Origin of the sequence: Arsukibacterium sp. (genome assembly GCF_018402695.1) — a bacterium.
Lineage (GTDB): Bacteria > Pseudomonadota > Gammaproteobacteria > Enterobacterales > Alteromonadaceae > Alishewanella.
The window spans coordinates 57,672-173,014 of record NZ_JAGYIM010000016.1 but is presented as its reverse complement, the minus strand read 5'-3'; the positions used below and the strand labels follow the sequence as shown (position 1 = coordinate 173,014).

Annotated in this window: 111 protein-coding genes and 1 pseudogene (1 of these 112 only partly in view); 57 read left to right on the top strand and 55 right to left on the bottom strand. The window is 50.4% G+C overall.

The window, feature by feature from the left end:
- Positions 1-30 precede the first annotated feature (30 nt).
- Entirely contained in the window at positions 31-477 is a 447-nt protein-coding gene (locus tag KG631_RS08385) for an AraC family transcriptional regulator (RefSeq protein ID WP_213997944.1), read from the top strand.
- The gene (malQ, locus tag KG631_RS08380) at positions 464-2,641 is read left to right on the top strand and encodes a 4-alpha-glucanotransferase (RefSeq protein WP_213997938.1); all 2,178 of its coding nucleotides are present in this window, start codon (positions 464-466) and stop codon (positions 2,639-2,641) included. Before KG631_RS08385 ends, malQ begins: the two co-directional genes overlap by 14 nt.
- 135 nt (positions 2,642-2,776) lie before the next feature.
- On the opposite strand, the gene KG631_RS08375 is transcribed toward malQ, so the two are convergent.
- Positions 2,777-3,142 carry a DUF4870 domain-containing protein gene (locus KG631_RS08375; protein WP_213997931.1) on the bottom strand — a complete coding sequence of 122 codons (366 nt, stop codon included), beginning with the start codon at positions 3,140-3,142 and terminating at the stop codon, positions 2,777-2,779.
- Positions 3,143-3,284: 142 nt separating this feature from the next.
- Positions 3,285-3,869 (bottom strand): hypothetical protein, encoded by a 585-nt coding sequence (locus KG631_RS08370; protein WP_213997923.1) that lies wholly within the window; start codon positions 3,867-3,869, stop codon positions 3,285-3,287.
- Between the two features lie 320 nt (positions 3,870-4,189).
- Between KG631_RS08370 and KG631_RS08365 the strand changes: the two genes are divergently transcribed.
- Positions 4,190-4,876 (top strand): outer membrane beta-barrel protein, encoded by a 687-nt coding sequence (locus KG631_RS08365; RefSeq protein ID WP_213997917.1) that lies wholly within the window; start codon positions 4,190-4,192, stop codon positions 4,874-4,876.
- A gap of 84 nt (positions 4,877-4,960) precedes the next feature.
- On the opposite strand, the gene KG631_RS08360 is transcribed toward KG631_RS08365, so the two are convergent.
- The 13 genes from KG631_RS08360 to KG631_RS08300 all read right to left on the bottom strand — a co-directional run bounded on the left by KG631_RS08360 (position 4,961) and on the right by KG631_RS08300 (position 14,349).
- Positions 4,961-5,446 (bottom strand): hypothetical protein, encoded by a 486-nt coding sequence (locus KG631_RS08360; protein WP_213997910.1) that lies wholly within the window; start codon positions 5,444-5,446, stop codon positions 4,961-4,963.
- A gap of 108 nt (positions 5,447-5,554) precedes the next feature.
- Positions 5,555-5,779, bottom strand: a complete 225-nt coding sequence (locus KG631_RS08355; protein ID WP_213997904.1) for a hypothetical protein — start codon at positions 5,777-5,779, stop codon at positions 5,555-5,557.
- 107 nt (positions 5,780-5,886) lie between these two features.
- Positions 5,887-6,453, bottom strand: a complete 567-nt coding sequence (locus KG631_RS08350) for a T6SS immunity protein Tdi1 domain-containing protein (RefSeq protein ID WP_213997903.1) — start codon at positions 6,451-6,453, stop codon at positions 5,887-5,889.
- 5 nt (positions 6,454-6,458) lie between these two features.
- Positions 6,459-6,716, bottom strand: a complete 258-nt coding sequence (locus KG631_RS08345) for a hypothetical protein (protein ID WP_213997896.1) — start codon at positions 6,714-6,716, stop codon at positions 6,459-6,461.
- A gap of 91 nt (positions 6,717-6,807) precedes the next feature.
- A complete protein-coding gene (locus tag KG631_RS08340; RefSeq protein WP_213997890.1) occupies positions 6,808-7,158 on the bottom strand; it encodes a hypothetical protein in 351 nt (116 codons plus the stop codon).
- Between the two features lie 7 nt (positions 7,159-7,165).
- Entirely contained in the window at positions 7,166-7,684 is a 519-nt protein-coding gene (locus KG631_RS08335) for a hypothetical protein (protein WP_213997884.1), read from the bottom strand.
- A gap of 77 nt (positions 7,685-7,761) precedes the next feature.
- Positions 7,762-8,016, bottom strand: a complete 255-nt coding sequence (locus tag KG631_RS08330; protein WP_213997877.1) for a hypothetical protein — start codon at positions 8,014-8,016, stop codon at positions 7,762-7,764.
- Between the two features lie 100 nt (positions 8,017-8,116).
- Entirely contained in the window at positions 8,117-8,473 is a 357-nt protein-coding gene (locus tag KG631_RS08325) for a DUF2750 domain-containing protein (RefSeq protein ID WP_213997871.1), read from the bottom strand.
- Positions 8,474-8,582: 109 nt separating this feature from the next.
- Positions 8,583-8,852 (bottom strand): cytoplasmic protein, encoded by a 270-nt coding sequence (locus KG631_RS08320; protein WP_213997863.1) that lies wholly within the window; start codon positions 8,850-8,852, stop codon positions 8,583-8,585.
- A 106-nt stretch (positions 8,853-8,958) separates the two neighbouring features.
- Complete coding sequence (locus KG631_RS08315; protein ID WP_213997857.1) at positions 8,959-9,216, bottom strand: hypothetical protein; 258 nt, start codon at positions 9,214-9,216, stop codon at positions 8,959-8,961.
- A gap of 64 nt (positions 9,217-9,280) precedes the next feature.
- Positions 9,281-9,553: a hypothetical protein gene (locus KG631_RS08310; protein WP_213997851.1), complete on the bottom strand. Its 273-nt coding sequence runs from the start codon at positions 9,551-9,553 to the stop codon at positions 9,281-9,283.
- A 219-nt stretch (positions 9,554-9,772) separates the two neighbouring features.
- Positions 9,773-12,199, bottom strand: coding sequence for a prolyl oligopeptidase family serine peptidase (locus tag KG631_RS08305; protein WP_213997844.1), 2,427 nt, complete (start codon positions 12,197-12,199; stop codon positions 9,773-9,775).
- A gap of 71 nt (positions 12,200-12,270) precedes the next feature.
- Positions 12,271-14,349 carry a M13 family metallopeptidase gene (locus tag KG631_RS08300; RefSeq protein WP_213997838.1) on the bottom strand — a complete coding sequence of 693 codons (2,079 nt, stop codon included), beginning with the start codon at positions 14,347-14,349 and terminating at the stop codon, positions 12,271-12,273.
- 200 nt (positions 14,350-14,549) lie between these two features.
- Between KG631_RS08300 and KG631_RS08295 the strand changes: the two genes are divergently transcribed.
- The 4 genes from KG631_RS08295 (at position 14,550) to argA (ending at position 18,332) form a co-directional block, all read left to right on the top strand.
- Positions 14,550-14,978 (top strand): DUF350 domain-containing protein, encoded by a 429-nt coding sequence (locus KG631_RS08295; protein WP_301003690.1) that lies wholly within the window; start codon positions 14,550-14,552, stop codon positions 14,976-14,978.
- A 10-nt stretch (positions 14,979-14,988) separates the two neighbouring features.
- Positions 14,989-15,603: a DUF1190 domain-containing protein gene (locus tag KG631_RS08290; RefSeq protein WP_213997832.1), complete on the top strand. Its 615-nt coding sequence runs from the start codon at positions 14,989-14,991 to the stop codon at positions 15,601-15,603.
- Positions 15,604-15,608: 5 nt separating this feature from the next.
- Positions 15,609-16,757, top strand: coding sequence for a glutathionylspermidine synthase family protein (locus tag KG631_RS08285; RefSeq protein ID WP_213997825.1), 1,149 nt, complete (start codon positions 15,609-15,611; stop codon positions 16,755-16,757).
- A 255-nt stretch (positions 16,758-17,012) separates the two neighbouring features.
- A complete protein-coding gene (gene argA / locus KG631_RS08280; protein ID WP_213997819.1) occupies positions 17,013-18,332 on the top strand; it encodes an amino-acid N-acetyltransferase in 1,320 nt (439 codons plus the stop codon).
- Positions 18,333-18,337: 5 nt separating this feature from the next.
- Here the strand turns inward: argA and KG631_RS08275 are convergent, their stop codons facing one another.
- Together KG631_RS08275 and KG631_RS08270 are read right to left on the bottom strand one after the other, a co-directional pair.
- The gene (locus KG631_RS08275) at positions 18,338-20,248 is read right to left on the bottom strand and encodes a methyl-accepting chemotaxis protein (protein ID WP_213997812.1); all 1,911 of its coding nucleotides are present in this window, start codon (positions 20,246-20,248) and stop codon (positions 18,338-18,340) included.
- 86 nt (positions 20,249-20,334) lie between these two features.
- Entirely contained in the window at positions 20,335-21,402 is a 1,068-nt protein-coding gene (locus tag KG631_RS08270; protein ID WP_213997805.1) for a glycerol-3-phosphate dehydrogenase/oxidase, read from the bottom strand.
- A 178-nt stretch (positions 21,403-21,580) separates the two neighbouring features.
- Between KG631_RS08270 and KG631_RS08265 the strand changes: the two genes are divergently transcribed.
- Complete coding sequence (locus tag KG631_RS08265) at positions 21,581-22,903, top strand: hypothetical protein (RefSeq protein WP_213997798.1); 1,323 nt, start codon at positions 21,581-21,583, stop codon at positions 22,901-22,903.
- Here the strand turns inward: KG631_RS08265 and proB are convergent.
- Together proB and KG631_RS08255 are read right to left on the bottom strand one after the other, a co-directional pair.
- Positions 22,900-24,006 (bottom strand): glutamate 5-kinase, encoded by a 1,107-nt coding sequence (gene proB / locus KG631_RS08260; RefSeq protein WP_213997791.1) that lies wholly within the window; start codon positions 24,004-24,006, stop codon positions 22,900-22,902. The genes KG631_RS08265 and proB overlap by 4 nt on opposite strands.
- Before the next feature lie 62 nt (positions 24,007-24,068).
- On the bottom strand, positions 24,069-24,581 hold the full coding sequence (locus KG631_RS08255; RefSeq protein WP_213997784.1) for a DUF4124 domain-containing protein: 513 nt from the start codon (positions 24,579-24,581) through the stop codon (positions 24,069-24,071).
- Between the two features lie 227 nt (positions 24,582-24,808).
- On the opposite strand from KG631_RS08255, the gene KG631_RS08250 reads away from it, so the two are divergent.
- Both KG631_RS08250 and KG631_RS08245 read left to right on the top strand, forming a co-directional pair.
- Positions 24,809-25,441 carry an OmpA family protein gene (locus KG631_RS08250; RefSeq protein ID WP_213997777.1) on the top strand — a complete coding sequence of 211 codons (633 nt, stop codon included), beginning with the start codon at positions 24,809-24,811 and terminating at the stop codon, positions 25,439-25,441.
- A 258-nt stretch (positions 25,442-25,699) separates the two neighbouring features.
- Entirely contained in the window at positions 25,700-28,564 is a 2,865-nt protein-coding gene (locus tag KG631_RS08245) for a TonB-dependent receptor (RefSeq protein ID WP_213997770.1), read from the top strand.
- 124 nt (positions 28,565-28,688) lie between these two features.
- Here KG631_RS08245 and KG631_RS08240 read toward each other — a convergent pair whose 3' ends face one another.
- On the bottom strand, positions 28,689-29,141 hold the full coding sequence (locus KG631_RS08240) for a DUF4124 domain-containing protein (RefSeq protein ID WP_213997754.1): 453 nt from the start codon (positions 29,139-29,141) through the stop codon (positions 28,689-28,691).
- A 124-nt stretch (positions 29,142-29,265) separates the two neighbouring features.
- Positions 29,266-30,129, bottom strand: coding sequence for a polyamine aminopropyltransferase (gene speE, locus KG631_RS08235; protein WP_213997748.1), 864 nt, complete (start codon positions 30,127-30,129; stop codon positions 29,266-29,268).
- 135 nt (positions 30,130-30,264) lie between these two features.
- Here speE and speA point away from each other — a divergent pair, with 135 nt between their 5' ends.
- The 3 genes from speA (at position 30,265) to KG631_RS08220 (ending at position 34,210) form a co-directional block, all read left to right on the top strand.
- Complete coding sequence (gene speA / locus KG631_RS08230) at positions 30,265-32,151, top strand: biosynthetic arginine decarboxylase (protein WP_213997740.1); 1,887 nt, start codon at positions 30,265-30,267, stop codon at positions 32,149-32,151.
- A gap of 236 nt (positions 32,152-32,387) precedes the next feature.
- Positions 32,388-33,281 (top strand): acyltransferase, encoded by an 894-nt coding sequence (locus KG631_RS08225; protein ID WP_213997726.1) that lies wholly within the window; start codon positions 32,388-32,390, stop codon positions 33,279-33,281.
- Positions 33,281-34,210: an acyltransferase gene (locus KG631_RS08220; RefSeq protein WP_213997723.1), complete on the top strand. Its 930-nt coding sequence runs from the start codon at positions 33,281-33,283 to the stop codon at positions 34,208-34,210. The genes KG631_RS08225 and KG631_RS08220 overlap by 1 nt, the downstream gene beginning before the upstream one ends.
- 14 nt (positions 34,211-34,224) lie before the next feature.
- Here KG631_RS08220 and KG631_RS08215 read toward each other — a convergent pair whose 3' ends face one another.
- Entirely contained in the window at positions 34,225-35,439 is a 1,215-nt protein-coding gene (locus tag KG631_RS08215) for a methyltransferase (protein WP_213997722.1), read from the bottom strand.
- A 9-nt stretch (positions 35,440-35,448) separates the two neighbouring features.
- The gene (locus tag KG631_RS08210) at positions 35,449-36,294 is read right to left on the bottom strand and encodes a tetratricopeptide repeat protein (RefSeq protein ID WP_213997721.1); all 846 of its coding nucleotides are present in this window, start codon (positions 36,292-36,294) and stop codon (positions 35,449-35,451) included.
- Positions 36,295-36,600: 306 nt separating this feature from the next.
- Between KG631_RS08210 and KG631_RS08205 the strand changes: the two genes are divergently transcribed.
- From KG631_RS08205 to KG631_RS08195, 3 genes are all read left to right on the top strand, one after another.
- The gene (locus KG631_RS08205) at positions 36,601-38,340 is read left to right on the top strand and encodes an acetolactate synthase 3 large subunit (protein ID WP_213997720.1); all 1,740 of its coding nucleotides are present in this window, start codon (positions 36,601-36,603) and stop codon (positions 38,338-38,340) included.
- Between the two features lies 1 nt (position 38,341).
- Entirely contained in the window at positions 38,342-38,833 is a 492-nt protein-coding gene (gene ilvN / locus KG631_RS08200) for an acetolactate synthase small subunit (protein ID WP_097110667.1), read from the top strand.
- Positions 38,834-39,211: 378 nt separating this feature from the next.
- Complete coding sequence (locus tag KG631_RS08195; RefSeq protein ID WP_213997719.1) at positions 39,212-40,552, top strand: hypothetical protein; 1,341 nt, start codon at positions 39,212-39,214, stop codon at positions 40,550-40,552.
- Positions 40,553-40,574: 22 nt separating this feature from the next.
- Here KG631_RS08195 and KG631_RS08190 read toward each other — a convergent pair whose 3' ends face one another.
- Positions 40,575-41,828, bottom strand: coding sequence for a divalent metal cation transporter (locus tag KG631_RS08190; protein WP_213997718.1), 1,254 nt, complete (start codon positions 41,826-41,828; stop codon positions 40,575-40,577).
- Between the two features lie 104 nt (positions 41,829-41,932).
- Here KG631_RS08190 and KG631_RS08185 point away from each other — a divergent pair, with 104 nt between their 5' ends.
- The 3 genes from KG631_RS08185 (at position 41,933) to KG631_RS08175 (ending at position 44,488) form a co-directional block, all read left to right on the top strand.
- The gene (locus KG631_RS08185) at positions 41,933-42,193 is read left to right on the top strand and encodes a hypothetical protein (protein ID WP_213997717.1); all 261 of its coding nucleotides are present in this window, start codon (positions 41,933-41,935) and stop codon (positions 42,191-42,193) included.
- A gap of 5 nt (positions 42,194-42,198) precedes the next feature.
- Positions 42,199-42,447, top strand: a complete 249-nt coding sequence (locus KG631_RS08180; protein WP_213997716.1) for a GNAT family N-acetyltransferase — start codon at positions 42,199-42,201, stop codon at positions 42,445-42,447.
- 103 nt (positions 42,448-42,550) lie between these two features.
- A complete protein-coding gene (locus tag KG631_RS08175; protein ID WP_213997715.1) occupies positions 42,551-44,488 on the top strand; it encodes an alpha/beta fold hydrolase in 1,938 nt (645 codons plus the stop codon).
- Between the two features lie 14 nt (positions 44,489-44,502).
- Here the strand turns inward: KG631_RS08175 and KG631_RS08170 are convergent, their stop codons facing one another.
- Positions 44,503-45,162, bottom strand: a complete 660-nt coding sequence (locus KG631_RS08170; RefSeq protein ID WP_213997714.1) for a GGDEF domain-containing protein — start codon at positions 45,160-45,162, stop codon at positions 44,503-44,505.
- A gap of 46 nt (positions 45,163-45,208) precedes the next feature.
- Positions 45,209-45,355, bottom strand: coding sequence for a lmo0937 family membrane protein (locus KG631_RS08165; protein WP_213997713.1), 147 nt, complete (start codon positions 45,353-45,355; stop codon positions 45,209-45,211).
- A gap of 168 nt (positions 45,356-45,523) precedes the next feature.
- Between KG631_RS08165 and KG631_RS08160 the strand changes: the two genes are divergently transcribed.
- The 5 genes from KG631_RS08160 (at position 45,524) to KG631_RS08140 (ending at position 56,838) form a co-directional block, all read left to right on the top strand.
- Positions 45,524-45,856, top strand: a complete 333-nt coding sequence (locus tag KG631_RS08160) for a BON domain-containing protein (protein WP_213997712.1) — start codon at positions 45,524-45,526, stop codon at positions 45,854-45,856.
- Between the two features lie 25 nt (positions 45,857-45,881).
- Positions 45,882-46,193: a BON domain-containing protein gene (locus tag KG631_RS08155; protein ID WP_213997711.1), complete on the top strand. Its 312-nt coding sequence runs from the start codon at positions 45,882-45,884 to the stop codon at positions 46,191-46,193.
- Between the two features lie 93 nt (positions 46,194-46,286).
- Positions 46,287-47,048 carry a Crp/Fnr family transcriptional regulator gene (locus tag KG631_RS08150; protein ID WP_213997710.1) on the top strand — a complete coding sequence of 254 codons (762 nt, stop codon included), beginning with the start codon at positions 46,287-46,289 and terminating at the stop codon, positions 47,046-47,048.
- Between the two features lie 137 nt (positions 47,049-47,185).
- A complete protein-coding gene (locus tag KG631_RS08145; protein WP_213997709.1) occupies positions 47,186-55,954 on the top strand; it encodes a glucoamylase family protein in 8,769 nt (2,922 codons plus the stop codon).
- A gap of 113 nt (positions 55,955-56,067) precedes the next feature.
- On the top strand, positions 56,068-56,838 hold the full coding sequence (locus KG631_RS08140) for a Crp/Fnr family transcriptional regulator (protein ID WP_213997708.1): 771 nt from the start codon (positions 56,068-56,070) through the stop codon (positions 56,836-56,838).
- 84 nt (positions 56,839-56,922) lie between these two features.
- On the opposite strand, the gene KG631_RS08135 is transcribed toward KG631_RS08140, so the two are convergent.
- The 4 genes from KG631_RS08135 to KG631_RS08120 form a co-directional block, all read right to left on the bottom strand.
- Complete coding sequence (locus tag KG631_RS08135; RefSeq protein ID WP_213997707.1) at positions 56,923-57,282, bottom strand: hypothetical protein; 360 nt, start codon at positions 57,280-57,282, stop codon at positions 56,923-56,925.
- 120 nt (positions 57,283-57,402) lie between these two features.
- A complete protein-coding gene (locus KG631_RS08130; protein WP_213997706.1) occupies positions 57,403-58,365 on the bottom strand; it encodes an OmpA family protein in 963 nt (320 codons plus the stop codon).
- Positions 58,362-58,706: a DUF4398 domain-containing protein gene (locus KG631_RS08125; RefSeq protein ID WP_213997705.1), complete on the bottom strand. Its 345-nt coding sequence runs from the start codon at positions 58,704-58,706 to the stop codon at positions 58,362-58,364. The genes KG631_RS08130 and KG631_RS08125 overlap by 4 nt, the downstream gene beginning before the upstream one ends.
- Positions 58,707-58,908: 202 nt before the next feature.
- Positions 58,909-59,631: a GGDEF domain-containing protein gene (locus tag KG631_RS08120; RefSeq protein ID WP_213997704.1), complete on the bottom strand. Its 723-nt coding sequence runs from the start codon at positions 59,629-59,631 to the stop codon at positions 58,909-58,911.
- Positions 59,632-59,828: 197 nt separating this feature from the next.
- Here KG631_RS08120 and KG631_RS08115 point away from each other — a divergent pair, with 197 nt between their 5' ends.
- The 5 genes from KG631_RS08115 to KG631_RS08095 all read left to right on the top strand — a co-directional run bounded on the left by KG631_RS08115 (position 59,829) and on the right by KG631_RS08095 (position 64,443).
- The gene (locus KG631_RS08115; RefSeq protein ID WP_213997703.1) at positions 59,829-61,145 is read left to right on the top strand and encodes an APC family permease; all 1,317 of its coding nucleotides are present in this window, start codon (positions 59,829-59,831) and stop codon (positions 61,143-61,145) included.
- Between the two features lie 94 nt (positions 61,146-61,239).
- Complete coding sequence (locus KG631_RS08110) at positions 61,240-61,794, top strand: diguanylate cyclase (protein ID WP_301003689.1); 555 nt, start codon at positions 61,240-61,242, stop codon at positions 61,792-61,794.
- Positions 61,791-62,897, top strand: coding sequence for a beta-ketoacyl-ACP synthase III (locus KG631_RS08105; protein ID WP_213997702.1), 1,107 nt, complete (start codon positions 61,791-61,793; stop codon positions 62,895-62,897). Before KG631_RS08110 ends, KG631_RS08105 begins: the two co-directional genes overlap by 4 nt.
- Positions 62,898-63,584 (top strand): iron-containing redox enzyme family protein, encoded by a 687-nt coding sequence (locus tag KG631_RS08100; protein ID WP_213997701.1) that lies wholly within the window; start codon positions 62,898-62,900, stop codon positions 63,582-63,584.
- Positions 63,574-64,443 carry a hypothetical protein gene (locus KG631_RS08095; RefSeq protein ID WP_213997700.1) on the top strand — a complete coding sequence of 290 codons (870 nt, stop codon included), beginning with the start codon at positions 63,574-63,576 and terminating at the stop codon, positions 64,441-64,443. The genes KG631_RS08100 and KG631_RS08095 overlap by 11 nt, the downstream gene beginning before the upstream one ends.
- On the opposite strand, the gene yjjX is transcribed toward KG631_RS08095, so the two are convergent.
- On the bottom strand, positions 64,440-64,952 hold the full coding sequence (gene yjjX / locus KG631_RS08090; protein WP_213997699.1) for an inosine/xanthosine triphosphatase: 513 nt from the start codon (positions 64,950-64,952) through the stop codon (positions 64,440-64,442). The two genes, KG631_RS08095 and yjjX, sit on opposite strands and share 4 nt — an antisense overlap.
- Positions 64,953-65,272: 320 nt before the next feature.
- On the opposite strand from yjjX, the gene KG631_RS08085 reads away from it, so the two are divergent.
- The 5 genes from KG631_RS08085 (at position 65,273) to KG631_RS08065 (ending at position 69,699) form a co-directional block, all read left to right on the top strand.
- Positions 65,273-66,301: an alpha/beta hydrolase gene (locus KG631_RS08085; RefSeq protein ID WP_213997698.1), complete on the top strand. Its 1,029-nt coding sequence runs from the start codon at positions 65,273-65,275 to the stop codon at positions 66,299-66,301.
- A gap of 180 nt (positions 66,302-66,481) precedes the next feature.
- Positions 66,482-67,015, top strand: coding sequence for a HEPN domain-containing protein (locus tag KG631_RS08080; protein ID WP_213997697.1), 534 nt, complete (start codon positions 66,482-66,484; stop codon positions 67,013-67,015).
- Positions 67,012-68,676 carry a hypothetical protein gene (locus tag KG631_RS08075; RefSeq protein WP_213997696.1) on the top strand — a complete coding sequence of 555 codons (1,665 nt, stop codon included), beginning with the start codon at positions 67,012-67,014 and terminating at the stop codon, positions 68,674-68,676. Before KG631_RS08080 ends, KG631_RS08075 begins: the two co-directional genes overlap by 4 nt.
- Positions 68,677-68,693: 17 nt before the next feature.
- Positions 68,694-68,876, top strand: a complete 183-nt coding sequence (locus KG631_RS08070; protein ID WP_213997695.1) for a hypothetical protein — start codon at positions 68,694-68,696, stop codon at positions 68,874-68,876.
- A gap of 217 nt (positions 68,877-69,093) precedes the next feature.
- Complete coding sequence (locus KG631_RS08065; protein WP_213997694.1) at positions 69,094-69,699, top strand: PEP-CTERM sorting domain-containing protein; 606 nt, start codon at positions 69,094-69,096, stop codon at positions 69,697-69,699.
- On the opposite strand, the gene KG631_RS08060 is transcribed toward KG631_RS08065, so the two are convergent.
- Positions 69,646-69,900 (bottom strand): ribosome alternative rescue factor ArfA, encoded by a 255-nt coding sequence (locus KG631_RS08060; protein ID WP_301003688.1) that lies wholly within the window; start codon positions 69,898-69,900, stop codon positions 69,646-69,648. The two genes, KG631_RS08065 and KG631_RS08060, sit on opposite strands and share 54 nt — an antisense overlap.
- Positions 69,901-70,019: 119 nt before the next feature.
- Here KG631_RS08060 and KG631_RS08055 point away from each other — a divergent pair, with 119 nt between their 5' ends.
- Together KG631_RS08055 and KG631_RS08050 are read left to right on the top strand one after the other, a co-directional pair.
- Positions 70,020-70,436, top strand: a complete 417-nt coding sequence (locus KG631_RS08055) for a nucleotidyltransferase substrate binding protein (protein WP_213997693.1) — start codon at positions 70,020-70,022, stop codon at positions 70,434-70,436.
- Positions 70,414-70,752: a nucleotidyltransferase domain-containing protein gene (locus tag KG631_RS08050; RefSeq protein ID WP_213997692.1), complete on the top strand. Its 339-nt coding sequence runs from the start codon at positions 70,414-70,416 to the stop codon at positions 70,750-70,752. Before KG631_RS08055 ends, KG631_RS08050 begins: the two co-directional genes overlap by 23 nt.
- Here KG631_RS08050 and ilvA read toward each other — a convergent pair.
- The 4 genes from ilvA to ilvG all read right to left on the bottom strand — a co-directional run bounded on the left by ilvA (position 70,728) and on the right by ilvG (position 76,476).
- Positions 70,728-72,296 carry a threonine ammonia-lyase, biosynthetic gene (gene ilvA, locus KG631_RS08045; protein WP_213997691.1) on the bottom strand — a complete coding sequence of 523 codons (1,569 nt, stop codon included), beginning with the start codon at positions 72,294-72,296 and terminating at the stop codon, positions 70,728-70,730. The two genes, KG631_RS08050 and ilvA, sit on opposite strands and share 25 nt — an antisense overlap.
- Before the next feature lie 388 nt (positions 72,297-72,684).
- Positions 72,685-74,535: a dihydroxy-acid dehydratase gene (gene ilvD / locus KG631_RS08040; RefSeq protein WP_213997690.1), complete on the bottom strand. Its 1,851-nt coding sequence runs from the start codon at positions 74,533-74,535 to the stop codon at positions 72,685-72,687.
- Positions 74,536-74,572: 37 nt separating this feature from the next.
- Positions 74,573-74,827, bottom strand: coding sequence for an acetolactate synthase 2 small subunit (ilvM, locus tag KG631_RS08035; protein WP_213997689.1), 255 nt, complete (start codon positions 74,825-74,827; stop codon positions 74,573-74,575).
- Positions 74,827-76,476, bottom strand: coding sequence for an acetolactate synthase 2 catalytic subunit (ilvG, locus tag KG631_RS08030; RefSeq protein WP_213997688.1), 1,650 nt, complete (start codon positions 76,474-76,476; stop codon positions 74,827-74,829). Before ilvG ends, ilvM begins: the two co-directional genes overlap by 1 nt.
- Before the next feature lie 389 nt (positions 76,477-76,865).
- Here ilvG and KG631_RS08025 point away from each other — a divergent pair, with 389 nt between their 5' ends.
- Positions 76,866-77,108: a DUF1289 domain-containing protein gene (locus KG631_RS08025; protein WP_213997687.1), complete on the top strand. Its 243-nt coding sequence runs from the start codon at positions 76,866-76,868 to the stop codon at positions 77,106-77,108.
- 1 nt (position 77,109) lies between these two features.
- Here the strand turns inward: KG631_RS08025 and KG631_RS08020 are convergent.
- Positions 77,110-77,351 (bottom strand): annotated as a pseudogene (locus KG631_RS08020) (GlsB/YeaQ/YmgE family stress response membrane protein).
- Positions 77,352-77,604: 253 nt separating this feature from the next.
- Between KG631_RS08020 and KG631_RS08015 the strand changes: the two are divergent.
- Positions 77,605-78,087 carry a DUF3015 family protein gene (locus tag KG631_RS08015; protein ID WP_213997686.1) on the top strand — a complete coding sequence of 161 codons (483 nt, stop codon included), beginning with the start codon at positions 77,605-77,607 and terminating at the stop codon, positions 78,085-78,087.
- Between the two features lie 50 nt (positions 78,088-78,137).
- Complete coding sequence (locus tag KG631_RS08010; protein ID WP_213997685.1) at positions 78,138-80,000, top strand: DUF4105 domain-containing protein; 1,863 nt, start codon at positions 78,138-78,140, stop codon at positions 79,998-80,000.
- 2 nt (positions 80,001-80,002) lie between these two features.
- On the opposite strand, the gene rsuA is transcribed toward KG631_RS08010, so the two are convergent.
- The 3 genes from rsuA to cysG are packed head-to-tail and all read right to left on the bottom strand — an operon-like array spanning position 80,003 to position 82,997.
- Positions 80,003-80,695: a 16S rRNA pseudouridine(516) synthase RsuA gene (gene rsuA / locus KG631_RS08005; protein ID WP_213997684.1), complete on the bottom strand. Its 693-nt coding sequence runs from the start codon at positions 80,693-80,695 to the stop codon at positions 80,003-80,005.
- Positions 80,696-80,745: 50 nt separating this feature from the next.
- Positions 80,746-81,531: a 3'(2'),5'-bisphosphate nucleotidase CysQ gene (gene cysQ, locus KG631_RS08000; RefSeq protein WP_213997683.1), complete on the bottom strand. Its 786-nt coding sequence runs from the start codon at positions 81,529-81,531 to the stop codon at positions 80,746-80,748.
- Between the two features lie 44 nt (positions 81,532-81,575).
- The gene (cysG, locus tag KG631_RS07995; protein WP_213997682.1) at positions 81,576-82,997 is read right to left on the bottom strand and encodes a siroheme synthase CysG; all 1,422 of its coding nucleotides are present in this window, start codon (positions 82,995-82,997) and stop codon (positions 81,576-81,578) included.
- A 227-nt stretch (positions 82,998-83,224) separates the two neighbouring features.
- Between cysG and KG631_RS07990 the strand changes: the two genes are divergently transcribed.
- The 6 genes from KG631_RS07990 to KG631_RS07965 all read left to right on the top strand — a co-directional run bounded on the left by KG631_RS07990 (position 83,225) and on the right by KG631_RS07965 (position 87,835).
- A complete protein-coding gene (locus tag KG631_RS07990; RefSeq protein WP_097110634.1) occupies positions 83,225-83,431 on the top strand; it encodes a hypothetical protein in 207 nt (68 codons plus the stop codon).
- Positions 83,432-83,437: 6 nt separating this feature from the next.
- On the top strand, positions 83,438-85,150 hold the full coding sequence (locus KG631_RS07985; protein ID WP_213997681.1) for a tetratricopeptide repeat-containing diguanylate cyclase: 1,713 nt from the start codon (positions 83,438-83,440) through the stop codon (positions 85,148-85,150).
- A complete protein-coding gene (locus tag KG631_RS07980; RefSeq protein ID WP_213997680.1) occupies positions 85,140-85,976 on the top strand; it encodes an SAM-dependent methyltransferase in 837 nt (278 codons plus the stop codon). Before KG631_RS07985 ends, KG631_RS07980 begins: the two co-directional genes overlap by 11 nt.
- 70 nt (positions 85,977-86,046) lie before the next feature.
- Positions 86,047-86,604 (top strand): sigma-70 family RNA polymerase sigma factor, encoded by a 558-nt coding sequence (locus KG631_RS07975; RefSeq protein ID WP_213997679.1) that lies wholly within the window; start codon positions 86,047-86,049, stop codon positions 86,602-86,604.
- Complete coding sequence (locus tag KG631_RS07970; RefSeq protein ID WP_213997678.1) at positions 86,601-86,969, top strand: hypothetical protein; 369 nt, start codon at positions 86,601-86,603, stop codon at positions 86,967-86,969. Before KG631_RS07975 ends, KG631_RS07970 begins: the two co-directional genes overlap by 4 nt.
- Complete coding sequence (locus KG631_RS07965) at positions 86,966-87,835, top strand: PDZ domain-containing protein (RefSeq protein WP_213997677.1); 870 nt, start codon at positions 86,966-86,968, stop codon at positions 87,833-87,835. Before KG631_RS07970 ends, KG631_RS07965 begins: the two co-directional genes overlap by 4 nt.
- A gap of 77 nt (positions 87,836-87,912) precedes the next feature.
- Here the strand turns inward: KG631_RS07965 and ahpF are convergent, their stop codons facing one another.
- From ahpF to KG631_RS07935, 6 genes are all read right to left on the bottom strand, one after another.
- On the bottom strand, positions 87,913-89,457 hold the full coding sequence (gene ahpF / locus KG631_RS07960) for an alkyl hydroperoxide reductase subunit F (RefSeq protein ID WP_213997676.1): 1,545 nt from the start codon (positions 89,455-89,457) through the stop codon (positions 87,913-87,915).
- A 213-nt stretch (positions 89,458-89,670) separates the two neighbouring features.
- Positions 89,671-90,237, bottom strand: a complete 567-nt coding sequence (ahpC, locus tag KG631_RS07955; RefSeq protein ID WP_213997675.1) for an alkyl hydroperoxide reductase subunit C — start codon at positions 90,235-90,237, stop codon at positions 89,671-89,673.
- A gap of 268 nt (positions 90,238-90,505) precedes the next feature.
- On the bottom strand, positions 90,506-91,756 hold the full coding sequence (locus tag KG631_RS07950; RefSeq protein ID WP_213997674.1) for a mechanosensitive ion channel family protein: 1,251 nt from the start codon (positions 91,754-91,756) through the stop codon (positions 90,506-90,508).
- 90 nt (positions 91,757-91,846) lie between these two features.
- Positions 91,847-92,614, bottom strand: coding sequence for a phosphoadenylyl-sulfate reductase (locus KG631_RS07945; protein ID WP_213999610.1), 768 nt, complete (start codon positions 92,612-92,614; stop codon positions 91,847-91,849).
- A gap of 49 nt (positions 92,615-92,663) precedes the next feature.
- Positions 92,664-94,382 carry an assimilatory sulfite reductase (NADPH) hemoprotein subunit gene (gene cysI / locus KG631_RS07940; RefSeq protein WP_213997673.1) on the bottom strand — a complete coding sequence of 573 codons (1,719 nt, stop codon included), beginning with the start codon at positions 94,380-94,382 and terminating at the stop codon, positions 92,664-92,666.
- Positions 94,382-96,193 (bottom strand): assimilatory sulfite reductase (NADPH) flavoprotein subunit, encoded by a 1,812-nt coding sequence (locus KG631_RS07935; protein WP_213997672.1) that lies wholly within the window; start codon positions 96,191-96,193, stop codon positions 94,382-94,384. Before KG631_RS07935 ends, cysI begins: the two co-directional genes overlap by 1 nt.
- A 320-nt stretch (positions 96,194-96,513) precedes the next feature.
- On the opposite strand from KG631_RS07935, the gene KG631_RS07930 reads away from it, so the two are divergent.
- The 4 genes from KG631_RS07930 (at position 96,514) to KG631_RS07915 (ending at position 100,483) form a co-directional block, all read left to right on the top strand.
- On the top strand, positions 96,514-97,320 hold the full coding sequence (locus tag KG631_RS07930; RefSeq protein WP_213997668.1) for a DUF2884 family protein: 807 nt from the start codon (positions 96,514-96,516) through the stop codon (positions 97,318-97,320).
- A 157-nt stretch (positions 97,321-97,477) separates the two neighbouring features.
- Positions 97,478-98,539: a M28 family peptidase gene (locus KG631_RS07925; protein ID WP_213997667.1), complete on the top strand. Its 1,062-nt coding sequence runs from the start codon at positions 97,478-97,480 to the stop codon at positions 98,537-98,539.
- A gap of 184 nt (positions 98,540-98,723) precedes the next feature.
- Complete coding sequence (locus KG631_RS07920) at positions 98,724-99,548, top strand: ABC transporter permease subunit (RefSeq protein ID WP_213997666.1); 825 nt, start codon at positions 98,724-98,726, stop codon at positions 99,546-99,548.
- Positions 99,548-100,483: an ABC transporter ATP-binding protein gene (locus KG631_RS07915; RefSeq protein ID WP_213997665.1), complete on the top strand. Its 936-nt coding sequence runs from the start codon at positions 99,548-99,550 to the stop codon at positions 100,481-100,483. The genes KG631_RS07920 and KG631_RS07915 overlap by 1 nt, the downstream gene beginning before the upstream one ends.
- Positions 100,484-100,511: 28 nt before the next feature.
- On the opposite strand, the gene KG631_RS07910 is transcribed toward KG631_RS07915, so the two are convergent.
- The gene (locus KG631_RS07910) at positions 100,512-101,804 is read right to left on the bottom strand and encodes an MFS transporter (protein ID WP_213997664.1); all 1,293 of its coding nucleotides are present in this window, start codon (positions 101,802-101,804) and stop codon (positions 100,512-100,514) included.
- A gap of 201 nt (positions 101,805-102,005) precedes the next feature.
- Between KG631_RS07910 and KG631_RS07905 the strand changes: the two genes are divergently transcribed.
- From KG631_RS07905 to KG631_RS07895, 3 genes are read left to right on the top strand one after another with little or no spacing between them, the layout of a single operon-like run.
- Positions 102,006-102,452 (top strand): NfeD family protein, encoded by a 447-nt coding sequence (locus KG631_RS07905; RefSeq protein ID WP_213997663.1) that lies wholly within the window; start codon positions 102,006-102,008, stop codon positions 102,450-102,452.
- Between the two features lie 27 nt (positions 102,453-102,479).
- Entirely contained in the window at positions 102,480-103,418 is a 939-nt protein-coding gene (locus KG631_RS07900) for a stomatin-like protein (protein ID WP_213997662.1), read from the top strand.
- A 22-nt stretch (positions 103,419-103,440) separates the two neighbouring features.
- Entirely contained in the window at positions 103,441-103,788 is a 348-nt protein-coding gene (locus KG631_RS07895) for a TerB family tellurite resistance protein (protein ID WP_213997661.1), read from the top strand.
- A gap of 85 nt (positions 103,789-103,873) precedes the next feature.
- Here KG631_RS07895 and KG631_RS07890 read toward each other — a convergent pair whose 3' ends face one another.
- From KG631_RS07890 to KG631_RS07880, 3 genes are read right to left on the bottom strand one after another with little or no spacing between them, the layout of a single operon-like run.
- Positions 103,874-104,170 (bottom strand): hypothetical protein, encoded by a 297-nt coding sequence (locus KG631_RS07890; RefSeq protein ID WP_213997660.1) that lies wholly within the window; start codon positions 104,168-104,170, stop codon positions 103,874-103,876.
- Between the two features lie 39 nt (positions 104,171-104,209).
- Positions 104,210-105,118, bottom strand: coding sequence for a histone deacetylase (locus KG631_RS07885; protein WP_213997659.1), 909 nt, complete (start codon positions 105,116-105,118; stop codon positions 104,210-104,212).
- Entirely contained in the window at positions 105,115-105,570 is a 456-nt protein-coding gene (locus tag KG631_RS07880; RefSeq protein ID WP_213997658.1) for a hypothetical protein, read from the bottom strand. The genes KG631_RS07885 and KG631_RS07880 overlap by 4 nt, the downstream gene beginning before the upstream one ends.
- A 313-nt stretch (positions 105,571-105,883) precedes the next feature.
- On the opposite strand from KG631_RS07880, the gene KG631_RS07875 reads away from it, so the two are divergent.
- A complete protein-coding gene (locus tag KG631_RS07875) occupies positions 105,884-106,576 on the top strand; it encodes an aspartate/glutamate racemase family protein (protein ID WP_213997657.1) in 693 nt (230 codons plus the stop codon).
- A 5-nt stretch (positions 106,577-106,581) separates the two neighbouring features.
- Here the strand turns inward: KG631_RS07875 and KG631_RS07870 are convergent, their stop codons facing one another.
- Together KG631_RS07870 and KG631_RS07865 are read right to left on the bottom strand one after the other, a co-directional pair.
- Complete coding sequence (locus tag KG631_RS07870; RefSeq protein ID WP_213997656.1) at positions 106,582-106,902, bottom strand: hypothetical protein; 321 nt, start codon at positions 106,900-106,902, stop codon at positions 106,582-106,584.
- A gap of 101 nt (positions 106,903-107,003) precedes the next feature.
- A complete protein-coding gene (locus KG631_RS07865) occupies positions 107,004-107,990 on the bottom strand; it encodes an LLM class flavin-dependent oxidoreductase (RefSeq protein ID WP_213997655.1) in 987 nt (328 codons plus the stop codon).
- A gap of 184 nt (positions 107,991-108,174) precedes the next feature.
- On the opposite strand from KG631_RS07865, the gene KG631_RS07860 reads away from it, so the two are divergent.
- On the top strand, positions 108,175-109,530 hold the full coding sequence (locus tag KG631_RS07860) for an MFS transporter (protein ID WP_365868492.1): 1,356 nt from the start codon (positions 108,175-108,177) through the stop codon (positions 109,528-109,530).
- Here the strand turns inward: KG631_RS07860 and KG631_RS07855 are convergent.
- On the bottom strand, positions 109,527-110,435 hold the full coding sequence (locus tag KG631_RS07855; RefSeq protein ID WP_213997654.1) for a LysR family transcriptional regulator: 909 nt from the start codon (positions 110,433-110,435) through the stop codon (positions 109,527-109,529). The two genes, KG631_RS07860 and KG631_RS07855, sit on opposite strands and share 4 nt — an antisense overlap.
- A gap of 191 nt (positions 110,436-110,626) precedes the next feature.
- Here KG631_RS07855 and KG631_RS07850 point away from each other — a divergent pair, with 191 nt between their 5' ends.
- Together KG631_RS07850 and KG631_RS07845 are read left to right on the top strand one after the other, a co-directional pair.
- Positions 110,627-111,073, top strand: a complete 447-nt coding sequence (locus KG631_RS07850) for a DoxX family protein (RefSeq protein WP_213997653.1) — start codon at positions 110,627-110,629, stop codon at positions 111,071-111,073.
- A gap of 147 nt (positions 111,074-111,220) precedes the next feature.
- Positions 111,221-111,907 (top strand): pirin family protein, encoded by a 687-nt coding sequence (locus KG631_RS07845; protein ID WP_213997652.1) that lies wholly within the window; start codon positions 111,221-111,223, stop codon positions 111,905-111,907.
- A gap of 27 nt (positions 111,908-111,934) precedes the next feature.
- Here the strand turns inward: KG631_RS07845 and KG631_RS07840 are convergent, their stop codons facing one another.
- The gene (locus KG631_RS07840) at positions 111,935-112,222 is read right to left on the bottom strand and encodes an accessory factor UbiK family protein (RefSeq protein ID WP_097110601.1); all 288 of its coding nucleotides are present in this window, start codon (positions 112,220-112,222) and stop codon (positions 111,935-111,937) included.
- A 124-nt stretch (positions 112,223-112,346) separates the two neighbouring features.
- Between KG631_RS07840 and rep the strand changes: the two genes are divergently transcribed.
- Positions 112,347-114,362 carry a DNA helicase Rep gene (gene rep, locus KG631_RS07835; RefSeq protein WP_213997651.1) on the top strand — a complete coding sequence of 672 codons (2,016 nt, stop codon included), beginning with the start codon at positions 112,347-112,349 and terminating at the stop codon, positions 114,360-114,362.
- 6 nt (positions 114,363-114,368) lie between these two features.
- On the opposite strand, the gene KG631_RS07830 is transcribed toward rep, so the two are convergent.
- A protein-coding gene (locus KG631_RS07830; RefSeq protein WP_213997650.1) for a diguanylate cyclase crosses the window boundary here: on the bottom strand, positions 114,369-115,343 show its 3' portion. 879 nt of this gene lie beyond the right edge of the window; the window shows 975 of its 1,854 coding nt (coding positions 880-1,854); the start codon falls outside the window, past its right edge; it ends in the stop codon at positions 114,369-114,371.

Genomic DNA, 115,343 nt, shown 5'->3' with positions numbered 1-115,343 from the left:
TGCTTTGCTGCCACTTTGGAGCAAAGCACAATGACTATCGCAAGCCATGGTTTTAGGCGTTATCGTCCAACAAATGATGATGGTAACATCAGGCGTAACAGCCAGTTAGCGCTGTTACGCCAATATATTTGCCGGCAATTGCCACAGTTACCGAGGTTAAATGATACGGCTAAAGCGCTGAATGTCAGCAGTCGTTCGTTGCAGCGTTTTTTACAAGGCCACAACACCAGCTTCCGGCAGTTGGTTAATGAATGTCGTCATCAGTTAGCCCGGCAATATTTGCAGGAAAATACCTATAATATTCAACAAATTGCCACCCAGCTCGGTTTTGAAGAACAAAGTAGTTTTCAAAAAGCATTTAAAAGCTGGCAAGGCTGCCCGCCCGGCGTATATCGTCAGCGTAGCAGCACCACAATCAGCCGTTCTTATCCAGGGCAACCCCTGGCCAGCCGACAGGTGATGTATGGAACCAATTAAGCAACTCGCAGCGTTAGCAGGCCTGCAGGATAGCTATGTGCACGCACAAGGGCATGTCGAACACATTGCGCTGGCCGACCAACAGGCTATTCTGGCGGCGATGGGCTACGATTTAAGCAATGATGACGTCATCGCCAGCCAGATAAGCCAGCTACAACAGCAACCCTGGACTGAAATAATTGCACCGGTGCAGGTGCTGACAGAAACGCAACCCCTGCAGGTCCGGTTACAGCAGCCCGCTGCTGCAGCGCATAGCCACTGGCACTGGCAGCTGCTTACCGAACAGCAACAGCGCTACTCAGGGCAGCTGCAGATTGCTACCAGCGATATTGTCGACCGCCAGCAGCTGGCCGGTACCGAGTATCTGGCGGTGAACCTTAGCATCAACGTTGAGCTTGGCCCCGGTTATCATCAACTGACATTAACACCTGCCAGTAGCGCCCCGGGCACTGTCGCGCCAGAAGCCAGCGCTGGTTATCAGCAACAGCTTATTGTTACACCAAACCGCTGCTTTCAGCTGCAGGATCGGGCGGTGTTACATAAAACTATGGGGCCGGCAATTCAGCTGTATGCGCTGCGCTCCAGCCGGAACTGGGGCATTGGCGATTTTGTCGATTTAAAAAATATGGTGGCGCCGTTAGCCGCGCTGGGTAACGATTTTATTGGCTTAAACCCGTTGCATGCGCTTTATCCGGGCCTGCCACAAGATTGCAGCCCATACAGCCCGAACAGCCGGCTCTGGTTAAATACCCTGTACGTAGCACTGGAGCATAGCCCGGAGTTCAGCGAATGTGCCGCAGCTCAGCAGTTACTGCAAAACCAACAATTTCAGGCCCGCATCCAACGCTGCCGGGTGGCTGCCGACGTTGATTACCATGCAGTCAGTAGCCTGAAAGCAGAAATGGCGACCGTGTTATATCATCATTTCAAACAACAACATCTGGCGATCAACAGCCAGCGTGCCCGGGATTTCAATCAATTTGTAGAGCAAAGTGACCCCAGCCTGCTAAATCTGGCCCGCTATCAGGTGCTGCAAGCCGTGTTATTCCAACGCGATATGCAAATGGCTTGCTGGCAGAATTTCCCGGCTGAATATCAGCAGCCCGACAGCCCGGCACTGCAGCAATTTGCAAAAGAGCACAGCGATGCCATTAACCAGCAATTGTATCTGCAATGGCTGGCGCAGCAGCAACTGGCAGAGGTAAAGCAGCAGTGTCAGCAACAGGGCATGGCCATTGGCCTGTATTGTGATGTGGCAGTAGGAGCCAACAGCAACAGTGCAGAGAGCTGGGGCGCGCCGGAAGATTTTCTGATGCAGTTAAGCGTCGGTGCGCCACCAGACATTATGGCGCCGAAAGGCCAGAACTGGGGCCTGCTGGCGTACAACCCACACACCTTGCGCCAGAAAGCCTATCAGCCTTTTATTCAGCTTATTCGTGCCAATATGCGCTATGCCGGCGCCCTGCGGCTAGATCATGTTATGGCCTTATTACGGTTGTGGTGTTGCCCGCCAGGTGCAGATGCCACGGCCGGTGGTTATATCAGCATGCCAGCCGAAGATTTATTTGCCATTATGGCTCTGGAAAGCCAGCGCAATCATTGTGTGGTAATTGGAGAAGATTTAGGCACAGTGCCGGTTGAAATTAGCCGGTTAATGGCAAAATATCAGGTACTGTCTTACCGGGTATTTATGCTGGAACAAAAAACCGGCAGCTACCAGCACCGTGACCAAACTTACCCGGCACTGGCACTGGCCACCGTGACCACCCACGATATGCCGACCCTGGTCGGCTACTGGCACGAGCATGATTTAGCACTGCGCCACCAGCTGGATTTATTCCCCAGTGCCCAGATTGCGGCCAACCTGGAGCAATTGCGTAAAGATGAGAAGCAGTTGTTGTGTCACGAGTTACAGCTGGAACAGGGCAATGTGCAACAGTTAGTCCATAACAGCCATTTGTATCTGGCCGCCACCCCGGCCCGCTTAATGGCGTACCAACTGGAAGATTTACTGCTGGTCGCTACCCCGGTCAATATTCCCGGTACCAGCACCGAGTACCCAAACTGGCGGCGCAAGTTACCGGTCGACTTTGAGCAGGCATTGCAGCAAACTGACGTGCGAGAGCTGATTACTGCTATGGCTGAACAGCGCCGGAAAAGCTGAAAAGAAAGGACATGAAAAAAAGGACAGGCACTATTAAGAAAAAAAGGACAGGCACTATTAACACGCATGCTACTGTGCCTGTCCTGTTCTGATCTCTTTTCTGATCGTATTGTGCCTGTCCCTTCCCAAGCCGCGCTATTTAAAAAACTTAATACTTAACGGGTATTCCCATACTTCGTTCTGGTTAGCTTTAACCGCGCCAATTATGATGAAAATGACGTTGGTAATAATCAGGGCGAAAATAAGGAAAAAGCCGATAATAGCGAACATCAGAATAAAGCTGATGACTAAATAAATGATCAGACTCAGGATCCAGTTAACGATATTTTTACCGTGAGCATCTACTTCCGGAAACTGTTCTTTGTTCGTAACCCACATCACTATTGGCAAAATTATGCCTGCCCCGGGAATAATAAATCCGGCAAACTGGGCTAAATGCATCAGCAAACAAAAGGCTTTTAAGTCTACGCCCCAGGGTCTGTTTAGTTGTTGATTATCCATATTTTACATCGTCCTATTCGTGTTTGTATCCTTACAAATTAACAGCCAGCTTCCAGTGCACAACTGCTATAAATTACATGTCAGTACAATACTACGCAAATTGCCCATAACCCCCAAATCAACGGTGACAACATAGCAAATGTTAGTTCAGCATTTTTCCGGGCAAATCTGCTTTATCGTTTGCCATAAGTTGGGCCTGCGCGATTTTCTTCTGCGACTCGTCCTGAGTTATTATTGCTTCTGCAGCAAGCCATTTGAACTTGTTAATCTCATTTTCCAAGCTATTTTCAGGGTTCACATCACCATACAGGTTGAGTAGCTGTGACTTTTTTCTGGAATTAATCTCGCTGATTATCTGGTCATGCTGCTTGTCCTGGATAACGAATACATTTCCACTCTCTGTACGGAAAACTGTGTATTTTACCTTCGAGAAATAGGCCCAGCTAACACAGACCGCACCAAGGAGTATCCAGAAACCTTTACCAGAAAGCGATGCGTTGGAATATAGCGCATAACCAAGTTGAAAAATGCCCAGTGCAATCCAAAGATACCCGACGTTTCTGAGCCATTCATTCTGCTCAATTTGAATAGAAGACTTTTTAGGAAAATCAGCGTAACTGAAATCTGTATCACCTGAACCTGATTTATCTTCATAGGCAAAGTTAAAATGCTCATCCTGAAAGGTAAATGTATGCTTATTAGAATTTTTCTTTTGCATGAATTCCATTTTCTACTCTCTGTAATATGACAACATCATTAGTCAAAGCACCCTTCAGCAATTAAGCCGGTGTACTGCAAGTGTCTTCAATATTTTTATAACTTCAGTTTATTCTTGTACCCAAATGTAAATCAAGTATTTTTATTATTAATAACTACTGGGACCAACCGCATAAGGCGATGCGCTAACATCGAATACTGGCAAATGCTAACCCGGGTATATTTTGTTACACATTGTTAAATTTAGTGATTTACCTTTCTGCTTGTTTCGGATATAAACACAGCCGCATTTCCAACCCACCTTAGTGTTTTTATAAAATAGGATGTTTTATGTTGTTTAAAAAAGTTGCGATAGTTACGGCGTTATTTACTTGTGCAGCAGCTCAGGCCGACACGGCACCCAGTTACCGCTATGTGCAAGGTTCGGTTGAGCATATTTCGCAATCAGGTGAGGATAGCTTTTCAGACACCGGCTTCGGTGCCAAAGGTGCCTGGCAGTTTAACAATAACTGGTTTGTCGCCGCAGAATGGCAGCGCTATACCGACAGTGAGTCGTATACTGAGATCTTTAATAATGAGGTGTTAAATGTTTCAGCCAGTTTAACCTTTGACCGCTACTATGTCGGTGGTGGCTATGTTAAGCCGATTAACGATACAACAAACCTGAGCTTTGCCGGTTATCTGGGGAGCTACCGGCTTGATGCCAAAGGTAACTTCCAGGCTTTTGTTGACAATCAGCTGGCGTATTCGGAGAGTTTCAGTACCGGTAGCTCAAGTGAATCAATAAAAATTGAAACTGTATTACGTTCAAATATTAACAGCCAGCTGGAATTATCTGGCCGTGCTTACTATGAATACCTTAACGCTGCTGTTGAAGACAAAAGCCAGTATGGCTTAGGCGTGGGTGCGCAGTATCATTTCACCCCGGCTTTTGCCCTGACATCAGAGCTAAGCCATGGCAAGCTGCTGGATGAAAATACTACCCAGTTCAGTGTCGGTGCCCGTTATCATTTTTAACGTTTAAGCATCTTAACTACCGGCTCAGCAAGCACGCTGTTGAGCCGGCGATATGAAACAGCCAGCCCGGCATGACAAAGTTTGTTATATTTTATTGTAAACAACAATCGGTTCCCCTAAAGCAGACCACATCTCAACCCACCAAGATTCCCAGTCAGCTTGTTCTTCGGCGCTTATTTTATCAATATCACTATCTACTTGATCAAGATCGATAAACAGTGAACAACCCCCAGTCACATATAGGCCATTGCTTGATATATGGGCAAATATCAGGAATTTATTTCCAATTGTGGGTGCCGGGCCACCACAAGAATTGCTTTCTATATTAGTCTTTACAAATAAGATACGAGGCACATCACGATTTCGCCATACCTTATGGACTTTCATTTCTGTCTGGTAAAAAGCAGAACTCCAATCACCTGAAACTTTATCCGTCTTTATAGCTGTGGCTGCGAATATTGCATCATACTTTTGGAGCTCTTCATCAAAACTTTTCGCATCACTGCGGCAAGAACAAGCAAACACTTGCATTGATATCGTTGCAAACAAAAGAAAGATGAAGTACTTCAAAAGGTGAGCTCCCAAAAAATAAAGCGCCGCAGGCACGCGTGGCTTTGTAGTGTAGGCGCAGCCGTAACGGAGAAGGCATCGACATGACTGGCATTGATATAAACCACCTTACCCATTTACTGCTGCCGATGTTGAGTTTACATCCTTTCTAAACACCAGTATCACCAGGTAAATCAGGCCAAAAGGCGGGAAAATCGACAATACCGTGCCAAGCAAACCCGCCAATATTGGCGCTGACGTTTTACGGCGACCGAGGTAATAGCTGAATAAGCCTACAATCAGCACAAACAATACAAACATGATTTCGCTAAACAGCGATGCATTAAGATTCAAATTAACACTCCTTGCGGTTTATCACGCAAAGCATACGGGCGACGAGCCGCGCAGCGGGCTGACGTCCCAACCACCAAAGGTAGCGAGTGCTGCACATTGTTATATCTTTACTCGGTGACACTAAAAATAACCTGAGTGCCATCGGGAAGGTCTTTGATTTGGAAATTCATTTGGCCTGACATGGCAAAGTGAACCCCAATGTCCGTTAATTCAAAATTATCAGGTTCGTACTTTCCACCTAAAACAGGTAGCTGCTTAAAACCATATAATTTACCTTGTTCAAGAAGGATACCTTGTTCTTTTAGCTGCACCACAACAGGAACTAAAAACCATTCATCGATTAGTTCCTTGTCCCGAAGCTTGCGCTGAAATTCTTCAAATGAATCCGCGACCTTCTCAAATTCTGCGCTACCGGTTATAAGCCAGAACACTTCACCAGATTCATTCTGTAAAAATACATCACCAACAGAAGTTATCAGAATTGGCAGCGCCGCACCAACAAGCCACTGCCAATCTTCGACCAATTTAGCGCGATTAAGATGCTCGAAGCTGACTGTAAGATCATTCCAAGTTAATGGCACCAAAGTCTCCAACAGGCATAACGTTTTGCTTTGCAGCTTGCCAAACGCAGTGTAGCCGCGAAGCGGCGTTTTGATGGCACTTATTAAGTTCATTACGGCTACATAACATTACAGTGTGATACCAAGAATGTGTTCTCAACATTTATTTCCAGCTCAACGATTATAATTGAAGGAATGTTCTTACCTTTGTACATGTAAGCTAATTTATTTTCTTCCTCATCAGACTTTTGGAAAGGCTCGCCAAGCCTATCTACCAGTTCAGATTCACTAATTCCTAAACTAATCTGATTGCATGGATCGATATCAGCATTGCACCCAAGCAAAAATAAAGACAAAAGAATTATTAGGGCGCGCAATTCCACTCCTTGAAAACATTATGCTGCCAGCAGCAGCCGAGTGAAACGAGATCCAGCAAATGAAGTGAGCGATGCTGACTGGCCTTATGCATTAGTTGTTCTTACCCACTAACTTAGTAGCTTGAACTAAATCTTCAAACTCCTTACCTGTCATAGACTTAAGCTCTTCAAAAGCTTTTGAAGTGTATTCTTTAGACCCATTTCCTTCGCCCGATATTTTTACCTTATCACCATCACGTTTGATAAAGAACATAAATGGCATTGCTGGGTTGCCTTTCATAGTAACAAATACAAGTGATTGGCCATCACTACATGAGGTTAATTGCCATTTTGTGGTCGCTAATTCGGTATAAACAGGGCCAATATTGCAGGCTAACGGCTCCACACTATACGTATGAAAAGAAGCTAGCAGTATTAAGACTAACGATAAGTGAATTTTCATAAAATGCCTAAAGCCCGCCACAAACGCGAGCAACTTGTTGCGAGTCGAGTACCCAAAGAGCACGTTTTTGATAGCGCTTGTTAGGCAATTTATTAAGTATTGCTTCGATCCTTGGCTGATCCGCAACGTTTCTTCTAAAGTACGCCGGATATACCAATTTAAAGGAATCTGATTTAAGTAAAAAAATCTGCCTTTTTCCTTCCCAAGCGTCTTTTGCTCCACCTAGCGAGTGGTGCCAAGCACTCCACAAACCAATTACTAATTTTTCTGGAACAACAGTAGATGAGTAAATAACCTCATCAATATCTATGTGAAGCCTTATTTGATTATCTAATCCAGGGCCAGTTCTGGCTTGACGGTCAAAGATCTCTTCATTTTCTTTATCAACAATATCTACTTTGCATACAGTACCTATCACCACATGATCAGCTAATTCAACCAGCTCGGGAAGGCTCATTTCAGGTATTGATGTCGCATAAATATTTCCGATAAAAAAGAATAAAAATGATGTAAAGACTCTCTTCATGCTCAATCGCCTAACGCCGCCCACAGCGGCGAGCGTAGCGAGACCGGCAGCCAAAGGCTGCAAACTGCTGGACATTGTTATGTGTTTGATATTTTGGCATTTACACGTTTCCCAATGTGCATACCTATAGCTGCACCAATAATCAACTCTGGTACCAGGCCGATGAAAAGCAAAATACCAAGGCCTAGATCCTCGCCAAGCTCGTCCCGCTTTTGACCGGTTGCATGCATTTCATATTGTGTCAGCAATTCCGTACCTAAGGCGACGGCTAACAAACAGCACACCAAGATTGATAGCAAATACACTAAAAAAACTTTTAATCTGACATCCATTTTATTCCTGTTCACACATAACGCCTTGCGCCTGTGCGCGAAAGTGTGAGCGTCAGAGCGGCCGCAGGCCCCGGATACCGCACTTTATTAGGAGCATTCATCAAAAAAAAGCCTCGACCTGCCTGATCAAAGAATCTACAGGCATATCAAATCCCGTTATGCGTGGCCCACTAAGATTTACACCGATTAATCGCTCTTTGTCTTTTAAGATAGGAACGAGAATTTCTTTGAATGACTCCCAACTTATCTCTCTTGGTGAAAACCCAGCCAATAATTCAGGATTCAACTTTATTGTTCTTTGAACTCTTGGTTTTGATGACCAAAGAGGAAAAGAGACCTTATTATCTCTGATGTCAAATTCAAGCGCAGTTGCTTCGCCATTTTCCGCAAACCATAATGATTTATTTGCCGCTACTTCTTCATAGAATTTATTAGCTTGAGCACCAGCGATACTCATACAGCCTCCTCACGAACGCCTAAACGGCGAGTAACTTGTTGCGAGTCCATGCCACGCAGTGGCCGATTGTGACTGTGGTTGTTGGGCCAGTGCACTGATTGTTCTAAAATTAAGAAAACCATACTTTATACATCTCGGTAAGAAATTGTTTATCCAGTGAAACGCCAGATGCCGATCCAATAACGGAATCAATGCCGCAATAGGGGCATAGGGCTGTTTGTCCTACCTCATTTTCATCTTCATCTACCCACTCCACAATCTCGGAAGTTGGGTAGACTTTAAGGCAGTAAAAGCAACCACATAACTCACTGTCGACAATCTGCTTCCGGTGATTGGCAGAGTATTGATGAGCTGCATGATATTCCGTTCGTTTGAACATCCTTATTCCTTCAAGGGCTAATGCAGCGGAAACGGGCGAGCGTAGTTTGCGAGTCCGTGCCAGCGCTGTTTGCTGGCACATGCGTTAAACGGCTTGTTATATGCCATTAGTCACCTGAAGAACTAACCCCACTGCTATCTTGTGGACCACCACCAAAACTTTTTGTAGGCGATGTTGGCGCATCTTGACTGCGGTTTAACAGCCATAACCCAATTGCAGCAAAAAATGGAACTAACCAGACAATAAATATTTGAGCACCTTTCTGGACGCTCTCCAAATCATCCCGTCGCGCCAGAAATACAGACACAACAATATTTAGTAAAATTGCAGTTCCTACGATTACGTACCAAATCTCAAACTCCATTTATATCACCCATGGCATATAACGCCCAAAGCAGCTGCGCGTAAGCGTCGGCTGGCTTTGCTTGTTATGTTTTTGAACGTTGCACATTTGCTTTGCTTTCTAGAATCTTTAACAGATCTTCGTACTTTGGTCCTGGTCCAAACTGAGGCAGCGCAACAGCCAGCATTACAGCTGCATATGCCAAATAAACTATTACTTCGGCAATAACTAAACCACTAAACATCAGAGTAATTCCCATTAGGATGGAAAGAATTAGAAAAACCCTAAACATTGCTGCTGTTTTAATTTTTTTCTTTGCCGCAGCTATAGCGGCCAATTCATTTTCACTGAATTCCATTTAAAAATCCTTTCTAAACATAACAGCTTAATAATTTGTAACGTCCACGCTTTCATGACGTGTAAATTACATTCTATCTTTTGTAAATGAATTGAAGTTACCCAATAACTATTGGTATATCAACTTATTTATGGTGTGGTTTCTGGTACATCTGCTGCTGAATTAAAAAGGGCTGCGAATGCAGCCCTTTGGTTGTTACTGGTAACTCGCTAACTCTTGTTATTCCGCCTCTGCTGGCTCGGCGTTTTTAACAAACTCATCCAGCCATTGCTGGGTTTCCCATAGCATATGCAGCACCGACTCGCGGGCGCGGTAGCCGTGCGATTCCAGTGGCAGCATTACTAAGCGGGTGGTGCCACCATGGCCTTTAACGGCCTGGTATAAACGCTCGCTTTGCATCGGGAACGTACCGGAGTTGTTATCGTCGGTACCGTGGATCATCAGCAATGGCGTTTTCAGCTTATCGGCATGGAAAAATGGCGACATCGCCAGATACAGGTCCGGGTCGTCCCATAAGGTGCGCTGTTCACTCTGAAAACCAAACGGCGTCAGGCTGCGGTTATAAGCGCCGCTTCTGGCAATACCGGCTTTAAATAAGTTGGTATGCGCCAGTAAGTTGGCGGTCATAAAGGCGCCGTAAGAGTGGCCACCAATGGCAACTCGCTCAGGGTCGGTAACGCCACGGCTTACTCCGGCTGCTATTGCTGCTTCGGCATTTAATACCAGCTGCTCGATAAAGTTATCGTTTGGCTCTACTTCACCTTCACCAACAATCGGCATAGTGGCGTTGTCCAGCACCGCATACCCCTGGGTCGCCAGGAACTGCGGCGTCCAGTAACTTACCCGGTTAAAGCGATACGGTGAGTCGGCAACCTGGCCTGCTGCGGCGGCATTGCGAAACTCGCGCGGATACGCCCAAATCACCGTGGGCAGGGGGCCGTCCCGTTTGGCGTCATAGCCCGCCGGTAATATCAGGTTGGCCGACATCGGCACACCGTCGCCGCGCTGGTAGTTTATCAGCTCGCGGCTGATACCCAGGGTATGTGGCATCGGGTGCGGGGTATCGGTTAGGGCTGTCAGCTCGCCGTTTTGTAAATCACGCAGATAAAAGTCTGCCGGCTCGGTTGGTGCTTCACGCTGGGTTAGCAATTTGCCGCTGGGCAGCAAGGTAATCGGGTACTCGTAGTACGGCGCTTCTGAGCGCCATAACCGCTCGCTATCACCGCTGGCCAGTTCATATTTATCGATAAATGGCCGGTTGCCTTCTTCGGAAGCACCGACAGCCGTCAGGTAAATATGGCCTTGCTCTAAACGCAGTAAACGCTGGCCATTGTCGGCCGTTGTCATTAACGGCCGGCCCGGGTCGCCGTAGCGATCTTCGGTAGAGCGCTGCCATAGTAAGCGTGGCTCGGCACTGCCATCCGGGCTGACTAACCAGACTTTTTCCTGCCGCTCCTGCCACCAGCCTTCATATACCAGCGCGGTGCTGGCATTGGCGGCCAGTAAGTTACGAAAGCGGAATGCCATATCCAGCATTTTCACCGGCTCACCGTTAAACGGTGCAGCCAGTTGCCACAACTGATCCCGTACCTCGGCTTCGTTTTTCGGATCGCCACCATCAGCGGCCTGAGCCCAATGTAAGGTAGCCGGTGCATCGTTGCGCCAACTGACACTGCGCGGCCCGGTTACTACCGCATCAAAGGCAATAGGCAAATTATCGGCTACCGGCTGCTCTACCACCGTGTAGCTAACCTCTCCTTTCTGGTTCCATACCTCAGTGTTGTTGGCAAAGCGGAAAATAGGTACTGCATAGGAAAATGGCGGCACCAGTCGGTTAACCAGAATGTGCTGATTGTCCGGTGACAGGCTGAAGCTGCGGATCAATGCCGGCTTGCCAATGCTGGTCACCTTGTTTTTCAGAGTCATTTTAACCAGCTGGCTATGAAAATAATGGCTGAACAGCGCTTCATCATGCTTGTCTTTTAATAAGTCCTGATAGGTGCGAGCCGGGGCAGTGCGGCCACGGGCTTCGGTAACTACCGGCCCGGCAGGGACCTTGGTCGCTACCGGGGCGTTGCCTCGCTTGCCATCTACTGCCAGCAGATATATCGCATCACTGGTGGCAGCCCACTCCAGCCTGGCACCCTGCACGGCATTGGGTTGCAACTTACCCCAGCGTTTAGCAGTAGCATTTTTGGTATCAATCCGCCACAGGCTGCTGGCGTTGTCATCCAGCTGCACCAGGGCAATATAGCGGCTGTCGGGTGACCATTCAGCAGTAATCACCTTTAAGTTTGCCGGCAACCCTTTAATTTCACGGCTGTTACCACTGGCAATATCAATCAGGGTGACACCGGCAATATAGCGCGGCTGGCTCGGACCATTATTGGCCGGATTTAAGCGGACACCGGCCAAGCGGTGCTCGGGGGCGGCTAAATCGGCCAGGCTGGGTAAGGCCGGAAACTGCAGGCTTAACAGCTTCAGGCCGTCCGGGCTTAAGCTGGCACTGGGCGTAGGCGCCGCATCAACAATAGCGGTGATGTCTGCACCGGGCTGACGATAGCCGGTGTCTACCGCAGTGGCGCTAAGCTGGCTACTGAGTAACAGCAGTACCAGACAAAGTGGTATAACTAAAAATTTCTTCACTGTGTTATTCCTTTTAAATGACAAAACACGCAGGCGGGTTTATTCCGCCTGCGGTTAGTGGCTACCACGCCTTACCAGATTTTGACCCGGACCTCTTCTTCCCGGTACATCGCATCACCTGGCTTAACCTCAAATGCATCGTAAAACTCTGGCATATTCGACAGCACGCCCAGTACCCGGTACATGCCCGGTGAATGCGGCCCGGTGATCACTTGCTGGCGCAGTGCTTCGTCGCGGAACTTAATCCGCCATACCTGGGCCCAGCCCATAAAGAACCGCTGCTCCGGGGTAAAGCCGTCAATAGTCAGGTCTGGTTGGCCTCCAGTCGCTTTCTGATAAGCCCGGTAAGACACCGTTAAGCCGCCTAAATCAGCAATGTTTTCACCCAGGCCCAATGCTCCCTGTAACCGTAAGTCGTCAATCGGGTTAAAGTTACTGTATTGATCAATCATTCGTTGCGCCCGTTCCCGGAACTGGCTTTCATCTTCTGGTACCCACCAGTCGCGCAGGTTACCCTCGCCGTCAGAGCGGCGGCCCTGATCATCAAAGCCATGGGTAAATTCATGACCAATTACCCCACCAATAGCACCATAGTTAACGGCGTCATCTGCTTCGACATTAAAAAACGGGGGTTGCAGAATCGCTGCCGGAAACACAATCTCGTTCATGGTTGAACTGTAGTAGGCATTCACCGTTTGCGGTGTCATACCCCACTCATCGCGGTTAACCGGCTGGCCTAAACGGTTTACCATCCGCTGATACTCACAGTCTGCGCTACGGCGCAGGTTGCCGATTAAATCGTCGGCGGCAATCGTCACGCACTCGTAATCGCGCCAGACATCAGGATAGCCAATTTTGGTGTTAAATTTCGCCAGCTTAGCCTGAGCTTCCACCTTGGTAGCCGGGCTCATCCACTCCAGTTCATCAATAGCCTCTTTAAAGGCAACCCGCAGGTTTTCAATCATTTCATCCATCCGCGCTTTGGCTTCAGGCTGAAAATGCCGCTCTACATACTCTTTACCAACCATAAAGCCCAGGTTGCTCTCCACAGTGCTGACCGCCCGTTTTTCCCGGCTGCGCTGTTCCTGCAAACCACTTAAAATACGGCCATAAAAGTCAAAGCTGGCGTTAACAAAAGGCTCACTCAGGTTATTGGCATTGGCCCGCAACAAGTGAAACTTCAGGTATTGTTGCCACTGCGCCAGCGGCACGTCAGCCTGAATTTTGGCAAAGGCGGTAAAATAGCTGGGTTGACGCACCACTATATGTTCAATGTCGCCAAGCTGGGCCGCGGTTAAAAACCGTTGCCAGTCAAAGCCCGGTGCCAGTTCTGCCAGCTCTGCTTTGCTTAATTTATTGTAGGTGGCGTTGCGGTCACGGTTTTGAATACGGCTCCACTGGGCTTCAGCCAGTTTCGTCTCGATCGCCAGAATATTTTTGGCAGCCTGGCCGGCGTTATCCCAGCCCGCCAGCTGCCACAGGTTCTCGATAAAGCTGCCATATTGCGCCAACAGCACCTTACTGCGCTCATCGTCTTTTAAATAATAGTCGCGATCCGGCAAGCCTAAGCCGGCCTGACTGGCACCGGTAATGTACTGATCTGACTGGCGCTGATCCTGACCGACATACACCGCCAGCGGTGTACCGAAACGAAAGCGCTGGTTTTCACCCCAGTACTGGCCTAATTGCGCCTTGTTCCGCAGGTTTTCAATCCGGGCTATTTCACCACGCAGCGGGTTCAGCCCCAGCACGTTAATCAGCTCTGCATTCAGATAAGAGCGGTATAAGTCGGCCATTTTCTGACCATCTGAGCCGGTCGCATGCTCACCAGCCGCCAACTCCTGAATAATCGCCAGCACTTGCTTTTCGGCATTCTCGCGCAATTCATCAAAACTACCCCAACGTGCTTTATCGGCTGGGATATCGGTGCTGGCTAACCAATTGCCGTTTACATAACGGAAAAAGTCCTGCTGCGGTGCCACGCTGGTGTCCATATTGGCAGGATCAATACCTGATCCCAGCTGTTGCTGAGATGGCTGCTGAGCCATTTCGGCAGACGCGGCAGTGTTATTAACAACAGGTTGGCTGCTGCAGGCGGCCAGACCAAGCGACAAGGCGACGCCTAACGCCAGGGCAGATACTTTATTCATAGTGGTTCCTTGGATAATGACTATTATTGTTTTAACTATAACCCGAGTGTAAAAGCTCTGCCCTGGTTGTAAAGCATGGCAGGTTAACCCGCTGCCAGGCTGCGACAAAAGGTAAAGTCGCTGCGCGTAAGCGGTTTTACTTGAATTACGCCGGCTTTTTAAGCAGGATCAGCGCTGGCATTTAATCGCAGGAACTTTTCATGACAAACAGCACCATGTTAGACACCGCTTTAGGCTCTCTGGCTGGCATACCCTCATTTTTAGCTTATTTCGCGCTGGCAGTCGTTTTGTTGCTGGTATTTATCCGGTTATACACCTGGGTAACACCCCATGATGAATTTGCCCTGATCCGCGCCAATAACCCGGCAGCAGCCATCGCCTTTGCCGGTGCCTTAGTTGGTTTCGCTTGGCCCCTGGCCAGTGCCATTACCAACTCAATGTCGCTACTGGATTGTGCTATCTGGGGCGCCGTGGCGTTAATAGTTCAGGTGCTGACCTTTCTGATCAGCAGCACTGCCCTGAAACAGTTACCACACCGTATTACCCAGGGTGAATTGGCTGCCGGTATTTTTTCGGCCGGTTGTTCCATCACCGTTGGCATGTTAAATGCCGCCTGTATGACTTATTAAGGAGTATCGTATGAAGGTACGTCCCAGCAAGCGCAGCCAGAAAGCGGCGCTGATTTTTATGCTTCCGGCCACCGGTCTGGCTTTAAATGGTTGTGCGGAAAAACAGGTGGAAGCCCAGGTATTCAGCACCCCGGATGAATGTGCCGCATTTTATAATCCACCTGAACAGTGTCAGGCCGCATTTGCTGAAGCGGCGCAATTACACCCGAAAGTGGCGCCGCGCTATGCCAATAAGCAGGAATGTGAAGCCGATTTTGGGCCAGGCCAGTGTGAGACCGCGCCTGAGCAGCACCAACAGGGCAGTTTTTTTATGCCAATGATGATGGGCTTTATGGCCGGCCAGATGCTTAACCGTGGTGGATTAACACCGGGCGCCGGTCAGGCGGCCAACCAGCAAACGGTGGCGGCGACCGGGCGCAACCCCGTGCCAACCCAGCCGCTGTATAAATCGCGGGATGACCGCAATACCTTTCGGACCGCTACTAACACCGCCGTAGCCAGCCAACCGGGTAGTACCACTATCCGGCCCTCTGCCGTACAGCCGAAACCGGCAGCACTGGCGCGGCGGGGTGGCTTTGGCGCTCAGGCAGCGCAGCGTAGTGTTAATCGCAGTTACGGAGGCTGATTTTAATGAAACGGCATAACATTGCACCACGGCCAGGCTGGCAGGATTTTGCCAACAGTGTTGGTTTTACGTTTCATACTATCGACAATGAACCCTACTGGGATGAAAGCGCTTATTATCAGTTCAGCCTGCAACAAATAGAGCAGGATTTAGAAACTCCAACTGAAGAGTTGCACCAGATGGCCCTTGATCTGGTACCCGATATTCTGGCCGATGAGCAATTGCTGCAGCAACTGGCTATTCCAAAGCCGTTCTGGGATTACATTGCCGCCAGCTGGCGCAGCGGTGAGCCACATTTGTATGGCAGAATGGACTTCAGTTATAACGGTACCGGTCCGGCTAAATTACTGGAGCTGAACTACGACACGCCAACCTCGTTATTTGAAACCGGCTTTTTCCAGTGGGTCTGGCTGGAAGATCAACTAATGCGCGGCCAGCTGCCGCAAGGCGCCGATCAGTTTAACTCGCTGCAGGACAAACTGGAGCAAGCCTTTGCGCAGTTACCACTGGCGCAGCCTTTTTACTTTAGCAGTGTCACCGAAAGCATTGAAGATAAAGGTACCGTCGACTATCTGATGGACATAGCGCTGCAGGCCGGCCTCAATTGCCGCTATATTCAGCTGGAACAACTGGGCGATATTGAAGGCCAGCTGGTCGATATGGATGGCTTTCCAATTAACGGCTTATTTAAGCTGTACCCGTGGGAGTTTATGCTGCAGGAGGACTTTGCCAGTACCATTCTGACCAGTAAAACCCAGTGGCTGGAGCCCTGCTGGAAACTGCTATTGTCGAACAAGGGTATTTTGCCGTTATTATGGCAAAAGCATCAGGGCCATCCCAATTTGCTGCCAGCGTTTTTTGCCGATAAGCAGCCCGTCGAGGCTGGCTGGGTGAAAAAACCCCTGTTTTCACGGGAAGGCGCCAATATTGAACTGGTTACCGCCAATGGTCAGCGCTTAACCGAAGACGGCCCTTATACTGACAGCGGCTATATTCGCCAGGCGCTGGCGCCTTTGCCACAATTTGGCGACAACTACACCTTAATTGGCAGCTGGGTAGTTGGCGACAGTGCCGCCGGCATTTGTATCCGCGAAGACAACAGCCTGATCACCAAAGATAGTTCTCGGTTTTTGCCCCATATTATTCTTGATTAATACTTCTTGATTAAAAACGGAACCGTTCCACTGTCCTGCCTGAGACAAAAATTACTCTGACCCATTTTTCAACTTACAACAGAAAATGGCACAGAATAGCCAACAATGTGAATAAATATGCTTTAAAAGTAGATAAAAACCCAAATAGATCATAAAATGCCACCTTTGCTGGCGCTAAAGTTGGCATTTTGTCAGCTTGCTGCCATCTTTATAACTCACAATATTAATGTTTTAGCAAAAGGAAGTCTCTTACCCGTGCGCACTACTGAACTTGTCTCCGGTTTTCGCCAGTCTGCTCCGTATGTTAATGCTCACCGTGGCAAAACCTTCGTGGTAATGCTGGGCGGTGAGGCCATTACCCAACCGGGTTTTCGCAGTATTATTAATGATATTGCCCTGCTTAACAGCCTGGGGATTAAAATTGTGCTGGTGTATGGCGCCAGGCCACAAATTAATCAGGCGCTGGGGCAAGCAGGGCTTGAACCAACGTATCACAACCGGGTAAGAGTAACAGATGATGACTCATTCAAACTGATTAAGCAGGTAGCCGGGGCATTGCAACTGGATATTACCGCCCGCTTATCGATGAGCTTAAGCAACACGCCGATGCAGGGCGCACAGATTAACGTAGTAAGTGGTAACTTTGTTATTGCTCAGCCGCTGGGGGTCGATGAAGGTATTGATTATCACCACAGTGGTAAAGTGCGGCGGATCGATGTGTCAGGTATTAAACGACAGCTGGAGCATAATGGTATTGTGCTGATGGGGCCAATAGCCGCGTCCGTTACCGGTGAAAGTTTTAATTTAACCGCAGAGGATATTGCCACTCAGGTGGCGATAAAACTGAAAGCTGACAAAATGATTGGCTTTAGCGAAGTCGGCGGCATCACTGACGACGAGGGTGAGATTATCGCAGAACTGATGCCCAATGAAGCTGAAACCATGCTGCAGACACTGGCTGATAACAGTAGTGCCTGTCCCGGCACGCTGGCGTTCCTGCATGCGGCCATTACGGCGACCCGCGGCGGGGTGCCGCGTTGTCACCTGGTCAGTTATGATGAAGACGGCGCCCTGCTGCAGGAGCTGTTTTCACGTGATGGTATCGGCACCCAGATAGTTACAGAGTCTGCTGAGAAGCTGCGCCGTGCAACCATCAGAGATATAGGTGGCATTCTGGATTTAATCCGGCCGCTGGAGCAACAGGGTTTGCTGGTGCGCCGCTCGCGTGAACAGCTGGAAATGGAAATTGACTACTTTACCTTAATTGAGCGTGATGGCCTGGTCATTGGCTGCGCAGCCTTATATCCCTTTGCGGATGAAAATGTCGGTGAGTTTGCCTGCTTGGCCGTGCACCCGGATTACCGCGATGCTGACCGTGGCTACCTGCTGTTAAAGCATATTATTCAGCAGGCCCGCCAGCGCCGTTACCAGAAAGTATTTGCACTGACCACCCGCAGTATTCACTGGTTTCTGGAGCAGGGCTTTGAGCTGGTTACCGTTGATGATTTACCCAGCCAGAAAAAACAGCTGTATAACTATCAACGTCGCTCAAAGATCCTGGCCATTACCCTATAAACCGGCTAGACGATGAACCGGTCAATCAGCCGGTTCAAATCTCCCGATAACTGACGCAACCTTACACTAAAATCAGCCAGATTAGTTGCCGAACCCGTGCTGTCATCCACCAGCTGCGCCACGTTGTGCACGCTGTGACCTAGCTGCTGTACCACAGCGGCCTGCTCATCGGTTGCCGTCGCAACCTGCCGGTTCAGCTGGTCCAGTTCGCGAATACCATCAACAATATGCTGCAGTTCAGCAGTGGCTTCCAGCATAGCCTGAGCACTCAGACTGGCTTGCTGTTTACCTTGCTCAGCGGCACTGACCGCCTGTTGTGATTCAGTTTGCAACTGGTTGATCATCTGCTGAATTTCATCGGTAGCGCTGGCGGCGCGCTGTGCCAGTTGCCGTACTTCATCAGCGACGACTGCAAAGCCGCGGCCATGCTCACCGGCCCGGGCTGCTTCAATGGCCGCATTTAACGCCAGCAAGTTGGTTTGTTCAGAAATCGAACGAATTACATTGAGAATACCGCCGATTTTATCGCTGTTTTGCGCCAGGGTACTAACCACGGCAGCGATATGATCGACTTCCCGCGTCAGTTGCTGCAGGCTCTGGCTGGTATCGCTGATTACCGTCAGGCCGCGACTGGCGTTGTCATTGGTATGTTCTGCAGTGTCGGCCGCTTTAGCCGCATTGCCCGCGACCGCACTGATCGTGGCTGTCAGCTCCTCTATTGCCGTCGCGATGCCATTTAGTCTGTCGCGCTGCTCCTGTGCCAGATCACGGTTCTGGCTGGCACTGTCATTCACCTGAGTAGCAGACTGTTGTAATTGTTCACTTTGCTGATGCAGCTGAGTGATCAGACCATGAATTTTAGCGACAAAGTTATTAAAACCACTGCCTATCTGCCTTACTTCCAATGCACCGTCGGCTGGCAAGCGCTGGCGTAAATCTCCTTCACCCTCACCAATGTTTTGCAATGTCTCCGCCACAGAGTGCAGCCGGCGGGTCAGTGAGCTGGCCAGCAACCACGCCAGCAAGCCGGCAATTAACGTGGCTGCCAGGCCAGTCAACATCAGCGTATTGCGCAGCTGTCGCACTGGTGCCAGTACTTCAGCCAAAGGCACCTGCGCCACCACTGACCATGCTGTTCCCTCTACCGGCACGCTAACCAGCAGTAAATCATCAGTAACTTGGGTACCCAACTCAGTCGCGGCGAACAGCTGCTGGGTAACACTGTTACCGTATAACTGGGCCATGGTTTGTGTGTTAATCAGGCTGGTGTCGGGATGGATCACGATATTGCCGTCACTATCGGCCAGATAAACCAGGCCAGTATCAGCAATCCGTACCCCACTGAGATAATCAACCATCTGCTGCAGTGATACCGCTATACCTGACAATCCGCGGCCGTTAAGCTGCTGATAGTTAACAAACATTCTAACCTTACCGCCGGGCTCTGTGAACAAGCTGACACTGGTCGCTGCGCCAGAGTCGCGAAAGGCAAAAAACCAACCATCCTCCTGCTGATTCAGTACCCGTAAAAAACCATCCTGATTCCAGTAACGACCTGTTTGCCGGTCAGCCCAGGAGGCGGCATCCAGGCCAAGTTGAGTTTTAACATTGCGGATTTGCTGCAGTAACAACGCTTCTTCCTGTTCATTAAATCCCTGCTCTGCCCACTGCAAAACATAAGGATTTTCAGCCAGCTGACGAGTTGCCGCGGTCATTTGGCTTACCTGGCCCTCCAGGGTCTGACTAATCTGACGCACTACAGCAGGCATTTCGTGTTGCAGCATCCGCTCCAGCACCAGTTGTTTAGACTGTCGATAGGCCAGAACGCCACTTAATACAGAACTTAGTAGAATTAATAACACCAGCACCAGAACAAATTGCTGTTTTACCGGCATTTTATTAAAAGCGTTAAACATTTTTACCCCTTCAAGGTAATACAACTTACTAAAATCATACAGAATTTATATGACAATGCGAATTTTACCGCTAAGCGCCACAAACTTTAGTTTTTGCCAATAGCCAGGCTAACCTGTCGCGCCAGAGCCCGGGCGGTGGTCCATTTACCGCCGGACACGGTCAGCAACCGCCCCTGCCAGTTCAGCTGATACTCCCGGCTGGCTTTACTGGCATTCGCACTACCCGCCAGCAATGGCCGTACGCCGGCAAAGGTATGCAGTACCTGCTCATCAGCGGCAGCGGGCTGAAAATAGTGATTATACACGCTGAGTAAATAGTCGCGCTCGGCGGCAGAACATACGATAGCTTCATCCAGCTGCTGCCGTACCTCGGTTGTGCCAAGCAAGGTATCGCCCTGATAAGGCAGTACAAAAACAATCCGCGCTTCCCCAGGCACTTCCAGCATATGACCGTAACGGCTGATTGGCGGTAATAATAAATGGCTACCCCGCACCAGATCCAAAGGCTGCTGCGCCAGGCCTGACTGCGCCAACAACTGCTGGCTCCAGGGCCCGGCCACGTTAACCACCCGATCGAACTGCAGCCAGCCGCTATCCAGCAAAATCCGGCCATCGCTGCTCACTTTGCGTACCGGGCTATGCTCAACCAGCTGCACCCCGGCCTTGGTGCATTGCTCCGCCATCCATAGCCCCAGTTTTCGGTCGTCCATCTGGCCATCAAAGAATAAATAAGCACCTATCAGACCGTCCGCTGTTAAATGCCCGGAACAGCGTAACGTCTGAGCAGCAGTAAGCCAGCGATGGCGGCCAATCCCCTTGCGCCCGGCAAAAGCATCGTACAGCCACAGGCCAATTTTCAGCTGCCAACGTGGCCGGCGGGAATGGCGGTATATAGGATAAAGAATGGGCAGGCGGCGGGTCAGCTGCGGGGCTTTTTTCAGCCACCAGCGCCGCTCCTGTAGCGCCTCGCGTACCAGGCGGAACTCGCCTTGTTCCAGATAGCGTAAACCGCCATGCAGTAATTTAGACGAGGCACTGCTGGTCGCCGCCATCAGGGTGTCCCGTTCAAACAGCGTTACCTGATGGCCAGCCAGCGCTAATTGCCAGGCACTGGATAAGCCATTAATGCCTCCGCCCACTATCGCCAGCTTCATTAGCATTCCTTAAACTTATTTCGCTTCCAACTTGTCTGCTCAGGAAATTCCTGACTAAACTTAGCCGAGAACCGTTGTTGTTTGTGGTAACGGCTACTGCATATCACAGTAGTCCGCTGTCCCTACAGTGTTATGCAGAGTTTCAGGGTACAGATTAACTGATGACGGAGCATACACAATGAAAACATGGTTTAAATATACTGGATTATTTTTACTGCTTACGCTGCTGGCTGGCTGCAGTGACCCACCACAACTGGAAGCAGTCAAACAACAACTGAAGCAAGATATCCCTGACGGCTGGCAAGTAACTAAATTTAAAGTAGAAGCCAGTGAAGACACCGGTACTAAAGTGGAGCCGTTATGGCAGTACCGGATTGCTGCCACTATAGCACCGAAAGAAAACCTGCATCACAAAGTTGGCAGTTTGCTGCAGACCGACATTCTGGAAATTGCTCAGGAGAAGAAGCAGCCGTTTCAATTACATGGTATTGCTTATTCCACGCTGGACGCCGGCCAATGGCAAAGCAGGCTTGATCTGCAAAGCGTGCCGCCATTTCGCCCCGGCAAACCATTATCGGCGTTTAATAAGCAACATGTGGTTCAGGGAAGTTCAGATTATAAAAAACTGTTAAAAAGAGCCAAAACCGCATTAACCGAGCAACAACAGAAAATAGCCGTTGAGGAACAGCAGCTGGCATCCGGCATAGCCCGCTACACCGAGCTCAATCGGGAACTACAGGAAAAAACCCGCCTGTCCGCTGACCACCTGGCTAACCTGCAACAACAGTTTTCGCAACAACGTGCTGAATTACAACAGCAGGTAAGCAGCCAGAGCCGTGAATTAAGTAGTCAGCTGCAGGCTGAGCGCCAACAGCAGACAGCGGTATTTAAACAAGATTACGATAAAAAAGTGGCCGAGATTGACAGCCAGCACCGATTGGCCCGGGCGAGCTTTTCTGCCGAGCGGACCCGGGCCCGGGAAGCCCGTAGCACCGAACGTAATAAAGTACGGGACGAGTTTGCTGCAGACACCACTAACGCCCGGAAAAATATGGCCAGAGCAGACTATACGGTTTATAAAGCAGAATCTGATGAAAAGCGTCGGCAGGCCTATCAGCGAATTGACGAGCAATATCAGGCGCAACTGGCAGAAATTAAGAAACAGGAAGATGAACATAATGCCAGCCGACGTAGCAATCTGGACAGTCTGACAGCGGCATACCGGCAACAGGTAGCTGAACTGACCGAACAGCAAAACAACCAGACAAGCAGCGTGCGGGCAGAACTGAACCAGCAACAGCAGGATACCCGCTCAAAACTGGACATTGAATTGCAACAGGCCCGAGACAGCCATCAGGCACTGCTTCAGGATAATAACCGGCAGTTAACTGAGCTGAGAGTACAGCTGGATAAACTGCAACGTCAACTCAATGAAGCTAAAAATCAGTATGGCCAGCATAGTCAGCTACTGGCCCGGCTGGAGGCCGTGCCAGACAGTTAAGCCAGTAATACCAAATCGTTGCGGTGCACCACTTCTTCACTGGGACAGTAACCCAGCACCGCAACGATGTCTTTACTGTGCAAGCCCTTTATTAGGCCAAGTTCTTTTGAGCTGTACTGACTGACGCCCTTGGCCAGGAGCTGCTGCTGTGGCCCGGTGATCAGTAATGCATCACCTTTTTCAAAGCTGCCACTGTAGCTGACAATACCACTGGCAAGCAGTGAAGCCCCGTTTTGTTGCAATGCAACACAGGCACCGGCATCAACTTCTATTACGCCCTGTTGTTTTAAGGTATTCAGTAACCAGTGCTTCTTAGCACTAAGCCGGTCTTGCTGCCGGACAAAACGGGTGCCGACCGCCCAGCCAGTCAGTAACTTCTCGAAACTGCCGGGGTCCTGACCATTGATAATCAAGGTATCAATACCCGCTTTGGTGGCTTTGTCTGCAGCCTGAACTTTGGTCAGCATACCGCCGGTGCCAATAGCATGATGGCTACCGCCGGCCATTGCGTATATGGCGCTGGTTACCCGGGCCACTTCAGCAATATGCTGTGCACCAGCGTCCAACCGGGGGTTAGCAGTGTATAAGCCGTCAATATCAGAACAAATTAACAGCACATCGGCATCGACCACTATTGCCACCAATGCCGCTAAGTTGTCGTTGTCACCGACTTTCAACTCGGCCGTCGCCACCGAGTCATTTTCATTAACGATGGGTAAAACCTGATTAGTCAGCAAAGTACGCAGAGTATTATCAATATTGAGGTAACGGCGGCGGTTTTGCAGGTCATCATGCGTCAGCAGGATCTGGGCGCAGTCAAAGTCGAATAGCTGGCTCCAGCATGCCATCATCCGGCTCTGGCCCACGGCCGCCATGGCTTGTTTGATATTAATGGGTAGTGGTTGCTGCTTAGCTGCGATGGCATTGCGCCCTGCCGCCACACTGCCTGATGACACCAGCACCACCTCCTTGCCTGCCAGCCGGCATTCGGCAATAAAATGGGCAATGGTCAATAAATAACGGGTTGAGCAACCGTGGGCAGAAGGCGCAATTAAGGCGCTACCCACTTTAATAACGATACGACGCCAGGACGCAAAGGCCATAACATACTCCGCTTGATAATCGCAGCAGCTTACGATTCAGGCGTCTACATGTCTATAATTTTTTAATTGCGGACCACGGCAACATCACACTCGCCGGCAGTCAGGTGAGTAAAGTTGCCGTAAGCGGCAATAACAAGCTCCTGCCCGGTATGCCGCCGCACACGCCAACTGACCTGGCCGCTGCCAAAAGCCGGATGATCAATGACAAAGTTGCCTGTCTGCTGCCGGATATTGTAATTAAAGGTGTCCTGGCGCTGGCCTTGCTGAATATGCTGGGTCATCTTATGCTCGGCAAATACCCAGGTTTTACTCAGGGTTTCGTCCCGGTATACCGTGCCATCCAGTACTTTTGACGTGCCAAGTTCACACCAGCTACCAGTCAGCAATGCCATAGGTTCATGCGCTTCCCGCTCTCCGAACAACATATCAATTTGCGCCTCGTCACCGGTAATGCAGGGTGAGCCCTGAAATACGACGCTGCCATCTGTTGCCGTGCATTTAAATACGCTGGCATTAACTTCCGTACTTAACCCCAAAACTAACAATAAACAAAAACAACGAATTATAGTTATCATTACAATATGTCCTGATTATCCCTAAACAGTTGGCAGCCATTCTTGCTACCTAAAACCTGCTTACCTTACCCAAAAATACAGGGAAAGGGAATTCTATTTACATTAAGTCTACATGACAGCTTTTACAAAAACCGTAAAGAAAAAGTACACACTTAAGTAATTAATTAAGTTCAGCAGCAATTCAGAGAACAGTGCTATGCTCAGCTGATAATTCTAAGGAGAACGTTATGAAGTTGATGTCTTTTGCAGTTACTACCCTCGCCGCCAGTCTGATATTAGCCGGCTGCGCTAATCAGACCAATGCCACTAAAGGCGCCGCTATTGGTGCGGTAGCTGGCGCTATTGCGGGTAAAGCGACCGGCAACCATAAAGACAAGCGTTTAGTGATCGGCGCTGCAGTTGGTGCGCTGGCAGGGGCGGCAGTTGGCAGCTATATGGATAATCAGGAAAAAGCCATGCGGGAAGAGCTTAGTGGCTCTGGGGTAAAAGTTATCCGCGATGGTGATATATTAAAACTGGATATTCCGGCCCAACTTACATTTGATATTAACCGTTCTGACATTAAATCTAATTTGTATCCGGTATTTAATGATATTGCCAAAGTATTACGTGACTATGAAAAAACCATGTTAGTTATTGCCGGCCACACCGATGATACCGGCCCATACCAGTACAATATGAACTTATCAATGGCGCGGGCGGATGCTGTTAAAAATTATTTAATGGCACAGAATGTTCAGTCAATCCGATTGGAGACTCAGGGCTATGGTCCGAATTATCCGGCTGTACCGAACACGTCAGATGCTAACCGGGCCCAAAACCGCCGGGTAGAAATTCATATAGAACCAATAGTTGAATAACACTACATCAATGCCACTTAAAAAAGAGCCGAAAGGCTCTTTTTTTTACGTCAAAAAAACATTACACCAGATACTTCACTGATTTTGCATTATTTTTACAAAATGGCCGTTGTTAGCTATGCTGTTGCTGTTTGTCTGTTATATGACAACAAAATCTTACTCAAAGTGCGCTAAGCCTGAAGCAGGCCGGGCTTTAAAGCTGTACCCGAAGTTATCGCTGATTCAGGTTTTAAAACAACTACAACAAGGAACAGCTTTATGCGAATGTCATATTCAACCTTAAGTTTTGCCATCACTACAGCGTTACTAATCAATGCCCCACAGCTACAGGCACAACAGGCAGAGGGCGCCAATGTTGAGCGGATAGAAGTTACCGGCAGCCGGATCAAACAAACCGAACTGGAGGGAAAGAGTCCGGTTCAGATTTTGGATCGGGATTTTATTGACCGCTCAGGCCTCTCCTCTATTGGTGACATTATTCAGAACATCACAGCATCTGGCTCGGCACTGAATACCAAGTTCAACTCCAGCGGTAATTTCGGTTTCCCGCCTGATGGCGGCGGTGTTGGCGCTGGCGCAACCACAGTCGACTTACGGCATCTTGGTGCCAAACGCGTACTGGTGCTCGTCGATGGTATTCGCTGGGTAAATGAAAGCTCAGCCTCAGGTGTTGGCGGTGTCGTCGACTTAAACACGATTCCCCTGGCCATTGTTGACCGGATTGAAGTACTGGAAGATGGTGCGTCTTCCATCTATGGTTCAGACGCCATCGCCGGCGTAGTGAATATTATTACCCGCAAGACTGACGATAAAGCCCGTTTTAGCAGCCGGGTAGGCCAATTCACCAAGGGTGATGGCCATAACATGGATTTTGAACTGAGCTTTGGCGGCAGTAATGATAAACACAGTTATTTTGTCGCTGCCAGTTACAACGAGCAGGAAGAAGTCAATGCCAGTGATCGTGACCGCTCCAACGTTCCCGTGCCAGGCACCGGGGTAGCGCTTGGAAGTGCTGCCATACCAGGTGGCCGCTTTATTTTTACTGACCCTAACACTGGCGCAGCGCTAGATTTAGTGCCTAATGCCGGCGTCACCAGCCCAACCTACGATCCTACGCTGGGCGACAGTTGTGACCGCACTGATGATTTTCACTGCTTTACTAACGATGACCGTTTCAATTTTGCCACCTATAACTTACTGCAAACCCCTAATAAGCGAATGTCGCTTTATACTCAGCAAACTTATCAGTTAGCTGATGATACCAGCTGGTATCTGCGGGCTTTATATAACCAACGTAACAGCGTCAATCAGGCTGCACCAGAACCTTTCTTTATTGGTACTGCAGCACCAACCAACTTTTGGGCTGACAACATTACCATCGCCGCAGACAACCCCTACAACCCCTTTGGTTTTGACCTGATAAGCACCGGACCAGGTGCCAATATGGCTCTGGCAGGCCGCCGGCCACTGGAAGGGGGTGCGCGACGCTTTGAACAGAAGGTGGATACATTCTACGTAGCAACCGGTATGGAAGGCCAGTTTATGGCCAGTGGTCAGCCTATTTTCTGGGATATTAATGCCGCTTACAGCACCAACCGTGCCCGTCAGGATAACTTCGGTAGCTACAACGCCCGCCGACTGTCAACGGCCCTGGGCCCGCTGGCAGCATGTCAGGCTGATCCAAACTGTGTGCCACTGGATATTTTTGGTGAAGGCAGTATCAGCAGCGATATGCTCAGCTATATTCAGCCGATTGTCCGTGACAGTAGTGAAAACAAGCTCAGCCTTTATTCGGTTAATTTAACCGGCGACATTACAGAATTGCCAGCCGGCCCGTTAAGCTTTGCCGGTGGCTGGGAATTCCGTAAATATACTGGTGAGTATAATCCAGATGGGTTAACTGTTTCAGGGGAATATAACGGTGTCGTGTCGCTACCAACAGCGGGCTCACTGGATGTCAACGAGCTGTACCTGGAGCTAAGCGTACCGTTGCTGCGGGATGCGGCACTGGCTGAGCAATTGGATTTGAGCCTGGCCAGCCGTTACTCGGACTACTCTACTTTTGGTGGCGAATCTACCAGCAAAATCGGCGTCCGCTGGCTGATATCCGATGAAATGCTGTTGCGCGGCAGTTGGTCTGAAGGCTTCCGGGCGCCAAATATCGGAGAACTCTTTGGTTCTGCCAGCGGTTTCGATGCGGTGATTTCTGATCCCTGTTCGGCACCGGTAAACAGCGCAATTAGTGCTAATTGTGCCACGCTGGGCGTTCCGGCAGATTACGAGCAACCAAATCCGCAAATTGGTGTTATCACCGGTGGTAACCGTGATCTGGCGCCGGAAACGTCCACCAGCTACAACCTCGGTGCCGTTTACAGTCCGCAGTTTGCAGTACAACAAAGCTGGTCAGAAAGAATGGATATCAGTGTTTCCTGGTACCAGCACGAGCTAAAAGGCGCCATTCAGGCAGTGGATGCGCAAACCCAGCTCAATCTCTGTGTGCAGACGCTGGATGATAACTTCTGCAACGGTATCAGTCGTAATAGTTTTGGGGCCATCAATAGCTTTAACAATGTGCTGACTAACATCGGCCAGATTGACACCTCTGGTTTCGACTTTGACGTTAACTGGTTGCTGCCTGCGGCCGATTATGGCCAACTGAGCGTTAACTGGCGCACCACCTTTGTGGACGATTACACGGTGCTTGATGCCAATGGTCAGCCCCAACCGAAAACGGTCGGCATTGAAGTGAATGACAGCGGTATTCCGGAATGGAGCAGCAACCTGGCAGCTAACCTGAGCTATGAAGCATGGCGGGTAAGCTGGACCATGCGATATACCAGTGATTTGGTAGAAAGTTGTGGTGATGCAGCCAGTTTCGCCATCTGTAGGGATAATCCCCAAAACGGCTTTAACAAGCTGGGTAGTACCACCTTCCATGATGTGCAACTGAGCTGGACCACCGACAAGATCTTGTCTGGCTTACAATTAAGCCTGGGGGTCAATAACGTATTTGCCAAAGAACCACCGGTTTGTCTGTCCTGCTCATTGAATGGCTATGACCCTTCAACCTATGATATGCCAGGCAGCCGTTTTTGGTATCTGCGCGCTTCATTTACCCTGTAAATCATGCTGGCGGAGTTCGCTTCGCCAGCAGACCCTATGATTGCGGTGCAGGTTTGCTAACATACTGTTTAAATACAAAAACCCGCTAAACAGCGGGTTTTGATATGTCAGGGGCTTACATGAACTAATTAGCTGCTTTGGCGTATTGCCGCTCCAGGGTTACCACTTGGGCCTGCAACCCTCTTAATGTTGCTTTTTCAGTGCTGATCCGCTCTGCATAACGTTGTTCAGTACGTTCTATCTTCTGAGCAATGGCCGTAACTTCTTCCGCCCGCGGGAAACTACGTCTGAGTTTATATTGTTCTGCCTTCAGCTCTTCTAACAACTGTTCTTTTTCTTGCTCCAGTTTTGCAATTTGAAATTCAACAAAACGACTTTTGCGTTTTACTGCATCGACCTGTTGCCGAAACTCACCGGGCGTACCTGACAAAGCAGTACCGACTGGCCGCATATCTACTGCTTCAGCATCCGTGGCACATGGAAACTGGCTGAATTCAACACCGCCATTCGTTTCGCATTTATACACCGTCGCTTGCGCTGAAAACGCCCCAAAAAACAATAACGACAAGTATCTCATATTACTTCACCCTTTTTATGAGCAATAAATGTACAAAAGGCTTGCCAAATTAGCAAGCCTTGTTTGTTATTTATTTTTTGCTTTCAGCTGGCATTCAGCCGCTTAGTCTACTCCAAAGCTTAATTTAGTTAGTTTGCAACGCTTTTTTCATAAAGTTTGGCAGCGCGCTGGCCGCTTTATGCACGTCAACGTTGTAATATTCCGTATCGAAAGGAGCCTGCAGGGCATCAGCTTCCCGGAAACCATTAAAGGCTGCGCCTTTGCGGGCTAAAGTGCACGTCCACCAGCCTGACGGGTAAACCATTTGCGGAAAATTAAGCGTTTGCAGTGCGGCAAAGCCAGCATCGCTCATTGCCTGGCGCATCGCCGACAGCAGCGGCATATGAATTAACGGCGACTCACTCTGCTGCACCAGAATACCGCCCGGGCGCAATGCTTGTAAGCAGCTGGCATAAAACGCCCGGTTAAACAGGCCTTCACCCGGACCAATAGGGTCGGTGGAATCAACAATAATGACATCGACAGAGTCAGCCGGCGCTTCGCGCATAAACTTTATGCCATCAGCAAATTGCAGCGTGGCCCGGGGGTCGTTGTTCGACGCGCATAGTTCCGGAAAGTACTTTTCTGCCATCCGGGTAACCTGCTCATCAATATCAATCTGGGTGACTGTTTCAACGCCGGGGTGTTTCAACACCTCCCGCAGGGTGCCGCAGTCGCCGCCACCAATAATCACCACGTTCTTTGGGTTAGGATGGGTAAATAACACCGGATGGCTCAACATTTCATGATACAAAAAGTTATCGCGGCTACTGAGCATTATTACATCGTCAATCACCATCAAATTACCGAAATGGCTGGTTTCGTACATCGCTATTTTCTGGAATGGCGACTGCACTTCATCCAGTTTTCTGGTAATGGCCAGACCAAAGACGCTGCCACTGTCGGCAAACACTTCGGTTAGCCACTTTTTGTCATCAAATACTGACATCTTTATCCCCCTTAAACGTATAGGTCGCATATTTTGCCTGTATGGGCGGCAACAAACAAATTTTTATCGTTTTTTGCTGCAGCTTGCCGGCATAGGCTTTACACTATCTGACACAGAAATTTTTAAGGAATCGTAATGGCTGATTGGGGTATTGAAAAAGCACGTTCTATTTATAACGTTGCCGTATGGAGTGAAGGCTATTTTGATGTGAACCAGGATGGCAACTTAATTGCGTATCCGGATCAGGATCATAGCAAAGCCGGTATCAGCTTTCCTGAGCTGACCAACCGCTTTAAAGAAGAAGGCCTGACCCTACCGGTACTGGTGCGCTTTACTGATATTTTGCAGCACCGGGTTGATACTCTGATTACCTCATTTAGAAATGCTAAAGCCGAAAAAGACTATCAGGGCAAATATACCGCGGTTTATCCGATAAAGGTTAACCAGCAGTTCTCGGTCGTAAAACGGTTAATCAGCCACGAGAGTGGCAAAGTTGGCCTGGAAGCCGGTAGCAAGCCTGAACTGATGGCTATTCTGGGCGTTACTGAAAAACCGTTACAAATTGTCTGTAATGGCTACAAAGACAGCGAGTTCCTGCGCCTGGCGACTATTGGCCAGATGATGGGCCATACGGTATATGTGGTAGTGGAAAAGCTGTCTGAACTGAAAACCCTGCTGCGGGAAATTGATAATTTAGGCGCAGCACCACGGATTGGTATTCGCATTCGTCTAAACTCGGTCGGCAAAGGCAAGTGGCAGAATACCGGCGGTGAAAAAGGCAAATTTGGTTTAACGGCTACTCAGGTATTGCAGGCGATTGATGTGTTACGTGCCGCAGGCAAGCTCGACTTATTGCAGTTGGTCCATTTTCATATTGGCTCGCAAATTGCCAATATCCGCGATATTCATAACGCTATTCGCGAATGTGCCCGCCATTATGCTGAGCTGCGTACTTTAGGTGTGCCTATTACCACCGTTGATGTCGGTGGCGGTTTAGGGGTCGACTATGAAGGCTCGAAATCACGTTCAGCCTGCTCGATGAACTACACCATGATGGAATATGCCCGCAATGTGGTAAATGGCTTGAAAGAAGTATGCGATGAATACGACCTGCCGCACCCGAATATTATTACTGAGTCAGGTCGGGCGATGACCGCACACCATGCGGTACTGGTGACCGATGCGATTGATATAGAGCGGGCGCCGGGCCTGGTCAATTTGCCTGAGCCAAGTGAAGACGCACCTACCGTTATTTTGGGGTTATGGGAAGCCTATCAGAATGTGACGCCACGCTCGGCAGTAGAAGCCTACCACGATGCCATTCACTATTTTACCGATGCTCACGCCCAGTATGTGCATGGCTTACTGACGCTGCAAGACTGGTCGCTGCTGGAGCAAATTTACTTTGCCACCATCAATAAAGTGCGGGCCAACCTCGATTTATCGGCACGCTCGCACCGGGCTATTCATGACGAGCTGAATGAAAAGCTGGCTGATAAGTTATTCGTTAACTTTTCTTTATTTCAGTCAATGCCAGATGCCTGGGGGATCGACCAGTTGTTTCCGGTGATGCCGTTAGAACGGATGCTGGAACCACTGGACCATCGGGCAATTATTCAGGATATTACCTGTGACTCAGACGGCCAGCTGAAGAGCTACGCCGATGGTAATGGTATAGAGTCGAGCCTGCCACTGCCGGTGTATAAAGAAGATGAGCAATACTTGCTGGGTATGTTTATGGTCGGTGCCTATCAGGAAATTCTGGGTGACTTACACAACCTGTTTGGCGACACCGACTCCGTGCATGTTGAACTGACCGATGATGGTGGTTATAAATTAACCAACATCATCAAGGGCGATACCGTTGCCGATGTGCTGCGTTATGTGCAGTTTGATGCCACGAAACTGCTAATGTCGTACAGTAAACAGCTGGCTAAACTGGATATGACTGTCGAACAGAAAGACGCCTTACTGGATGAGCTGAAATCCGGCGTTTATGGTTATACCTATTTCGAAGATTAAGCTAGAATAGCCACTGATCGGACAAGTACAGAGCAGCCCATGGCTGCTCTGTTTGTCTTTAACTTAATTCGTGTTGCCAGTAGCGGCAGTACTATACCCAAACAACTTGAAGATGCAGGTAGGCGGCAAGTGAGCGAATCCCCATGAACATAGGCAAACTATGTGATTGGGGTGAGTGAACGTAGCCAACACCGCTGCAACTTCAAGTAGGACGGGTATAAATGATCAGGTGCGCTATGTTATCTTTTTTACCCAAGCCCATTGTTGGCGTATTGTCTGTATTACTGTATTTTTTCAACACCCTGTTCTGGTTTGTACCGGTGGTAATACTGGCAATATTAAAGCTGCCGCCGGTGACCCGCTGGCAAAGCTGGATGACCTATTTGCTGGATGCCTGTGCCGTCGCCTGGATCAGCGTAAATAACTTTACCACCGCCATTTTTACCCGTATTCGCTGGAATGTGCAGGGGCTGGAGCAGCTTTCAAGTAAAGACTGGTACCTTATTTTAGCTAATCATCAATCCTGGGCCGATATTCTGGTGCTGCAGAATATTTTTAACCGCAAAATTCCGTTTATTAAGTTTTTCCTGAAAAAAGAGCTGATTTATGTGCCGCTGCTGGGCATTTGCTGGTGGGCACTCGATTTCCCATTTATGAAACGGTACAGCAAAAGTTTTTTGAAGAAAAACACGCATTTACAAGGCAAAGATATTGAAACTACCCGCAAGGCGTGTCGTAAATTTCAGTTCAAACCCACTACTATTATGAATTTTGTTGAAGGCACCCGTTTTACCAAAGAAAAGCATGACTTGCAGCAATCACCGTTTCGCCGCCTGTTAAAACCTAAGGCCGGCGGTGTCGCTTTTGTCTTGGGGGCCATGGGCAATCAACTGCATAAAATGCTGGATATCACTATTTACTATCCGCAGGGGATCCCCAGTTTCTGGGATTATATTTCAGGTAAAGTTCGTGATATAACAGTAAACATTAAAGTATTACCGATCACCAACGATTTGATCGGCGACTATAACGATCCGGTTTACCGCGAGCGCTTTCAGCAGTGGGTAAACCAGTTATGGCAGCATAAAGATCAGGAGTTGGCCGCATTAGCGCAAAAAGGAGTAGGCTGATGTTACGTTTTTTGCCCGGCTGGTTACTGTTACCCGTCAGTTTTAGCTGCTTTGCCCTGAACCTGGCATTCTGGGGGATCGTCGTCACCCCTATTGGCATTTTTAAACTGCTGCTACCCTTTAAAAATGTCCACCGAGTGTTGGCAATGGCCGGTCGCAGTTGTTTTCGGGGCTGGACCATCGTTAATACCAGCCTGATTAATCTGTTTAACGATGTCGACTGGCAAATCAGTGGGGAGCAAACCCTGGACCGGGAAAGCTGGTATTTACTGATTGCCAACCACAAAAGCTGGCTGGATATTCCGGTGGTCAGCGGTTTTGCGCATAAGCTTATTCCTGAGCCCAAGTTTTTCTTAAAAGACCAGTTAAAGTGGATACCATTTTTAGGCACGGGCTGCTGGGCGCTCGATATGCCCTATATGAAACGATACAGTGCGGCAACCCTGGCTAAATACCCGCATTTAAAAGGCCGGGACATTGCTACCACCCGGAAATCCTGTGCCAAATTTTTAACGGTACCCACGACCATAATTAATTTTGTCGAAGGCAGTCGCTGTACCGAGCAAAAGCGCCTGGCCAGAAAAAGTCCGTTTCAGTATTTACTGCCACCCAAAGCAGGGGGTATTGCTTTCACCCTGGCCAGCATGGGCGAGCAGTTTACTGCTATCCTGGATGTAACCTTAATTTACCCCGACAACCAGCAGCATGTGGCGTTAGATATGCTGATGGGCCGCCTAAAACGCATTGTAATAAAAGCTGAGGTGCTGGCAGTTGATGAACAGGTGATTGGCGATTACTTTAACGACCCGGCCTTTCGCGAGCGTTTTCAGCTGTGGTTAAATCAGCGCTGGCAGACTAAAGATCGGCATATTCAAGCGTTTTATCAGCAGGAGCAACAAAGCAGTACCGCGCAGCAACTGGTCTGTTAGTGTTTACAGGCTGGTCAGGCTGGCACAGCTTGGCGGGTCGCCTGGATCAGTAAGTTACGCGGCGTTACCTGGTAGTCACAAAATGCATTTAGCTGTACCTGATAGCCTTGCTGTTCCAGGTACAGCGCGCGATCTAATACCAGCCAAAGCTCCAACGGCCGCCGGAACAAATGCCGCACAAGCTCAATCCGGCGCACCAGCGCAGCATGCTCTGTGCCTCGAGCCAAATAGCCCTGCCAGTCTGGCGCCTTGGGCAGGCTCAGCTGATGCTGGCCGGCTGCCCAGCGAGCGAAATCAGCAAATTCACCACTAAACCAATGCTTGGCTACTGAAGAGAGTGGCCGGTAGCTGCTGTCACCGGTAACATCCGCCCGCAGCGCCTGATACGCCAGGCGCCACTGCACTTCAGTATGGCGCAGCTTTGCAACGCGGGCACCCGCGGTAACCTGGCCTTGCACCGCCAGTTTTAAGTCATGCTGACTGAGCACCAGGTCATGCTGCCGGCCAAGTAGCGATAACGGTTGGTAGTGCTCGTCGGCAATTAAGTGATAACAACAGGGCACCACGTTCAGTTGCTGACAACCTGCGGCAACGGCCTGTTGCAGTAACTGAATATGTAACTGGCCACAGGCATGCAGCGCCAGCACCTGTTGCTGTGGTGCTAACACGGCGCTGCCTGCCGCCGTTAGCACATCGGCATGGACAAAGCGTTGCGGAAGGTGAAACTGGGTGGCCAAAGCACTCCCATCAACACAGAGTTGCTGCTGCCATTCAATGCTGGTTACTGAGCGGTTAAATTGCCAGGCCAGCAGACGGCCTAAATGGCCTTTACCGGCGCACCATTCCAGCAGTGGTAACTGGCTTGGCGGCAATTGCTTAGCAAAGGCGGCAATTTGCGCTAACTTGCGCCCACCAATACCATTGGCCAGCCAGAACGGCACCGGCTTCAGTTCAGTGGCCGGCAATTCAGCAGCGGCCGCGCTCAGATATTGCTCCAGCTGCCCCAAACCAGCAAAATGCTCAGCAAAATGCTGCTGTTGCAATGCCGGGCTCTGGTCAATTGCGGCCAACGCGTGCTCTGGCAAACTTAGCAGCTTTTGCTCAAGTGCCGGGTTGTGCCATGGCAGTTGCTGCCAGGCAAAAGGCACCAGCTGCCAATAAGCCCGGTATTGCTGCAGCAGCGCACTGCACTTGCCAAAGGCCTGTTGCAGCGCGGAAGTATCAGTCACCAGCGGTCACTAATACAGCAGGCTATACAGCTTGCGCCGGTATTGGCTGGCCACTGCATCGCCTTTTGGTAAGGCAGCCAGAATATCCAGATACAGCTTTTTACTGTCACCGTAGTTAAGATCCTGCTGCAAAATACCGAGTAGCAGCGCCAGGGCTTCTTCACTGCGCTGCGCAGCCTGATACTGTACCGCCAGCTGCTCTTTAATGCTGTTGTCATCGGGGCTGGCAGCCAGTTGCTGCTCCAGCGCCCGGATTTCCGGGGTGTCGGCCGCTTCCAGCGCCAACTCTAATTTGGCCATCACTGCTTTATAGACACTGTCCTGATCGGCCAGTTTCACTTGTGCCAGTAAGGTCTCGGCCTGCGGCAACTGGCCAAGGCTAATGGCGGTATCGGCCAGCCAGACTTTCAGCTCAGCGCGCTCAGGGGCTAACTCCAGTGCCTGTTTAAACAACGGATAGGCTTCTGCCGGGTTTTGCTCAGCCAGAAACTGCTCTGCCCGGCTAATCAGTTCATCTTCCGGTTTGGGCAAGTAAGGCTGTAACCGGGCCATAATAGCCTGCTCGGTTTCAACCCCGGCAAAACCATCGACCGGCCGGCCGTCTTTAATCAGCATCACGGTCGGCAGTGACTGCACGCCAAACTGCATGGCTAAGTCCTGTTGCTGGTCGCAATCTACCCGGGCCAGTAAGAGTTGCTGAGGGTATTTTTGCACTATTGCCGTTAACACCGGCGTCAGCTGCTGGCAGCCTTCACTGCGAGCCGAATGAAACTGAAACAGTACCAGCAGCTTATTCGATTGCTCCAGTACCTCGCGGGCATTCTGGATATTGACTTCAACAATGGGGCTTTGCATAACTAACAGGTCCTGTGTTTCGCCGTAATAGCTGTACTATGTGGCCGGGTGCGCCATTTTACAAGCACAGCACAGCTGACGGCAAATCCGAAAAAACCATCGACATTGCATCTGACATCCCGTAAATTATCAGAGCGTTCAGATAATACGACTTCAAAAGAAGCAACAACAAGAGCGCCATAGTTAACAACCCGTCCACGTAGCAAACAGGCAGCATCAGTTAGCATGCTGCAAATTATTAAGCCAATGCGCGGTTTCCGGCATTGGCCTTACGCTTTTGCTATATAAAAACTATGAGACAACACCATGACAAGCCAAACTAAACAAACCGAGATGTTATCGGGTGCCGCTATGGTTATCCGGGCGTTGGCCGATGAGGGCGTTGAGTACCTTTATGGCTACCCTGGTGGCGCAGTGCTGCATATCTACGATGCGTTATTTCAGCAGAGCAAAGTAAAACATGTGCTGGTGCGCCACGAGCAGGCGGCCACCCATATGGCCGATGCCTATGCCCGGGCCAGCGGCAAAGCGGGCGTGGTGCTGGTTACTTCCGGCCCCGGCGCGACCAATGCGGTTACCGGCATTGCCACCGCCTATATGGATTCTATTCCGATGGTGGTGTTAACCGGCCAGGTGATGAGCCATTTAATTGGTGACGATGCCTTTCAGGAAACCGATATGCTGGGCATCTCGCGGCCAATTTGTAAGCACAATATGTCGGTGCGCCGGCCGGAAGATATTCCGGCGATTATTAAAAAAGCCTTTTACATTGCCCAAAGTGGCCGGCCAGGGCCGGTGGTCATTGATATCCCGAAAGATATGACCATCCCGAGCCAGACGTTCCCGTACCATTACCCCAGCGAAGTGAAGCTGCGCTCGTATCAGCCAAAACTAAAAGGCCACAGTGGCCAGATTAAAAAAGCGATTAGCGCATTGCTGACAGCGAAAAAGCCAATTTTGTATGCCGGTGGCGGGGTGATTATGGGCGGCGCCTCGGACGAGCTAACTGAACTGGCGCAAGTGCTGAATTTACCGGTTACCAACACCCTGATGGGCCTGGGTTGTTATCCGGCCAGCGATAAACAGTTTATTGGCATGCTGGGCATGCATGGCAGCTATGAAGCTAACCAAACCATGCACCACGCCGATCTCATTCTGGCAGTTGGTGCCCGCTTTGACGACCGGGTAACAAACAACACTAAAAAATTCTGCCCCGATGCCACTATTATTCATATCGATATCGACCCGGCCAGCATCAGCAAAACCATCAATGCCCACATACCGATTGTCGGCCTGGTAAAACCGGTACTGATTGAAATGCTGGAATTGTTGCAGCAAAAGAAGAAGAAACTGGACAGTGCTGCCATGAAAAAATGGTGGCAGCAAATTGACGAGTGGCGCGCCGTACACGGTGGCCGCTACGACAGCGAAGCACCTTTATTGAAGCCGCAGTATGTGATTGAGCAGGTAAGCAAAATTACCAAGGGCAATGCGTTTGTTTGCAGCGACGTTGGCCAGCACCAGATGTTTGCGGCCCAGTATTATGGCTTTAACAAACCCAATCGCTGGATTAACTCCGGTGGCCTCGGCACCATGGGCTTTGGCCTGCCGGCCGCCATGGGGGTAAAACTGAATTACCCCGACGCCGATGTAGTCTGTGTTACCGGCGAGGGCTCGATTCAGATGAATATTCAGGAGTTATCAACCTGCAAGCAATATGGCCTCGGGGTAAAAATTATCAATCTGAATAACGGCTACTTAGGCATGGTGAAGCAATGGCAAGACATGAACTATGAATCACGTTATGCCAGTTCCTATATGGATTCACTACCCGACTTTGTCAAACTGGCCGAAGCCTATGGCCATGTTGGCATTCGGGTAACCGAACCCGAGCAACTTATGCCGGCACTGGAACGGGCGTTTGCCCTGAAAGATCAGCTGGTATTCCTCGATATTCATATAGACCCGAAAGAGCACGTGTACCCGATGCAAATTCCGGGTGGCGCCATGAATGAGATGTTTTTAAGCAAAACAGAGAGGACTTAACATGCGACATATAATTTCTGTGCTGCTGGAAAACGAATCAGGCGCCCTGGCGCGGCTGGTAGGCTTGTTTGCCCAGCGCGGTTACAACATTGACTCACTGACGGTGGCCCCTACTGAAGACGCGACTTTATCGCGCTTAACCCTGGTAACCCATGGCAATGATCAGGTAATTGAGCAAATCACCAAGCAACTACATAAACTGATTGAAGTGGTAAAGCTAACCGATCTGAATGACGCGCCGCATCTGGAACGCGAGCTGATGCTGGTTAAAGTTAAAGCCAGCGGCGCCCAGCGCGATGAAGTGAAACGCTGCGCTGATATTTTCCGCGGTCAGATTATCGACGTTACCGCCAGCACTTACACCGTGCAGCTAGTGGGTACCAGCGATAAACTGGATGCCTTTATTCAGGCATTAGCCGGCACGCCGATCCTGGAAGTGGTGCGCAGTGGGGTTTCAGGCATCGCCCGCGGTGAGAAAACCCTGGCGCTTTAATAGCAACAGTAATACCGAAAATAACTAAACATTTCTAAGGAAGGGCTGGAACCTCATTCCGGTCGGCACAGAGTGTCTGAGTGAGCGCGCAAGCGCGAGCGAGTTGCTGTGCTGAGCCGGGGTGAGTGTTGCAGCCCGAACGTTAAGCCAGCCAGATTTAGTCACTTATTAAGGACTAAAAGCGAGTTTCCAGCCCTGTTGCAAATCTATGTCTTAAGAAACCCAGCCGCTGCGTTTACATCAAACAGTGACAATGCTACTTTCAGCTGACATCCTTTTCTGAAACCGTTGGTACCAATGCAGTTAGCCCGAGTACTTTTCTTTGTCAGCGTCGCCCTAAACATAACCATTAGCAGGGTATGCCATGCGGATGCCAGTTTGCCACCAGTATTAAACAGCTACCCCAAGTGTGAGTATCAGGTACTGCAGCAAGCCGAAGCCACTGATAAAACCGTAGCACGGGATGATGTTGTCGAGGCGGCCAAACAAACCCTACGGCAAAACGCTATCGTTAAAATTCGCCAGCAAGCTGCAGCCATTAGTGCTGAGGCTGTTATTTTAACTGATGTTCAGGGTGTTATTAGTAATAGTGAATCGCTAAGAACGATCAGGCATGCCGGCGCCGAAGTTAGATACCGGGTCGCCGCAGAATTAATTTCATTGTGTCAGGAAGATCAGGACTTACCTACCGTTTATACGCCTTATAACAATGCAGGTATCAAGCAAGCCCAAACCCGGCAAGCGTCTGGTGGCGCGACCATGCAATTTGATATTGCAATACCGGTAAAGCCCCACCAAACCAATAATGAAGCACCGCCACTGGTCAACACAATTTCACTACAACAGGGGTTTTATGGCGCTAAGATCGGCATGACGCCCGGACAAATCCAGGCATCATTTGGTATGCCCGACGCTGAGTTGACGCTGCAAAATGATTACACTGTCTGGATTTATGGCCAGGAACATCAGGTGGTGTTTGCCGGCAATACTGCCGTTGCTTTTAGCCAGCGCAATAATATTCTGTCGGCCGAAATTAAGAAGCGTATGGTTGAGAATCCACGCTTTCAACAACTCGATTGGCGGCTGGACAACACGTTCAGCCGTCGAGCCACCTTAGCTGAGCTCAAAGCATTTTATCAGGATAAGCTGATACCGCTGGATCAGAATCGGTTTGCTCTGCACAACGAGCAAAGCGCGATTACTCTGCAATTTGCGTCCTATCTGGACGTGAAAACTAATAGTAACCAATTGCAGTTAGTGGATGTCAGTCTGGCATCAGCACAATTTATGGCCAGCCAACTGCAACTCAAGTTACCAGAACCCGACTCGCTGCTATTACTTAAACAGCACCTGACGACGCTTGGCACCGCCACTGAAGCAGGGTCTTTTGCCGTGCCGGCTATCGCATTTTTTAATCGTAGCCGGTTAGCTGATGGCAGTGAACTTATTGTGTTAGGCCCAGCGTTGGCGTTAAGTATTAATGACAACCGAATTGTCGGGCTTACGGTAACCAATATCGCTATTGATTATGCGATCAGTGATATTCAACAACAACTGGTTTCACTTGACTTGCCAGCTAGCAGAGCTGATTTTATGACGCGTTTCCCTGAAGCATTCGACAGCCTGAGCCAACTTACCTTGTATGGTGATCACAGTGAAGTGAAGGCAACTTATGACGATGATGAGTTGATAGACAGCCTATATATCCGTTGGTATTAATCGCCACGCGTTAGCAGCTCTCTCAGGCAAAAATGCCACTGAACCAGGCCAAAAATAACACGGCAAAGCCCACCAGATAAACCAGGCCCGCCCAACTAAGTATTTTTAGCGGCCAACTCAGACTGTTAGTTCCTTTGTCCGACCCAGTCATCAGGCTGTAATTCAGCCAGGCGAATACCGGGGTGGTTAAAAACGCCAGCGTCATGGCAAAGGTTAGCAGCGGGCCCAGGGCGGCGCTGAAAAACAAAATGAGTGCCATGCCACTGGCAGCCTGCACCAGCAACCAGATATTCAGGCTATGCCGGCTGTCGTGCCGTTGCCAGCCGAGCAAGATAAACGACTCGTTTAAGGTCCGGGCATAGCCATCCAATACAGTTATAGTAGTACCAAACATACATAAAAACGCAATTAATGCCACCAAAGGCCGGGCCCAATCGCCGATGGTACTGGCGTACATGCCGATAAGCTGCTGGGCGAAGGCGGCACCGGCCAGCGCAATATTCTGCTCTGAGCCGTATTGCACCAGAGCCCCCAAACTGACAAACACCAGCGCCAGTGCTGCGGTTAACCAATAACCCAGATTAAAGTCAAACAAGCCTTGCTGAGGGCTAATCGCCTGCTGACGCAGTTTAGCCTTCAGCCACAAGGAACTGATGGCCGAAATTTCAATCGGGGCCGGCATCCAGCCCATTAGCGCGACCAGAAAACCCAGCATCGCCAATTGCCATGGCGAGGGGCCCACAAACTCGACTGGCGCATTGGCGCCATTACTGGCAGCGATAATAGCGGCCGCCACGGTAGTGACTGTTAGCAGTAACATGATCAACTTGGCAACCTTATCCAGCGCCCGGTAATGACCCAGTAGCAAAATAGCCAGACAAACCAGCAGGATCAGCGCGCAAAGCAGGGGTACGGCTACCGGCCAGGGCAGCGCATAATGCAGCAGGCTGGCGGTTAATAACAGCACACCAGCGGTATTGACAACGGCCGCAACAATATTTAACCCAATAAAGCTGTAGAAATAGGCCTTACCCTTGCGCTGATAGCCCCGTAGTAAGCTTTCTTTATGCTCAAGCGTGTACTGCACGCCAAACCGGAAAAACGGATACTTTAAGATATTGACCAGTAAAATTAGCCAGATAAGCTGCCAGCCAAATAACGCGCCAGCCTGGGTAGAAGCCACCAGATGCGAACCGCCAATAGCGGCCGTTGCCATTAAAATACCCGGGCCTAATGCCTGTAAACGGCCACGCCACCCTTGTTGCTGAGCTTGCATAGTCTACACTGCTTATTGTTATTTGTTGGTGGCTAGCTTAGCCTAAGCAAATTTATGATGCAGCAACAGTTTTACAACGCGGCTAAACAATAAAAGGTAGCAGCATGCAGGATGAACAGCTCGACCAGGCTATGTTATTTGAGGTAGTGGAAAATCAACTGGCAGACAACTATCCAACCGAAGTAAAGGCTACCCTGATGCGCCTGCGGATGACCGGCACCAGCTATGATGATGCCATAGCGTTGATCGCCTGTGCGCTGGCACCGGAAATGGTTGATGTCATTGAGCATCAGCAAAGTTTTAATTTAACACGCTATGTCAGCCACTTAAATTTGTTGCCGCAAACCCCCTGGCTGGAGGAATAAATACCATGACCGCTGACGAAATTATTCATCAGGCCTGGCAACAGCGTTTTGTGCTGGCAAATGATGGCGAGCAGGCACAACTGGATTACCAGCTGGCCGGCAATACCATTAATTTTACCAATACCTTTGTGCCACCTGAATTACGGGGGCAGGGTCTGGCAGAAAAGCTGGTGCGCCACGGCCTGGCCTGGGCCCGCGAGCAAAACTTAACTATTTATGCCAGCTGCTGGTACGTAAAAAAGTTTTTAAACTAGCCGTATTTTGGTGCAGTAAGGTAGTAACACGCAGCAAAGTGTAACAACGCATCACAGTGAACGCTGTCGTGATGGCTTTTATTAACGTTGAAAAGGAAAATTTATGTTAACTCGCCTCACCTCTATACTATCTGCATTAACAGTACTGTTAACCAGTATATTGCTGGTCGCCTGCAATAATACCGCCACGCCAGCTGCTTCATCAGAACAAAGCAGCGCAAGTGCCAGCACCCCTGTTAATGTGCCGCAATACAGTGCAGAGCAATTTTTTGCTACAAAAACCTATTTTGGTAACGATATTAACCATGATGCCAGCGCGATGCTGGTTGCCTCTGATGAGAGCGGGGTGTTTAACCTGTACCGGGTCAGTATGGACGGTAGCAACTGGCAGCCACTGACCCAGTCGACCACAGATCCGGCCTTTCCGGTCAGCTGGTTCCCCAATGATGACCGGCTGCTGTATACCGCTGATCAGGGCGGCAATGAACTTAACCATGTGTACCTGCGTGAAGTCGACGGTACAGTGCGCGACCTGACCCCCGGTGATAAGCTAAAGGCATACTTTGCCGGCTGGCATAACGATGGCAGCTTTTATATTGCCAGCAACGAGCGCGACCCACGCTTTTTCGACCTGTACCATTACCACAGTGAGGACTATAGCCGCCAGCTGGTTTTCAGCAACAACGATGGTTATGGGATCAGCGCGGTCAGTAAAGATGGCCGCTATCTGGCACTGAGCAAAGAGCGCAATAACGCCGACAATAATTTATTCCTGGTTGATCTGGCCAGTGACAAGCCCAGCCCGCTGTTAATTACGGAGCATCAGGGCAATATTTCGCATCAGATTTACGGGTTTACCCCCGACAGTCAATCGCTGCTATTCGGCGCCAATGCTGACAGTGAATTTGTTGCGGCCTACAGCTATAACCTGCAAAGCGGGACCACCTCGCCCTATAGTAAAGCCGACTGGGATATCAGCTTTATTTATTTCAGTGAAGACAAAAAATACCGGGTGCAAGGGGTGAATGCAGATGCATCAACAGTTATCAGTATTACCGACTTACAAAGTGGTAGAGCGTTGCAGTTACCTGAGTTACCCGCAGGGGACTTACGCAATGTCAGCTTCTCTGACGACAGTAAATACCTGAGCTTTTATTTAAATGCCGATAACAGTCCATCCAATTTATATGTCTGGCAGCTGGGCAGCCCACAGGCGCAGCGCCTTACCCAAGCGCTGGATAGCAGCATTGACGAGCAACATCTGGTGCAAAGTGAAGTCGTCCGGTTTAACAGCTTCGATGATGTGACCATTCCGGCGCTGCTGTACAAGCCACATCAGGCTAACCCCAATGCCAAAGTGCCGGCATTAATCTGGATCCACGGTGGCCCGGGTGGTCAGTCACGTACCGGCTACAGCCCGATGATCCAGCACCTGGTCAATCACGGTTATGCTGTGTTGTCGGTAAATAACCGCGGCTCATCGGGTTATGGCAAAACCTTTTATCATCTGGATGACCTGCGCCATGGCGAAGATGATTTGCAGGACATTGTTTACGGCAAAAAGTATCTGCAAACCCTCGACTGGGTGGCAAGCGAGCGGATTGGCGTGATTGGTGGCAGCTACGGCGGCTATCTGACCATGGCTGCGATGGCTTTTACTGATGAGTTTGAGGTAGGTATTAATATTTTCGGGGTGACCAACTGGGTTCGTACCCTGGAAAGTATTCCACCATGGTGGGAGGCATTTCGTGAAGCGCTTTATGCTGAGCTGGGCGATCCGGCAGTGGATGGCGAACGGCTGCGCCGGATATCTCCGGTATTTCATGGCGATAAGGTGAAAAAGCCGGTGCTGGTGGTGCAAGGGGCAAACGACCCGCGGGTATTGCAGGTAGAAAGTGATGAAATGGTCGACGCTATTCGTGCTAACGGGGTGCCGGTAGAGTATGTGTTATTTGATGATGAAGGCCATGGCTTTTTGAAAAAGTCGAACCGGATAAGCGCGCAGCAAGCGTATCTGAAGTTTTTAAAACAGTACTTATAAACCAGTTACTGTTGTTAACGTAAAAATGAAAACTGATTACCGCCACGGCGCTGTGCATAACGCATCGCTGCGGCGGCTCGTTCAGCCAGTAATCCTGCTTCATTACCGTCTTCCGGAAAACGGCTGATGCCAATGCTTACTTCTATACCCAGCTGCTCTGGACAAATGCCATTGAGTAATGCCAGCTTCTGCATCAGTTTTTCGGCTACCAAGACCACATCATAAATACGGGTTACATCGGTAATCAGCAGTAAAAACTGGCCCTCGCCCTGCTGACTGATACTGTCACACTCGCGAATAACGCCGGTCATTCTGGCCAGGGCTAACTCGACAATCTGCCGGGCAGTCGCCGCACCATACTGGGCCAGAATTTGCTGATAATGATCAAGCTCTACCAGCAGTAAAGCGAAACGTTTCTCATGGCGCTGGCCCTGCTTAATCATAAAGTGCAGCTGACGCTGCATTTGTGATTTATCCGTGGTGTCGCTGTCTCTGGCCTGCTGCTGTTGCTGTTGCAGAGCAAGCAGTTCGACCAGTGTACGCTCAGTCAGCTGCTCAGCTCGCCGTAACGCTTGTTCCAGCTCGTTGTAGCTGCGTCTTGGAGAAAGCAGAATATTGCTGCCCGCCGGCACCGCACTGCCAATATGGCTGATGCTATTCGGTTTGCTGCCCATAGTCCTCTCCACTTTCCTCTGCACTTTGCTCGCTACTCTATCGGGCTTACAACCTGCGACCGCGGAGTAGTCTGACGGCGATGACCACCAGCGCAACCACCAGTAAAATATGAATAAAGCCACCCATGGTGTACGACGACACCAGACCCAGTGCCCATAAAATAAGTAGCAATACAATAATGGTTTCTAACATAACGTGTTCCCTGTTAACTGTCCAAAGAGCCTGACTATACCGGGTTACTGTACTGCTGTATGTGCGCTGCCACACATAGCTATTTATCTTTTGCCACGGTGCGCTAACGCACAGAGCAACAACAAACCGTGCTGTACACTGCATGCTCAAATAACCGAGGACTAGCTTATGAAAACCCATCATGCCTTGTGCGCCCTGATATTAACCCTGCCATTGCTGGCATTAACCGGCTGCGACGCCGGTTCAGCAACAGCCGGTCAGAATGACCGGTTGCAGGATGGCAGCCTGCAAACCACTATTAACGACGCTATTCAACGTGATGCCGCTTTTGAGCATAGTGATATCAATGTGCTGGTTTCCAACCAGGGCCAAGTAACGTTGAGCGGCACTGTTGCCTCAGTTCAGGATAAAAAACGTGCCAGCGAAATAGTGAAGCAAGTTGCGGGCATTAAGATTGTTAACAATGAGCTTGAAGTGGCTACTTCAGGCAGCGCCAATTAGGTTATAACTAACAGGAGTTTTAATTATGAAAGCACAAACTTTTTTCACTATGCTGGTTGTAAGCGTTTGCTGCATTGCACTACTTGGCTGCGGTGCCACCGCCACCCGTGAAGGTACCGGTGAGTATATTGATGACACGGTAATCACGACTAAAGTTAAAGCGGCTATTTTCAATACGGAATCACTGAAAGTGACTGAAATTAATGTCGAAACCTTTAAAGGCGAGGTGCAGTTAAGTGGCTTTGTCAGTTCCGCAGAAGATATTAGCACTGCCATTCGGGTAGCACGTGGAGTAACAGGCGTTACCTCCGTTAAAAATGCTATGCAAATTAAATAATATTACTTTTAGCTATATGTACGTTGCCGCACAGAGTTAACAATTTGCTCAACTATACTGATAACCTGTCAACACAACGATAAGGATCGTCTTATGCCACAATTGGCATTGCAACAGCATGCTGCTGAGCTGCAACCTCGCCCCGAGCATAACCATCTGCTCAATGCCTTATCTGAGGAAGTACAGCAGCGGTTATTTCCGCACCTGGAATTGGTGGAGATGCCGCTGGGTAAAGTGCTGTACGAGTCCGGTGATGTACTGCGTTATGTGTATTTTCCAACTAATTGCATTGTCTCGCTGCTGTACGTGATGGAAAATGGTTCTTCAGCCGAAATTTCGGTGGTCGGTTTTGAAGGGTTAGTCGGCGTAGCGCTGTTTATGGGTGGCGAAAGCACGACCAGCAGGGGCATAGTACAAAGTGCCGGCTCCGCTTACCGTTTGCTGGGCCAGCGAATGAAAGATGAGTTTAACCGCCACGGCGAGCTGTTGCATTTAATGCTGCGTTACTCACAAGCTTTGATTACGCAAATGGCACAGACTGCCGTATGCAACCGGCATCATAGTATTGATCAGCAGCTCTGCCGCTGGTTGTTGCTGTCGCTGGACCGCTTAAAAGACAATCATCTGGTGATGACCCAGGAGCTGATCGCCAATATGCTCGGGGTACGACGGGAAGGTGTCACTGAAGCTGCCGGCCGCTTACATAAAAAAGGCGTAATTGATTACAGTCGCGGCCATATCCTCGTGACCGACCGACCGAAACTGGAACAGCTCAGCTGTGAATGCTATCGGGTCGTCAAGTCCGAAACCGACCGATTGTTGCCATTAAACAAGTTAGCGCATATCCGAAAATGACCTGAGCCCCCGCTAGTTTGCCTTGCCAGCTGCTAAAACCACCCCCTAAACATACTATGTACGGCATCGCACCGACAGTAACCTGACCGCACTATACGCTAAGCCATTCCGGCTTATGCCACTAGCTACAGGTTACTATGTCTGTCTCTGTATTATTACTTTTTCGTACTGCAGTTGATAAGCTTGCTGGTTTGTTATTCAAGCCATTTGCTACGCTGTGCCAACGCAGAGATCACTGGTTTTCTGCCGAATTATGGCAGCAAACCAGCCCCATCCGCGCCGAGTTATTTAGTGTTGAGCGGCTGGAGCTGCACGCCGCCAGCCTGGCTGTCGCCCAACCGATTATCAGGGAGAGTACGCCGCTACAACAGCTGCGGCTGCATTTGCGGCCAGCCCTGCAACAACGGCTTACCGCTAATGCCGATACCCTGCTGCGCGCTTACCGGCAGAGCGCTGCACAGTTGCAAGCCGGCCACAGTATAGTGCCAGCCGCAGAATGGCTGCTGGATAATTATCATATTGTTGAACAGCAAATTCGCGAAATTCGTGACGATTTACCGCCGGGCTACTACCGTCAGTTACCCAAACTGGCCAGCGGTCCCTTTGGTGGTTATCCGCGGGTGCTGGGGATCGGCTGGGCTTACGTCGCCCATACTGACAGCCATTTTGACCCGGCTATTCTGTGCCGCTTTTTAACTGCCTATCAGCAGGTACAGCCACTGAGCATTGGTGAACTGTGGGCGGTGGCCATAACCCTGCGTATCGTGTTACTTGAAAACCTGCGCCGCTTAACCGATCAAATCAGCCAGGGGCTGCGGCAGCGTTCAGCCGCCAATCAGCTGGTCGATGACATCTTAGCCGGTGCAGACTGGCAGCATGCCGTGCGTCAATACCGTACTCCGTTAAACGACAACTTTGCCGCACAGCTTGCCAAACGGCTGCGCGACCAGGACCCTGCCACCACGCCGGTATTGCAGTGGCTTAGCCAGCAACTGGCAACCCAACACGACAACATTGACAATGTGGTGCAAAGAGCCCAGCAACGGTTGGGCGCGTCCAATGTCAGCGTGCGTAATGTGATTACCAGCATGCGCCGGATTTCTGCCATCGACTGGACAGAACTGTTTGAAAGCGTCAGCCTGGTTGATCAGCAACTAGCCCAGGGCAGCCGTTTTAGCGAAATGGATTTTGCCAGCCGCAATCTGTATCGCACCGCTATCGAACAGCTGGCGCGCAGCGCTAAATGCGAAGAATTAATAGTAACCGCCAGGGTACTGCAAAGCGCACGTAATGACGCCGCCGCTTGCGACGATCCGGTACAGGCTGCGCGCGAAGCCGACTGCGGCTATTATTTAGTGGGTAACGGCCGGCCGGCATTCGAGCAACAGCTGGGCATTAAGCCTGGTGCCGGGCGCAGCTTGCGTCAATGGGCCAGCCGCAGCGGTATTAAAGGCTATATCAGCCTGTTTATGCTGCTTAGCAGCGCCTTATTGCTGCTTGCTGGCACGCTGTTGGGGGTCAATGGCCTGCAGTGGCTATGGCTGGCGGTACTTGCCGCCATAGCGATTACTGAACTGGCCAGCGCTCTGCTGCAACACATTCTCAGCCGCTTTAGCACTGCCCGACTGTTACCCGCCCTGGAGTTAGCCCAGGGTATCCCCGCCGAACTGCGCACGCTTATCGCGGTGCCGGTGCTGCTGAGCAATTCTGTTGAGTTGCGCGAGCATTTGCAGCGGCTGGAGGAGCATTATCTCGCTGCCGGCAAAGGCGATATCACTCTGGCCTTGTTATCTGATTTCAGCGATGCAGCACAGCAACAGCTGCCGACCGATCAGGCGCTGTTGCAACAGGCGATAGACGGCATCGCTATGCTGAATCAGCACTATGGTGAAGGTCAGGCCGGGCCGCGCTTTTTATTACTGCACCGGCAGCGTGAATATAACCCCGGCGAGCAAAGCTGGATGGGCAGCGAACGCAAACGCGGCAAATTAAGCGATTTAAATCAGGCGCTGCGCAACGTGGCTAATGCACCAAACCCGTTTTGTGGTAGCAGCCCGGCATTCCCGTTGTTATCCAATAGGGTGCCGGCGCAGGTGCGCTATGTCATTACCCTGGATGCCGATACCCGGTTGCCACGTAATGCTGCGGTGAAACTGGTCGGAAAAATGGCCCACCCGCTGAATCAGCCCCAATTTTGCCCGCAGCAGCAACGGATCATTGCCGGCTACGGCATTTTGCAGCCGCGGGTTACCCCGGCACTGGCCATGGCACAGCGGGGCTCGCGTTACTTGCGTCTAAGCTCAGGCCCGGCCGGCATCGACCCTTACGCCAGCGCGGTATCTGACTTATATCAGGATCTTTTTGCCGAGGGTTCCTTTACCGGTAAGGGCATCTACGATGTAGCTGCTTTCAGCGCCGCGCTGCACGGCAGGGTGCCCGCCAACACCATGCTAAGTCATGACCTGTTTGAAGGCATCTTTGCCCGTGCCGGGTTGGCGTCAGATATTGAAGTGGTGGAGGACTTCCCCAGCCGCTACGACGTGGCGGTGAAAAGGCAACATCGCTGGACCCGTGGCGACTGGCAATTACTGCCCTGGTTATACCGGGCCATGTTTCAGCGCCCCTCTGCCACAGTCCGCATTTCCCTGCTGGGCCGCTGGAAAATGCTGGATAACCTGCGCCGTTCGGTACTGGCCCCCGCCAGTTTTTTCGCATTGACACTAAGCCTGTTGCTACCCTGGCCAATGGCACTGAACGCTACCCTATTATTGCTGACAGTGTTGCTGCTACCGCCACTATTACTGCGACAGTTCAGCTTATTACCCCAACACAGCATTTTGAAAAATGGCGGGGCTATTGCGCTACGCAGCTTATATGGCAACTTGCTGGCTGATCTGGGCCAAACGGTGAGCCAGAGCTTACTGCAGCTGGTATTGCTGGCCGATCAGGCCTGGCGGATGAGCCATGCCATTGGCCTTACCCTGTGGCGCTTACTGGTCAGCCGTCAACACCTGCTGCAGTGGGTCACCACCGCCCAAACCAGTGCACGGCGACCCCTAAGCCTGGCGGGCTATTACCAACAAATGGCGCCGGGCGTGGGGCTGGCCTGGTTAACTGGCGCGCTGGTGCTATGGTTGGCACCACACAACCTGCTGTTACTGTTGCCATTTTTGGCATTATGGCAACTGGCCCCGGCGCTGATGTACTGGCTAAGCTTACCGGCCGGACAGCGCCAGACCAGACTGCTGTCTGTCACCGAACAGAGCAGTTTGCGCTTAATTGGCCGGCGTACCTGGCGCTTCTTTGAACGTTTTGTCAGCGCCGGTGACAATTGGCTACCGCCGGATAATTTCCAGCAGTTGCCCGAGCCGGTGATTGCCCACCGCACATCGCCTACCAATATTGGTGTGTACTTACTGTCGGTGGTCACCGCCCGGGATTTTGGCTGGCTGGGTACGCACGCCAGTGCTGATAAGCTGGAGCAAACCTTTGCTACCTTAGAGCGGCTCAGCCGCTATCAGGGCCACTTTTATAACTGGTACGATACCCAGAGTTTATTACCGTTAGCGCCAGCTTATGTATCATCGGTGGACAGCGGTAATCTGGCCGGGCACCTGCTGGCACTGGCTAACAGCCTGGAAGACTGGCAGCAACAGCTGCTGGCACCGCTGACACGGCAGGGGCTGAGCGATACGCTGGCACTGGCTCAGCTTAGCCTGCAACACTGCAATACCGGCCTGTTGCAGAACCGCCAGCTGCACACCAGCCTGGACACTCTGGCACAGTTGTTCAACGCAACTTCCCGTCCGCTACCGCCCTATCATGAGTTAATTCAGCTGGCGTCGGATGCCATGAATTTTTACCAAAACACTTTTTACCAAAACACTTGCCAGCTGCAGGCTCCCGCCACCGCAGAACAACAGCATAGCGACAACCTGCAGTTCTACCTCCAGGCGCTGCTGCAAACCCTTCAGCAGCACCAGCAAGACAACCTGGCCAGCAGCGCGGCCCAACAGAGCTTGCAACAACGCTTAGCCACTCTGGCCACAGACGCTAGAGTGGCGGCGCTAAGCATGAACTTTACCTTTTTACTGAATACCGAACGTAATTTGCTGTCGATTGGCTATGCGGTGGCCGACAATCAGCTGGACAGCAGCTGTTACGATTTACTGGCGTCAGAAGCCCGCCTCGCCAGCCTGTTTGCCATTGCCAAAGGCGATATCGACAGCAAACACTGGTTCCGGCTGGGCCGCAGCGCCACGCCGCTGGGTAATGGTGCCGCGCTGTTATCCTGGTCGGGGTCAATGTTTGAGTACCTGATGCCCTCGCTGGTGATGCGCGCCGCTGTGGGCAGCTTGCTGGAGCAAAGCAACCGGCTGATTGTGGCGCGGCAAATCAGCTACGGCCTGCAGCACGACATGCCATGGGGTATTTCGGAATCGGCCTATAATGCCCGCGACCAGCATTTAACTTATCAGTATTCCAATTTTGGTGTACCGGGGCTGGGTTTAAAACGCGGCCTGGCGCAAAACCGGGTTATTGCCCCTTACGCCACAGCACTGGCCAGCATGGTCGATGCGCCAGCGGCTTGCAGTAACTTTGCCCGGCTGGAGCAACTGGGGGCGCTTGGCAATTATGGCTTTTTTGAGGCTCTGGATTACACCCCGGCCCGGCAGCCAGACCCCGATCAACCGGTGCTGGTGCAAAGCTTTATGGCACACCATCAGGGGATGACCCTGATCGCCATGCTTAATACACTGCAACAAGGTCTGATGCGTAGCCGCTTTCATCGCGAACCCATCATCAGTGCCTGCGAACTGCTGCTGCAGGAACGGGTACCCCGCGATATCCTGAATGTCCACCCCAAAGCAGAAACCGTCAGCATTGCCGCAGGCGGCAGCGAATCGCTGGTCGAACTGAGCCCAGATCCACGGGCAGGCGGGGCGCCCTATACCCACCTGCTGAGCAATGGTAATTACAGTGTCATGTTAAGTGCAGCAGGCAGTGGCTACAGCCGCTGGCGGGGTGTGGCTATTACCCGCTGGCGCGCCGACAGCAGCCTGGACAATAGTGGCAGTTATATTTTGTTGCGTGAGCGAAGCAGCCCGCAGTTCTGGGCGGTCAGCCTGCAACCTGATGTGCTACACCAGCCAGCGCTTGCTACCGGCCATGAAGTTACCTTTAGCGAAGAAGCGGCAGAATTCAGTGCGCAGCAGCAGCAGATCAGCGCCCGTCTGACGGTGGTGGTGTCTTCCGAGCACAATGGTGAAGTTCGCTGCGTCACTTTATGCAACCATAGCCAACGCGAACAGCAACTTGAACTGACTTCTTATGCCGAACTGGTATTAGGCAATGCTGCCAGCGATACCGCCCACCCGGCCTTTTCCAAGTTGTTTGTGCAAACAGAATTTGTCAGCGAATACGGTGCTATTATCGCTACCCGCCGGCTACGCACCCCAGCGGAAACCCCGTTATGGCTGGCGCATTTTGTCGTGGTAGAAGGCCACAGCAGCGCCGCTCTGCAATACGAAACGGACCGGGCCACGTTCTTCGGTGCCGGCAGCAGCCTGCAGCAGGCCCGGGCAATGCAACAACACCAGGTACTGAGTAACAGCAGCGGCACGGTGCTGGACCCGATTTTGTGTTTACGGCCAACGGTAACCCTGGCAGCCGGTAAACAGTTAAAAGTAGCGTTCTGGACGCTGCTGGCCAGCTCGCGCGAAGAGTTAGTGCAGCTGATTGAGCAGCACAACGAATACAGCGCCTTTGAACGTGCCGCCACCCTGGCCTGGACCCTGGCGCAGGTGCAATTGCGCTATCTGGCCATAACAGTAGCCGAAGCCTCGCTATTTCAGCGCCTGACCGGCCCATTGTTATACAACGATATCCGCTTTCGCGCCCCAGCCGCTGCCATCAGCCGCGGCGCCGGTGCCCAATCCGGGGTATGGCAGCACGGTATCTCCGGTGATTTACCGATAGTACTGCTGCATATTGACGACATCGACGATATCGATAGCGTGCGCCAGTTACTGCGTGCGCATGAGTACTGGCACCTGAAACAGCTACCGGTCGATCTGGTGATTATTAATGAGCGCGCCAGCTCTTACGTCCAGGATTTACAGCAGGCAATTGAAGCACTGGTCCGCAGCAGTCAAAGCCGGCCTGCCGCTGCATTGTCAGGCAGCGGCCCGCAACCCGCTAAGGCACTGCAGCTGGCCAAGGGTAATGTCTATACCTTGCGTGCTGATCTGATGAGCGTAGCCAGCCGCAGCTTGCTGGCCGCTATTGCCCGGGTGGTGTTGTATGCCCGGCGGGGCACGTTACAGCGCCAGTTACTGCGTCTGGCACCTGAGCCGGTACCTGAGTTGCAACCAGCACAGCAGCAAACAGCCGTAATAAATAAACCGCCGCAAGCAGCAGACCCCGCTGTGGCATCAACTGCGGATTATGTTAGCAGCGAGCTGGAGTATTTTAACAGCCTGGGTGGCTTTGCCAGTGATGGCCGGGAATACGTGATTTTACTGGACAACTATCAACGCACGCCAATGCCGTGGCTGAATGTAATTGCCAATGCCCGGTTTGGTTTTCAGGTATCGGCCAGCGGCAGCGGTTATAGCTGGGCCCAAAGCAGCCGCGAAAACCAGCTGACCCCCTGGTCCAACGATCCGGTTACCGATCCCTGCGCGGACGCTATTTATGTACAGGACCAAGCAAGCGGCCAGCTGCTTACCGCCACCTGCGCCCCCATTAACGATGGCGGCCATTACAGTGCCTGCCACGGCTTTGGTTATAGCCGGTTTCAGCATCACACTAATGGCATCCGGTTAAGTTTATTGCAGTATGTCCCGCTGGACGATCCGCTTAAAATTTCCCGCCTGACCTTGCACAACACCTCTGCTACAACCAAACAGCTGCGGGTTACAGCCTATGCCGAATGGGTACTGGGCCGGGATCGCGCCGCCTGCGCCCCTTATTTAATCAGTGAATTTGCCAGTAAGCAGGCGGTATTACTGGTGCAAAACCCCTGGCAAACCGCTTTTGTTGGCAAGGTAGCATTTGCGGCCCTCGGCAGTAACACGGCGTTATCCGGCTGGACCGCCGACCGAACAGAATTTATTGGTCGTAATCGCAGCACCCAAAGCCCGCAGGCTTTGCTGCGCCAGCAGCAACTCAGTGGGGCCGATGGCGCGGCGCTGGATCCGTGCGCTGCCTTACAGCACAGCCTGACACTGGCGCCGGGTGAGCAAATAGAGCTGGTGTTTTTTCTGGGTCAGACTGCAGACAAAGCCAGTGCCCTGGCCCTGGTGCAGCGATACCGTCAGACAGACTTAAGCGCGGTACTGCAGCAGGTGCAGCAGCACTGGCAACAGCTGTTACAGACTGTGCAGGTAAAAACGCCCGACCGCGCTATGGATATTATGCTGAACGGCTGGCTGCTGTATCAGACCATTGCCTGTCGCATCTACGCCCGGGCAGCATTTTATCAGGCCAGTGGCGCTTATGGCTTTCGGGATCAGTTGCAGGACACGATGGCGTTAAGCTTTACCGCGCCAGAACTAACCCGGGCGCACTTATTGCGCGCAGCCGGGCGCCAGTTTGTCGAAGGTGATGTCCAGCATTGGTGGCTGCCCCACAGTGGCCAGGGCGTGCGTGGCCGTATTTCGGACGACAGGGTCTGGCTGGGCTATGCTTGCGCCCGTTATATTGATACCTCTGGCGATAACGCAATACTGGACGAAAACATCAGTTTTTTGCAAGGCCCTCAGCTGGAACCCGGCCAGCATGACGCGTTTTTTCAGCCCATGCCAACCGATACCGCCGCCCCCTTGTACGAGCACTGTGCCCGGGGGCTGGATCAGGCCATCAGCCTGAGCAGCGAACGGGGTTTGCCGCTGATTGGCAGCGGCGACTGGAACGACGGTATGGATCAGGTTGGTAGTGAAGGCCTGGGCGAAAGTATCTGGCTGGGCTGGTTACTGCTCAGCACCCTGCGCCAGTTTATCCCCCTGGCGCTGGCCAGGCAGGACCCCAGGGCAGCAACGTGGCAACAGCACAGCGACAATCTGCTTGGCGCGATGGAGCAGCATGGCTGGGATGACAATTGGTATAAACGTGCGACCTATGACGATGGCAGCTGGCTGGGCAGCCAGCATAGTGACGAGTGTCAGCTGGATTCGCTTAGCCAGTCCTGGGCAGTGCTGTCGGGGATGGCGGACCCCGAGCGCGCGGCCATGGCTATGGCAGCAGTCGATCAGCATTTAGTGCAATCCCAACAACAGTTGCTGTTACTGTTTACCCCCCCGTTTGACCACAGCAGCCACAACCCGGGTTATATCAAAGGTTATCCACCTGGGCTGCGGGAGAACGGCGGCCAGTACAGCCATGCCGCCATGTGGGTAGTGATGGCCTTCGCCAAACTGGGCCAGGCAGACAAGGCGCACCAGCTGTTTGGCATGTTAAATCCGCTAAACCATGCCTTAACTACGACCGAGGTAAGCCGTTACCAACTGGAGCCTTACGTGGTGGCGGCTGATATTTATTCGGTGGCGCCGCATGTTGGCCGCGGTGGCTGGAGCTGGTATACCGGCGCCGCTGGTTGGATGTACCGCGCCGGCGTAGAAAGCCTGCTTGGCATAACCCGCCATGGCAGCCAGATCCGGGTCGCGCCCTGCCTGCCTGGCCATTGGCCGGGCTTTAGCGCAACGGTGCGCATTGGCAGTAGCCATTATCAGTTAGTTATTACGCAGCAGGCTAAGCCCGTTGCAGAACAGGTGGCGCTTACCCTGGATGGGGTGGCAATCACCAGCGACTCCGCCATCTTTGTCAGTCAGCACTGCATCAGCCTGCCGCTGGATAACCAATCACACCAGCTAAGCTGGAACCTGATTGCCATAGCTAATCGCTAAGTGTCGGCTAGCGCACAGACGCTGGCCCGCAGCGCCCTTATGATTATGGCTCAAGGCTGCAAAGCACCTGCCTTGCGCCAATATCGCAATGTCAGTGCCGGGAGCGTTTAACTATGTCTGATGCCACAGTGCCACTTATCACCAATCAGTTATTACAATTGTTAAGCTACCCGGAACGTCAGGCGTTACTGCAGCGCTGTGAGATGGTGCAACTGCAGTTTGCCGACATTCTGTGCGAGTCTAAAAAAAATTATCGCTATTTATACTTTCCCCTTAGTGGTTTTATTTCACTGGTAAGCAGACTGGATAACCATAAACCTCTGGAATTAAGCATTATTGGTAATGAAGGCATGCTCGGCGCCACCCTAACGCTGGGAGTCCACAGTGCACCTATGCAAGCGCTGGTGCAGGGCAAAGGCACGGCCTGGCGGATCACCCCGGCCAATCTGCTGCAGTATTTACAGCAATGCCCCCACCTAAGCCATATTTTGCAGCAATATTTGTTTGTGCAACTGCGGCAATTGGCCCAGAATGCCGCCTGTGCTCACTTTCATGAGTTAAGTCCGCGGCTGGCCCGCTGGCTGCTAATGAGCCATGACCGGGCGCATAGCAGCCGTTTTTACCTGACCCATCAGTTTCTGGCCGATATGGTCGGCGCCCGGCGCAGTGGTGTTACTGTGGCTGCCGGTGTGATGCAACAGCAACAGATGATCAGTTACAGCAGAGGTATCATGTCCATTTTGGACCGAAAAGCATTACAGACCATGTCATGCAGCTGTTATAAAGCAGCAAAGGACGATTATCGAAGTGTGCTGGGTGAACCGCTTCCCGAAAGTACTGAGATAAGGGCGCTGCGACAGGCGTCGGTGCAAGGCGCACCTTAAGCAAATGTTTTTTATGCCAAAAAGTAACGTGGTGGCGCGCCTGAGGCTCAAAAAAAAACCCGCCGAAGCGGGTGTGTTACCTTGTTACTCAGTGTCTTGCTGGCTGCTGTTGCGAGTAAGCCACCAGCTTAACAACAAGCCACCTGCGACAGCGATACCAACCGCCAGCAAAGGCCGGTTTCTTATCTTGGTGCGAGAGCTTCTGACCAGCTGCTGTTGCAAATGATGCAGCTGCTCGCCTTTATGGGAGATGGCCCCCGCTGCAAGATGGGCACCTTCTGCCACTCTGTTCGCGGTATACTGCGCTCTGCCAGTCATTTTCTTAAAAACTGGCACCGCCGCATCGGTGGCATCGTCGATGGCACGGTGTAATCTGCCAGAAGCCGTTTTGACACCCCGGCGCAGGGCATTCTGATTAAGGTGTGGTTTGGTAAAGTGTTCCATAATACCTCCGTTAATAACTGGTTAAAAAGTGACCTGAACAACGGTACCGGAATACTGAGTATAGTATAGTGGTGTTGATACGCCCGATCGGCTACTGCCCCAGGTCATCTGAAACAGGGTTTATTGCACTGGGTTGGAAATGACGACTTCTACCCGGCGGTTTTGCGCTCGACCGTCAGCGGTGTTATTGCTGGCCAGCGGCATATCCAGCCCTTTACCTGAAGCATCCAGCCTGCTGCCGGCAATCCCCTCCGCGACCAGAAACGCTTTCACAGCTTGCGCCCGGCGCTGCGACAATAAAATGTTAGACGATGCAGAACCAACATTGTCGGTATGCCCTTCAATCAACGCGGTGCGCTCCGGATGATCATTTAAGAATTTAGCAAGCTTTGCTAAATGACCACTACTGGCACCTTTCAGGTTGGCCTGAGCAGTATCAAACAACACGTCACCAAGGGTGACAACCAACCCACGATCAGTCGGCCTGGCGTTCAGTTCAGCAATCTGCGCCCGCAACTCAGCGGTAGTTGCTGCTGAAGCGTCGGCCTGCCCACGGGCAACACGGGCCTCATCGCGGGCGCGGGCTGCTGCTGTTAATGCCTGATCTTCACGACCGGCGGCCAGTAAACTCTGCTCTCTGGCCTGCTCTGCCTCGCTGCGGGCGCCAATAGCATCTTCACGGGCCGCACTGGCATCCGCGCGGGCACTGGCAGCTTCCCGGGTGCGGGCGTTTAAGCGCACATCATCACGTTGCTGGCTTAACTCAGCCCGTTGTAACTCCAGCTGGCGGGTTTGCGCCAGGCTCCGGGCAATGACAACTTTGCGCTCAGCCACTATCAGGCGATGAGCAGTAAGTTCGCTATCGTTATCGGGTTGCTCTGCCAGCCTGACCGCCTGCTCAGCATCTTTAATTGCTAACGGTGCCAGCACCGCCAGTTGCTGATCGGCTTGTAACCGGGTAAGTTGCTGGCGAACCTCAGCTGCACCTTCCGGGCTTTGCGGGGCTGAGGCACAACCAACCGCAAACACTGCCGCCAGGGTTATGCTGAGCAAATTTTTAGTAAAAGGTTTTAAACCGTTCATGGTTTTACTCCTGACAGGTTACGCTGCGCTTCCTGCTGCAAGGCATCTATGCTTTGCTGCATATCCTTATTTACTGCTTGGGCTTTCAGCAGCTCGGCTTGAGTCATTGCCAGCTCGGCACTTAGCCGGGCCCGCGCAGCCAGTCGCGCAGCCTGTGGCATATTTTCGGCAAGTACCGCACTGCGTGCTGCAGCAAGTTCGTTGCGGGCAGTGTTCAGTTCAGTAGTGGTGTAGCGGGTAACCTGCGCCTGCTCGGCACTGGTAATGGCCCGCTCGGCAGCGTCTAATTCCGCTGATGGCGGCGGTGGTGCACCAGCACAGGCAGCAAGCAATAACGCCACACTGGCGCAGCATCGCTTGCTTTGGTAGCCGGTATACCGGCAGTAATCGCGGTTGGGTAGTGGTAGCGGTATTCATCTGAAACTCCTGCTGGTTGGGCTGCAACCATAGTGCGGCCTGCGCCACTATGGCGCGATATCGCAAGCTTATCTGTGCGCTGGCGCGCTTAGCGTCCGGTTTAGTAAAACCAGAATTTACCCAGCCCTAGCGTGCAGTTGCGTTACCCTGGTGTTTCGACAAATACATGGCGGCATCGGCGTGGGCGATCAGGGCCTGCGCGTGTTCAGCATCGGCAGGGTACCTGGCAATGCCAACACTGGCAGATAGTGTTACCTCGCCATGGCTGAGCTGGTAAGGCTGGGCAAGCAGCTGCACAATTTTCGCCGCAAACAGTTCAGCGTCCTGCGGCTGTTTAATATTGTTCAGCAGTAACAGAAATTCATCGCCACCATGGCGACTGAGCGCATCACTGTCGCGTATTGCCTGTTGCAAGCGGCAGCTAACCTGCTGCAATATCGCATCACCGGCAGCATGGCCATAGTGATCATTAATGGGTTTAAATTTATCCAGATCGATAAATAGCAAGGCAAACGTATGTTGCTCACGTTTCGCCAGACTGATTGCCTGCTCAATCCGGTCCAGCATAATATTGCGGTTCAGGGTTTGGGTTAGCGTATCGCACTGACTTTCATGGGTTACTTGCTGTAGCTGAGCCACTGTGCTGTTGTTAATTGCAGTGGCATGCAGTAGGGCGACCGACAACACCTGATTATCGCGCAGGATCTGTTGCTGCCGCTGATACCAGATATTATGCTGCAATATAAACTCACAACGCAGCCGCACCAGCTCGGCGCTTTGCGCATCAAAATGCAGTTTAAGTACGGAACTTCGCAATATTTCCGGGTTGGGATGCCGGGGCTCATTCATAAGATCCTCCTTCAGGTAACCCGCAGCAGCGAGCCATTAACTTATATTTGCTTGTTTGCAAGGCTAAACGCAGATAATAAGTTAACTATAAACACGATTTGTTACCCGGTCTGTGCGTTAACGCGCATAAGGTGGATAAGATGCAACATTTCCGGTTTCATCTTATAGTTAGCCCCTGACCTTAACGGATAACTGTAATGTCTGACCCAAAACCGCTGCCAGCTGAAGATAAATTACCCCGCCACCTCGGCCTATTTGGCCTGTGGCTGCTGGTGGTAAATGGTTTAATTGGCGCCGGCATTTTTGGCTTGCCCGGTGGCGCTGCCAAATTAGCCGGCGAATACAGCCCGCTGATATATTTGTTCTGTGCGCTGCTGATTTTACCTATTCTGTTGTGCATGGCCGAGCTGGCCAGTTACTTTCGTGGCAGTGGTGGCCCGATACGCTATAGTACCGCCGCCTTTGGCCCCTTTGTTGGCTTTCAGGCCGGCTGGTTGTACTACATTGCCCGTTTAGTGTCTTTTGCCGCTAATACGGTGTTGCTGGTCGACAGCGTTGGTTATTTCTGGCCAGCCGCCAGCACCGGGCTTAACCGCGCCATCTTGCTAAGCCTGATTGTCGCCAGTCTGACGTTTGTCAATGTTATCGGCTCAGTACGTGCTATGCGCTCACTGGCGTTACTTACCTTTGTTAAATTTGCGGTATTGCTGTTACTGGTGGTAGCCGGTTCAGCGTATTTAGGCGATCAGTTACTGCCCACCTTTAACCCGGCGACTGTATTTAACAGTCCTTATGATATTGGCGCGGCCACCTTGTTACTGATTTATGCCTTTGTTGGCTTTGAATCGGTGGTGGTGCCGGCGGGTGAGGCAAAAAACCCGGCACGGGATATGCCAAGGGCTCTGCTCCTCGGCTTGTTACTGGTCACCCTGTTGTACGTCGGTATTCAGCTGGTCAGTGTCGCGGCGGTGCCAGACATTGCCAACTCCAGCAGCCCGCTACTGGATGTGGCCGCCAGTTTATATGGCCAGGCCGGTGCGGTTGTACTGATGCTGGGAGTGGTTGCATCGGTGGCTGCCAACCTGCTCGGGGCAATTTTCTCCACCCCACGGGCCAGCTTCGCTCTGGCTGAAGATGGCAGCCTGCCGCGCTGGTTCGGTGCAGTGCAACCGCGCTTTTTAACTCCGGCAAATTCCATAGTCTTTTTTGGGGTACTGGCGCTACTGCTAACCTTGTATGGCTCTTTTTTGTGGTTGGCAGCGGCTACTGTGGTATCCCGCTTGCTCTTATACGGCCTGACTTGTGCAGCGGTGCCGGTGCTACGGCCAAAGCTGGCTAACAGCAGCAGCTTTATATTGCCCTTGGGTTACACCATTCCGCTACTGGGTATTGCAGCCTGTGTCTGGCTGGCACTGCAGGTTAGTTTATCCTCTGTCCTGGCTACCGCGAGCTTTGTGCTGCTGGGGACGGCATTATATTTTCTGGCCCGCTGGCAGGCAGGTTCCAAACAATAACGGCGCCAGAAAATAATCTACAAACTATTAACCTTAAGATATAGTAACCGCCTCTACCACCAGCAAAAGGAGTGCGGGGTCGCAAACCAGTCAGTTGTTAATTCAGCTTATGCTGTATGTGTTTTTGCCGTTGTGGGGTATTGCCGGTTTTATCGACTGGTGCTGCCATCGCGCTACCCGCATTGAGTACACTTCAGGCCTTAGAGAATCACTTATTCACTCGTTAATGGGCATTCAGATGGCGGTACCGATTCTGCTATGCCTGTTATTTAAAGTGAATGTACTGATTATGTTAATTTGTATTGTTGCCTGGCTGGCGCATGAGGCCGTCGCTCACTATGACGTGCACTATGCGGCACCCAAACGCCACATCAGCGTCTGGGAAATGCATGCCCATAACTACCTGGCTACCCTGCCAATGTATATGTTGCTGCTTATTATCGTCATTAACTACCCGGTGTTTATCAAACTTATCAGTTTTAACTGGCAGGGCGAATTTTACCTGCAGCGCATGCCTTACGCCCACGGCGGCGATAGTTATTTACCGTATTACCTGGGTTTTATGGCCGTAGTCTGTGTGCTGCCCTATCTGGAAGAAAACCTGCGCTGTTTATTCACCGCCTTAAAACACCCGCAGGTAAAAATATGAATGTGTTTATTACCAGCAGCGGCCATTTTTTGCCAGGGCCGCCAGTTGATAACGACCAGATGGAACCGCTGTTAGGGTTAGTGCGTGGCAAACCCAGCCGCTTAAAACGGCGCATTTTGCAATCGAATGGCATTAAAACCCGCCACTACGCCATTGATGCGAACCACAACACCACCATTTCGAATGCTGGCATGGCAGCCAAAGCTGCCGAGCATTGCTTAAGCCAGAGCTTCCTCGGTAAGCGGCAAATTAGCATGCTTAGCGCCGCCACCAGCCAGGGCGATATTGTGCTGCCCGGCTTTGGCTCGATGGTGCAGGCTGAATTAGGTTTAAGTGATATTGAGCTGCACAGCAGCCACGGTATCTGCTCCAGCAGCATGATGGCGCTTAAAGCGGCTTTTACCAACTTGTTAGCCGGTGAGCAACCTAATGCGTTAGTGGTTGCCAGCGAGCTGACCTCACGGCTGTTTAAAGCCAGCCGCTATGAGGCGGCCGGTAGCGAGCTGGATTTTAATGCCGAATTTTTACGCTGGATGCTATCGGACGGCGCTGGCGCGCTGCTGCTGGAAACCCAGCCGCGCGGCAACTGTTTCCGGATTGACTGGATCCGCAGCTTTTCCCATGCCGACGCCTACCCGGTGTGCATGAGTGTCGGCTACCCCAGTGATAATCCGCAGCACCGAAGCTGGCAGGATTATGCCACTTATGCCCAAGCAGAAGCCGCCGGTGCGCTGCTAATTCGCCAGGATGTGCGGCTGCTGGAAAATATCGTTAAGCTCGGCGTCGATGGCTATTTGCGTTTAATCAGCGAAGGCCGGGTGCAACCTGGCAAGGTTGACCATGTGCTCTGTCATTACTCGTCGCATTATTTTCGCGGCAAAATTTTCGACATGATGCAGCGCGCCGGCGTCGGCATTGCCGAACACAAGTGGTACAGCAATCTGTATAGCCGCGGCAATACCGGCTGTGCCTCAATTTTTATTATGCTGGACGAGTTTCGCCGCACTCAGCGCTATCAAACGGGTGACACCATTTTATGTATGGTGCCGGAAAGTGGCCGCTTTAATAATGCTTACATGCAACTGACCGTGGTGGAGGCCTGAATGACAGAGCAAGTATTAAGCCCGCAGGGCCAGCAGTGTTTACAGGCGCTGATGCGGGTTTGGTTTGATTTTGAACGCCAGCTGGGCCGGGTGCCGCTGTTACAACGGCTGGAGCGTGGCCAGTTCAGCAAAGCTGACTATTGCCAGTTGCTGTTAAACTGGCGCCAGCAGGTCATAGAAGGCTCACGCTGGATCAGCCGCTGCGCGTCGAGCTTTGACCGCGACTACAGCGATGTACGTTCAGTGATTATTGGCCACGCCCGGGAAGAGCACCGCGACTATGAAATGCTCGAACAAGACTATGTTGCCGCCGGCGGCAAGCTTTCAGATATTCAGAGTGCGCCGCGTAATATTGGCACTGAAGCCTTACATGGTTTTTTAATGTACCGGGCCAGCCAGAGCAATCCGGTCGATTTGGTTGGCGCGATGTGGATTATTGAAGGCTTAGGCCAGAAAATGGCCAGTGACTGGGCCGCGCAAATAGATAAAACCACCGGCGGCGATGGCAGCTACAGCCGCTTTATGCGCTACCACGGCGCCAATGATGATGATCATCTGCAAAAGCTGTATCAGTTACTCGACCGACTCTGTCAAAGCCCGGCCCAGTTAACTGCCATAGTGCGTACCGCCCGGGTTACCGCCAGGCTGTATTGCCTGCAACTGGAAGAGGTAGATAATGACTACTAGCAAAAGAACAGAGCCCAGCGCCTATTTAAAAGCGATTGCCAATGATAATTCGCTGCCAATTGAACAGGCGGCGCTGGATTTATGGTTAAAAGACTTACAAAACCCGCTACGCTGGGGCGTGCGGCCACTATTGCAATTTATCTTTGCCATTTTACTGCACTTAATTTGGTTTTTTAAACGGCTGCCGTTACCGCAATTTAGTGCGCATAACGCGCTACAAAAACTGATTTGCTGGTTCTGTACGCATTTTGTCAGCCGGGAAGCCAACTTACTGATCCTGCGCCACTATGCTACGGAATCAAATGTGCTGAATTTTCTGGCCGCCAATAGTCCGGGTAATGAGTTCAGCCCGGTACAGCTGTATCCCAAAAGCATTGCCGAGATGCAGCAAGCCAGTTTTGTGGAGCATGATCAGCAGTTATTCCGGTTATTTGGCGAGCTGGGCAGCTGGCATCACCCGGCGCAGCCATTAAAAGCGAACGAGCTTAACTGGCAACACTGGCAACCGGTGGTGATGGAGCAGTTTCAACTAACTGACAGGAAAACGCAGTGGCTGGATTTTGAAAGTGCTCACGCCCTGTTTATGTGTTTATTCTGCTTATTGCTAACCCGCGAAGAGTACCGTGATGCTATCAATGGCTTTAACCTGGATCAGTCGATTGCGATCCGGATTGGTGATCTGGTAGGTAACAGTAGTCTGCGTGAAATGGCCTATAACAAATATCCGCATTATTTAGTCGGGCCCTGGAATTTAGGCCAGCGCTTTTTAATGCACGGTTTTTTTACCGAGCAGCTGTATGCCTATCTGGAGAAACAGCGCCTGGCGGGACATGGTCAGCCCGAACCAGCAAAAAACTAAAACCGCTGTGGGTTTAAAAATGGAATTAATGCCAGGGTCAGCGCTTGCTGATAGACGCTGGCCCGGCTTAACTGGTTATGGGTCAGCAAACCAATAGCACCACCCGCTTGTTTAATATTGGTGGTGCCAAATAACTGGTCCATGGCATCGCCCAGCTGTATCCCTTCAGCTAACAGATGCAGCGCAGCCGGGGGCAACATCAGACTGGCCGAACGGGCTTTGCCGAGCTTGCCATCATGTTCTATCAGCATCCAGGCGAACGTCATATCAATATCCAGGCCCGCCTCAATTGCCACATAGTAATCGGCCACGGTTTGCAGTTTCAGCGCCTGTAAGCGGTTCTGTGCACCCAGTAAGGTTTCGGCACTGGTTAGCGGTTGCTCGGCGACACCAGAGGCCACCGCAAAACCACTTACCTTAACGGCTTGCTCAGGAAAGTTGTTTTGAAAGCACTGTTTTACTGCATTAATTTTGGCGGGGTTGGCCGAGGCGACAGCAATATTCCACATGGTAAAAATACGTATTAGTTTTGATAGCCGTTATGTAACATACCCGGGTGGTTTAACTCAACTTTTCCTGCTTGCCTTAGTCACTTTTCTTAGTTTTCGCTTTGTGCTGTAAGAACTGTTGCCTGGCCTGATACTCAGCGTATTCCACTCAATTTAAGCTGCATCAGGCATTGCAACAGCATCGACATAAACATCTTTTGTAACAGCTCACCGCTTACTATCGGCGTTGTATCTGTTGCTGACAGAAGAGGTCAGTAATTTGAACTATGGTAACTATCTGGTATGCCCGTTTAAACAGAGCTAAATAACAGGAGTTTGGTTTGAAAAACTGCATCTTATTATTGAGTTTTACCGCCTTGCTGCTAACCAGCACCTTGCCGGGTGCAACAGAGCAGCCGGTATATGGCCCCCGTCTGGAAGGCTTTAATTATCCTTATCCGGTGCAGCATTTTGCACTGAACAGCCAGCAACAGCAGCTGGAAATGGCTTATTTAGATGTGCCTGCTGCGCCCGATACGACTAATGGCAAAACCATGGTATTAATGCATGGTAAAAACTTTTGTGCCGCCACCTGGGAGGGCAGTATTAAAGCACTTACCACAGCAGGCTACCGGGTGATTGCGCCGGATCAAATTGGCTTTTGTAAATCTTCTAAGCCGCAGCAGTACCAGTTCAGTTTTCAGCAACTGGCGGCCAATACCAAAGCACTGCTGGACCAACTGAAAATTGACGAGGTAGCGGTAATGGGTCATTCGATGGGCGGCATGCTGGCTACCCGTTTTGCGCTGCAATACCCGGATACAACAGCAACGCTGGTAATGGTGAACCCTATTGGCCTGGAAGACTGGAAGAGCGTTGGCGTGCCTTATCGCACGGTAGATGAATGGTACCAGCGCGAATTAAAAACCTCAGCCGACGGTATTCGCAATTACCAACGCAATACCTATTATGCCGGCCAGTGGCGTAACGACTTTGAACCCTGGGTACAAATGCAGGCAGGTATGTATCGCGGCGAAGGCCGCGAACAGGTAGCCTGGAATTCGGCACTCACCGCCGATATGATTTACAGCCAGCCGGTCATTTACGAGTTCCCGCAACTGAAAATGCCTGTGATATTGCTGATTGGCGATAAAGACAATACCGCCATTGGTAAAGATGCAGCTCCAAAAGAACTGCAGCCAACGTTAGGCAACTACGCCAAACTCGGTCCGGCGGCGGCCAAAGCCATCCCCAACGCCAACCTGATCCGCTTCGCCGACTTAGGCCATTCGCCCCATATCCAGGCACCAGAGCGTTTCCATCAGGCGTTGTTGGAGGCACTCGCGACAGAAAAGCCTGGCACAAAATAACAATCAAAGTTTAAGCAAATAGCCTGGCTACAATTATTAAATGCATGCCCCGGAATATGGGGTCTTGCTACACCTTGGTGAGCTCTGTACCAAAAAATGCTTTGAATTATTTCTTACTTCGCTTAGGTTAAGGCTATAAAACAACAAAGGACTACCTGCCTGCAGTAGTAAAAGGAAGTTATGACCAGCCGAGCTTATGCCATTTTTGAAACCGGAATACAGGATGTCGCCAAGCTGATTCAGCTGTTTGATAACCTCGAATCTCCTGAACAACGCCAACAATATGAAGTACTAAAGCGAGCCGCCTTGGTAATGACCACCACAGCGTGGGAAAGCTATATCGAGACCTTCCTGCATGAGTTACTTATTAAAAAGATTAACGGCATTCAAGGTAGCTTTGCCGGCGATTTTATTCAGCAAAAATTTGAGGCGGAAATTAAAAGACTGAATAACCCCAGTGGCGACAAGGTACGGCAACTCTCAAAGGAGTTTCTGCGGTGTGATATTACTGAAAATTGGAAATGGGCGAATACCGAGCCCGCTCAGGCCAGGCAACAGCTAAATCACTGGTTATCTAAACGCGGCGATGCAGTACATAGTGCCTGCGAAAGTGGCAACCCGCAAAAAGCCCACTTGGTTAAAAAAGATGATTTGGATAAGGCTGTAAGGTTTTTCAGGGAGTTAGTAAGAGTGACCGATGGGGTTGTTATTTGATGCATGCTGAACCTGAAAGAAACTCAACGGTTCTAACTCGGGAACAAACTTTAGGTCTTTTTCTGGGCGGGCCGGATAAATGGAATGAGCTGGTTGATCAGTATGATGAGATCCATTTCGATTTCTCAAATGTGGAATGGAAAAACTACAAAACACTACTGCAAAATCTGAATGGCCAGAGACAGCTATCAAATGAGCTTGTTAGTTTTAAAGGTTACAGGTTTAAGGCTGGAGTCTTAGATTTTTCGGGTGCCAGATTTGAGCTACTTTCCTTTGACATCTCTGACTCTAATTTAGGGAATACCTCTCTTCGCCTAAATGACATTCAACTCTACGGTGCAATTATTAATCTCTCCAATCTTAAAGTTGGCGTGGGTACGATTTGTTTGAAAGGTGCGCAGCTAGGAATGTCAGGTTGTAAAACTGACCTATTAGCATCAAATCTCTTTATAAATGAGGGTAATTTAATTTGTTCTGATGCTTTTTTATACCACGGAGATGTGAATTTTACCGGTTTAAAAATGAGCAAAGGGAGCGTTGATTTCTCTGGTTCAGTATTCGGCGATGGTGACTTTTCGCTCACTAAAGCAAGAGTTATAGGTGATGATTTTAGTTTTATAAGCTGTAGGTTTGGTAAGGGTGCAAAGTATTTTTCACAGTGCGTATTTCAAGTATTAAGCATCAGTTTTTCAGGCACTAATTTTGGTTTGGGTATTGTTAGTTTCGATGGTTGTAATTTTTCTAAAGTGCGAGACTGGGTACATTTTGTTGGCGTAAAAACAAATGGATACAGTTTTAATTTCATGTTTGTGCAGTTCTCTGAAATTGAAGTCGATTTTTCTGACTCTGTTTTTGACAACAAAAATATAAGTTTTGACTGCTTGAATTTTGCCAACGGTAATTTTCTTTTCGAGAGTTGTGAGTTCCATGGCCGTGTTTCTTTCTCAGATTATGAAGAAAATGCTTCAACTGCACGCCAACTATCGTTTCGTAAATCGATATTTAACAGTACTTTGGATATTAGTGGCGTAAACACAACGGGTATTATCGATTTAAGAGAAACCAAACTTGCTACACATACAACTCTGGATAATCTGGGTTTCACGTTAGCTCGCTGGAGATCGGTTAAGTTCTTACCCGGCTTGTTACAAGCTGCATCTAAAGAGGATGCGTCGAAACTTCGTCGACTGAAAGAAATTGCTGAAACTAATAAAAATCATACTGCAGCACTAAGATTTCATTCGGCTGAAATGCGTGCGCGTAGATGGCATGACATGCCTGTTCTGTCGTCCATATTGGATGGTCTGTTCTCTATGATAAGCAACTATGGACAGAGTATTCTAAGGCCATTTATTGCATGGCTTATTCTTGTAGCTGGATGTGGCTCTATATATTCCGGCGTATTACAGACAAACCCTTTAGCACAGAGTTTGTCAGATGTACTATTTCAAGCAAAATTTGCTGATGGCTTCTTGTACTCACTTGTTCAAACGCTGCCTGTTTTTCCAATAAGCCGATCTCTTCAACAGGATTTATATACTTCGTTGAGTGTGGACCTATCACCGACAATACTTTCATCACTAACAATACTGCAAAATTTACTTGGCGTGATTTTCATATTTTTAATTGGTCTTGGTTTGAGAAACAGATTTCGACTGTAAAAGTGGGTGAAGTAGCAATGTTCTCAACAGTTGAATTACGCCATATCCGCTTATGTCTTGTCAGACAAATTTCTACTGGGCGCGCTGAGCTATTAAAACTGGATGAAGATAGCGACGAATATATGGTAAAGGCTAATGACTTAATGGTGCTGGATAGCGTTATCGCCAAGATTGACCGCGAGCAAGGTTCATTTCAGTAACAATAACTGATAGGCCAACACAACAAGGGCGTAATGTTTTAAATTACGCCCTTTGCAGTTGCAGGAGCCTTTATTATTAGAAACTGCCAATATACTTTACACCAGCTCACCTGCGATATTTAAATAAACAATAAAAACAATAGCTTGTAAAGTGGCGCAATACTTGCCTGTGCTTTTGCCGTTTAAGTTTAAACATAACAATTTTAGGGACATATAAATGTTAAAACGTATAAGTTTAATTTTAACCTTGCTAATGATTACCAGCGCTCCGGTCTCCGCTACCCTGATATCCGGTGGGTTAAATGTTGACAATGGCTATGTAGCCTATCTTTCCACAGATGATCTCAGCCCTGGAGTACTAATTTCATCCGGCAATAACTGGATGTCGACCTATACGTTTTCGGATGTCAATTTAACCGCAGGCCAAAGTTACTTTCTGCATATCTATGCTTATGATCAGGGCGGAATAGCTGGTTTTCTGGGACAATTTGACCTGACCGGCGCCGGCCATCTGTTTGCAAATGGCCAGTCATCTTTGCTGACCAATACCACCGACTGGAAAGTCAGTACTACTGGCTGGAATGATTATCAAGCTGTCAGCTTTTTAGGCGTTAATGGTGTCAGCCCCTGGGGCACTCGAGCTGGCGTAAGTGGAGCGGCCGAATGGATCTGGTCATCAGATGCTAATAACCATAACGTTAACTACTTCACAACAGCCATCAATGCGGTTGCAGCTCCAACTGCGGTTCCAGAACCTAACTCATTATTTTTAATGAGTCTGGTGTTGCTGGGCCTGGTCGTCGCACGGAAAAAAATGATTTAAGGTTAATTTCAGATATAAAAACTGGTTAACCAAAACAACAAGGGCGTAATTTTTTGAATTACGCCCTTTTCTGTTGTAGGAACCTTTGCCTTTTTTCGCCTTAACCACCCTGGTTTGAAACAACTTGCTGGTGACTAAGGCCTTAATCGCATTATCGCGGATCTCGCCGCGGCCATGCTCGGTTGCCGCTGGTTTACTCATCTGTCTTCTCCTGTTTAAAAAACGCGCAAAGTTTAACTTCGTGCCACAAAAAATACCAGCGGTTGTTGTTGCTGCGCTTCCAACCTAAAATACACCCAGTACCATCATCAGGATACTGCATGAATACCGATATTCGCTGGCATCAACGGCTGGCTAACTTCACTAAAGCACTGGCTGAACTGAGTGAGGCTATTGCACTGACGAAGCAGCGGCAGCTTACTAAGTTGGAGCGACAGGGCTTAATTCAGGATTTTGAGTACAACTACGAATTGGCATGGAACTGCATTAAAGATTTTTATCAGTTTCAGGGTGAAACCGATATTCAGGGTTCGCGCGATGCCATCAGGTTGGCGTTTAGCCGTGGTTTAATTAGTGACGGTGAGCTGTGGATGAATATGATTAAAAGCCGGGCGTTAACCTCCCATATTTATAATCAGGATACGGCAAATGCGGTCGCCGATGATATTTTGCAGCGATATTATCCAGCCTTTGTCGAGCTACATCAGGTGTTAAATGAACAGCACAATGCCGGCTGACTTATACGGGCTCAGCCAGCAGGCATTGCAACAAATTAAGCAGTGTCTGGCATCGTTTTCCGCAATTGAACAAGCCCTGCTTTACGGCTCGCGAGCTATGGGTACTTTCCGGCCAGGCTCAGATATTGATTTGGTTATTGTTGGCCCGCAATTTAGCCACCAACAATTGTTGCAACTGCTAACAGCGCTGGATGATTTGCTACTGCCTTACAGCTTTGATATCAGCCGGATCCAAGACATCGAAAACAAAGAATTATTGGCGCATATAGCAAGAGTTGGCAAGGTGTTTTATCAACCCGCGGTTAAAAACGTCTGATAACTGCGGTTATTGCTAACCTGCTGATACTGATAGCCCAACTTATCCAGATATGAGGCAATATCACTATGCTGCGCCACTTCAAAGCCGGCCAGTACATCGCCAGTGGCGGCGCCGTGGTTGCGATAGTGAAATAAGGTGATGTTCCAATCCTCGCCCAAGGTATTTAAAAAATTCATTAAGGCACCGGGGTATTCCGGGAAATTAAACTGATACACCTGTTCCTGTAACTCGCGCGGTGGCATGCCGCCGACCATATGCCGTACATGCAGCTTGGCCAGTTCGTCGTCGGACAAGTCCTGATAATCATAACCGGCGTCACTGAGCAGTTTCGTTACCGTGTCCAGTTCCTGCTGACCATGGCGCAGCTTAATACCGACAAAAATATGGGCTTTGTTATCGCTGGCATAGCGATAATTAAATTCAGTAATCGCCCGGCCGCCCAGGGTCTGGCAAAAGCGGCGGAAACTGCCTTTTTCTTCTGGTATGGTCACGGCAAATACCGCTTCTTTTTTCTCGCCAAGCTCACAACGCTCTGACACATAGCGCAATGTATCAAAGTTTAAGTTAGCACCACTTAACACAGCAGCAAACTGCTGCGGTTTACTCAGGGTGCTGTTGTTAAGCTGCTGGCTGTACTTTTTTAAGCCAGCCAAAGCCAGCGCACCGGCGGGCTCGGCCACCGCACGTAAGTCATCAAAAATGTCTTTAATGGCGGCGCATATTTCATCACTGCTAACGGTAACCACTTCATCGCAAAAACGTTTCGCCAGGTTAAAGTTTTCGGTACCGATACGTTTTACCGCCACACCATCGGCAAATAAACCCACCCGCTCCAGGGTTACCGGGCTGCCGGCGGCCAATGCCGCTTTTAAGCAGGCTGCATCTTCCGGCTCTACCCCTATTACCCGCACATTAGGCTGGATGGCTTTGATATACACCGCCATCCCAGCCAGAATGCCGCCGCCACCCACCGGGATAAATACCGCATTAAGCTGGTTATGTTGGCTTAGTAGCTCTTTGGCGATGGTACCCTGGCCGGCGATAACGTCGCTATCGTCAAAGGGCGGAATATAAATCGCGCCCTCGGTATTGGCCAGGTTGATGGCATAGCTGTTGGCTTCATCAAAGGCAGTGCCGTGCAGCACCACATTGCCACCCAGCGCCCTTACTGCCGCAACCTTTATTTCCGGGGTTGTAATGGGCATCACTATGGTGGCATGAATATCAAGCTTGCTGGCAGACAGCGCTACGCCCTGAGCATGGTTACCAGCCGAGGCACACACTACGCTGGCATCAGGGCTATGCAATTTTACTTTATGCAGTTTATGAAAAGCGCCGCGCAGTTTAAACGAGTACACCGGCTGTTTGTCTTCGCGCTTTAGCAGCACATTATGGCCCAGTCGCTGGCTAAGTTTGGTCATGCCATCCAAAGGCGTTTCTACTGCGGCCTGATATACCGGCGATAGCAGAATGTCCCGCAGATACTGCTGCATTAACTCGGTATCTGTCTGCTCTGGTTGGACTGTTGCCAGATTGTTCATTGTTGCTCCACTGCTGTTTGTATCATTGTTACCTGATGTAACTTGAAGATCTGTGTATAGCTCAAGGCAAGGAAATGCTCTTTTCGCCGCCTTCGACAGCACGTCCCTGTGCTGTCTCAGCCTCCGCGGCATCCCTGCCGCTGCTGCAAGCGCACACCTTGCCCATCGCCTTACGTCTTGCTGCTTGTGCCATCCGACACACTTCAGTTTCAAGCGAAGACAGGTAAGAGCTAAGCGGGGCGTCTCCAGCAGGGATGCTGGAGAGGAGTCTATAGGGACATATTTACGACGTCCCCGCGTGTTGTTACCTGTCGCAGCCTTCAACTCAGATTTAAACTCAGAGACAAGGAAATACTTTCTTCGCCGCCTACTTACTAAGGTTCTGCTTTTACTCTTCTAACTTCGACAAATCCCGCACTGCACCTTTATCTGCACTGCTGGCAAGCAGGGCATAAGCTTTTAAGGCAGAACTGACCACCCGCTGCCGGTTCTCTGGCTTCCAACCCTGCTTACCTTTCGCATCCATCTCTGCATGGCGCTTGGCCAGCTCTTCATCACTGATGGCTATGCCAATTTTGCGCTGCGGTATATCAATTTCTATTGTGTCGCCTTCCTGCACCAGCGCGATAGCACCGCCACTGGCCGCTTCCGGAGATACATGACCTATCGATAAGCCTGAGGTGCCGCCGGAAAAACGACCATCGGTGATCAAGGCACAGGCCTTGCCTAAGCCCATCGATTTTAAATAACTGGTTGGATACAGCATTTCCTGCATACCCGGGCCACCTTTCGGGCCTTCATAGCGAATAATCACCGCGTCCCCAACTACGACTTTGCCTTTTAAAATGGCGTCAACCGCCTCATCCTGGCTTTCAAACACCCGGGCGCGGCCGGTAAATACCAGATTCTCCGGCTCTACCCCGGCGGTTTTCACAATACAACCCTGCGGTGCCAGGTTGCCAAACAGTACCGCCAAGCCACCGTCTTGCGAGTAGGCATGTTCTTTACTGCGAATACAGCCTTCCACCCGGTCATCATCTACAGACGGGTAGCGACAGTTTTGCGAAAACGCCTGGGTAGTGCGAATGCCGGCCGGGCCGGCGGCGTAAAATTGTTGTACCTCCTGGGAGGGGTTGGCTTTCAAATCCCATTTATCTAACACCGCGCCCAGTGAACTACCAGCAACATGGGGGGTATCGGGGTTTAACAAGCCTGCGCGATTCAGCTCAGCTAAAATACCGATAACGCCACCGGCGCGATGGACATCTTCCATATGGTATTTCTGGGTAGAGGGCGCCACCTTGCATAAATGCGGCACGATGCGTGACAAACGGTCGATATCGGCCATGGTAAAATCGACTTCAGCTTCAATAGCCGCAGCCAGTAAATGCAGCACGGTATTGGTGGAGCCACCCATCGCAATATCCAGCATCATCGCATTTTCAAAGGCCGTTTTATTGCCGATACTGCGCGGCAGGGCGCTGGCATCGTCGTTTTTATACCAGCGGTTACACAGCTCCATAATTCTGAAACCGGCCTGCACAAACAGCTCTTTGCGATCAGCATGGGTCGCCAGCAGTGAGCCATTGCCGGGCTGGCCTAAACCTAACGCCTCCACCAAACAGTTCATTGAGTTAGCGGTAAACATCCCCGAGCAACTGCCGCAAGTTGGACAGGCACTGCGTTCAATTTGCTCACTGTCGCTGTCGCTGACTTTTGGATCGGCCGCCGACACCATGGCATCGACTAAATCCAGCTTGATAATCTGATCTGACAGCTTGGTTTTACCGGCCTCCATTGGCCCACCAGAAATAAAAATCGCCGGCACATTTAAGCGCATCGCCGCCATTAACATGCCGGGGGTAATTTTATCGCAATTCGAAATACAGACCATGGCATCGGCGCAGTGGGCGTTAACCATATATTCGACCGAGTCGGCAATCAGCTCGCGCGAAGGCAGGCTGTACAGCATGCCGCCATGGCCCATGGCGATACCGTCATCTACGGCTATAGTGTTGAATTCTTTGGCAATACCGCCGGCATCTTCAATGCTTTTCGCCACCAGTTTACCCAGGTCACGTAAATGCACATGGCCCGGCACAAATTCACAGAACGAGTTAACCACGGCAATAATGGGTTTGCCAAAATCGGTATCTTTAACCCCGGTGGCACGCCACAGCGCGCGGGCGCCGGCCATATTGCGGCCTTCGGTAACAGTGGCGGATCTTAACTTTGGCATCAGGTACTCCGTTATTATAAATTAGTCTGGTAATAGCTTAGGCGCGCAGCGCGGCAATGTCGGCGCTGACCAGTTGTAAATCGCGCACGTCGTATAGTTTGTGTAACTGACTGGTCAGTAAATGAATCGGCTTGTCGCTGCTGACCGTTAAGGTGATCGACAGTCCCGCCATATCGCTCAGTGGCGTTAGCTCAAGCCCGGCCAGCTGGTAGCCGCGATAGCGGGTTACCTGCAATAAACGTTCAACCACGCTGGCTTCATTATTGGTGGTGATGGTCAGGATATGGTTCATTAGTTGCTCTCCAGGATCATATCTTCATTTGCGGCACCCGGCGGTACTAATGGCCAGACGTTGTCTTTTTCATCAATTCTTACATGCAATAAATAGGGGCCCGGCCAGGTAAACATAGCTTCCAGCGCGCCTTCTACTTCATCTTTGCGGGTAATACAGTGGCCGGGGATGGCAAAGGCTGCGGCCAGCGCGACAAAATCCGGATTGTCAGATAAGTCAGTTTCGCTGTAGCGCTCATCAAAAAATAACTGCTGCCACTGTTTCACCATGCCCAGGCGCTGGTTATCGATAATGACGATTTTTACCGGCAGCCTGAAACGTTTAATGGTGCCGAGCTCCTGCACGTTCATCATAAAAGAGCCATCGCCCGACACCGCGATTACCGTATCTTGTGGCCGGGCTAACTTGGCGCCAATAGCCGCGGGCAAACCAAAGCCCATGGTGCCCAGGCCACCACTGGATAAATGGTTGCGCGGGTGGCTGAAGCGCATATGCTGCGCCACCCACATCTGGTGCTGGCCCACGTCGCAGCACACTACGCTGTTATCCGGCATCCGCTCACTTAACTGTTTTAACATCAGCGGTGCGTAAATACGCTCGCCCGGGTGGTCGTAACGCCAGCCATGTTGCTGTTTTAAGCTGCTGCAATGCGCTAACCAGTCGCTGCAGTTAGTACTACTGCTAATCGCCGGCAATATTTGCTGCATATCGCCTAAAAACGATACCTGAGCAAAACGTACTTTATTAATTTCAGCCGGGTCGATATCGACATGAATAACTTTGGCTTTCGGGGCGAATTTTTGCAGGTTGCCGGTTACCCGGTCATCAAAGCGGGCACCTAAACAAATTAATAAATCGCACTGTTGCACCGCTATATTGGCAGCCTGGGTGCCGTGCATGCCCAGCATACCTAAGTAATAAGGGTTGTCTTTCGCCACCGAGCCCATGCCTTTTAAGGTGGTAACAGAGGGCATCGGACACTGGGCTAAAAAGTCCTGCAACTGTGGCATAGCACCAGCCATATGCACGCCACCGCCGATATAGGCCATCGGCTTATTGGCGTTAGCAATTAACTGGCGGGCCTTAGTGCTTTGTGCCAGCGAAGTATTAATAGGGCGTTGCCGGGGTTGAACCGAAACCTCAGTCTCGCTTACCGCGGCCAGTTGCACATCTTTTGGGATATCAACCAGCACCGGGCCGGGCCGGCCAGAGCGGGCAATTGCAAAAGCTTCGTTTAAGGTCGCGGCCAGTTCATCGGCGCTGCGCACCATAAAGCTGTGTTTGGTAACACTTAAACTTAAGCCCAGTACGTCAATTTCCTGAAAAGCATCGGTGCCCATCACCGCCTGCGATACCTGGCCGGTGATCGCCACCAGCGGCACCGAGTCCAGCATAGCATCGGCCAGTGAGGTAATTAAGTTAGTAGCGCCCGGACCAGAGGTAGCCAGGCACACCCCCACCTTGCCGGAGCTGCGGGCATAACCAATGGCCGAAAACGCACCACCCTGTTCATGTCGGCACAGGTAGTGTTTGACCGGGCTGGCATAGATCGCGTCGTAAATTGGCATAATAGCGCCGCCGGGATAACCAAAAATGGTATCCACCCCCTGCTGCTGCAACACCTTTAATACCAACTCTGCGCCATTCATCCTAAACCTCTTGCTGCTATTTAATTTTCACACGCCCTGAAACGACAAAACCCCCGGTCCTTGCGGAGCGGGGGTTTTGTTGGATTTCGCCTTAAGCTACTTTATTTTTCCAAAACACCGCCCCCGCGGAGATTAATAATCACCACGACCACGAGGACAATAATGTTCAGAACAGCAGCTAAACGCATAATTTGATTCTTACTTATTTACTTGGTTGAATTCGTTTTTATATTTTGGCTCTGTTTTACAGAGCAGTTACCTATTACAAATAGCCGTCTATCAGTCTGAAGTCAACCAATTTTTGTCATTTGCTGAAAAAATCCACCATTTGCACCTTTAGCCTGCCACAACGTACACTTAGCTTATTCATCAGCCTGGGCGGTAGCCTTATGGATCAGCTAGAGCTATTCGACATACCTAACCCCTGCATAGGGGTATGTGAGAGTAACAACCGGGGCTATTGCCTCGGTTGCCTGCGCTCGCGTGACGAACGCTTTAACTGGCACCAGAAACCCACGGCAGAGCGCAGCCATATTCTTAAACTGCTGGTGCAGCGCCGGGCAAGGCTGAATACCAAAGCGAAGAAAGAGCAGGACTTGCCAGAGCAAGGTGAATCACTGGATTTGTTCTGAATTAACTTCTTTTAATTAACCCAACCAGATAAATCAGCACTACCGCACCCACCGTCGCCATAACCAGCGAACCAATAAAACCACCTGCCGACAAGCCAAGCAACGTGAATAAAAAACCGCCTAAAAAGCACCGACAATGCCAACAACAATATTGCCTAACAAGCCGAAGCCGCGGCCTTTCATAATATTACCGGCTATCCAACCAGCGAGTGCGCCGATGATTAAAAAAGCGATAAAATTCATAGTAATCCCTTCACAGTTAGATGCTGACGTAGCACCTATTGAGCATAGTCTAAAAAAGTTGCATACAAAAGCCGGCTTGAGCATTGAGTAAATCTGGTTTAAGTGCTTGAAAATTTTGTATCAAACACTTGTGGCTGTGCTTACATAATATTTTTTTCTAAAGGCTAGATTTACCATTATGGAAACGGTATATATTACGCGCCTCGATTAGCTGAGGCTGACTTTTATATAATAATAAACCAAAGGAATTGAAATGAAATATAGCGCTATTGCAGCACTTACTGTGTCTATGACTTTATCGGCATCTGCATATGCAGATAAAGCTCCAGGTTCAGGTCCAAACCCATTTTCAGATTGTGGTATTGGTGCTGCTTTATTTCCAGAACATAAAGTTTTGGCAGTAACTTCAAATGTTATCTGGGATATCGGGACCACTGCTGTCACTTCTGCTACAGCCAGCCCTGAAACCTGCTCTGGAAAGAATGTTGATGCCGCAGCGTTTATCTTAAACTCTTACGACAGCCTGATCGAAGAAACGGCCCGTGGAGAAGGTGAACATTTGTTGGCATTAATGAATATCCTTGAAGTCACTCCTGAGCAACATAACAAAGTCATTGGCAGCCTGCGCACTGAAATGAGCCAGCATATTGCTGATGAATTATACCTATCTGCTGATAAGCGCGAAAAATCCCAGCTTTATTACAGCACTGTTATCAGTGCTGTTACCTCTGCTTAATGTTTTAGCAGAATAGGAAGTACGCTTCCTATTCTGTCTTGAGTCTACTGATGAATCGATTGCTTTTGCTTTGCAGCATATTGCTGTTTTGCCCCTTTGTTCATGCGAACCCCGTAACTGGTTCATCTGAACTGGCAAACATTGCCTTATCACCAACCTGGCAAAAATTGCTGGTCTATGGTGACAACGGCCAAAGTTACATTACGTCAGACAGTTTCTTTTTTTCAGAGAATGGTGCTGCTGATCCGTTAGCAGAACTATTAGCAACACTTACTGCTTTCGCAACACCCGTTGATCCTGCCAACCCTGACATGCACGCACAGTGTAAATTCCCGGCGCGATATCAATGGTTAAAACAACAAATCACTACTCATAATTTTGATATCGAAGAATTGAGTTGCCCCAAGTTTAATCAATTTAATAAGCAGCAAAATATCAGTTCAATAAGTGTAATTTTTGCCACGGGCTTTTTAGCGAATCCAGCATCTTATTATGGTCACTTATTACTTAAACTAAATACCGAAAATGTGCCCACAAAACATACCGACTTGCAAGATACTGCCATTAACTTTGGTGCCGATGTACCAGCAGATGAGAATATGGCGCTTTATGTTATTAAAGGTATTATAGGTCAGTATGACGCTTCATTTACCCAGCAAAAATACTTTTATCATGCCGGCAATTACAGAGAGTCTGAACTACGTGATTTATGGGAATACGAGCTGGCATTAGAGCAACCAGATATTACCCTTTTACTTGGACATATCTGGGAACTACTTGACGCCGATTACAGATACTACTTTTTCAACCGAAACTGCGCCTTTCACATGGGCGATTTACTGCAATTAGTATTAACTAGCAAACTCGCTGACAGTCAGCGTTTATGGATGACGCCTCAGTCGATAATGCAAAACCTGTCAAATGTTGATTTTCAAGGTCAACCGTTAGTCAAAACCATTACATATCATCCTTCCAGACAAAGCAGACTTTATCAGCGATTTTCCTTTTTGAATCAACAGCAAAAAGATGTTGTGCATAACATAGTTAATAAACCGGAGGATCTGGCAGGATTTGATCTTTCAGGGTTTGAGATTGCAGAGCAGCATGCAATAGTGGATACGCTGATAGACTATTTTCAGTTTATGCGTAAAGAAGCGGCGGGTGCCGGTGATATTAACAACACGCATTATAAACAGGCTGTTTTACTGCGTTACCAACTTGCACCAGGCCCTGCCGTAGTCGATTTTGATTCTGCGTCTCAACCACACCTGGGCAGAAAGCCGAGTTATACCTCAGTGCAAATTGTCCATAACTCTGCTGTCGAGTCTTATGGTCAAATTCAACTTCGTCCTGCCTACTATGATGCCCTTGACGCTGAAGAAGGGCATGTCAGGTTTTCTGCGCTTAGTATGGGCGAATTGGTATTGGGTTTCTCAGACAGCAGGTTCTTTCTGAAAGATTTATCACTGGTAAAGATAGAAAGCATCAGAGCAAACCTGACAGGACTTCCGGGCGATCGTAATTACTCGTGGTACCTTGATGTTGGCGCAGCTCAACGTCAAGCCGGCTGTGATAATTGTGAGGCATTTAAAGTTAATACCGGTATTGGTTACGGCTTTGGAGCTGCAACTAAGCTGAATGTGACTGGTTTTGTCGGCGGGGGCTATCTGGGTGAAACACTTAACAGCAAAGATAGTTATCTCGCCACTAAGCTCATTGCGACCTGGTATGCCTCGCAGCGCCTTTCTTCAAGGCTGGAGCTTGAGCAGCGATTTTACAGTGATGGCCGCAAAGACTTGCTGACAAAACTTAATGGCCGATATGCGCTTAACACCGACCTTGATTTTCGAGTCGCGATTATCAAAGACGATAGTGTAACGGAAGTGGCTCTGGCGCTAGGCTGGTATTGGTAATATCAGCGCAGCAATGCCAGCTCAGCGGCAGTCAGCTGACGATACTCACCCTCAGCTAAATCATCAGGCAATTGCAAACCACCAATTTTCTCGCGGTGCAGTTGTTCAACCTTGTTGCCAATAGCAGCAAACATCCGCTTTACCTGATGATAACGGCCTTCATGAATGGTCAGCAGTGCTTCGCACTCTGCCACTATTTCCAGCTCTGCGGGTAGAGTTTGGTCTTTTTCACCACGCAGCATTACCCCCTCAGCAAACTGACTGGCGGCATCCGGGCTAATAGGGTCGGCGGTCCACACCCGGTAGGTTTTGGCGATATGATGTTTTGGGGAGCTGATCCGGTGCGACCACTTGCCATCATCGGTCAGCAGTAATAAACCGGTGGTGTCTAAATCGAGCCGGCCAACAGTGTGCAGGCGCTCAACTAAGGGTTCATCCAGTAAATTAAAAACGATTGGGTGGTCCGGATCATCATTGGCGCAGAGAAAACCAGCGGGTTTGTGCAGCATAATGTACCGCAAACCAATGATAGCAAGCGGTTTTCCGTCCAGAACGACGGCATCGTCACTGCTAACCTGGCGCGCAGCTTGTTTAACAATTTCGCCGTTAATACTAACCAGTTTCTGGCGGATAACTTTGCCGGCCTGGCTGCGGGTCAGGCCGGTACAATCACATATAAATTTATCTAAACGCATAACACTAGTCACCTGAAAATAAGGTGGCTAGTGTACCCTACCGGCAAAAATTAGTCGCCTGTTGCCGAGACGAGCGCTGATACCATAAAGTTGGGGTTGAGCAGCTGCTCGCGCTGATATACCTGCTCACTGATACCATCAAAGCTCACTGTTGCACCGGCTTCAGTGGCCACAATATGGCCGGCACCGGTATCCCAGGCCATGGTAGGGCCAAAGCGCGGATAGACATCTGCCGTGCCATCGGCCACCAGGCAAAACTTAAGCGAGCTACCCACCGGCACCATTTCATGCTGCTTAAACTGGGCCAGATAACCGGCTAAATCGGGGCTGGGGTGACTGCGGCTACCCACAACCTTTACTAATTTATCCTGGCTGGCCAGGTTTACCTTTATAGGCCGGACGCCATCGGCTTGCTTTAAAAATGCGCCTTCACCCTTAGCAGCGTAATAGGTTTTTGCCAGCACCGGCGCGTGCACTACGCCCAGGATTGGCTCACCCTGATCAATCAACGCAATGTTAACGGTGAATTCGCCGTTACGTTTAATAAATTCCTTGGTGCCATCCAGCGGGTCGACTAACCAATAGCGCTGCCAGCTTTTGCGGATGTCCCAGCTGATATCGGCCGCTTCTTCCGATAAAATCGGTAACTCTGGGGTTAATTTTGCCAGTTCAGCGACAATCAGCCGGTGCGCTGCCATATCAGCAGCAGTCAGTGGCGAGTCATCGCTCTTGGCGCTGATATTAAAAGCGGCCTGGTCTCGGCCATAAATAGCTAAAATAGCCTCACCGGCTTGTTCGGCAATCTTAATAATGGCCGGCAGTAACGTTGCTGTCATTCATACTTCCTTGCAGAAAATTATTTAGGTTTAGCTTAACAGAATTAGCGCAACCGGGTTAGCGGCTGGCCGAATACCGCGCTTTGCGGCCGCTTACCAAACCAATGTAATTGCTGTTGTAAACTAACGACTTCGCCAATAATCAGTAGCGCCGGCGATTGTACCTGTTCGCTACTGACTTTCGTCGCCAGCTCACTCAGCGTTGTGGTGATGATCCGCTGCTCCAGCCGGGTACCGTTTTCAATTATTGCCACCGGGGTGGTCGCGGCGCGGCCGGCCGCCAGCAATTGCTGCTGAATATGGGCGGCTTTCATTAAGCCCATATAAATCACCACGGTCTGGTTGGGGGTGCTCATGCTGCGCCAGTCGGGTTCACTGCCGTCTTTGCGGCAATGGCCAGTAACAAACTGCACGCTTTGCGCATGAGCGCGATGGGTCAGCGGAATACCGGCATAGGCGGCACAGCCGGCAGCAGCTGTTACACCCGGCACCACCTGAAAGGCAATATCATGCGCCAAAAGTGCCTGAATTTCCTCAGCACCCCGGCCGAAAATAAAGGGGTCGCCGCCTTTTAAACGACAGATTTTTTTGCCGGCCAGGGCTAAATCGATCAATATCTGGTTGGTGTCCTGCTGTGCCACCGAATGCGCACCGGCTTTTTTACCGACGCAAATCAGCTCGGCATCGCGCCGGACCAGCTGCATAATTTCCGGTGATACCAGATAGTCGTACACCACCACATCGGCTTGCTGCATTAATTGTAAGGCTTTTAAGGTTAACAGTTCCGGATCGCCCGGCCCGGCGCCGACTACATACACTTCACCAGCCAGCTGCTGTGGTTCGGCCAACAACTCTGCCAGCCGATGTTCGGCCTGGGGCAGTTGGTTAGCCTGTACCTCACGTACCACGTCGGAATTAAACACTTTTTCCCAGAACTGACGGCGGGCAGCGAAACCGTCAATTTTGGCTTTTACCTGATCCCGAAAACGGCCGACCAATTGCGCCAATGGCCCTAAATGTTGCGGTAGCAGGGTTTCCAGCTTTTCACGCAAGCGCCTGGCCAGTACCGGGGCAGTACCAAAGCTGGAAATGGCAATAATAATCGGGTTACGGTCGATAATAGACGGGAAAATAAAGCCACATTTTGGCTGGTCATCCACGGTATTCACCAGCATATTGCGTGCAGTAGCGGCATCAAATACCGCGCCATTCACACTGTCGTTATCGGTAGCGGCAATCACCAGCAACTTTCCGTCTAATAACTCCGGGCTGAAATAACCGGTAATAAGCTCGGCTTTACCCTGCTGCTGCCATTGTATAAATTCCGGGGCGAATTCAGGCGATACCACAAACAGCTTAGCGCCGGCACTAAGCAGAGTGCCGGCTTTACGCAGCGCCACAGCACCGCCGCCGACAATCAGCACCGGTTTATCAGTTAATTTTACGAATAAAGGAAGATATTGCACTGCGGCTCCGCAAGCTGAAAACGTCAGCTGATAGTAGTGCCTAGCATAGCGCTGCAAGCATATTTCGCAAAATAGCTTATCACGCTCATATATAACCAAACGGAATGAATATACTCTAATTCATACCTTTAACTGCACTTTCACTAGTTGTGGCAGTGGGTTATTTCCATTACATTAGTGATTAAAATTACAACTAAAATCCAAGCATAATAAAAACAGGAATTACTATGTCGACACTCAGCCAGTTTATTAATGACTTAGCCACTAACCTTAAGCTACAACAAGATTTTCTGGATGACCCGGCAGCCACCATGCAGAGTTATGGACTGCAGAGCCACGAAATAGACGCGGTGCTGGCCGGGGACAAAGTAAAAGTTGAGCAATTAACCGGGCATGCGGTATTGCCTGTTACTTTTATTTTTCCGGCAAAGTAGCACCTCTTGAAAAAGTGCGCAGCATTTAGCACGACGTTAATATTTTTATTAGCGTCTTTTTTTGCTGTCTCTGCACCAGACACGTTGCAACATCAACTGGACCAGGCTGAAGCATTACGCACCCAGTCACCAAGCCAAACCGCGGAAATTGTTGCGCAGCTGGAAGCAGACTATCAGGCGCTTACTCCCTATCAACAACAACAATTTACCTTTCTTAAAGCCTACATCTTTGCATTTCAGAGCAAGCAAGATGAGGCCATAACCTGGGCTACGAAAATTGCGGGCAGTGACTATCCGGAAATTAACCTGAAAGCCAATTTGTTACTGGCAACCGTATATGAGCACCGCAAGGATTTCAGCAGAGCTTATGCTTTCCTGTTTGATGCGTTAAAAGCGGGAGGGACGCTTAACGACGAGCCACTGCAGGTCAGCTTATATACTGTCGCGACCCAATTGCACATAAGTGCAAATGTGTACGATAAAGCCTTGGAATATGCATCGAATATCGTCGGGATTGCGAGTTCTCAACGTAGTTTTTGTGTTGGCTATGCGCTGCAATTAAGTGCATCTTTGCAATTAACTCAAACCTACACTGATGATGCAGTTCAGCAGGCTCGTCAAGCCTGCCTTGCAGCCAACGAGCCATTACTAACAAATACAATTAGCCTCTACATTGCAGAATTTGACGTAACAAAAGCACCAGTACAAGTAAAAAGTGATATGCAATCCGTACTGCCAGAACTTCGCAAAATAGGTTATCCGTACGCTATCATTCAGGCTGAATTTTTTCTGGGATCGGCTGAGCTTCACTTAGGCAACTATGCTGCAGCAGAAAGCTTGCTGGGAAAAGTTTATCAGCAATCCACAGCATTGAATGACACAAAAACAGCCAATAAAACCATGCTACTTCTAGCCCAATTGTATGAGAAAACAGGAGACACTACCGCTGCAGTTGCGGCCTACAGCCAGCATTCTGCTGCTCTGAACAGCTACATTGACGAGTTTAAAAAGCGCAGCGTGGCATATTATCTGGCACAGGCTGATTTTATGGAAAGCGAAAATAAACTGGCACTGCTGCAAAGTCAGAATGAGCTGCTACAGCTGGAAAGTAAGCTGCAACAGGATGAAAAACTCAGAACCCTGTTTATCTCGATCGCCTTACTGGTATTACTGCTCCTGGTTATTTATGTATTGAACAGTAAAAGGGCTACCCTCAACCGATTAGCCACCACCGACTTTTTAACACGCTTATTTAACCGTCGCTATTTTAACGAAACGGTAAGCAAGCATATTGCTAACCGCCGCCAGCAAGGCGACTACAGCCTGATTATGTTTGATATCGATTTATTTAAACAAATTAATGACCAATTTGGCCATGCCGCAGGTGATAAGGTGCTAAGTGCCATTGCTCAGTGTTGTCAGGAACAAATCCGGCAGCAGGATATTCTGGCGCGAATTGGTGGCGAAGAGTTTGCGCTGTTTTTACCGGGTTGTGCCTTGGCGGACGCCGAGGCCATTGCGGAACAATGCCGACAAAGCCTGGAGCAACTGAATATTGAGGTTAACAACCAGATCATTCAGGTTACCGCCAGTTTTGGGGTGGCGACCAGCAACAACGCCGATTTTGATAGTTTATTAAAACAAACCGACGAAGCGCTTTACCACGCTAAGACAGGTGGTCGCAATCGTATCAGGGTGTATAACGTCAGTGACAACTGAGAGCCCGGTTTCGCCTGAACGCACCGCCGGTAGCTTGCGGTGTCTGGGGCTGGGTATTACCCTCGGCAGTCAGCTGACTATACTGGCGCGCGAGCAATTGGCAGCAGCTGATGTAGTGTTTTTTCACAGCAACAGCCACTACCTTACCGGCTTTTTACAGCAGATAAACCCTAACTTAGTGGATTTGCAGCCGTTTTATCAACCCGGCCAACCGCGTTGCGATAGCTATCAGGCGATGCTGGATGCGGTTATTGCCGCAGTAACTGCCGGTAAGAATGTGGTTTGGGCCTGTTATGGCCACCCGGGCATTGCCAGCTGGCCGCCACACCAGGCAATTCGCCAACTCAAAGCGCTGGGCTACCGGGCGAAAATGGAGGCCGGCATTGGCGCTGACGCCTGCTTATATGCCGACTTAGGTATCGACCCGATGGCTGAGGGCTGCCAGCAGTTTGAAGCCAGTCAGTTTTTATTTTATCAGCACACTGTGGATGTTAGTGCTTACCTGCTGCTATGGCAGGTCGCGATAGCCGGTGATTTCAGCCTGACAAAACTGGCAAGCGATAGCCACTTTATTGACATACTGGTGCAGCACCTGCAGCAATGGTACCCGCCAGACCATCAGGTAATTTTGTATGAAGCCGCTGATTTGCCTATCTGGCAATACCGATCCGAAACAGTAACGTTAGCGACATTACCTCAGGCGACGCTAAACCAGATCACCACCCTGGTGATCCCGCCGTTACGCCCGAAAAGCATTAACCATAAGATGCTCGATCAGCTTGGCGTGCCGGCCGACCATCCATTACGGCAAACCCGTTTACCCTGAAAATGCTCCTGTCGATGTCACACTTTGTCATGTCAAAGCGTCTTATAGTAAAACAGCACAAGGAAACCCGGTGTCAGCACACGGATTTGGCAGACCAATAGCGCCTGAGATTCTCAAAGCAGCCCAGCGCGGCCAGCCAGACGCCTTAAAGCGGTTTTACAGTCACTTTGCTGATGCGGTGCTCCGTTTATGTAGTGGCATGCTGGGCTCTGCCGAAGATGGCCGTGACCTGACCCAGGATATTTTTATTAAGGCATTTGCTTGCCTGGCTGATATTAAGCAACCGTTAGCGGTAGGTGGCTGGCTAAAACAACTTAGCGTCAGGTTAGCGCTGGATACGCTGCGTCAACGCAACCGGCAACAGCTGCTTAGTGATGACGAAAGCGACAATATTGGTGATCAAAGCTGGAACAGCGCCATAGACTCGCTAACCCGGCTGGATGATGTTGAACGCATTATGGCAGTACTGTCTGAACAGCAGCGGGTATTGGTGTGGTTGTATGCCGTAGAGGGCTACAGCCACCAGCAACTGGCTGAATTATTGCAACTATCTGAGCAAAATGTCCGCCAGCAATACCGACGGGCACTAACTAAATTAGCAACCCAACTTAAGCAGGGCGAACTATGAGTAAGCAACAACAATTCAGTGAGCTGTTGGGGCAGCGCTTAACGGCCGCACATCAGGAAACTGCCGACGATTTACTGTGGCAACAGCTACAACAACGTCTCGATAAAAAGCGACGCAAGCTTACACTCTGGCTGAGCAGTGCCGCCAGTCTGGCATTTATTGGTATGTTAAGCGGCCTGCTGTATAGCGGCTATATTGAGCCCGAAACGGTAGCGGTCGCAGACCCGGTTGACAGCTATCAGCTGGAAAAGTTGGATGTGGCAATTCAACAATCCATTATTCGCAACGATCATGAGCAGGTTGAGCGTTTAATAGCGCAGCGCCAGCAACTGAATAAACCTCAGCCCCGGACGTATACCTTATGAAAGTGACAAAACTGGCCAGGCTTTGCGCCGCAATGACGGCACTTTGGTTTACTGGCGCGGATGCCCGGCAACCAGAACCCTCACAGGACATTATTGAAGCGGTACAGGCGGCAATAATGGCGTCGGGAAACTCGGCAGAAGATGGCCAATTGGTCATTGAAGAGCCAGCCCGCAACTATTACCATTTTGGTGCGGTAATGGACCGGCAACATAAAATACTGGCGGTAACCCCGGATTCGGATGCAGAAAGAGCCGGAGTAAAAGAGGGTGACAAAGTGTTGCAAATTAACAATGCCGCCCTTGACTCAACCAGCCTTGAGGATGTGCTGGCATTGTTAAATGATTTTGAAGAAGGCAAAAGGTTTAACGTGTGGGTTAACCGCGCAGGCAAGGCCATCAATCTACAAAGCACAGTTACCCGCCGCACTATTCCGGCCTGGCGCTTAGTTATTAACCCGGTGCAAAGTGCAGATGCCCCACACTCAGCACAAACTGGCGGTTGTGGCTTTATTTCAGTATTTTACTTCCCCCCACGTACCCGGGAATTATTTCCTGTCGCTATCCGGGCGGTGAGTGATACTGATTTCAGAACTGAGCCTTATCGTCGCACTGATGTGATTAAAGTCGACACTGGTACGCAAGATATTGAGTTAGCTGAGCAAATTGCCTTACCGCGGGTCAGATGGAATCGCGTAGATCTGTGGGAGCGCAAAAAACAACTTACCCAGGTTTTGCAGTTAAAAGTAGAGTCCAATAAGGTATATCACCTTGCCAGCCGTTATATTGAAAACTCTGATGACAGAACCGATCCGGCTAAATACTGGGAGCCGGTAGTCTGGAAGGTAACCGACCGCCAGTGTGAGTAAAAAAGCGGTAACCGAAGTTACCGCCAAAGAGGGATGAGAGAGGTATCCCGTTTTGTTAAAGCGTTTTACCCGCCGTGTTAATGGCGGATCAGGTAATCAAAGGCCCCCAGCGAGGCATTGGCACCGGCGCCCATAGCAATAATAATTTGCTTATAGGGCACAGTGGTGGCATCGCCTGCGGCAAACACGCCAGGTAGAGAGGTCTGGCCGCGCTCGTCAACAATAATTTCACCACGTGGCGATAGCTCCAGCGCGCCGCGCAACCATTCAGTGTTTGGTACTAAGCCTATCTGGACAAAAATACCCGCCAGCTCAATATGGTGCGACTCACCGGTTTTGCGGTCGGTGTAGTTAATACCGTTTACCCGGTTGCCATCACCGGTGACCTCGGTACTTTGCGCTTCGGTAATAATGGTAATGTTGCCCATGGAGTTGGCTTTTTTGACCAGTACCGCATCGGCGCGCAGCGTGGCGGCAAATTCCAGCACGGTAACATGCTCAACAATACCGGCTAAGTCGATAGCCGCCTCAATACCGGAGTTACCGCCACCGATAACCGCCACTTTTTTACCTTTAAATAACGGGCCGTCGCAGTGCGGACAGTACGCCACGCCCTTGCCACGATATTCCTGCTCGCCCGGCACGTTCATTTCTCTCCAGCGCGCACCCGGCGCCAGAATAAGGGTTTTACTTTTTAATACCGCGCCATTGGCAAGCTCCAGCTCGACTTTGTCGGCTTTGCTTAACTTCACCGCGCGTTGGTTATTCATAATATCCACATCATACTCACGCACGTGGGCTTCTAAGGCATTTACCAGCTTCGGGCCTTCGGTATATTTCACTGAGATAAAGTTTTCAATACCGACAGTGTCGGCTACCTGACCACCAAAGCGCTCGGCTAAAATACCGGTATTCAGGCCTTTACGGGCAGCATACACGGCTGCAGAAGCGCCGGCCGGGCCACCGCCTACCACTAACACATCAAACTCGGCTTTGCTTTTCAGCGCTTCAGCCTGGCGTTTTTCGGCGTTAACGTCGATTTTCTGAATAATTTTCTCCAGGGTAATCGCGCCCTGTGAGAACAGCTCGCCGTTTAAAAATACTGATGGCACTGCCATCACGTTGCGTTCGCTGACTTCGTCCTGGAACATGGCACCATCAATCATTACGTTAGTAATGTTCGGGTTAACTGCCGACATAATATTTAATGCCTGTACCACTTCCGGACAGGTTTGACAGCTTAATGAAATGTAGGTTTCAAAGGCAAAACTGCCCGGTAACTGGCGAACTTGCTCAATGGTATCGGCTTCCACTTTAATTGGGTGGCCGCCTGAGTGCAGCAAGGCCAGCACTAACGAGGTAAATTCATGGCCCAGCGGTACCCCGGCAAAGGTAATGTGGGTATCTTTAGCTACCGAGCGCACCAGCATGGCCGGTTTACGTTCCATAGCGGCGTCGTCGCGGCGCAACGACACTAAATCTGACAATTCGGCAATCTCGGTTGCCAGTTGCTCTACCTCAGTGGCTTTGGCGCTATCGTCTAAAGATACCACCAGCTCAACCTCGGTTTTCAGGTTCTGCAAATAAGTTTTAAGTGTTTGCTTCAGGTTAGTATCTAACATAAAAACTCCAGAAAAATTAAGACGATAAAAAATCAGCGTAACAAAGCCTCAGCCTGTTTGTGCAGACTGTAAACATTGTATCCGGGATAGTCCGGGCAGGCATTGCCTGCCCGGGGTCCAAACCGTAGTCTGGCAGAGGGAAGCTGAGCTACAGCTTCTTAAGAAGGGCTGTAATCAGGTCCCGCTGCAGTAACCTGCAGGTTGCTGCACTACTTAGATTTTACCAACCAGGTCCAGAGAAGGCGCTAATGTCGCTTCACCCGGAGTCCATTTCGCCGGACATACTTCGCCGTCGTGGTTAGCAACATACTGTGCTGCCTGTACTTTACGGAACAGTTCGCCAGCAGAGCGGCCGATACCTAAGTCGTGAATTTCAGCAACTTTGATTTCGCCTTCTGGGTTAATCACGAAAGTACCGCGCAGTGCCAGGCCGTCTTCTTCAATCATTACGCCAAAGTTACGAGTGATGGCACCAGTCGGGTCGCCAATCATTGGGTAGTTGATTTTCTTGATGGTTTCAGACGCATCGTGCCACGCTTTGTGGGTAAAGTGGGTGTCAGTTGATACTGAGTATACTTCAACACCGATTTCCTGGAACTTAGCATAAAAATCAGCCAGGTCACCTAGTTCAGTTGGGCAAACGAACGTGAAGTCAGCAGGGTAAAAACATACTACTGCCCACTTGCCCAGCAGATCCTGCTCAGTTACCGGAACAAATTTGCCCTGATGAAATGCAGTGGCTTTGAATGGCTTAATTTTAGTATTGATAATTGAAGACATAGTCTTGCTCCTTTCCTTTAGTAAATAGATTAGTAAATAGCTTGGTAAATTTCCGCGTTCTCAATGCCAGCTATCATAGCCAGTCATCTTAAGTTTTTAAAACGAATTAAATTAATCACTCTAATCGTTTTTATAAATTAGAAGCCAGAGACGTTGCTAATAATAACGTTTAGCGCAATAACTACGTGGCAGCACAGCCCTTTAGATGAGGACAAGGCACTGATTTCTCAAGCGCCTTGTCGTCAATAGCCGTTAAATTACTCTGGGTTTAATCATCCTGGCGGCTGAGCTGAATAGCCCGGATGTCCATACCACTGGGATGCTGGTAAACCCGCAGACCGAACTCCGGTAAAATGGCCAGTAAATGATCGAAGATATCAGACTGAATACCCTCATAAGCCAACCAGGCGGTAGTATTGGTAAAGCAGTATATTTCCAGCGGTAAGCCGTCTGCGCCGGGGGCAAGCTGACGGGCCATTAATGTCATGTCCTGATGCACACCGGGGTGGCTGGACAAATAACGCTGCACATAAGCGCGGAAAGTACCAATATTGGTAATGCGCCGGGTATTCACCGGCTCCTGGCCCCGCTCAGCCAGTTCGCTGTTCCAACTGTCAATTTCCTGCTGTTTTTCTGCCAGATAATCCTGCAGCAAACTAAAGCGGTTTAAATGTTTACGCTCGTCGGCATCCAGAAAATGAATGCTTTGCTGATCCAGCATCAGGCTGCGTTTAATTCGCCGGCCACCTGACTGTTGCATACCACGCCAGTTCTTAAAGGCATCAGTCATAAAGCGCCGGGTGGGAATAGTGGTAATGGTTTTATCAAAGTTTTGAATTTTTACTGTATGCAGCGCAATGTCAATCACGTCACCGTCGGCATTCAGTTGCGGCATTTCTACCCAGTCGCCAACCCGGATCACATCGTTGGACGAAATCTGCACGCTGGCTACCAGCGACAATATCGTGTCCTGAAAAATCAGCATTAACACGGCGGCCATCGCACCGAGGCCAGACAACAGGATAAGCGGGGAACGATCAACCAGGGCGGCAATCATTAAAATCGCCGCAACCGTAAAGACCAGAATTTTTAATACCTGAACATAGCCTTTAATCGGCTTGGTTTTCGCTTCAGGCCGCTCGTCGTATAGGGTATTAACCAGGGTAAGAATATTGGCGATCGCCAGGGCGACGGTCAGCACCACAAAAGCATTACAAACATTAACGACGATAGTGGTAACGGTTTCTGACACGCCGTCAATCAGGGTGATGCCTTTGGAAATAATTAAGGCCGGCACAATATTGGCCAGCCTGGCGACAAAAGCAGATTGCTTAATTACCTGATGCTGACCATAAACACTGGCCCGCAACGCCCGGAAAATGCCGCGGATCAGCACTTTTTTCACAATATAATTGCTAAGCCAGGCGACCAGCAACAGCAGGCCCAAACTCAGCCACAAGTTAGTTTCAGGATGTTGCACCAGCCAGTTCTGGATAGCACTGAAATCGTAATCCAACATAAATTAACGGTTTCCCTGTTAGCAAAAACGATTTAATAGTAATAGCTGCCGCTATTATGCCCCGTTAAAGCGCTTTTGCAACCGCCAGGGTCAGATGCCGTCGCCGTCCATATGCAGGCCGCACTCCCGGCCAAAACCGTTAAAACGGGTATCTTCTTCGCTCATGCCGGGTTCAAATTTAACGGTGGAATGGGTATCTCCCACTGATAAGTAACCTTGCTCCCATAACGGGTGGTACGGCAAATTATGTTGTTTCAGATAATAAAATACGTCTTTATTACTCCAGTCGATAATCGGCTGAACTTTGATGACACCGCGGCTAATTTCAACAATGTCTTTATCGGCGCGGCTGCTGCTCTGGCTGCGCCGCAAGCCGGTAAACCAGCTGCCAACCTTCAATTCACGCAGCGCCCGCTGCATTGGCTCGACTTTATTCAGCTGGTTATATTGCTTAGTGCCTTCGGCCGTTAACCATTGCTCGCCATAACGCGCCAGCTGCCAGTTGGCCGATAACGCCGCACGGTATACCTTCAAATTAAGGCCCAGCTGCTCGGTTAACTGGTCAATAAACTGGTAGGTTTCGGCAAATAAATAGCCGGTATCGGTTAATACCACCGGAATATCCGGCTGCTGCACGGTCACAAGATGCAGCATTACCGCGGCCTGAATACCAAAGCTGGAACTCAGCATCGGCTGCGCCGGTAAATTCGCCAGCGCCCAGCGCACCCGCTCACTGGCACTCAGCGGACTGAGCAGATGATTTATTTCTGCCAGCCAGGCTTGCTGGGTTGCGCTGTCCTGCTGCAGTATCTGTCGATAATCGCTGGTTACACTGTCGATCATGCTATTACCTGCCATCGTTGAATCGGGTTGTTTATCACGTGCCCTGACTATATCCAGAAAAACCTCAGGCATGAAAATCGGTCTTTGACACTTTCACTTCTGCTACCACGCCTTTGCGAATAACAAAGTCACCAAAGCATTCGCCACTAGTGCGCTCAACCGCCCATTGGCCAATCAAGTTATCCAGTTCACTAAGGATCTGCGCTTCACCGACATTATCCAGGTACAGTTTCGGAATACGAGTACCCACTTTATTACCGCCCAGGTAGACATTGTATTTCCCCGGCGCCCGGCCCACTAAGCCCACTTCGGCCAGCATGGCGCGGCCACAGCCATTCGGGCAACCGGTAACCCGCAACACGATGTGGTCGTCAGCGACCTGATGTTTAGCCAGCAACCCTTCGACTTTACTGACCAGCTCAGGCAGGTAACGCTCGGCCTCCGCCATCGCCAGCGGGCAGGTGGGGAAAGAGACACAGGCCATCGAGTTTTTGCGCTGTTCGCTATGGCTGTCGTTAATTAAGCCATGCTCGCGGGCCAGTTGCTCAATTAAGGCTTTTTGCGCTGGCGGCACGCCGGCGATAATCAGGTTCTGATTCGCGGTCATCCGAAAATCCCCCTGATGTACTCTGGCAATGGCGGCCAGACCGGTTTTCAGCGGTTTACCGGGGAAGTCCAGTACCCGGCCATTTTCAATAAACAGGGTTAAATGCTGCTTGCCATCAATGCCGTCGACCCAACCAAAGCGATCGCCGCGCGTGGTAAATTCAAATGGTTTAGCCGGTGCAAAAGCCACGCCGACCCGTTGTTCCACTTCCGCTTTAAAGGTATCAACGCCAATCCGGTCGATAGTGTATTTGGTTTTGGCATTTTTGCGGTTAACCCTGTCGCCGTAATCGCGCTGCACCGTTACCACATGCTCGGCCACTTTTAAGGTGTGTTCCAGGCCAATAAAGCCCAGCACTTCAGCTTTGCGCGGATAAGTAGAGGTATCGCCAAAGGTCATGGCCAGGCCACCGCCTACCAGCACGTTAAAGCCAATCAACTTGCCATTTTCAGCAATGGCGACAAAGTTCAGATCATTAGCATGGACATCAATGTCATTATGCGGCGGGATCACCACGGTGGTTTTAAACTTACGCGGCAAATAGTTTTCACCCAGCACCGGCTCGGTTTCGGTGGTTTCGACTTTTTCCTCGTCGAGCCAGATCTCCGCATAGGCGCGGGTTTTCGGCAGCAGATGCTCGCTTATCTGCACCGCCCACTGGTAGGCCTGCTGATGCAGCTCTGATTCGACCGGATTAGAGGTACATAATACGTTGCGGTTAACATCGCCTGCGGTGGCAATAGAGTCGATACCAATGCTGTTTAAAAACTGGTGCATCGGCTTAATATTCGGTTTTAACACGCCATGGAACTGAAACGTCTGACGGGTGGTTAAGCGAATACTGCCATACAGGGTTTTATCGGCAGCAAACTGGTCAATCGCCAGCCACTGCTGCGGGGTAATAATGCCGCCCGGCATCCGTGCCCGTAACATAACATTGTGCAGTGGTTCGAGTTTTTGGGCAGCGCGTTCAGCCCGGATATCGCGATCATCCTGCTGATACATGCCGTGAAAACGCACCAGCATAAAGTTATCGCCGTTAAAGCCACCGGTAATATCGTCGCTTAAATCCTGCTCGATGGTACCGCGCAGGTGCTTACTTTCTGCCTTTAACCGTTCATTGTCAGAAAATTTACCGCTGACCTGCAGCTCGGGTTTTATCGGATATTGGCTCATTAGTACACATCCTTCTGGTAACGCTTGGCTACCCGTAATTCATCTAAATATTGCTGGGCCTGTTCGGCGTTTTTGCTGCCGTGTTGCTGCACAATGTCCAGCAGCGCCTGATGCACGTCTTTGGCCATGCGGTTGGCATCACCACAAATATAGACGTGAGCGCCTTGCTCCAGCCACTGATACACCTCTGCCGCGTGTTTGCGTAGTTTATCCTGCACATACACCTTTTGGGCGCTGTCACGGCTGAAGGCGACATCAAGCTTGCTGAGCAGGCCTTGCTTTAAATAGCCCTGCAGCTCAACCTGATATAAAAAGTCCTGGGTAAAGTGCGGGTTACCAAAAAACAGCCAGTTTTTGCCACTGGCGCCGCGGGCATCCCGCTCCTGTAAAAATGCCCGGAACGGCGCAATACCGGTACCGGGGCCAATCATAATAACCGGGGTATCGTCATTGGCTGGTAAGCGGAAATTGTTATTGTGCTCGATAAATACCCGCACCTTATCACCTTCGGCTAAGCGCTCGGCCAGATAGCCCGAGGCACCGCCTAAATGTGGCTGACCAAAGGCATCGTAGCGCACTACAGCCACCGTTAAATGCACTTCCTCTTCTACTTCCGCCTGCGAGGAGGCGATGGAGTACAATCGCGGTTGTTGCTTACGCAGCGCATCGACCAATTGCTGAGCGGTGATCGGGCTGTCAGTCACCGGATAATCGCGGACAATATCGATAATCTGCCGATCGGTCAGATAAGCTCTGAGCGCGGTTTTATCGGCAGCCAATTGCTGCAACGCATCGTTGCCACTGGCAGCCGCATATTTTTCAACAAAGGCCGGGTACGACTGGGTTAATTCCAGCTGCTCAGTCAGAGCGTCCAACAAGCTTAAACTCTGGTTGCTAAGGCTGACCTCGGCTGTCCCTTCCAGGGTGGTCAGGCTGAGCAATTCAGCCACCAGTGCCGGATCGTTGTTAAAATACAGGCCCAGTGCATCACCTGGCTGATAAGTTAAGCCAGCGCCTTCAAGTGATATTTCAATATGCCGTACGTCTTTCGTGGAATCACGGCCAGTAATTTTCTGATTTGTGTATAACTCAGCGGCAAACGGCTGCTGTTTAGTATACTGGCTGGCCGGTGCCGTTGCCGCCTGACCTGGCCAGTTAATAACCTGGGCCGACGGCGCACTGGCAAACTCCGGCTCTACTACCTTAATAAGCGCGTTGTTCCAGCTGCTGGCAGCGGCATCATAATCTACGTCCAGATCAGCCCGGGCCTGCAAGCGCTGACCGCCTAATTCAGCCAGCCGCTCGTCAAAATCAGCAGCGGTTTTACAGAAAAACTCATAACTGGTATCACCCAGGCCCAGTACCGCAAATTTAAGTTGCGGCACTTTCGGTGCTTTTTTGCTGAACAAAAAGTTGTAAAAACTGACCGCATTTTCCGGCGGCTCGCCCTCACCGTAGGTCGAGGTAACAATAATCAGATACTGCTCATTTTTCAGCTGGCTGCTTTTATAATCAGCTAAGTCCACTACTTTGGCAGCGATATTCTTCGCTTTGGCTAAGCCGGCCAGTGCTTCGGCCACATGGCGGGCATTGCCGGTTTGAGAGCCGTACACTATTGTCAGGGTAGCGCTGGTTGCTGCCGCTGCGGCGGGTGCCACTGCCTGGCCACCGGCCAACTGGGCACTGGCTGCCAGATAGCCACTAACCCAGGCTTGCTGGATAGGATTAAGCTGACTAACCAGCCCCTGCAGTTGTTGTACCTGCTGCTCTGACAGCGGGCTGGCCTGCGCCACTAGTGATGATAAAAGCATAAAAACACCTGTATGAACTTTATAGCAGCATTTTAGCCATCCAAACGTATGCCAGTAAAAGAATGGATCTCTCTGCGTTATTCCAAATAGTAATTAAAAGCCCGCTCAGCCCCTGAGTTCTCCATAATCGGTAGTCGTGCCAGAAGATGCAACCAGGCAATACTGCCTGAAAATTTCACTATAAAGTGGTGAAAACTACTAACAGCCAAAGGTGACGACAAAGCCTGAAAAATTATATTCTTTAAAAAACAATAAGATAAATTTTGGCACCGACCTTGCCTTAGCAAATAGTCAACTAAAGCATAGCAAGGACCAAAATTATGAAAAGCTCTCTTATCGCCAGTGCAGTGGTATGCAGCACCCTCAGTCTTAGCGCCATGGCACATTCAAATCACAGCTGTAATATCGAATTTGATAAAGATTTAGTTATTAACAGCAACAGCGTACAGCTGCAGGACAACGGTAAAACGCTGTGGCAAATCAGCGATGCTGGTCAGTTAAGCCTGAACGACAAAGCCGTCATGGTTAACAACGATACCCGGTTACTGCTTCGTGATTATCAGGCCGGCATTCGCAGCCAGACTACTGAAACTGTAGCCTTAGTAGAAGATGCGCTGCTGATGGCAAGCGAAGCACTAACGACAGTGCTGAGTGAGCTGACCGGAAAATCGCTGGACGATTATCCGGCGATGCAACAGGCATTAAACAAAATCAGCGAAGCTGCAGATCAGGTTGTGGTGCAGGACGGTGACAACACTTACTTATACGGCAGCCGGCTGGACAGTATCGACCAGGCTTTTGGTCCGGAATTTGAACAGGCAATTGAGGACGCCGTCAGCCAGTCGATGGGCAGCATTATGCTGCTGGTAGGCAAAGCCATGACCAGCGGTGAAGGCAGCTTCGAACAGCGGATGGAAGCCTTTGGCCAGAAAATGGAAAAATTCGGCGAAAATCTGGAAGCGAAAATGGACATCAAAACCGCTGCGCTGGAGCAACGAGGCGACGCTATCTGCGCACAGGTTACCCAACTGGATGCCTTGGAAACCCGCATTCAGCAGCAAATACCCGATATGCAACAATACGATTTATTTAACAATGGTGACAGCTCACTGAGCCTGCGCCGTTAACCGGTAACTCCCAACCACAACCTTTAGCGCAGGGTTTTGCCTGCGCTTTTTTTATTCTGCCTGTACCTAAAATAAAATGGGTCAGAGTGATTAATTTTTGCAGCCCGAAGTAATTTGCTAAGCTGTGCGCCACGAGTTTTAGCAGTAAGGAATTTTGATGTCTGTCACGAAAAGGCTGTACCTGGCTGGCGCCGCGGCATTGGTTATTGTCGCTATTTTACTGTACACCCTGGCATGGCCGGCGTGGCAGCAACAGTTAACCGAGCGGGAAAGCAGCCGGCTGGCTGAACTGCAGGCGGCGGCAATACCAGCGGCAGCGCGACAACGCTTAGACCATCAGCAATTGCTGGCCGATCTGAACTGGCTGGCGCACCCAGACCGGGAAGGTCGTAAGCCGGGCAGCAGTGGTGGCATTGCAGCCCGCAATTGGCTGGCCCAGCAATTTGCTGACATTGGCTTGCAACCGGCAGGTAGCGACGGCTACCTGCAGCCTTTTAGTGTGGAACAACACTTTGTATTCAGCCGCTGGCTAAGAGGCAAAACCCCGACGGTGCCCGCTGCAAAAAACGCCGCCAATGTGCTGGGCTTGCTGCCCGGGTTAAACCCAGAGTTAAAACCAATAGTGCTGACTGCGCATTATGATCACCTGGGAGTAGAAAACGGCGAGCTGTTTGCCGGCGCTGATGACAATGCTTCAGGTGTTGCCACTCTGCTTGGCCTGGCGCGGTATTTTCAGGAAAACCCACTTGCCCACCCGCTATTATTTGTCGCGTTGGATGCCGAGGAAGGTGGCTTACAGGGCGCGGTGGCGTTGTTTAAACACCAGCTGTTACAGCCTGAGCAACTGGCCTTTAATGTAAATATGGATATGCTCAGTCGTGACACCGATCAGCTACTGTTTGCCGTAGGCAGTTATCAGCAACCGTGGCTAACCCCGCTGCTACAGCAGTTACAACAACAAAGTGCGGTAAAAGTTATTGCTGGCCACGACCGGCCCTGGTACCGGGCGGGTAATACCCAGGACTGGACCTTAAGCTCTGATCACGGCATTTTTTATCAGCACCAGGTGCCTTTTATCTATTTTGGGGTGGCCGACCATGACGACTATCATACGGTGCGCGATACCGTTGAAAATGTTGACCGCGACTTTTTCCTTCAGGTAAGTGAAACCGTACTGAGCTTTATTCAGTTGCTGGATCAGCAGCTTAACCGGGACTAACCTGCTGGGCGCAGCAATGCCAGCAAAGTGGTGAAAAAAACCACTTTGTTGGTCATTCTGGTTGACCGCAAAACGACCACTCCGACTTAATTTGCTCAAGCAATTGATTTTTAACAGTAAAAATTGTGGCACTCTTTGTGCTAAATCATGGATAGAAAAAACAAAACAATAAAAGGAAGTGTTTATGTCAATGATGTTATTACTGCGCCAGATCCGGTTATTCAGTCAGGTGGAACTGTCCCGCCTGTGGCTGACCCGCCGTGGCCTGATGACCCTGGCAGCGACTGCTGTGGTCTGGTTCTTTTTACTGCGTTATGCCATTGCCCCGGCCACCGAAATACTGCAGGAACCCAATTTTCAAAAATCGTTAACCGCGGCCTTTGGTATGTTGGGCCTGCACCAGTTATTAAACTGGCCGGCGCCGGAACTGACCCTGTACTGGATGCTAAGCCTGGTTCTGCTGCCGTTTCTAAGCCTGGTCTTCACCGCCAACCAGCTGTCAAGCGATGCCGCCCGCGGTACCTTACGTTTTATCAGCCTACGCAGCAGCCGCACCGCCATTGTGCTGGGCCGGTTTTGCGGCCAGTTAGTGGTACAACTGTGTTTAATTCTGTTATCACTGACGGCGACGTTACTCATCAGCGCGGTGCGTCAGGGCGGTATCAGCTGGCAGGCGATTGAAGCTGCCTTGCTGATCAGTTGTCATTTGCTGATTGTGCTAATGCCTTTTACCGCGTTAATGACGGTATTTTCGGCCTGGGCCCGCTCGTCCAGGCTGGCGCTAAGCCTGGCAATCGTTAGCCTCGGGGTAGTATTTGGTTTACTTAGCTGGCTTATTTATCATCAGCCCAATGCCGCTTTTTTACTGGAATATATGCCGGGTGCGCAAATATGGCAGCTTATTCCGGCCCAGGGTTGGCAAAGCCTGCAACTGGCCGCGCTACCGTTAGCCCAAACCGCAGTATTTCTGTTGATTGCCCAGCAAATTTTAAGCCGGAGAGCACTGTAATGCAGAACATCATTAAGGTAACTGATTTATCCAAAAGCTATGGTCGCAACAAGGTACTGAACAACATTAGCTTTGCAGTAAACAAAGGCGAAACCGTGGCGCTGATAGGCCAGAACGGCGCCGGCAAAACCACCTTATTCAGTTTGTTATGTGGTTACATTAAAGCCGATAGCGGCAATATGCAGCTTTTAGGGCAGCAGCCCGGCAGCCAGGCCTTATTTGGCAAGGTCACTGCGTTGCCACAGGACGCCCAGCTGGATCCGGCTTTTAGTATTGGCGAGCAACTGAGTTTTTATGGTCAGCTGCAGGGTTTATCTGCCCGGGCCGCCCGGGCAGAAACCAAAAGGGTACTGGCATTGGTTGATTTGGCCGCGCACTACCACACCAAAGCCGGTGCCCTTAGCCACGGCATGCGCAAACGGGCTTGCATGGCGCAGGCTTTTATTGGCTCGCCAGCACTTATTTTGCTGGATGAGCCCACTGCCGGCCTGGATCCGGCAAATGCACTGCACATTCGGGAGCTGATCAGCGATTTAAGCCAGCACGCCAGCTTTTTAATCAGCTCACATAATATTTTCGAGCTGGAGCGGCTGTGTAATAAGGTGTTGTATTTACAGGATGGTCAGTTGCAGCAACATCATGCCCAGCCAAGTGAAAATATCGCCCATTTAAGCCTGCAACTTGCCACCGCGGCAGATACTGCGGTTGACACAAGCGAGGTGTGCCAGCAACTGCGGCAATTAGCGGGCGTAACAGAAGTAACAGCAGGGCGCAACCACGAGTATCAGTTAAGTTATCAGCCACAGATGGTTGATGATTTTGATATCAGGTTACTGCAATGCCTGGCCGCCAATGGCTGGCAGTATAAGCAGCTAAGTAAAGGCAAAAGCCTGGAGCAGCAACTTTTTTCCCGCAAAAAAGCGGCTGTTGTATAACCAGGTATCAGCGTACTGTTTCCGCCGTTTAACGTGATTGCGACACCTCAGGCAACTGCAGGGCATACCACAAACCCGCCAGGCAACTGGCGGCAAAAAACCATAGCACGGCGGGTATTGACCACCAGGCAATGGCGCTGCTAATACTACCGACCACCAGTAACAGCACACCAATTATCGAATTACTGACAGAGACATAGTCGGTGCGCTTGTTGCCTGAGGCCATATCCAGCAAATAGGTTTTGCGGCCAACCCGCACCCCGGCATGACCAATACTGAGTAATAAAAACAACAGCAGATAGCCAAACAGTGCGGGCGGCTGTGTAAACACATGTAGCCCTGCCAACACAGTGCAACCGGCCAGCGCCATTACCGCAGCAATAATGATAACCTGACGGCTGCTGCGATCGGCTAGTCTGCCCCAGAACACCGAACTGAGGGCGCTGGCCAGGCTGGTGCAAACTAAAAACCAGGCCAGCGTCTGCCCACCATTATGGTGTTGCTGGGCCAGCAGCACCAGGAATGGTGACACCAGCGCCGACCCCAGCAATAAGGCCCGGCACAACACAAACTGGCGAAAATGGGGGTCTGTGTGCAGCAATGCCAGGTTTTGCCAGGCCAGCTGCAGCGCATTAGCGCCGCCGTCTGTTTCGCCCGGCTGTTCCTGCACCTGACTAAACAGCGCTGCGGCGCCAAACCACAACATACCGGCGACGACCAGCAACACCAGATAAACCCACAGGCTGTCTGGTTGCTGTTGTAACAACCAGACTGAGACCAACAGCGTGAGCACGCCGGATACGGTGCCGGCAATGCCGGTTAGCTGACCGCGCTGGCCCTTAGGTACCGTTTTACCCTGTACATCTTTCATGGCGACCGAGCACAAACCACGGCCCAGACTAAATAGCACCAGCAGACCGATAATGGCCAGGCCGGCCGCAGCGCCCTGCCACTGGCTTACCACCACTGCCATGCCGAGCACACAACTACCCTGCACTATGCTGCCGGCAATCCAGAAGGTTTTACGAATCGCATAGCGCCGCACCCAGGCGCCGATTAGCAACTGCGGTAACATAGAGCCCGATTCACGGATCGGCACCAGCCAGGCTACCATGGCTGCCGGCGCACCAACCACACTCATCAGCCAGGTAAGCACCGTTTTCGGGCTGGTCAGTAAATCACCGAGGCTGAGTAATATCTGGCTTAGCAGCACCAGCACAAAGTTTTTCGGTACTTTAGTACAGGCACTGTCAGGAATATCCCGGCAGGCGCGGGCGTCTTCTTCATTAACCAGTAACTCGTAGATTTTCCGCTCTGCCATAGTTCTGCTTCTTTTTGATATTCCTCAACATAATGACCACTAACATAACGGCCATTGCGGCAGACAACAAGCTGCATCACCGCCAAATACAGCCGTTATAGTTTCTTACAAATGAAACATCATCAAACCATTAAATAGATTGACCCTTTAAACTAACATCAGTTACTGTTTGCGGCTAAATGACTTACACAGGATAAAGCTATGAGTATCGCAATGATCTGGATCATCGTTGGCGTGCTGTTAATTCTGTCGGAACTGCTGGCAACCAGTATTGTTGCGGTGTTTTTGGGTATTGGCGCTATTGTGGTCGGTATATTGTTGCAGCTTGGCTGGATTGAATCAGCCACCATGCAATACCTTATTTTCGGCGTGGTCAGCCTGGCGCTGCTGCTATTGGCCCGTGGCCACTTTAAACGCTGGTTTACCGGCTATGTCGCCGACAAAGGTGAGCAACCCAGCCGCTTAAAAGACGATATTGGCAACCGGGTGATAGTGCTGGCCGATTTTCAGCAAGGTGCCGGCCGGGTGGTGTTAAATGGTGTGCAATGGGACGCCCGCTCCAGCGAGCCGTTGAAAGCCGGCGAAGTGGCCTGGGTGATTGCCAACGAAGGCATTCATTTAATTGTATCAGCGCAACAACCCGTTTAATTATTAGCAAAAAAGGGAAGACGAACGATGGAAGAACTCAATATCCAAACCATACTGACGCTGGGTTTCGCCCTGGCGGTGGTAATTACCGTTATCAAAACCGCCCGGGTGGTACCCCAGAAAACCAACTTCGTCATAGAGCGCCTGGGTAAATACTCACGCACCCTCGACTCGGGTTTTCATATTCTTATTCCTTTTGTTGATAAAGTGGCCTATACCCACAGCTTAAAAGAAGAAGTAATAGACGTAGAGCGTCAGACCTGTGTTACCAAAGACAACATTCAGGTTGGCATTAACGGCGTGCTGTATTTACAGGTCGTCGACCCGCACAAAGCCAGTTACGGCATTAATGACTACCGCTACGCATCATCACAGCTGGCGCAAACGACTATGCGTTCAGTGATTGGCCAGACCGACCTGGATAAAACCTTTGAAGAGCGGGCCAAAATTAACGAAGAGGTAGTAAAAGCGCTGGACGAAGCCGCCTCACCCTGGGGCATTAAAGTACTGCGTTATGAAATTTCTGATATTGAACTGCCTCTTAGCATTAAAGATGCCTTAGAGCAGCAAATGCGCGCCGAGCGGGAACGCCGGGCCGCAATTGCTAAATCAGAAGGTGAACGTCAGGCGATGATTAACGTGTCTGAAGGCCAGAAGCAGGAAGTGATTAACCTGTCTGAAGGTGACAAAATGCGCCAAATTAACGAAGCTGAAGGGCGTGCCCGCGAAATTGAGCTTATCGCTATTGCTACCGCCGAAGGTATCCGCCAGATTGCCGAAGCCATTAACCACCCCGGTGGCCAAGAGGCCGTTAGCCTGCGGGTGGCCGAGCAATACGTTAAAGAGTTCGGTAACCTGGCCAAAGCCAACAACACCATGATAGTACCAGCCGAACTAGCCAATATCGGCGGCGCCGTCGCCGGCCTGACCGAAATCCTGAAAATAGCCCGGCCGGGTGGCAAATAAGCCACAACCAAAGGAGTAATGTATGGCAAACCAACAAGATTTTAATGAAGCACTGCTGAAACTGGCCATTCTGATGTACCGGATTGACGGTAAAATTCGGCTGAATGAGCAAGAGCTGGTTGATGAAATTGGCGATAAACTGGATTGGGATGGAGTGAACAGCATTACCGCCGTGCAAAGCCAGGCCATGGCTGATATACGCCAGGCCATCAGCAGTAATCAGGTAGAAGCCTACTTAACCACCCTGAAACCGGCACTGCAGTTTGATAAGCAACAAGCACTTGATACCGCCAGGCAAATAATGCAAAGCGACGGCGAAGAAGCCCAGCAAGAGCGCCGACTGTATGACATGCTAGTGCAGATGTTGTAGTAACAAATAGATGTATTAGAGAAGCCAGCCGAGTGCTGGCTTTTTTATTTGTAGGCTACCCGCTAACTGTTTGTTGTGACTTTTACTACCACCATTTAAACAACACAACGGTAAGAATTAACACCAAAATCCATCTGAATTGATTATTTACCCAAGGAGCCAGCGCTAAAAATAAGTAACTCGTTGTCAGAGAAATACCGACCACCCAATACAGGGCTATACGACCAATATAATTATTACTTTCAAGCGTAATTGCAGCAAGGACCACTGCTAAAATCAGTATTTGATAACCAAGAAAAATTGGCTTAGAACGCAGCACGATATCAAAAAAAACTGCCGTTGCTTTGGGTATATTTCTTACTTTGATTGTTGATGAAGTCATGCCTGCCTGTCCATTTTGTTAAGACTGTGTCTGTAACGCTCAGCTAACAGCTACCGTTTTAATCCCTGCCACTATTGCTGCTGCGCTATCTTTGCCATAGCCGCCGCCACCTAAAAATACCGTGGGAATATTCAGCGCTTTTAAACGCTGGTACACCAGCTTATGGCTTTGTGCTACAGCTGCAATGCTTAGCTTTAAGCCACCCAGCGGATCGGTTGCCAGGACATCGGTACCTGCTACTACGAAGGCCAGTTTATATCCGCCAGTAAGCAGCTCCAGCGCGCCGCGAAGTTTATTTAGATATAACTCACCACCGGTGCCATTTGGCAAAGGTACCGGGATATCCACCCGCTGCCGGCTGACCGGTGTAATGGGATAAATATCCTGGTTATACACATCGAGCAGGGTAACGTTGCTATTGTCATGAAAAGTGCGGGCATTGCCGTTACCGTGATGGGCATCGATATCAATAATCAGAATTCGGTCGGCCGCCGTTAGCTCGCTACTTGCCAGCAGTTGCTGATAGCTGATGCCAATATCGTTATAAATACAAAAGCCTTCCATCCGATGTGGGCTGGCATGGTGATAGCCACCAGCCAGGTTCCAGGCATCCTCGCCAGCAAGCGCTAACCTGCTTGCTGCTAACGTGCCAGCAACCCCCCAACGCATAGGCCCAAGGATGCGGCTGTCCAGCCACGAAAATGACAAAAAAGGTATTTTAGGAATTTCCAACGCCCGACATAATGCTGCTTTGTCTTTCAGCTGTATTTTTAACAGTTCATTTACTGAGCTGAGAATAGCTGGTTCAGCAATAGCAGCATCAGGTGCAACAACATCTGCATCGTTCAGTGCCGCCCGCACTTTACGAAATTTACAGCCATCAAACGGATGCAGGAATTTAAAAATACCAACATCGATATTGAAATTTTCGTGGTAGATAATCTTCATGCTGATTTCAGTTCGTTTGCATAGCGCATTACGTTTGCCGGAGTCCATATACCGTAACCCAATATGCGACCGACTTTAGCATACTCTGCTGCGTTAGGTTTAAATGTTGGTTTTTTACTAGCGCCTTTTTGCAGTATATCAACCACTAAATGCGAACAATTATGGCGGGCAAGTTGATAGCGCGGTACGTTATTTTGTAAATAGTTTACATAATGCAGCATCGCAACCTCATTTAGGTTGGCTACATCAATTGTGATGGGCTTGCGGCCTCCCTCATTGATGATATCTTGTGCCAGCGTTTCGACATAAGCACCCGGGTGACTGGTTTTTATTTTTAAGTCTTTTTTACCAGCATCGCCATCTGGCCAGAAGCTGACATAGACATCTCTTATCGTAAGGGCCGCGTGACCTACATGTTGTTCATCCCTTAACCAAATATGTACCTTTACCATGGCTTTTTCCTTAAACTTTCAAAAGCCATAATGATAATTTATCGAGACATATTAATAAATAAATTGTTAATGATGTATTTGTTTAAATTTTCAGTGATAGTTACTAGTCAGCTGGGAATGACAAAACCAAAGCCGTATTGCTATAGACTGAGTGAATCTGACTTAGAACACGTAAAGCAAACATAGCGTTGGATTTGTGATAATCCGAGTAGCAGCCTTTTAGCGTTTGTTGGATCTGACCCTCAAAATTATTTATAGTTAAATAATTTCAAAGCCAGCATGATGCTGGCTTTTGCTTTTTGAGTAACCACATATGAAAACAATTGGCTTACTGGGCGGGATGAGTTGGCAGTCGACCATTCCTTATTACCGCATAATTAATGAAAAAATTAAGCAACAGCTTGGTGGGTTACACTCGGCCAAAATTGTCTTATATAGCGTAAATTTTGCCGAAATTGAGCGTATGCAACGCGCTGGCGACTGGCAAGCTGCCGGGCAGCTGCTGGCCGATGCCGCCAGCCGCCTTGAAGCTGCTGGCGCCGACTTTATTGTGCTGTGTACCAACACCATGCATAAAGTGGCAGCCGCTATTGAGAACGCGACAACTCTGCCACTGCTACATATTGCTGACGCCACGGCTATGGCAATTAAGGCATCAGGCTACAAAACCGTTGGCCTGTTAGGCACCCAATTCACTATGGAACAGTCTTTCTACACCGCTCGGCTAACAGAGCAGCACGGCCTTAAGGTACTCATTCCGGAACAAAAAGCACGCCAGCAAGTGCACCAGATAATTTATGACGAGCTCTGTCTGGGTAAAGTACTGCCAGAATCCAGAGCGCAATATCGCCAGATCATTGCCCAGCTTGCCGCGCAAGGCGCAGAGGCCATTATTCTTGGCTGCACCGAAATCTCTCTGCTGGTGTCAGAGCAAGATGCAGCAGTACCGCTATTTGACACCACCAGTATTCATGCCCGCAGCGCCGCTGAATTGGCTTTGCGGTGATGAGCCTACAACGAGGACTGACGTTTTTTAATCCTTTGCCAGGACATTGCAATAACATCAACAACCAACGCACTGACAAAAACATACACCGGCACCAGCATCCCAAAAAAATCGTTTAGCGGATCAACTTTAATAGCGATGTTGAAAATCAGACTGTGAATTAACCGGTCAACCGCCATAAAGATGATGCAACTGGCAAACAGCATAAAAATGGCTTTCGGATAGGTTATGTGCAACAAACGGTTTATCAACACCGGTATGCCGATTATTAGTAGCAGGCTAAATACCCCGTAAAGCATACCCTGCCATTCCTGATACTCAAACATAGCCAACTCAACCATTAACAAAAAATATATATAATATGTTATACCCCCCCTAAGGAAACAGGGCGAGTTTTCAAAGCTTGTCGATTCAACATGGCGTTATGCTAACCACTGATAAGCTCTGCCGCTATCCCGTAACTGGTTTGGCGTGCAGCAGGGTCATGCATCATGCTGGTCAACATCAGCTCGTCTGGCTGATGCTCGGCAATAAAATCGCTAATGCCTTGCTTTACCGTAGCAGCATCACCCACCACGGAGCAGGCCAGGGCACTTTGCACATAAGCTTTTTCATGCGGCTGCCAAATGCTGTCCATGTTATCGACCGGCGCTGGCAGTAAGCCGGGCGTTCCTCTTACCAGGTTAACAAACTGCTGTTGCAGCGAGCTAAACAGCCGTTTTGCTTCAGTTGCTGTATCAGCAGCAAACACATTCAGCGCCAGCATCAGGTAAGGTTTATCCAGCTGGGCTGACGGTTTAAAATGCTGGCGATACAAAGCCGCCGCCTGGCGCATCATCGCCGGGGCAAAATGTGAGGCAAACGCATAAGGCAGCCCCAGTTGCGCGGCCAGCTGGGCACCATACAAACTGGAGCCTAATATCCATAATGGTACATTGAGGTTCTGGCCCGGTACCGCCTGCACCAACTGATCCGGTTTGGCTGGGCCAAAATATTGTTGCAACTCTGCTATATCGGCCGGAAACTGCGCTTCAGTCTCCGTTTTATGTCGGTGTAAAGCCCGTGCTGTGGCCTGATCGCTGCCCGGCGCCCGGCCTAAGCCTAAATCTATCCGGTTGGGGTATAAGGTTGCCAGGGTGCCAAATTGCTCTGCTATCACCAGCGGTGAGTGATTCGGCAGCATGATACCGCCGGCCCCCAACCGGATACGCGAAGTAGCGGCAGCTAAATGGCTTATCAGTAATGAGGTCGCGGCGCTGGCGATGCCTGGCATATTATGATGCTCGGCCAGCCAGTAACGGTGATAGCCCAGCGCTTCGGTATGCCGGGCTAATGCTTTACTGGCTGCAAAGCTGTCGGCAATGGTGCTATTGGCGGCAACCGGCGCCAGATCAAGAACAGATAACGGGATCATCAATACTCCGCCACGCCACAGGCGTGTTTGCCAAACAATATACTTATAGTGGCAATGGGGGCTAACCCTGGCTGTCTCAAGGGCTGGCCAGCGAGAAGCAGGCCATGTCGTAAACTCGGGCGCTTGCCTGACGTATTAACTGTAACTATGGTTAAGCCATAATTTTACTAAAAGTGAGAAGGCCGTGTTTTTCAGACAAGCGTTGTTGCCTATATCGTCATTATTTATCTCTATTGCCTTTCTGGCCACCGGCTATGGCATGCTAATGACCTATATCGGCCTGTATTTAAAGCAGGCCGGCCTGTCGGAAATGGCCATTGGTTTGATTAACTCGGCATTTTTTCTGGGTGCCTTATTGGCGGCGGTGTTCAGCCAGAAGCTGATTGTCTCCGTTGGCCATGCCCGCAGCTTTTCGGCTTTTTCAGCAATCATGGTGATGGCCTTTCTCGGCCATACATTATTTTATCATCCCGGGTTCTGGGCCGCTTTACGCCTGCTGTCAGGCTTTGCTTTTTATGCGCTGCTCATTGTGCTGGAAAGCTGGCTGAATGAAAAAAGCAGCTCGGACGATCGCGGCCGGGTGCTGGCGGTATATACGGTGGTGTTCTTTCTGGCCACTGCCATAGGTCAGCTGATTTTAGGGATGGATATCAGCTCGCATGTGGTGTTTGTGCTGGGCTCGGTGCTGGTGCTGGCGTCACTGTTTTTAGTGGCCATTACCCGCATCAGCCAACCGGTATTGCCTCCTTTTCAGCGCTACAGCTTACCTAAGGTTCTGCATATTGCGCCGCTGGCGCTGGTGGGCAGTGTTATCGGTGGCTTTTTTGTTGGTGGCTTTTACACTATGGTGCCGGTGTTTGTGCTAAATACCTACGGCCAACAAGCAGTGGTAGCAACCTTTATGGCAATTTCTATATTAGGCGGCTTGCTGGCACAATGGCCGGTTGGCACGCTGTCAGACCGCTACGGCCGGCGTAAGTTGCTGGCCTGGGCCGGCTTATTCAGTTTTGCTATTTGCATACTGCTTGCCTTATTCGCCAGTCAGGTCTGGCTGTTTTATTTGCTGGGTTTTTTACTCGGTACCAGCCTGTTCAGTATTTATCCGCTAAGTGTCGCCCGGGCCAATGACCGCTTAGATCACGGCAAAGATTTAGTGGAAGTCAGCCGCAGCTTGCTGTTTGCCTATGGTATCGGCTCTTTTTTAGCACCATTGCTGTTGGGCGCGGTATTAGGTATCTCGGGCGGACTGTTTTTCACCGTGCTGGCCGTAGCAGCACTGCTACTGGGCGGCTATGCACTCACGGCCGAGCGTATCGCCAACGAAAACTTAAGTGTGTATGTGGCGGTACCGGCCGCTTCGGGTGCATCACTGGCCCAACTGGACCCACGCCAGGACGAGCAATGGGTAGAGGACCATAAGCCCAGCTACCCTGCCCAGCCTGACATCATTGACGACACTGAACCGGCCACGCCAGACAACGTCGGATCCCCGCGATCATCAGCCGAAGTAACCCGACCGGCAGTGCCAGCTGACGATTAGTTTGTATTAAACACCTGCTGCCAAGGATAGCTGCACAGCTGCTGGCAGAACCAGCTGAGCGCATTGCCTTGCTGTTGTTTATGCCAGGCCAGGTATAACTTAGCGCTGTCGCGCGGAATGGTGTGCTGTTTGGCTATCAGCTCGCCGCGGGCCAGTTGCTGCTGGATCAGATGCCGCGGTAAAAAACCGACACCTAAACCTTGCTGCTGGGCAGTAATTTTTTGCGCCAGATTGGCGACAATCACCTTTTGGCGGGTATCGAACAGGCCGCTGGACAGTTTCTGGCTATCAATGGCTGAGTCGGCAACAATTATCGCCGTTTCCTGTTGCACATCGGCCAGGCTAATCACTTTGTCGCGTTCCGCCAATGGGTGATGCGGCGCAACCGCAAACACAAACTCCACTTCGCCCAGCAGCTGTAAATGGTAAGCGCCGCTATGCTGGGTTGCCGGTACGCCAATAGCAATATCGGCCCGGCCTGTGTTCAATGCTTCCCAGCCGCCGGCCAGCACTTCCTGGCGCACTGCTACCCGGGTGAGCTTACCCAGTTGCAAGAACTGGCTGATTAACGCCAAAACCGGCTCGGCCGGTACCACGCTGTCCAGCGCCAGGGTTAGCTCAGCTTCCCAACCACTGTCCAGTTGCTGCACGGCTTTTTGCAGCTGATCAGCCGCTTTGAGTAGCTCGCGCCCTTGTTGCAGTAATAACTGCCCGGCCGGGGTCAACCGGGCTTTTTGTTTACTGCGATCAAACAAACTTACCCCAAGGTTTTGCTCCAGCTGGGCCATAGTGTAGCTAAGTGCCGACGGTACCTTATATAGCGCCTCGGCCGCCGCGGCAAAACTACCTTTGCGATCGATAGCATCCAGCGCTCTGAGCGCGTCTAAATTAATCAGTTGCTGCATATCCTACTCAAGTTATTTCAAGCCACCGCCATAGCAAGGCCTTATTATTCAAAAAATTTGAACTATAGATACAAAAGTCTCCGCTTTTTGATTGCCAAGTATAGCGCTATCTTTAGCACATCGACAGGTTGTAAGCGGTCGGGTAAACAAAAACACTTTACTTAACCATTAAATATTTTGACAGGTGATTTATGAAAACATTGATTGCAAAACTTACTGCTACCCAAGCCGGCTGGTCGGCACTGGCACTACGGCTTCCTATCGGCATTATATTTGCGGCCCATGGTGCGCAAAAGCTGTTTGGCTGGTTTGGCGGCTATGGTCTTGAGGGCACAGCCGGCTGGATGGATAGTATTGGCTTAAGTCCTGGGATGCTGATGGCGCTGCTGGCCGGTGCGGCTGAGTTTTTTGGCGGCCTGGCATTAATTGTTGGCCTGTTAACCCGGCCGGCGGCAGCGGCCCTGGCGGTAGCAATGCTAGTCGCCATTTTCGCGGTGCATTTTGAAAATGGCTTGTTTATGGCCAACAACGGTTACGAATTTGGTTTGGCGTTGTTGGCGGCCAGTGTTTCGCTGCTGTTTAGCGGCGCAGGCAATTTGTCTGTCGATAAACTACTGGCCGGCAAACTTACCCGCTGAACCTGACTGCAGGGTGGCTGGTATGCTGACGTAACAGCAGCAGGGATGTGATCCTTGAAGCCGGTGAAGTCAGTATGCCAGCCACCGTGCTACCTTGCATTTGCACCGCAATAAGTAGCTACATTATTTAGTAATAAGGAGAGTCCGATGATTACCTTACGCAAAGCCGACGAGCGCGGCAAAGCCCATTTCGGCTGGCTGAAAAGCCGCCACAGTTTTTCTTTTGGCAGCTATTACGACCCTGCGCATATGGGTTTTTCGGCCCTAAGAGTCATTAACGATGACTGGGTTGCCCCCGGCGCTGGTTTTGATACCCATGGCCACCGCGATATGGAAATTATTACCCTGGTGTTGGCAGGTGCCATCGTGCATAAAGATTCGGCTGGTAACGAAAAAGTGCTGCCCGCCGGCGAGTTTCAATTGATGAGTGCCGGCAATGGCGTATATCACTCAGAGTATAATGCCAGTCAGAGTGACGAACTGCGGTTTTTGCAGATTTGGATAATGCCGGAAAAACAAGGTGGCGCGCCGGGTTATCAGCAAAAACACTTTGCCGAGAAACCGGGTTTAACCCTGATTGCCACGCCGGATGGCCGTGATGGTAGCCTGCTGCTGAAGCAACAAGCCCAGTTGTGGCGGGTTACCCTGGCTGCAGATGATCAGCTGAGTTATCCGATGTCAGGTCGCAAGGTATATCTGCACCTGATAAGTGGTGAGCTGAAACTGGATAACACCACAATGCGGCCTGGTGATGGTCTGATGGTCAGCGCTGAAGCAGCGCTGCAGTTAACCGCTAATCAGCCCAGCGAAGCCCTGCTGTTTGATTTGCCGTAGCCTGGTGACAACCAGGGCGACAATTTATTACTGCTGATCAGCAGTGGGTAAATCGGTTTGGCTGTCAGGCTTTACATTTTGCGCCAGTAAGGCTGCAACCTGCAGCTCCAGTTGCTCGACCTTTTCGCGGGTGCGCAGCAACACCTGGCGCTGCACATCAAACTCCTCGCGGCTGACAAAATCCAGGTTGGCTAGCTTTTGCTGCAATACCTGTTTTACTTTCGCCTCAGTATCATCAGCAAACTGCTTTATTTGCGGTGGCAGCGCATTGCCAATTTGCTTAGCGATATCTTCAATTTTTTTCGGATCTAACATACATTTCTCCATTTAGCCGGGTTAGCGTGCTGATAAGCCTATTCTACGGAGATAAATCCAGAACGCGAATGCTATTTGCCGCTAATTTTGGTTACAATGCCCGACCTTGGTATAGGTGCAGATTATGCAGTTAAATTCGCAACAAAACGCCGCTGTTCATTTTATCGCCGGGCCCTGTCTGGTGCTGGCCGGCGCCGGTAGTGGTAAAACCCGGGTAATTATCAATAAAATTGCTTATTTAATTCAGCAATGTCAGCTGCCAGCCCGCCATATTGCCGCAGTGACCTTTACCAACAAGGCCGCGCGGGAAATGCGCGAACGGATCCAGGCGCAACTGCCGAAAAGCGCGACCCGCGGTCTGACAATTTCTACTTTTCACACCCTGGGCCTGGAAATTATAAAAAAAGAATACCGGCATATCGGCTATAAACCCAGTTTCAGTCTGTTTGACGATCAGGACAGCATGGCGCTGCTAAAAGAGCTGACGGCCAATGAATTTCAGGGTGACAAAGATTTATTAAAAGCGCTGCAAAGTAAAATTTCTGGCTGGAAGAATGATTTAACCCTGCCAGCGCTGGCTATCCAGCAGGCAAGCGACCCGCAAAGTATAAATTTTGCCAATTATTATCAGCAATACAGCGACCAGCTGAAAGCCTATAACGCGCTGGATTTTGACGACTTAATTCTGATCCCCACCTTACTGTTTCAGCACAATGCTGAGGTACGGCAAAAATGGCAGCAAAAAATTCAGTATTTACTGGTCGATGAGTATCAGGATACCAATACCAGCCAGTATGAACTGGTAAAAGCGCTGGTGGGTGAGCGTCAGCGCTTTACCGTGGTAGGCGATGATGACCAGTCTATCTATTCGTGGCGTGGTGCCCGGCCGCAAAATCTGGTGTTGCTGAAAACCGATTTCCCCAATTTAAATGTGATTAAGCTGGAGCAAAACTACCGTTCGGCCGAGCGGATTCTAAAAGCAGCGAATATCTTGATCGCCAATAACCCGCATGAATTCGAAAAAAAGCTGTTCAGCCAGAATAGCTATGGGGTGCCACTTAAAGTATTGCCGTGTAAACACGAAGAAGACGAAGCAGAAAAAGTGGTGGCTGAGATTATTTCACACCGCTTTATTAACCGCAGTGAGTACCGCGATTATGCACTGCTGTATCGCGGCAACCATCAGGCGCGGGTGTTTGAAAAAGCCCTGATGACCAACCGCATTCCTTACAAAATTTCCGGCGGCACCTCGTTTTTCGCCCGCAGCGAAATTAAAGATGTGATGGCCTACCTGCGGCTGCTGGTCAATCAGGACGATGACAACGCCCTGCTGCGGATTATTAATGTGCCGAGACGGGAAATTGGTGCCGCCACCTTGCAGCAGGTTGGCACGCTGGCCAACAGCAAAAATATCAGTTTATTTGCGGCCTGCTGCGATATGGAATTATCAATGCATTTGTCGGCCCGGGCCCAGCAGGCGGTGCAGCAGTTTGCTAACTGGATAAATCAGGTGGCAGACAACGCCAAACGGGCCGATCCGGCCGAAGCGGTGCGCGATCTGATCCGGCAAAGCCACTATGAAGCCTGGCTGTTCGAAACCAGTAACAGCCCAAAAGCAGCCGAGATGGCGCTGAAAAACGTAAACGAGCTGTACCGCTGGATCAGCACCATGCTGGAAGGGGATGACGAGCACGAGCCGATGACATTGCCGGAGGTGGTTACCCGGCTGACCCTGCGCGATATGATGGAGCGTCAGCAACAGGAAGACAATGCCGATCAGGTGCAACTGCTAACCTTGCATGCATCGAAAGGCCTGGAGTTTCCTTATGTGTTTATGGTCGGTATGGAAGAGGGTTTATTGCCGCACCAGAGCAGTATTGATGAAGATAATGTAGAAGAAGAGCGGCGACTGGCCTATGTCGGGGTAACCCGGGCCCAGCGCGAGTTAATTTTTACCTATGCGAAAGAGCGGCGCCAGTATGGCGAAGTCATCCGGCCTGAACCCAGCCGTTTTTTATATGAATTACCACAAGACGATCTGGAGTGGCAACAGGCAGCGCCGGCAAAAACTGAACAGCAGCGCCAGCAAACCGGTCAGGCGCATTTAGAACGGCTGCGCCAGATGTTGAAAAAAGACTGACAGGCGCTATTCCGCCCCCAGGGCCCTGAGCATCTGATCCCGCATTTTATCCTGGAAGATAGCATAACGGCCGCGCCCCAGCGCCTTGGCGTGGTACATGGCGGCGTCGGCATCGCGTAGCAGTTGCTCGCCGTTACTGTAATCCGCTTGCATTAAAGCAATACCAATACTAACCCCGGAATTAACCTGTTGCCCTTCCAGATAATAGGGCTCACGCACTTTTTCAATAATTCGCTGGGCCACATCTTCTGCATCATGCTCGCCCTGCAGATTTTGCAGTAACACCACAAACTCATCACCACCCAGTCGGGCGGCTAAGTCATGTTCGCGTACTGCACTTAAAATCCGTTTGCTGGTTTCAATTAAAAACGCATCGCCAATATGATGGCCTAATGTATCGTTGATCAGTTTAAAGCGATCTAAATCCAGAAACAGCAAGGCCATCCCGATATCCGGCTGCCGCTTATAGATAGCAAACTGGCGCTTTAACTGCTCGAGGAACATCTGGCGGTTCGCCAGGCCGGTTAATAAATCGTGGTTTGCTTCATAGAATAGTTTCTGCTCAGCTTTTTTCCGCTCTTCTACCTGCAACCGCAAAAATAAATTGGTCTGACGCAGCTCGCGGGTACTTTCAAAAACCTTACGCTCAAGCTCTTCCTGATGCTGCTTTTGCTTCTCGGCCGCCAGCTTACGCTGAATGGCCACCCCAATATGCTGTGAGACAAAGCGTAAGATGCTGAGCTCCTGTTCAGTATACTCATAAGCATTATCGTAAGATTGCACTGCAATAACGCCAATTACCCGCTGGTCAATCAGCAACGGCGCGCCTAACCAGCATGAGGACAACCGCGCCCGTTGCAGGGGGTCGGCCATACCACGGCGAATTTCGCCTTCTGCTGCCAGTTGTTCTGCCGCCTCGCTATTGATCAGGCGTGCCTCACCGCAGCGAATAACATACTCAGTAAAGCCCCGGCTAATCGG

What these genes read in the sequence shown, in the direction of transcription:
- KG631_RS08385 (WP_213997944.1), top strand. Translation starts at nt 31, where the DNA reads ATGACTATCGCAAGCCATGGTTTTAGGCGTTATCGTCCAACAAATGAT.
- malQ (WP_213997938.1), top strand. Translation starts at nt 464, where the DNA reads ATGGAACCAATTAAGCAACTCGCAGCGTTAGCAGGCCTGCAGGATAGC.
- KG631_RS08375 (WP_213997931.1), bottom strand. Translation starts at nt 3,142, where the DNA reads ATGGATAATCAACAACTAAACAGACCCTGGGGCGTAGACTTAAAAGCC.
- KG631_RS08370 (WP_213997923.1), bottom strand. Translation starts at nt 3,869, where the DNA reads ATGGAATTCATGCAAAAGAAAAATTCTAATAAGCATACATTTACCTTT.
- KG631_RS08365 (WP_213997917.1), top strand. Translation starts at nt 4,190, where the DNA reads ATGTTGTTTAAAAAAGTTGCGATAGTTACGGCGTTATTTACTTGTGCA.
- KG631_RS08350 (WP_213997903.1), bottom strand. Translation starts at nt 6,453, where the DNA reads ATGAACTTAATAAGTGCCATCAAAACGCCGCTTCGCGGCTACACTGCG.
- KG631_RS08340 (WP_213997890.1), bottom strand. Translation starts at nt 7,158, where the DNA reads ATGAAAATTCACTTATCGTTAGTCTTAATACTGCTAGCTTCTTTTCAT.
- KG631_RS08335 (WP_213997884.1), bottom strand. Translation starts at nt 7,684, where the DNA reads ATGAAGAGAGTCTTTACATCATTTTTATTCTTTTTTATCGGAAATATT.
- KG631_RS08330 (WP_213997877.1), bottom strand. Translation starts at nt 8,016, where the DNA reads ATGGATGTCAGATTAAAAGTTTTTTTAGTGTATTTGCTATCAATCTTG.
- KG631_RS08325 (WP_213997871.1), bottom strand. Translation starts at nt 8,473, where the DNA reads ATGAGTATCGCTGGTGCTCAAGCTAATAAATTCTATGAAGAAGTAGCG.
- KG631_RS08320 (WP_213997863.1), bottom strand. Translation starts at nt 8,852, where the DNA reads ATGTTCAAACGAACGGAATATCATGCAGCTCATCAATACTCTGCCAAT.
- KG631_RS08315 (WP_213997857.1), bottom strand. Translation starts at nt 9,216, where the DNA reads ATGGAGTTTGAGATTTGGTACGTAATCGTAGGAACTGCAATTTTACTA.
- KG631_RS08310 (WP_213997851.1), bottom strand. Translation starts at nt 9,553, where the DNA reads ATGGAATTCAGTGAAAATGAATTGGCCGCTATAGCTGCGGCAAAGAAA.
- KG631_RS08300 (WP_213997838.1), bottom strand. Translation starts at nt 14,349, where the DNA reads ATGAATAAAGTATCTGCCCTGGCGTTAGGCGTCGCCTTGTCGCTTGGT.
- KG631_RS08295 (WP_301003690.1), top strand. Translation starts at nt 14,550, where the DNA reads ATGACAAACAGCACCATGTTAGACACCGCTTTAGGCTCTCTGGCTGGC.
- KG631_RS08290 (WP_213997832.1), top strand. Translation starts at nt 14,989, where the DNA reads ATGAAGGTACGTCCCAGCAAGCGCAGCCAGAAAGCGGCGCTGATTTTT.
- KG631_RS08285 (WP_213997825.1), top strand. Translation starts at nt 15,609, where the DNA reads ATGAAACGGCATAACATTGCACCACGGCCAGGCTGGCAGGATTTTGCC.
- KG631_RS08275 (WP_213997812.1), bottom strand. Translation starts at nt 20,248, where the DNA reads ATGTTTAACGCTTTTAATAAAATGCCGGTAAAACAGCAATTTGTTCTG.
- KG631_RS08270 (WP_213997805.1), bottom strand. Translation starts at nt 21,402, where the DNA reads ATGAAGCTGGCGATAGTGGGCGGAGGCATTAATGGCTTATCCAGTGCC.
- KG631_RS08265 (WP_213997798.1), top strand. Translation starts at nt 21,581, where the DNA reads ATGAAAACATGGTTTAAATATACTGGATTATTTTTACTGCTTACGCTG.
- proB (WP_213997791.1), bottom strand. Translation starts at nt 24,006, where the DNA reads ATGGCCTTTGCGTCCTGGCGTCGTATCGTTATTAAAGTGGGTAGCGCC.
- KG631_RS08255 (WP_213997784.1), bottom strand. Translation starts at nt 24,581, where the DNA reads ATGATAACTATAATTCGTTGTTTTTGTTTATTGTTAGTTTTGGGGTTA.
- KG631_RS08250 (WP_213997777.1), top strand. Translation starts at nt 24,809, where the DNA reads ATGAAGTTGATGTCTTTTGCAGTTACTACCCTCGCCGCCAGTCTGATA.
- KG631_RS08245 (WP_213997770.1), top strand. Translation starts at nt 25,700, where the DNA reads ATGCGAATGTCATATTCAACCTTAAGTTTTGCCATCACTACAGCGTTA.
- KG631_RS08240 (WP_213997754.1), bottom strand. Translation starts at nt 29,141, where the DNA reads ATGAGATACTTGTCGTTATTGTTTTTTGGGGCGTTTTCAGCGCAAGCG.
- speE (WP_213997748.1), bottom strand. Translation starts at nt 30,129, where the DNA reads ATGTCAGTATTTGATGACAAAAAGTGGCTAACCGAAGTGTTTGCCGAC.
- speA (WP_213997740.1), top strand. Translation starts at nt 30,265, where the DNA reads ATGGCTGATTGGGGTATTGAAAAAGCACGTTCTATTTATAACGTTGCC.
- KG631_RS08225 (WP_213997726.1), top strand. Translation starts at nt 32,388, where the DNA reads ATGTTATCTTTTTTACCCAAGCCCATTGTTGGCGTATTGTCTGTATTA.
- KG631_RS08220 (WP_213997723.1), top strand. Translation starts at nt 33,281, where the DNA reads ATGTTACGTTTTTTGCCCGGCTGGTTACTGTTACCCGTCAGTTTTAGC.
- KG631_RS08210 (WP_213997721.1), bottom strand. Translation starts at nt 36,294, where the DNA reads ATGCAAAGCCCCATTGTTGAAGTCAATATCCAGAATGCCCGCGAGGTA.
- KG631_RS08205 (WP_213997720.1), top strand. Translation starts at nt 36,601, where the DNA reads ATGACAAGCCAAACTAAACAAACCGAGATGTTATCGGGTGCCGCTATG.
- ilvN (WP_097110667.1), top strand. Translation starts at nt 38,342, where the DNA reads ATGCGACATATAATTTCTGTGCTGCTGGAAAACGAATCAGGCGCCCTG.
- KG631_RS08190 (WP_213997718.1), bottom strand. Translation starts at nt 41,828, where the DNA reads ATGCAAGCTCAGCAACAAGGGTGGCGTGGCCGTTTACAGGCATTAGGC.
- KG631_RS08185 (WP_213997717.1), top strand. Translation starts at nt 41,933, where the DNA reads ATGCAGGATGAACAGCTCGACCAGGCTATGTTATTTGAGGTAGTGGAA.
- KG631_RS08180 (WP_213997716.1), top strand. Translation starts at nt 42,199, where the DNA reads ATGACCGCTGACGAAATTATTCATCAGGCCTGGCAACAGCGTTTTGTG.
- KG631_RS08175 (WP_213997715.1), top strand. Translation starts at nt 42,551, where the DNA reads ATGTTAACTCGCCTCACCTCTATACTATCTGCATTAACAGTACTGTTA.
- KG631_RS08170 (WP_213997714.1), bottom strand. Translation starts at nt 45,162, where the DNA reads ATGGGCAGCAAACCGAATAGCATCAGCCATATTGGCAGTGCGGTGCCG.
- KG631_RS08165 (WP_213997713.1), bottom strand. Translation starts at nt 45,355, where the DNA reads ATGTTAGAAACCATTATTGTATTGCTACTTATTTTATGGGCACTGGGT.
- KG631_RS08160 (WP_213997712.1), top strand. Translation starts at nt 45,524, where the DNA reads ATGAAAACCCATCATGCCTTGTGCGCCCTGATATTAACCCTGCCATTG.
- KG631_RS08155 (WP_213997711.1), top strand. Translation starts at nt 45,882, where the DNA reads ATGAAAGCACAAACTTTTTTCACTATGCTGGTTGTAAGCGTTTGCTGC.
- KG631_RS08150 (WP_213997710.1), top strand. Translation starts at nt 46,287, where the DNA reads ATGCCACAATTGGCATTGCAACAGCATGCTGCTGAGCTGCAACCTCGC.
- KG631_RS08145 (WP_213997709.1), top strand. Translation starts at nt 47,186, where the DNA reads ATGTCTGTCTCTGTATTATTACTTTTTCGTACTGCAGTTGATAAGCTT.
- KG631_RS08140 (WP_213997708.1), top strand. Translation starts at nt 56,068, where the DNA reads ATGTCTGATGCCACAGTGCCACTTATCACCAATCAGTTATTACAATTG.
- KG631_RS08135 (WP_213997707.1), bottom strand. Translation starts at nt 57,282, where the DNA reads ATGGAACACTTTACCAAACCACACCTTAATCAGAATGCCCTGCGCCGG.
- KG631_RS08130 (WP_213997706.1), bottom strand. Translation starts at nt 58,365, where the DNA reads ATGAACGGTTTAAAACCTTTTACTAAAAATTTGCTCAGCATAACCCTG.
- KG631_RS08120 (WP_213997704.1), bottom strand. Translation starts at nt 59,631, where the DNA reads ATGAATGAGCCCCGGCATCCCAACCCGGAAATATTGCGAAGTTCCGTA.
- KG631_RS08115 (WP_213997703.1), top strand. Translation starts at nt 59,829, where the DNA reads ATGTCTGACCCAAAACCGCTGCCAGCTGAAGATAAATTACCCCGCCAC.
- KG631_RS08105 (WP_213997702.1), top strand. Translation starts at nt 61,791, where the DNA reads ATGAATGTGTTTATTACCAGCAGCGGCCATTTTTTGCCAGGGCCGCCA.
- KG631_RS08100 (WP_213997701.1), top strand. Translation starts at nt 62,898, where the DNA reads ATGACAGAGCAAGTATTAAGCCCGCAGGGCCAGCAGTGTTTACAGGCG.
- KG631_RS08095 (WP_213997700.1), top strand. Translation starts at nt 63,574, where the DNA reads ATGACTACTAGCAAAAGAACAGAGCCCAGCGCCTATTTAAAAGCGATT.
- yjjX (WP_213997699.1), bottom strand. Translation starts at nt 64,952, where the DNA reads ATGTGGAATATTGCTGTCGCCTCGGCCAACCCCGCCAAAATTAATGCA.
- KG631_RS08080 (WP_213997697.1), top strand. Translation starts at nt 66,482, where the DNA reads ATGACCAGCCGAGCTTATGCCATTTTTGAAACCGGAATACAGGATGTC.
- KG631_RS08070 (WP_213997695.1), top strand. Translation starts at nt 68,694, where the DNA reads ATGTTCTCAACAGTTGAATTACGCCATATCCGCTTATGTCTTGTCAGA.
- KG631_RS08065 (WP_213997694.1), top strand. Translation starts at nt 69,094, where the DNA reads ATGTTAAAACGTATAAGTTTAATTTTAACCTTGCTAATGATTACCAGC.
- KG631_RS08060 (WP_301003688.1), bottom strand. Translation starts at nt 69,900, where the DNA reads ATGAGTAAACCAGCGGCAACCGAGCATGGCCGCGGCGAGATCCGCGAT.
- KG631_RS08055 (WP_213997693.1), top strand. Translation starts at nt 70,020, where the DNA reads ATGAATACCGATATTCGCTGGCATCAACGGCTGGCTAACTTCACTAAA.
- KG631_RS08050 (WP_213997692.1), top strand. Translation starts at nt 70,414, where the DNA reads ATGAACAGCACAATGCCGGCTGACTTATACGGGCTCAGCCAGCAGGCA.
- ilvA (WP_213997691.1), bottom strand. Translation starts at nt 72,296, where the DNA reads ATGAACAATCTGGCAACAGTCCAACCAGAGCAGACAGATACCGAGTTA.
- ilvD (WP_213997690.1), bottom strand. Translation starts at nt 74,535, where the DNA reads ATGCCAAAGTTAAGATCCGCCACTGTTACCGAAGGCCGCAATATGGCC.
- ilvM (WP_213997689.1), bottom strand. Translation starts at nt 74,827, where the DNA reads ATGAACCATATCCTGACCATCACCACCAATAATGAAGCCAGCGTGGTT.
- ilvG (WP_213997688.1), bottom strand. Translation starts at nt 76,476, where the DNA reads ATGAATGGCGCAGAGTTGGTATTAAAGGTGTTGCAGCAGCAGGGGGTG.
- KG631_RS08025 (WP_213997687.1), top strand. Translation starts at nt 76,866, where the DNA reads ATGGATCAGCTAGAGCTATTCGACATACCTAACCCCTGCATAGGGGTA.
- KG631_RS08015 (WP_213997686.1), top strand. Translation starts at nt 77,605, where the DNA reads ATGAAATATAGCGCTATTGCAGCACTTACTGTGTCTATGACTTTATCG.
- KG631_RS08010 (WP_213997685.1), top strand. Translation starts at nt 78,138, where the DNA reads ATGAATCGATTGCTTTTGCTTTGCAGCATATTGCTGTTTTGCCCCTTT.
- rsuA (WP_213997684.1), bottom strand. Translation starts at nt 80,695, where the DNA reads ATGCGTTTAGATAAATTTATATGTGATTGTACCGGCCTGACCCGCAGC.
- cysQ (WP_213997683.1), bottom strand. Translation starts at nt 81,531, where the DNA reads ATGACAGCAACGTTACTGCCGGCCATTATTAAGATTGCCGAACAAGCC.
- KG631_RS07990 (WP_097110634.1), top strand. Translation starts at nt 83,225, where the DNA reads ATGTCGACACTCAGCCAGTTTATTAATGACTTAGCCACTAACCTTAAG.
- KG631_RS07970 (WP_213997678.1), top strand. Translation starts at nt 86,601, where the DNA reads ATGAGTAAGCAACAACAATTCAGTGAGCTGTTGGGGCAGCGCTTAACG.
- KG631_RS07965 (WP_213997677.1), top strand. Translation starts at nt 86,966, where the DNA reads ATGAAAGTGACAAAACTGGCCAGGCTTTGCGCCGCAATGACGGCACTT.
- ahpF (WP_213997676.1), bottom strand. Translation starts at nt 89,457, where the DNA reads ATGTTAGATACTAACCTGAAGCAAACACTTAAAACTTATTTGCAGAAC.
- ahpC (WP_213997675.1), bottom strand. Translation starts at nt 90,237, where the DNA reads ATGTCTTCAATTATCAATACTAAAATTAAGCCATTCAAAGCCACTGCA.
- KG631_RS07950 (WP_213997674.1), bottom strand. Translation starts at nt 91,756, where the DNA reads ATGTTGGATTACGATTTCAGTGCTATCCAGAACTGGCTGGTGCAACAT.
- KG631_RS07945 (WP_213999610.1), bottom strand. Translation starts at nt 92,614, where the DNA reads ATGGCAGGTAATAGCATGATCGACAGTGTAACCAGCGATTATCGACAG.
- cysI (WP_213997673.1), bottom strand. Translation starts at nt 94,382, where the DNA reads ATGAGCCAATATCCGATAAAACCCGAGCTGCAGGTCAGCGGTAAATTT.
- KG631_RS07935 (WP_213997672.1), bottom strand. Translation starts at nt 96,193, where the DNA reads ATGCTTTTATCATCACTAGTGGCGCAGGCCAGCCCGCTGTCAGAGCAG.
- KG631_RS07930 (WP_213997668.1), top strand. Translation starts at nt 96,514, where the DNA reads ATGAAAAGCTCTCTTATCGCCAGTGCAGTGGTATGCAGCACCCTCAGT.
- KG631_RS07925 (WP_213997667.1), top strand. Translation starts at nt 97,478, where the DNA reads ATGTCTGTCACGAAAAGGCTGTACCTGGCTGGCGCCGCGGCATTGGTT.
- KG631_RS07920 (WP_213997666.1), top strand. Translation starts at nt 98,724, where the DNA reads ATGTCAATGATGTTATTACTGCGCCAGATCCGGTTATTCAGTCAGGTG.
- KG631_RS07915 (WP_213997665.1), top strand. Translation starts at nt 99,548, where the DNA reads ATGCAGAACATCATTAAGGTAACTGATTTATCCAAAAGCTATGGTCGC.
- KG631_RS07910 (WP_213997664.1), bottom strand. Translation starts at nt 101,804, where the DNA reads ATGGCAGAGCGGAAAATCTACGAGTTACTGGTTAATGAAGAAGACGCC.
- KG631_RS07905 (WP_213997663.1), top strand. Translation starts at nt 102,006, where the DNA reads ATGAGTATCGCAATGATCTGGATCATCGTTGGCGTGCTGTTAATTCTG.
- KG631_RS07900 (WP_213997662.1), top strand. Translation starts at nt 102,480, where the DNA reads ATGGAAGAACTCAATATCCAAACCATACTGACGCTGGGTTTCGCCCTG.
- KG631_RS07895 (WP_213997661.1), top strand. Translation starts at nt 103,441, where the DNA reads ATGGCAAACCAACAAGATTTTAATGAAGCACTGCTGAAACTGGCCATT.
- KG631_RS07890 (WP_213997660.1), bottom strand. Translation starts at nt 104,170, where the DNA reads ATGACTTCATCAACAATCAAAGTAAGAAATATACCCAAAGCAACGGCA.
- KG631_RS07885 (WP_213997659.1), bottom strand. Translation starts at nt 105,118, where the DNA reads ATGAAGATTATCTACCACGAAAATTTCAATATCGATGTTGGTATTTTT.
- KG631_RS07880 (WP_213997658.1), bottom strand. Translation starts at nt 105,570, where the DNA reads ATGGTAAAGGTACATATTTGGTTAAGGGATGAACAACATGTAGGTCAC.
- KG631_RS07875 (WP_213997657.1), top strand. Translation starts at nt 105,884, where the DNA reads ATGAAAACAATTGGCTTACTGGGCGGGATGAGTTGGCAGTCGACCATT.
- KG631_RS07870 (WP_213997656.1), bottom strand. Translation starts at nt 106,902, where the DNA reads ATGTTTGAGTATCAGGAATGGCAGGGTATGCTTTACGGGGTATTTAGC.
- KG631_RS07865 (WP_213997655.1), bottom strand. Translation starts at nt 107,990, where the DNA reads ATGATCCCGTTATCTGTTCTTGATCTGGCGCCGGTTGCCGCCAATAGC.
- KG631_RS07855 (WP_213997654.1), bottom strand. Translation starts at nt 110,435, where the DNA reads ATGCAGCAACTGATTAATTTAGACGCGCTCAGAGCGCTGGATGCTATC.
- KG631_RS07850 (WP_213997653.1), top strand. Translation starts at nt 110,627, where the DNA reads ATGAAAACATTGATTGCAAAACTTACTGCTACCCAAGCCGGCTGGTCG.
- KG631_RS07845 (WP_213997652.1), top strand. Translation starts at nt 111,221, where the DNA reads ATGATTACCTTACGCAAAGCCGACGAGCGCGGCAAAGCCCATTTCGGC.
- KG631_RS07840 (WP_097110601.1), bottom strand. Translation starts at nt 112,222, where the DNA reads ATGTTAGATCCGAAAAAAATTGAAGATATCGCTAAGCAAATTGGCAAT.
- rep (WP_213997651.1), top strand. Translation starts at nt 112,347, where the DNA reads ATGCAGTTAAATTCGCAACAAAACGCCGCTGTTCATTTTATCGCCGGG.